Origin of the sequence: Burkholderia lata (assembly GCF_902499025.1) — a bacterium.
Taxonomy (GTDB): Bacteria; Pseudomonadota; Gammaproteobacteria; order Burkholderiales; family Burkholderiaceae; genus Burkholderia; species Burkholderia lata_C.
On the sequence record NZ_CABVPW010000005.1, the window covers coordinates 110,966 to 225,151 of the forward strand.

103 protein-coding genes and 1 other RNA gene (1 of these 104 running past the window's edge) are annotated in these 114,186 nt (G+C 67.1%); 78 read left to right on the forward strand and 26 right to left on the reverse strand.

Going from position 1 to position 114,186, the window contains the following annotated elements; translation table 11 throughout:
- Window positions 1–30: 30 nt before the first annotated feature.
- The 10 genes from ffs to BDI24065_RS06885 all read left to right on the forward strand — a co-directional run bounded on the left by ffs (window position 31) and on the right by BDI24065_RS06885 (window position 9,607).
- Window positions 31–129: signal recognition particle sRNA small type (gene ffs / locus BDI24065_RS06840), an RNA gene on the forward strand.
- Between the two features lie 127 nt (window positions 130–256).
- Window positions 257–2,620: a DNA polymerase III subunit gamma/tau gene (locus BDI24065_RS06845; RefSeq protein ID WP_175030571.1), complete on the forward strand. Its 2,364-nt coding sequence runs from the start codon at window positions 257–259 to the stop codon at window positions 2,618–2,620.
- 92 nt (window positions 2,621–2,712) lie between these two features.
- Window positions 2,713–3,039 carry a YbaB/EbfC family nucleoid-associated protein gene (locus BDI24065_RS06850; RefSeq protein ID WP_006482124.1) on the forward strand — a complete coding sequence of 109 codons (327 nt, stop codon included), beginning with the start codon at window positions 2,713–2,715 and terminating at the stop codon, window positions 3,037–3,039.
- Window positions 3,040–3,070: 31 nt separating this feature from the next.
- Window positions 3,071–3,667, forward strand: coding sequence for a recombination mediator RecR (gene recR, locus BDI24065_RS06855; protein WP_006478665.1), 597 nt, complete (start codon window positions 3,071–3,073; stop codon window positions 3,665–3,667).
- Between the two features lie 48 nt (window positions 3,668–3,715).
- Window positions 3,716–4,921 (forward strand): CaiB/BaiF CoA transferase family protein, encoded by a 1,206-nt coding sequence (locus tag BDI24065_RS06860; protein WP_027787226.1) that lies wholly within the window; start codon window positions 3,716–3,718, stop codon window positions 4,919–4,921.
- Window positions 4,922–5,143: 222 nt separating this feature from the next.
- Window positions 5,144–5,905 carry a 5'/3'-nucleotidase SurE gene (gene surE, locus BDI24065_RS06865; protein ID WP_175030572.1) on the forward strand — a complete coding sequence of 254 codons (762 nt, stop codon included), beginning with the start codon at window positions 5,144–5,146 and terminating at the stop codon, window positions 5,903–5,905.
- Entirely contained in the window at window positions 5,902–6,834 is a 933-nt protein-coding gene (locus BDI24065_RS06870) for a protein-L-isoaspartate(D-aspartate) O-methyltransferase (RefSeq protein ID WP_175030573.1), read from the forward strand. Before surE ends, BDI24065_RS06870 begins: the two co-directional genes overlap by 4 nt.
- Window positions 6,835–6,839: 5 nt before the next feature.
- Window positions 6,840–7,727 carry a peptidoglycan DD-metalloendopeptidase family protein gene (locus tag BDI24065_RS06875; RefSeq protein ID WP_122945558.1) on the forward strand — a complete coding sequence of 296 codons (888 nt, stop codon included), beginning with the start codon at window positions 6,840–6,842 and terminating at the stop codon, window positions 7,725–7,727.
- Window positions 7,728–7,738: 11 nt separating this feature from the next.
- Entirely contained in the window at window positions 7,739–8,827 is a 1,089-nt protein-coding gene (gene rpoS / locus BDI24065_RS06880) for an RNA polymerase sigma factor RpoS (RefSeq protein WP_175030574.1), read from the forward strand.
- Between the two features lie 3 nt (window positions 8,828–8,830).
- Window positions 8,831–9,607 (forward strand): 3'-5' exonuclease, encoded by a 777-nt coding sequence (locus tag BDI24065_RS06885; protein WP_039360281.1) that lies wholly within the window; start codon window positions 8,831–8,833, stop codon window positions 9,605–9,607.
- A gap of 29 nt (window positions 9,608–9,636) precedes the next feature.
- On the opposite strand, the gene BDI24065_RS06890 is transcribed toward BDI24065_RS06885, so the two are convergent.
- Entirely contained in the window at window positions 9,637–10,491 is an 855-nt protein-coding gene (locus tag BDI24065_RS06890; protein WP_175030575.1) for an endonuclease/exonuclease/phosphatase family protein, read from the reverse strand.
- Between the two features lie 153 nt (window positions 10,492–10,644).
- Here BDI24065_RS06890 and rlmD point away from each other — a divergent pair, with 153 nt between their 5' ends.
- Entirely contained in the window at window positions 10,645–12,099 is a 1,455-nt protein-coding gene (gene rlmD, locus BDI24065_RS06895) for a 23S rRNA (uracil(1939)-C(5))-methyltransferase RlmD (protein ID WP_438819999.1), read from the forward strand.
- 63 nt (window positions 12,100–12,162) lie between these two features.
- Here rlmD and BDI24065_RS06900 read toward each other — a convergent pair whose 3' ends face one another.
- Entirely contained in the window at window positions 12,163–12,861 is a 699-nt protein-coding gene (locus BDI24065_RS06900) for a Bax inhibitor-1/YccA family protein (protein WP_124648685.1), read from the reverse strand.
- A 249-nt stretch (window positions 12,862–13,110) separates the two neighbouring features.
- Here BDI24065_RS06900 and ndk point away from each other — a divergent pair, with 249 nt between their 5' ends.
- The 17 genes from ndk to BDI24065_RS06985 all read left to right on the forward strand — a co-directional run bounded on the left by ndk (window position 13,111) and on the right by BDI24065_RS06985 (window position 31,828).
- Window positions 13,111–13,536 carry a nucleoside-diphosphate kinase gene (gene ndk, locus BDI24065_RS06905; RefSeq protein ID WP_122945553.1) on the forward strand — a complete coding sequence of 142 codons (426 nt, stop codon included), beginning with the start codon at window positions 13,111–13,113 and terminating at the stop codon, window positions 13,534–13,536.
- Between the two features lie 55 nt (window positions 13,537–13,591).
- A complete protein-coding gene (rlmN, locus tag BDI24065_RS06910) occupies window positions 13,592–14,731 on the forward strand; it encodes a 23S rRNA (adenine(2503)-C(2))-methyltransferase RlmN (RefSeq protein ID WP_027787233.1) in 1,140 nt (379 codons plus the stop codon).
- Window positions 14,732–14,895: 164 nt separating this feature from the next.
- The gene (locus BDI24065_RS06915) at window positions 14,896–15,918 is read left to right on the forward strand and encodes a helix-turn-helix domain-containing protein (protein ID WP_175030577.1); all 1,023 of its coding nucleotides are present in this window, start codon (window positions 14,896–14,898) and stop codon (window positions 15,916–15,918) included.
- A gap of 112 nt (window positions 15,919–16,030) precedes the next feature.
- Entirely contained in the window at window positions 16,031–17,335 is a 1,305-nt protein-coding gene (gene ispG / locus BDI24065_RS06920) for a flavodoxin-dependent (E)-4-hydroxy-3-methylbut-2-enyl-diphosphate synthase (RefSeq protein WP_175030578.1), read from the forward strand.
- 16 nt (window positions 17,336–17,351) lie between these two features.
- Window positions 17,352–18,692 carry a histidine--tRNA ligase gene (hisS, locus tag BDI24065_RS06925; protein WP_175030579.1) on the forward strand — a complete coding sequence of 447 codons (1,341 nt, stop codon included), beginning with the start codon at window positions 17,352–17,354 and terminating at the stop codon, window positions 18,690–18,692.
- Window positions 18,693–18,747: 55 nt separating this feature from the next.
- A complete protein-coding gene (locus tag BDI24065_RS06930) occupies window positions 18,748–19,377 on the forward strand; it encodes a tetratricopeptide repeat protein (RefSeq protein ID WP_175030580.1) in 630 nt (209 codons plus the stop codon).
- A 41-nt stretch (window positions 19,378–19,418) separates the two neighbouring features.
- Window positions 19,419–20,564 carry an outer membrane protein assembly factor BamB gene (gene bamB, locus BDI24065_RS06935; protein WP_175013609.1) on the forward strand — a complete coding sequence of 382 codons (1,146 nt, stop codon included), beginning with the start codon at window positions 19,419–19,421 and terminating at the stop codon, window positions 20,562–20,564.
- Between the two features lie 247 nt (window positions 20,565–20,811).
- The gene (der, locus tag BDI24065_RS06940) at window positions 20,812–22,149 is read left to right on the forward strand and encodes a ribosome biogenesis GTPase Der (protein ID WP_175030581.1); all 1,338 of its coding nucleotides are present in this window, start codon (window positions 20,812–20,814) and stop codon (window positions 22,147–22,149) included.
- 141 nt (window positions 22,150–22,290) lie between these two features.
- Window positions 22,291–22,530: an RNA chaperone Hfq gene (gene hfq, locus BDI24065_RS06945; RefSeq protein ID WP_006399927.1), complete on the forward strand. Its 240-nt coding sequence runs from the start codon at window positions 22,291–22,293 to the stop codon at window positions 22,528–22,530.
- 72 nt (window positions 22,531–22,602) lie between these two features.
- Window positions 22,603–23,778 (forward strand): GTPase HflX, encoded by a 1,176-nt coding sequence (gene hflX / locus BDI24065_RS06950; RefSeq protein ID WP_175030689.1) that lies wholly within the window; start codon window positions 22,603–22,605, stop codon window positions 23,776–23,778.
- A gap of 47 nt (window positions 23,779–23,825) precedes the next feature.
- Window positions 23,826–25,166 carry an FtsH protease activity modulator HflK gene (hflK, locus tag BDI24065_RS06955; protein WP_175030582.1) on the forward strand — a complete coding sequence of 447 codons (1,341 nt, stop codon included), beginning with the start codon at window positions 23,826–23,828 and terminating at the stop codon, window positions 25,164–25,166.
- Window positions 25,167–25,180: 14 nt separating this feature from the next.
- The gene (gene hflC / locus BDI24065_RS06960; RefSeq protein WP_175030583.1) at window positions 25,181–26,080 is read left to right on the forward strand and encodes a protease modulator HflC; all 900 of its coding nucleotides are present in this window, start codon (window positions 25,181–25,183) and stop codon (window positions 26,078–26,080) included.
- Window positions 26,081–26,116: 36 nt separating this feature from the next.
- Entirely contained in the window at window positions 26,117–26,308 is a 192-nt protein-coding gene (locus BDI24065_RS06965) for a DUF2065 domain-containing protein (protein ID WP_011352254.1), read from the forward strand.
- Window positions 26,309–26,422: 114 nt separating this feature from the next.
- Entirely contained in the window at window positions 26,423–27,571 is a 1,149-nt protein-coding gene (locus tag BDI24065_RS06970; protein ID WP_011352253.1) for an ATP phosphoribosyltransferase regulatory subunit, read from the forward strand.
- Window positions 27,572–27,684: 113 nt separating this feature from the next.
- Window positions 27,685–29,031, forward strand: coding sequence for an adenylosuccinate synthase (locus BDI24065_RS06975; RefSeq protein ID WP_124583593.1), 1,347 nt, complete (start codon window positions 27,685–27,687; stop codon window positions 29,029–29,031).
- A 7-nt stretch (window positions 29,032–29,038) separates the two neighbouring features.
- The gene (locus tag BDI24065_RS06980; protein ID WP_011352251.1) at window positions 29,039–29,635 is read left to right on the forward strand and encodes a phosphoribosyltransferase; all 597 of its coding nucleotides are present in this window, start codon (window positions 29,039–29,041) and stop codon (window positions 29,633–29,635) included.
- Window positions 29,636–29,911: 276 nt separating this feature from the next.
- Window positions 29,912–31,828 carry a potassium transporter Kup gene (locus BDI24065_RS06985; RefSeq protein WP_175030584.1) on the forward strand — a complete coding sequence of 639 codons (1,917 nt, stop codon included), beginning with the start codon at window positions 29,912–29,914 and terminating at the stop codon, window positions 31,826–31,828.
- 22 nt (window positions 31,829–31,850) lie between these two features.
- On the opposite strand, the gene BDI24065_RS06990 is transcribed toward BDI24065_RS06985, so the two are convergent.
- Window positions 31,851–32,879 carry a terpene synthase family protein gene (locus BDI24065_RS06990; RefSeq protein ID WP_175030585.1) on the reverse strand — a complete coding sequence of 343 codons (1,029 nt, stop codon included), beginning with the start codon at window positions 32,877–32,879 and terminating at the stop codon, window positions 31,851–31,853.
- Window positions 32,880–33,290: 411 nt separating this feature from the next.
- Window positions 33,291–35,615, reverse strand: coding sequence for a Tex family protein (locus tag BDI24065_RS06995; RefSeq protein WP_175030586.1), 2,325 nt, complete (start codon window positions 35,613–35,615; stop codon window positions 33,291–33,293).
- 160 nt (window positions 35,616–35,775) lie between these two features.
- Here BDI24065_RS06995 and BDI24065_RS07000 point away from each other — a divergent pair, with 160 nt between their 5' ends.
- From BDI24065_RS07000 to BDI24065_RS07010, 3 genes are all read left to right on the forward strand, one after another.
- Window positions 35,776–36,528, forward strand: coding sequence for a hypothetical protein (locus BDI24065_RS07000; protein ID WP_175030587.1), 753 nt, complete (start codon window positions 35,776–35,778; stop codon window positions 36,526–36,528).
- Window positions 36,529–36,605: 77 nt separating this feature from the next.
- Entirely contained in the window at window positions 36,606–36,821 is a 216-nt protein-coding gene (locus BDI24065_RS07005) for a YdcH family protein (protein WP_006755091.1), read from the forward strand.
- Between the two features lie 55 nt (window positions 36,822–36,876).
- Window positions 36,877–39,123, forward strand: a complete 2,247-nt coding sequence (locus tag BDI24065_RS07010; RefSeq protein WP_175030588.1) for an ATP-dependent DNA helicase — start codon at window positions 36,877–36,879, stop codon at window positions 39,121–39,123.
- 121 nt (window positions 39,124–39,244) lie between these two features.
- Here the strand turns inward: BDI24065_RS07010 and BDI24065_RS07015 are convergent, their stop codons facing one another.
- Entirely contained in the window at window positions 39,245–40,069 is an 825-nt protein-coding gene (locus BDI24065_RS07015) for an outer membrane protein assembly factor BamD (RefSeq protein ID WP_031402950.1), read from the reverse strand.
- Between the two features lie 41 nt (window positions 40,070–40,110).
- Between BDI24065_RS07015 and BDI24065_RS07020 the strand changes: the two genes are divergently transcribed.
- From BDI24065_RS07020 to BDI24065_RS07055, 8 genes are all read left to right on the forward strand, one after another.
- The gene (locus BDI24065_RS07020; protein WP_175030589.1) at window positions 40,111–41,319 is read left to right on the forward strand and encodes an RluA family pseudouridine synthase; all 1,209 of its coding nucleotides are present in this window, start codon (window positions 40,111–40,113) and stop codon (window positions 41,317–41,319) included.
- 6 nt (window positions 41,320–41,325) lie between these two features.
- Window positions 41,326–42,165, forward strand: coding sequence for a peptidoglycan editing factor PgeF (gene pgeF, locus BDI24065_RS07025; protein WP_175030590.1), 840 nt, complete (start codon window positions 41,326–41,328; stop codon window positions 42,163–42,165).
- Window positions 42,166–42,525: 360 nt separating this feature from the next.
- Entirely contained in the window at window positions 42,526–44,391 is a 1,866-nt protein-coding gene (gene phaC, locus BDI24065_RS07030; RefSeq protein WP_175030591.1) for a class I poly(R)-hydroxyalkanoic acid synthase, read from the forward strand.
- Window positions 44,392–44,489: 98 nt separating this feature from the next.
- On the forward strand, window positions 44,490–45,671 hold the full coding sequence (locus tag BDI24065_RS07035; RefSeq protein WP_175030592.1) for an acetyl-CoA C-acetyltransferase: 1,182 nt from the start codon (window positions 44,490–44,492) through the stop codon (window positions 45,669–45,671).
- Between the two features lie 135 nt (window positions 45,672–45,806).
- Entirely contained in the window at window positions 45,807–46,547 is a 741-nt protein-coding gene (locus BDI24065_RS07040; RefSeq protein ID WP_011352240.1) for a 3-ketoacyl-ACP reductase, read from the forward strand.
- Between the two features lie 119 nt (window positions 46,548–46,666).
- Window positions 46,667–47,233, forward strand: a complete 567-nt coding sequence (gene phaR / locus BDI24065_RS07045) for a polyhydroxyalkanoate synthesis repressor PhaR (RefSeq protein ID WP_006485265.1) — start codon at window positions 46,667–46,669, stop codon at window positions 47,231–47,233.
- Window positions 47,234–47,640: 407 nt separating this feature from the next.
- Window positions 47,641–48,486 carry a lysozyme inhibitor LprI family protein gene (locus BDI24065_RS07050; protein ID WP_175030593.1) on the forward strand — a complete coding sequence of 282 codons (846 nt, stop codon included), beginning with the start codon at window positions 47,641–47,643 and terminating at the stop codon, window positions 48,484–48,486.
- Window positions 48,487–48,699: 213 nt separating this feature from the next.
- The gene (locus BDI24065_RS07055) at window positions 48,700–49,740 is read left to right on the forward strand and encodes an NAD(P)/FAD-dependent oxidoreductase (protein ID WP_175030594.1); all 1,041 of its coding nucleotides are present in this window, start codon (window positions 48,700–48,702) and stop codon (window positions 49,738–49,740) included.
- Between the two features lie 16 nt (window positions 49,741–49,756).
- On the opposite strand, the gene BDI24065_RS07060 is transcribed toward BDI24065_RS07055, so the two are convergent.
- On the reverse strand, window positions 49,757–50,011 hold the full coding sequence (locus tag BDI24065_RS07060; protein WP_175030595.1) for a hypothetical protein: 255 nt from the start codon (window positions 50,009–50,011) through the stop codon (window positions 49,757–49,759).
- A gap of 283 nt (window positions 50,012–50,294) precedes the next feature.
- On the opposite strand from BDI24065_RS07060, the gene rimO reads away from it, so the two are divergent.
- The 5 genes from rimO to BDI24065_RS07085 all read left to right on the forward strand — a co-directional run bounded on the left by rimO (window position 50,295) and on the right by BDI24065_RS07085 (window position 55,702).
- Window positions 50,295–51,656, forward strand: a complete 1,362-nt coding sequence (gene rimO / locus BDI24065_RS07065; protein WP_175030596.1) for a 30S ribosomal protein S12 methylthiotransferase RimO — start codon at window positions 50,295–50,297, stop codon at window positions 51,654–51,656.
- A 3-nt stretch (window positions 51,657–51,659) separates the two neighbouring features.
- Window positions 51,660–52,586 (forward strand): sugar kinase, encoded by a 927-nt coding sequence (locus BDI24065_RS07070; RefSeq protein WP_175030597.1) that lies wholly within the window; start codon window positions 51,660–51,662, stop codon window positions 52,584–52,586.
- Between the two features lie 69 nt (window positions 52,587–52,655).
- A complete protein-coding gene (bktB, locus tag BDI24065_RS07075; protein WP_175030598.1) occupies window positions 52,656–53,846 on the forward strand; it encodes a beta-ketothiolase BktB in 1,191 nt (396 codons plus the stop codon).
- 18 nt (window positions 53,847–53,864) lie between these two features.
- On the forward strand, window positions 53,865–54,407 hold the full coding sequence (locus BDI24065_RS07080; protein WP_175030599.1) for a hypothetical protein: 543 nt from the start codon (window positions 53,865–53,867) through the stop codon (window positions 54,405–54,407).
- 113 nt (window positions 54,408–54,520) lie between these two features.
- Window positions 54,521–55,702, forward strand: a complete 1,182-nt coding sequence (locus tag BDI24065_RS07085; RefSeq protein WP_175030600.1) for a cystathionine beta-lyase — start codon at window positions 54,521–54,523, stop codon at window positions 55,700–55,702.
- An 86-nt stretch (window positions 55,703–55,788) separates the two neighbouring features.
- On the opposite strand, the gene serB is transcribed toward BDI24065_RS07085, so the two are convergent.
- On the reverse strand, window positions 55,789–56,634 hold the full coding sequence (gene serB, locus BDI24065_RS07090) for a phosphoserine phosphatase SerB (protein WP_175030601.1): 846 nt from the start codon (window positions 56,632–56,634) through the stop codon (window positions 55,789–55,791).
- 167 nt (window positions 56,635–56,801) lie between these two features.
- Window positions 56,802–57,743: a LysR family transcriptional regulator gene (locus tag BDI24065_RS07095; RefSeq protein ID WP_175030602.1), complete on the reverse strand. Its 942-nt coding sequence runs from the start codon at window positions 57,741–57,743 to the stop codon at window positions 56,802–56,804.
- A 122-nt stretch (window positions 57,744–57,865) separates the two neighbouring features.
- Here BDI24065_RS07095 and BDI24065_RS07100 point away from each other — a divergent pair, with 122 nt between their 5' ends.
- From BDI24065_RS07100 to BDI24065_RS07110, 3 genes are all read left to right on the forward strand, one after another.
- Complete coding sequence (locus BDI24065_RS07100) at window positions 57,866–58,882, forward strand: zinc-binding alcohol dehydrogenase family protein (RefSeq protein ID WP_175030603.1); 1,017 nt, start codon at window positions 57,866–57,868, stop codon at window positions 58,880–58,882.
- A gap of 159 nt (window positions 58,883–59,041) precedes the next feature.
- Window positions 59,042–59,593, forward strand: coding sequence for a DUF6013 family protein (locus BDI24065_RS07105; protein WP_011352224.1), 552 nt, complete (start codon window positions 59,042–59,044; stop codon window positions 59,591–59,593).
- 250 nt (window positions 59,594–59,843) lie between these two features.
- Window positions 59,844–60,317 (forward strand): PliI family lysozyme inhibitor of I-type lysozyme, encoded by a 474-nt coding sequence (locus BDI24065_RS07110; protein ID WP_175030604.1) that lies wholly within the window; start codon window positions 59,844–59,846, stop codon window positions 60,315–60,317.
- Window positions 60,318–60,357: 40 nt separating this feature from the next.
- Here BDI24065_RS07110 and BDI24065_RS07115 read toward each other — a convergent pair whose 3' ends face one another.
- The gene (locus BDI24065_RS07115; protein ID WP_175030605.1) at window positions 60,358–61,161 is read right to left on the reverse strand and encodes an ABC transporter permease; all 804 of its coding nucleotides are present in this window, start codon (window positions 61,159–61,161) and stop codon (window positions 60,358–60,360) included.
- The gene (locus tag BDI24065_RS07120) at window positions 61,158–61,859 is read right to left on the reverse strand and encodes an ABC transporter ATP-binding protein (RefSeq protein ID WP_175030606.1); all 702 of its coding nucleotides are present in this window, start codon (window positions 61,857–61,859) and stop codon (window positions 61,158–61,160) included. The genes BDI24065_RS07115 and BDI24065_RS07120 overlap by 4 nt, the downstream gene beginning before the upstream one ends.
- A gap of 152 nt (window positions 61,860–62,011) precedes the next feature.
- On the opposite strand from BDI24065_RS07120, the gene BDI24065_RS07125 reads away from it, so the two are divergent.
- On the forward strand, window positions 62,012–64,294 hold the full coding sequence (locus BDI24065_RS07125; protein WP_175030607.1) for an AsmA family protein: 2,283 nt from the start codon (window positions 62,012–62,014) through the stop codon (window positions 64,292–64,294).
- A gap of 6 nt (window positions 64,295–64,300) precedes the next feature.
- Here BDI24065_RS07125 and BDI24065_RS07130 read toward each other — a convergent pair whose 3' ends face one another.
- Window positions 64,301–64,753 (reverse strand): lipocalin-like domain-containing protein, encoded by a 453-nt coding sequence (locus BDI24065_RS07130; protein WP_175030608.1) that lies wholly within the window; start codon window positions 64,751–64,753, stop codon window positions 64,301–64,303.
- Between the two features lie 170 nt (window positions 64,754–64,923).
- Between BDI24065_RS07130 and BDI24065_RS07135 the strand changes: the two genes are divergently transcribed.
- The 6 genes from BDI24065_RS07135 (at window position 64,924) to BDI24065_RS07160 (ending at window position 71,657) form a co-directional block, all read left to right on the forward strand.
- On the forward strand, window positions 64,924–66,516 hold the full coding sequence (locus BDI24065_RS07135) for an ABC-F family ATPase (protein WP_011352218.1): 1,593 nt from the start codon (window positions 64,924–64,926) through the stop codon (window positions 66,514–66,516).
- Window positions 66,517–66,754: 238 nt separating this feature from the next.
- Window positions 66,755–67,504 (forward strand): FkbM family methyltransferase, encoded by a 750-nt coding sequence (locus BDI24065_RS07140; RefSeq protein ID WP_175030609.1) that lies wholly within the window; start codon window positions 66,755–66,757, stop codon window positions 67,502–67,504.
- A complete protein-coding gene (locus BDI24065_RS07145; protein WP_175030610.1) occupies window positions 67,505–68,503 on the forward strand; it encodes a phosphotransferase enzyme family protein in 999 nt (332 codons plus the stop codon).
- 1 nt (window position 68,504) lies between these two features.
- Complete coding sequence (locus BDI24065_RS07150; protein WP_175030611.1) at window positions 68,505–69,383, forward strand: 4Fe-4S cluster-binding domain-containing protein; 879 nt, start codon at window positions 68,505–68,507, stop codon at window positions 69,381–69,383.
- Window positions 69,380–70,441, forward strand: a complete 1,062-nt coding sequence (locus tag BDI24065_RS07155) for an asparagine synthase-related protein (RefSeq protein WP_175030612.1) — start codon at window positions 69,380–69,382, stop codon at window positions 70,439–70,441. Before BDI24065_RS07150 ends, BDI24065_RS07155 begins: the two co-directional genes overlap by 4 nt.
- A gap of 7 nt (window positions 70,442–70,448) precedes the next feature.
- Window positions 70,449–71,657 (forward strand): glycosyltransferase, encoded by a 1,209-nt coding sequence (locus BDI24065_RS07160; protein WP_175030613.1) that lies wholly within the window; start codon window positions 70,449–70,451, stop codon window positions 71,655–71,657.
- On the opposite strand, the gene BDI24065_RS07165 is transcribed toward BDI24065_RS07160, so the two are convergent.
- Complete coding sequence (locus BDI24065_RS07165; protein WP_175030614.1) at window positions 71,614–72,303, reverse strand: cephalosporin hydroxylase family protein; 690 nt, start codon at window positions 72,301–72,303, stop codon at window positions 71,614–71,616. The genes BDI24065_RS07160 and BDI24065_RS07165 overlap by 44 nt on opposite strands.
- A gap of 25 nt (window positions 72,304–72,328) precedes the next feature.
- Here BDI24065_RS07165 and BDI24065_RS07170 point away from each other — a divergent pair, with 25 nt between their 5' ends.
- Window positions 72,329–73,303, forward strand: a complete 975-nt coding sequence (locus tag BDI24065_RS07170; RefSeq protein ID WP_254609700.1) for a phosphotransferase — start codon at window positions 72,329–72,331, stop codon at window positions 73,301–73,303.
- Window positions 73,304–73,315: 12 nt separating this feature from the next.
- On the opposite strand, the gene BDI24065_RS07175 is transcribed toward BDI24065_RS07170, so the two are convergent.
- The 6 genes from BDI24065_RS07175 to BDI24065_RS07200 form a co-directional block, all read right to left on the reverse strand.
- Window positions 73,316–73,897: a polysaccharide deacetylase family protein gene (locus BDI24065_RS07175; protein ID WP_175030616.1), complete on the reverse strand. Its 582-nt coding sequence runs from the start codon at window positions 73,895–73,897 to the stop codon at window positions 73,316–73,318.
- A gap of 85 nt (window positions 73,898–73,982) precedes the next feature.
- Window positions 73,983–74,528 carry a hypothetical protein gene (locus tag BDI24065_RS07180; RefSeq protein WP_438820000.1) on the reverse strand — a complete coding sequence of 182 codons (546 nt, stop codon included), beginning with the start codon at window positions 74,526–74,528 and terminating at the stop codon, window positions 73,983–73,985.
- Window positions 74,529–74,760: 232 nt separating this feature from the next.
- Window positions 74,761–75,570, reverse strand: coding sequence for an ABC transporter ATP-binding protein (locus tag BDI24065_RS07185; protein ID WP_175030618.1), 810 nt, complete (start codon window positions 75,568–75,570; stop codon window positions 74,761–74,763).
- A complete protein-coding gene (locus BDI24065_RS07190) occupies window positions 75,563–76,645 on the reverse strand; it encodes a FecCD family ABC transporter permease (RefSeq protein ID WP_174973059.1) in 1,083 nt (360 codons plus the stop codon). The genes BDI24065_RS07185 and BDI24065_RS07190 overlap by 8 nt, the downstream gene beginning before the upstream one ends.
- Entirely contained in the window at window positions 76,642–77,583 is a 942-nt protein-coding gene (locus BDI24065_RS07195) for an alpha/beta hydrolase (RefSeq protein ID WP_175030619.1), read from the reverse strand. Before BDI24065_RS07195 ends, BDI24065_RS07190 begins: the two co-directional genes overlap by 4 nt.
- Before the next feature lies 1 nt (window position 77,584).
- Window positions 77,585–78,703 (reverse strand): ABC transporter substrate-binding protein, encoded by a 1,119-nt coding sequence (locus tag BDI24065_RS07200; protein ID WP_175030620.1) that lies wholly within the window; start codon window positions 78,701–78,703, stop codon window positions 77,585–77,587.
- 159 nt (window positions 78,704–78,862) lie between these two features.
- On the opposite strand from BDI24065_RS07200, the gene BDI24065_RS07205 reads away from it, so the two are divergent.
- From BDI24065_RS07205 to BDI24065_RS07255, 11 genes are all read left to right on the forward strand, one after another.
- Window positions 78,863–79,837 (forward strand): helix-turn-helix transcriptional regulator, encoded by a 975-nt coding sequence (locus BDI24065_RS07205; protein ID WP_254609701.1) that lies wholly within the window; start codon window positions 78,863–78,865, stop codon window positions 79,835–79,837.
- Between the two features lie 116 nt (window positions 79,838–79,953).
- Window positions 79,954–82,116: a TonB-dependent receptor domain-containing protein gene (locus BDI24065_RS07210; protein ID WP_175030621.1), complete on the forward strand. Its 2,163-nt coding sequence runs from the start codon at window positions 79,954–79,956 to the stop codon at window positions 82,114–82,116.
- A 49-nt stretch (window positions 82,117–82,165) separates the two neighbouring features.
- Window positions 82,166–83,350, forward strand: a complete 1,185-nt coding sequence (locus BDI24065_RS07215) for an isochorismate synthase (protein WP_175030622.1) — start codon at window positions 82,166–82,168, stop codon at window positions 83,348–83,350.
- Complete coding sequence (locus BDI24065_RS07220; protein WP_175030623.1) at window positions 83,347–84,963, forward strand: (2,3-dihydroxybenzoyl)adenylate synthase; 1,617 nt, start codon at window positions 83,347–83,349, stop codon at window positions 84,961–84,963. The genes BDI24065_RS07215 and BDI24065_RS07220 overlap by 4 nt, the downstream gene beginning before the upstream one ends.
- Window positions 84,964–85,026: 63 nt before the next feature.
- Window positions 85,027–85,902, forward strand: coding sequence for an isochorismatase family protein (locus tag BDI24065_RS07225; RefSeq protein WP_175030624.1), 876 nt, complete (start codon window positions 85,027–85,029; stop codon window positions 85,900–85,902).
- Window positions 85,899–86,222: a DUF2218 domain-containing protein gene (locus BDI24065_RS07230; RefSeq protein ID WP_254609702.1), complete on the forward strand. Its 324-nt coding sequence runs from the start codon at window positions 85,899–85,901 to the stop codon at window positions 86,220–86,222. The genes BDI24065_RS07225 and BDI24065_RS07230 overlap by 4 nt, the downstream gene beginning before the upstream one ends.
- A gap of 44 nt (window positions 86,223–86,266) precedes the next feature.
- Window positions 86,267–90,184: a non-ribosomal peptide synthetase gene (locus BDI24065_RS07235; protein WP_175030626.1), complete on the forward strand. Its 3,918-nt coding sequence runs from the start codon at window positions 86,267–86,269 to the stop codon at window positions 90,182–90,184.
- Window positions 90,181–90,981, forward strand: a complete 801-nt coding sequence (locus BDI24065_RS07240) for a 2,3-dihydro-2,3-dihydroxybenzoate dehydrogenase (protein WP_175030627.1) — start codon at window positions 90,181–90,183, stop codon at window positions 90,979–90,981. Before BDI24065_RS07235 ends, BDI24065_RS07240 begins: the two co-directional genes overlap by 4 nt.
- 28 nt (window positions 90,982–91,009) lie before the next feature.
- Entirely contained in the window at window positions 91,010–92,104 is a 1,095-nt protein-coding gene (locus BDI24065_RS07245; protein ID WP_175030628.1) for a 3-deoxy-7-phosphoheptulonate synthase, read from the forward strand.
- A 50-nt stretch (window positions 92,105–92,154) separates the two neighbouring features.
- Window positions 92,155–93,393: an MFS transporter gene (locus tag BDI24065_RS07250; RefSeq protein ID WP_175030629.1), complete on the forward strand. Its 1,239-nt coding sequence runs from the start codon at window positions 92,155–92,157 to the stop codon at window positions 93,391–93,393.
- Between the two features lie 216 nt (window positions 93,394–93,609).
- Entirely contained in the window at window positions 93,610–94,089 is a 480-nt protein-coding gene (locus BDI24065_RS07255; RefSeq protein ID WP_174916934.1) for a DUF2501 domain-containing protein, read from the forward strand.
- A gap of 132 nt (window positions 94,090–94,221) precedes the next feature.
- Here the strand turns inward: BDI24065_RS07255 and BDI24065_RS07260 are convergent, their stop codons facing one another.
- Both BDI24065_RS07260 and BDI24065_RS07265 read right to left on the reverse strand, forming a co-directional pair.
- Window positions 94,222–94,587 (reverse strand): hypothetical protein, encoded by a 366-nt coding sequence (locus BDI24065_RS07260; protein WP_027787292.1) that lies wholly within the window; start codon window positions 94,585–94,587, stop codon window positions 94,222–94,224.
- Between the two features lie 309 nt (window positions 94,588–94,896).
- Window positions 94,897–95,658, reverse strand: coding sequence for a hypothetical protein (locus BDI24065_RS07265; RefSeq protein ID WP_175030630.1), 762 nt, complete (start codon window positions 95,656–95,658; stop codon window positions 94,897–94,899).
- A 124-nt stretch (window positions 95,659–95,782) separates the two neighbouring features.
- Between BDI24065_RS07265 and BDI24065_RS07270 the strand changes: the two genes are divergently transcribed.
- The 3 genes from BDI24065_RS07270 (at window position 95,783) to BDI24065_RS07280 (ending at window position 99,240) form a co-directional block, all read left to right on the forward strand.
- Complete coding sequence (locus BDI24065_RS07270; protein WP_175030631.1) at window positions 95,783–97,219, forward strand: aldehyde dehydrogenase family protein; 1,437 nt, start codon at window positions 95,783–95,785, stop codon at window positions 97,217–97,219.
- Between the two features lie 123 nt (window positions 97,220–97,342).
- Window positions 97,343–98,533, forward strand: a complete 1,191-nt coding sequence (locus tag BDI24065_RS07275; protein WP_175030632.1) for an NAD(P)H-dependent flavin oxidoreductase — start codon at window positions 97,343–97,345, stop codon at window positions 98,531–98,533.
- 65 nt (window positions 98,534–98,598) lie between these two features.
- Complete coding sequence (locus tag BDI24065_RS07280; RefSeq protein WP_175030633.1) at window positions 98,599–99,240, forward strand: OmpW/AlkL family protein; 642 nt, start codon at window positions 98,599–98,601, stop codon at window positions 99,238–99,240.
- Window positions 99,241–99,315: 75 nt separating this feature from the next.
- Here BDI24065_RS07280 and BDI24065_RS07285 read toward each other — a convergent pair whose 3' ends face one another.
- Window positions 99,316–99,519 (reverse strand): DUF1289 domain-containing protein, encoded by a 204-nt coding sequence (locus BDI24065_RS07285; protein WP_010095552.1) that lies wholly within the window; start codon window positions 99,517–99,519, stop codon window positions 99,316–99,318.
- A 420-nt stretch (window positions 99,520–99,939) separates the two neighbouring features.
- Between BDI24065_RS07285 and BDI24065_RS07290 the strand changes: the two genes are divergently transcribed.
- The 5 genes from BDI24065_RS07290 (at window position 99,940) to BDI24065_RS07310 (ending at window position 104,567) form a co-directional block, all read left to right on the forward strand.
- A complete protein-coding gene (locus BDI24065_RS07290; RefSeq protein WP_175030634.1) occupies window positions 99,940–101,034 on the forward strand; it encodes a polyamine ABC transporter substrate-binding protein in 1,095 nt (364 codons plus the stop codon).
- A gap of 85 nt (window positions 101,035–101,119) precedes the next feature.
- Window positions 101,120–102,280, forward strand: coding sequence for an ABC transporter ATP-binding protein (locus BDI24065_RS07295; protein ID WP_175030635.1), 1,161 nt, complete (start codon window positions 101,120–101,122; stop codon window positions 102,278–102,280).
- Window positions 102,277–103,203 (forward strand): ABC transporter permease subunit, encoded by a 927-nt coding sequence (locus BDI24065_RS07300; RefSeq protein WP_011352199.1) that lies wholly within the window; start codon window positions 102,277–102,279, stop codon window positions 103,201–103,203. The genes BDI24065_RS07295 and BDI24065_RS07300 overlap by 4 nt, the downstream gene beginning before the upstream one ends.
- On the forward strand, window positions 103,200–104,021 hold the full coding sequence (locus BDI24065_RS07305) for an ABC transporter permease subunit (RefSeq protein WP_166964606.1): 822 nt from the start codon (window positions 103,200–103,202) through the stop codon (window positions 104,019–104,021). Before BDI24065_RS07300 ends, BDI24065_RS07305 begins: the two co-directional genes overlap by 4 nt.
- A gap of 144 nt (window positions 104,022–104,165) precedes the next feature.
- Entirely contained in the window at window positions 104,166–104,567 is a 402-nt protein-coding gene (locus BDI24065_RS07310) for a hypothetical protein (RefSeq protein ID WP_175030636.1), read from the forward strand.
- Window positions 104,568–104,710: 143 nt separating this feature from the next.
- Here the strand turns inward: BDI24065_RS07310 and BDI24065_RS07315 are convergent, their stop codons facing one another.
- The 4 genes from BDI24065_RS07315 to BDI24065_RS07330 all read right to left on the reverse strand — a co-directional run bounded on the left by BDI24065_RS07315 (window position 104,711) and on the right by BDI24065_RS07330 (window position 109,870).
- Window positions 104,711–106,312, reverse strand: a complete 1,602-nt coding sequence (locus BDI24065_RS07315; protein ID WP_175030637.1) for an RICIN domain-containing protein — start codon at window positions 106,310–106,312, stop codon at window positions 104,711–104,713.
- 151 nt (window positions 106,313–106,463) lie between these two features.
- Window positions 106,464–107,270, reverse strand: a complete 807-nt coding sequence (locus BDI24065_RS07320) for a sulfite exporter TauE/SafE family protein (protein WP_175030638.1) — start codon at window positions 107,268–107,270, stop codon at window positions 106,464–106,466.
- Between the two features lie 18 nt (window positions 107,271–107,288).
- Window positions 107,289–108,956: a bifunctional protein tyrosine phosphatase family protein/NAD(P)/FAD-dependent oxidoreductase gene (locus tag BDI24065_RS07325; RefSeq protein ID WP_175030639.1), complete on the reverse strand. Its 1,668-nt coding sequence runs from the start codon at window positions 108,954–108,956 to the stop codon at window positions 107,289–107,291.
- Between the two features lie 29 nt (window positions 108,957–108,985).
- Window positions 108,986–109,870 carry an MBL fold metallo-hydrolase gene (locus BDI24065_RS07330; RefSeq protein WP_175030640.1) on the reverse strand — a complete coding sequence of 295 codons (885 nt, stop codon included), beginning with the start codon at window positions 109,868–109,870 and terminating at the stop codon, window positions 108,986–108,988.
- Window positions 109,871–110,119: 249 nt separating this feature from the next.
- On the opposite strand from BDI24065_RS07330, the gene BDI24065_RS07335 reads away from it, so the two are divergent.
- From BDI24065_RS07335 to BDI24065_RS07350, 4 genes are all read left to right on the forward strand, one after another.
- Window positions 110,120–111,502 carry a sigma-54 interaction domain-containing protein gene (locus tag BDI24065_RS07335; RefSeq protein ID WP_175030641.1) on the forward strand — a complete coding sequence of 461 codons (1,383 nt, stop codon included), beginning with the start codon at window positions 110,120–110,122 and terminating at the stop codon, window positions 111,500–111,502.
- An 81-nt stretch (window positions 111,503–111,583) separates the two neighbouring features.
- A complete protein-coding gene (locus tag BDI24065_RS07340) occupies window positions 111,584–112,111 on the forward strand; it encodes a M949_RS01915 family surface polysaccharide biosynthesis protein (protein WP_175030642.1) in 528 nt (175 codons plus the stop codon).
- 163 nt (window positions 112,112–112,274) lie between these two features.
- Window positions 112,275–112,835, forward strand: a complete 561-nt coding sequence (locus BDI24065_RS07345) for a DUF2975 domain-containing protein (protein WP_175030643.1) — start codon at window positions 112,275–112,277, stop codon at window positions 112,833–112,835.
- A gap of 8 nt (window positions 112,836–112,843) precedes the next feature.
- Entirely contained in the window at window positions 112,844–113,068 is a 225-nt protein-coding gene (locus BDI24065_RS07350; RefSeq protein ID WP_174916917.1) for a helix-turn-helix domain-containing protein, read from the forward strand.
- Window positions 113,069–113,225: 157 nt separating this feature from the next.
- On the opposite strand, the gene BDI24065_RS07355 is transcribed toward BDI24065_RS07350, so the two are convergent.
- Window positions 113,226–114,186, reverse strand: the 3' portion of a protein-coding gene (locus tag BDI24065_RS07355; protein WP_175030644.1) for a MerR family transcriptional regulator. The gene runs 68 nt beyond the window's last position; only the last 961 of its 1,029 coding nucleotides appear in the window; the start codon falls outside the window, past its right edge; the stop codon is at window positions 113,226–113,228.

Here is a 114,186-nt window from a genome sequence, read left to right on the forward strand (position 1 = left end):
TCGTCCGGAAGCGGTGATAGAATATGCCGTGACGGGCCTCCTCGCATGGTGGGGCGGTGAACCTGGTCAGGTCGGGAACGAAGCAGCCACAATCGTTTTCCGCCAGTGCCGAGGGTTGGGCTCGTCACCTTCCTTCTCGCCCCATTCGCCGGGCGTTTTTTATTTCTGCGTTCCACTCCGTTTTGCCTGCGCGTTGCCTGTCTTCCGCACCGTTTCGCGTGTCGGCGCGACGCAGCGTTACTGATACAATTTCCCGATGACCTATCAAGTTCTCGCACGCAAGTGGCGTCCGAAGGATTTCGCTTCGCTCGTCGGCCAGGAGCACGTCGTCAGGGCGCTCACGCACGCGCTCGACGGCGGGCGTCTCCATCACGCCTATCTGTTTACCGGAACCCGCGGTGTCGGCAAGACGACGCTGTCGCGGATCTTCGCCAAGGCACTCAATTGTGAAACCGGCGTCACGTCGCAGCCGTGCGGCGTGTGCCGTGCCTGTCGCGAGATCGACGAAGGACGTTTCGTCGATTACGTCGAGATGGACGCGGCAAGCAACCGCGGCGTCGACGAAATGGCCGCGCTGCTCGAGCGCGCGGTGTACGCGCCCGTCGATGCGCGCTTCAAGGTCTACATGATCGACGAAGTGCACATGCTGACGAATCACGCGTTCAACGCGATGCTGAAGACGCTCGAAGAGCCGCCGCCGCACGTCAAGTTCATCCTCGCGACGACCGACCCGCAGAAAATCCCCGTCACCGTGCTGTCGCGCTGCCTGCAGTTCAACCTGAAGCAGATGCCGGCCGGGCACATCGTGTCGCATCTCGAGCGGATTCTCGGCGAAGAGCAGATCACGTTCGAGTCGCAAGCATTGCGCCTGCTCGCGCGTGCCGCGCAGGGCAGCATGCGCGACGCGCTGTCGCTCACCGACCAGGCGATCGCCTATTCGGCGAACGAGGTAACCGAGTCGGCCGTGTCGGGCATGCTCGGCGCGCTCGATCAAACTTACATGGTGCGTCTGCTCGACGCGCTTGCCGCAGGCAGCGGCCCGGAAATCCTGGCGATTGCCGACGAGATGTCGCTGCGCAGCCTGTCGTTCTCGACCGCGTTGCAGGATCTTGCGAGCCTGTTACACCGGATCGCATGGGCGCAGTTTGCGCCGGGCTCGGTGCTCGACGAATGGCCCGAAGCGGGCGACCTGCGCCGCTTCGCCGAGACGCTGAGCCCCGAGCAGGTCCAGTTGTTCTATCAGATCGCGACGGTCGGTCGCGCCGAGCTCGGCCTGGCGCCGGACGAGTACGCCGGTTTCACGATGACGTTGCTGCGGATGCTCGCGTTCGAGCCGGCGGTTGCTGCCGGCAGTGCGCCGGGTGGCCAGCCGTCCGTGCCGCGTGCGGTGCCGGGCCCGCGCGTTGCGGCGGCATCGGCCGCTGCGGCGAAGCCGGTATCGGCTGCACCGGCCGAAACCGCGCGGCCGCAGGCGGCTGCCGCACCGGCTACGCCCGCGGCAGCGCCGGTTGTGCGTGCGGCGCCGGCGCAGCCTGGTAACGAAACAGAGCGGCCGGCCGTGAAGCCGGTTGACGTCCAGGCATCCGCGCCGGCCTCGATTGACGCGCCAGTCATCGAAACCCAGCCGCAGCCGGCCGCAGCCCCGCAAGCAGAGCCGGCCGGCGATAGTCCGGCACCCGTCCGCAAGGAACCCGAGCCGCCCGCTGCCGCTGCGCAGCGAAGCGACGAGCCGGCTGTGCCGGCCGAACCGGCGCCGCGCGCTGCGCCGCCCGAGCCCGCCGCCCGTCCGTCGGCGCGCTTGGGAGGTGCCGCCGCCGCGCTCGACGTGCTGCGCAATGCAGGGATGCGGGTATCGTCCGATCGCGGGCGCGCAGGCGCCGCGGCGAAACCGGCAGCCCAGCCGGCCGCCGAGAAGCCGGCCGCACCGCGTCCCGCCGCCGTACAGGTGCCGACGCCGCGCGCTGCCGCTCGTGCGCCGCAGGCAGCCGATTCGCGCCAGGCCTCGCCGCCGTGGGAGGACATCCCGCCCGACGACTACGTGCCGCTCAGCGCCGACGAGATGTTCGGCGGCCCGCCCGACGATGGCTTCGTGCCGGTATTCGACAGCGGCCCGGACGATGTGCGCATGACGCCGAAGCCGGCGGAAACGCGTCCGTCCGCACCGGTCGACACGCGTCCGTTGCCGCCCGCGATCGCGCTCGATCCGGTCGGCTTCGACGGCGAATGGCCGGCGCTGGCCGCGCGGCTGCCCCTCAAGGGCGTGGCGTACCAGCTCGCATTCAACAGCGAACTGACGGCCGTCGATGCGACGACGTTGAAACTTTCCGTGCCGGTGCCGCAATACGCGGACGCCGCGCAGGTGGCGAAGCTGAAGGCCGCGCTGGCCGATGCGCTTGGCAAGGCCGTCGAGGTGGCCGTCGAAGTCGGGCCTGCGCGGCGCACGGCGGCAGCACTCGATGCGGCCGCACGCGCGGCGCGCCAGCGTGAGGCCGAGCAGGAGATTCACGGCGATCCGTTCGTCCAGCAACTCGTGCGCGACTTCGGCGCGCGCATCGTCGAGGGTTCGGTGCGTCCGCTCGCCGATGCGGCGCCGGACGGCCCGCCGCCGACGCTGCATTGAACTGACCGCCCCGCGACAGGCACAATCACGCCCACACATTGACCGGCACGCGCCGCGTGCCGGTTTTCACACGATCAAGAAGGAGTATTCCCATGTTGAAAGGCAACCTCGCCGGTCTGATGAAGCAAGCGCAGCAAATGCAGGAAAACATGAAGAAGATGCAGGAGCAGCTTGCGCTGATCGAAGTCGAAGGACAGTCGGGCGCCGGCCTCGTCAAGGTGACGATGACGTGCCGCAACGAAGTGCGTCGCGTGTCGATCGACCCGAGCCTGCTCGCGGATGACAAGGACATGCTCGAGGATCTCGTCGCGGCTGCGTTCAACGACGCCGTGCGCAAGGCCGAAGCGACGTCGCAGGAAAAGATGAGCGGCATGACGTCGGGCCTGCCGCTGCCCCCGGGCTTCAAGCTGCCGTTCTGAGCGCGGCGTCCGTGCCACTTTTTGCCGCCGTATGAAACAGCCGTCCGCCCTGTCCGCTCTCGTCGAAGCGCTGCGCGTGCTGCCCGGCGTCGGGCCGAAATCCGCCCAGCGCATGGCGGTCCACCTGATGCAGCACGATCGGGAGGGCGCGGAGCGGCTCGGCCGGTCGCTGCTGTTCGCGACCGAGCACCTGCAACACTGCGAGAAGTGCAACACGTTCACCGAAGCGCAGATCTGCGAGGTCTGCAGCGACGAAGAGCGTGATCCGACGCTGCTGTGCGTCGTCGAGACGCCTGCCGACCAGATCATGCTCGAGCAGACGATGACTTACCGCGGGCTGTATTTCGTGCTGATGGGGCGGCTGAGCCCGCTCGACGGGATCGGCCCGAAGGAAATCCATTTCGACCGCCTCGTGCGGCGCGCGTCCGATGGTGTCGTCAAGGAAGTCGTGCTCGCGACCAACTTCACGAACGAAGGCGAAGCCACCGCGCACTACCTCGGCCAGACGCTGAAGGCACGCGGCCTCGCGGTCACGCGCCTCGCGCGCGGCGTGCCGGTGGGCGGCGAGCTCGAATACGTCGACGCGGGCACCATCGCCCGCGCGATGCTCGACCGTCGCACGATGTAAGCCTGGCGCCGCCGGCCGGCGGCGCCGTTCCTCATGCCAGGGAGACACATGAGCACCAGCCAGGGCCCGCTCGCGGGCGTCAAAGTGCTCGAATTCGGAACGCTGATCGCGGGGCCGTTCGCGTCGCGGCTGTTCGCCGAATTCGGCGCGGAAGTGATCAAGATCGAGGATCCGAACGGTGGCGACCCGCTGCGCAAGTGGCGCAAGCTCCATCCGGAGCAGGGTGGCACGTCGCTGTGGTGGTCCGTCCAGGCGCGCAACAAGAAATCGGTCACGCTCAACCTGAAGGCCGACGCCGGCAAGGCGATCGCGCGGCAACTCGCGCGCGAGGCCGACATCGTGATCGAGAACTTCCGCCCGGGGCTGCTCGAGAAGCTCGGGCTCGGTTACGACGTGCTGTCGGCCGAGAATCCGGGCCTCGTGATGGTGCGCCTGTCCGGCTACGGGCAGACGGGCCCGTACCGCGACCGGCCGGGCTTCGGCGCGATCGCCGAATCGATGGGCGGGCTGCGCCACATCACCGGGTATCCAGACCTGCCGCCGCCGCGCATCGGCATCTCGATCGGCGATTCGATCGCCGCGCTGCACGGCGTGATCGGCGCACTGATGGCGCTGCATCATCGCAAGGTCAACGGCGGTGCGGGGCAGGTGGTCGACGTTGCGCTGTATGAAGCCGTCTTCAACATGATGGAAAGCGTGGTGCCCGAATACGGCGTGTACGGGATGGTGCGCGAGCGCACCGGTGCGTCGCTGCCGGGCATCGTGCCGTCGAATACGTATGCGTGCCGCGACGGCAGCATCGTGATCGGCGGCAACAGCGATCCGATCTTCAAGCGGCTGATGAAGGCGATCGAGCGCGACGACCTCGCCGACGATCCCGCGCTCGCGCAAAACGACGGGCGCGTGCCGCGCACGCAGGAGATCGACGACGCGATTGCGGCCTGGCTTGCGCCGCGCACGATCGACGAAGCACTCGTCGTGCTCAACGCGGCCGACGTGCCGGCGGGGCGGATCTACAGCGCCGCCGACATGTTCACCGATCCGCAGTTCGTTGCGCGGCAGATGATCCAGCGCTTCAAGCTGGCCGACGGCACCGACATTCCGCTGCCGAACATCACGCCGAAGCTGTCGGACACGCCGGGCGAAACGCGCTGGCTCGGACCCGAACTCGGCGAGCATACGGACGAGGTGCTGCGCGGCCTCGGCTACGACGCGCAGGCGATTGCCGCACTGCGCGACGCCGGCGCGATTTGACGAGCGCCCCGGGGCCTGTCGCTTCGCGCCAGGTTCCACGAAGGATGTATCGCCCAAGGCTCCCCGGGTGGCGGAAAACCCGGAGCGGACCGGCGTTTTCCTGAGCGCACGGAACGCCGCCGCGCAACGCGGCGGCGCAGCGCGGACGGTTGCTCGCAACCGTCCATCCGCAGTCGCCGGACTGTCGCTCTCGCGCCATCTTTCCTCGGTTACAATCGCCGGATGCGAATCCTACTCAGCAACGACGACGGCTATCTCGCCCCCGGTCTCGCCGCGCTCAGCGACGCGCTGCAGCCGCTGGCCGAACTCACGGTGATCGCGCCCGAGCAGAACTGCAGCGGCGCGTCGAATTCCCTCACGTTGTCGCGGCCGCTGTCGGTGCACCGCGCGGCGAGTACGGGTTTCTTCTACGTGAACGGCACGCCGACCGATTCGGTGCACGTCGCGTTGACGGGGATGGCCGACGCCAGGCCGGATCTCGTCGTTTCCGGGATCAACAACGGCCAGAACATGGGCGAAGACACGCTCTATTCGGGGACAGTTGCGGCCGCCACCGAAGGCATCATGTTCGGCGTGCCGGCCATTGCGTTCTCGCTGGCCGACAAGGGCTGGGCCCATCTGGCGGACGCCGCGCGCGTCGCCGCGGAAATCGTCGAGCACTACCTCGCGCATCCGCTGCCGGGCCAGCCGTTGCTGAACGTCAATATTCCGAACCTGCCGTACGACGAACTGAAAGGCTGGAAGGTCACGCGCCTCGGCAAGCGTCATCCGTCCCAGCCGGTCATTCGCCAGACCGACCCGCGTGGCGAACCGATCTACTGGATCGGCGCGGCGGGCGAAGCGCTGGACGCCAGCGACGGCACCGATTTTCACGCAGTGGCAAACGGTTTCGTGTCGATCACGCCGCTGCAGCTGGACCTCACGCATACGCAGATGCTGCCCGCGACGCGCGAATGGGCGCGCGCCGGAGGGCGGGCTTCATGAGCGGCGAGCGCGCGAAGCGGTTCCCGCTCGCGCTCGAAGATCTCAAGCGAGCGCCACGCAAGTCGGAAGGTCGGGCCGGCGAACGCCATGCGGCGGTCGCGGTATCGAAGGCCGTCGACAAGCCCGCGGCCGTGCTGAAACCGGTCGCGGTGAAGCCTGCTGCGGCGCGAATGGCATTGCCCGGCGCCGCCGCTGCGAAGCCTGCGACCGCGCCGAAGCCGACCGCGCTGAAGCCCGCGATGCCGAAGCCGGCCGCGCCGAGCGTCGCACCGGCCGGCGCGTTTGCGCTCACGTCGGAACGTGTGCGCGAACGGATGGTCGAACGGCTGCGCGCGAACGGCGTGACCGACGCGCGTGTGCTGGAAGCAATGGCCGCGGTGCCGCGACACATGTTCGTGGATCCGGGGCTCGCGACGCAGGCCTACGAGGATTCGGCGTTGCCGATCGGCCACCAGCAGACTATTTCAAAGCCGTCGGTCGTCGCGCGCATGATCGAGCTCGCGATGGCCGGCCGCACGCTCGAGCGCGTCCTCGAGATCGGTACGGGCTGCGGCTATCAGGCCGCCGTGCTGAGCCACGTGGCACGCGACGTGTATTCGATTGAACGCATCAAGCCGCTCTACGAGCGCGCAAAGCTGAACCTGCGGCCGCTGCGCGTGCCGAACATCCGTCTGCACTACGGCGACGGGCGTGTCGGCCTGCCGTCCGCGGCCCCGTTCGACGCGATCGTGATCGCGGCGGCGGGGCTCGACGTGCCGCAGGCGCTGCTCGAGCAGCTCGCGATCGGCGGGCGGCTCGTCGCGCCGGTCGGCGCGCAGAGCGGGCAGCACCAGGTGCTCACGCTCGTCGAGCGCGTCGCGCACGCGCAATGGAGAGAGTCACGGCTTGATCGCGTTTTCTTTGTCCCTTTAAAATCCGGAGTAATTTGAAACCGATGAGTATGTTGCGCGCGATGCAAAACAACCGTTCCAGGGAACCGCTCACGCTCGCCCAGCGCGCGATCTGTGTAGCCGCGTTCTCCACGCTTCTGGCCGCCTGTGCGACGCGGCTCGACAACGCGCCCGTCGTCGATCGCTCCGGTTCGCTCGGCACGACCGGCACCGCGCAGCCTGCGGCACCGCTCCCTCCGGCGCCCCCGGGTTACTACCGGGTGAAGCCGGGCGATACGCTGTACCGGATCGCACTCGAAAACGGGCAGAACTATCGCGACATCGCCGCGTGGAACAACCTGGCAAACCCGAATCAGATTGAAGTCGACCAGCTGCTGCGTGTTTCGCCGCAGGCCGGTGCCGCCGTTGCGGGCACGCAGGTCGCCGCGCCGATCGCGGGCGCCGCCGTTGCGACCGCGCCGCTCAGCAGCGGCCCGGCAACGCCGGCCGCCGGCACGTCGTCCTCGGTTGCGCCGCCGCCTGCCGCGGCAGCCGCATCGAGCGATACGGCTGCCGCGCCGAGCGGCCCCGTGACGTTCGCGTGGCCCGCGCGCGGTCCCGTCTTGAACGGTTTCGACGACGCGAAGAACAAGGGTGTCAATATCGGCGGGTCGGCCGGCGAGACCGTGAAGGCGGCGGCCGACGGCCGCGTCGTCTACTCCGGCAATGGTCTGCGCGGCTACGGCAACCTCATTATCATCAAGCACGATGCAACTTACCTCACGGCGTATGCACACAATCGCGCTTTGATGGTAAAAGAGGGGGACGCGGTAACGAAGGGGCAGAAGATCGCCGAGATGGGGAACAGCGATTCCGACCGCGTGATGCTGCATTTCGAGGTTCGCCGGCAGGGTAAACCTGTCGATCCGCTGAAGTATTTGCCGCCTCAATAACCGAGACGACCATGCCGAAATCGAAGCGCCACGAGCCGCAAGCCGAGTCTGAGAAGATCAGTCGTGCCACGCAAGCATCGGTGGGGCGAGCGGGTGCTTCGACGGACGATGAGGACGATATCGCGGACAACGAACGCGATATCGAGGCGCGTGATGCCGAGGCGGAGGGTGGCGACGACGAGCGCGAAGGCCGCTCGGAAGCGGCGCCCGACGTCGACGATTTCCGCACGATGCTGCAGGCCGAACTCACGGCCGACACGATCCAGCATTACCTGAACCGCATCAGCGTGAAGCCGCTGCTGACCGTCGAGGAAGAGCAGCGCTATTCCCGCCTGGCGAAGGCCGGCGAATTCGAGGCGCGGCAGGTGATGATCGAGCGCAACCTGCGTCTCGTCGTCAGCATCGCGAAGGGGTATCTGAATCGTGGCGTGCCGCTGCTCGACCTGATCGAGGAAGGCAACCTCGGCCTGATGCATGCAATCGAAAAATTCGACCCGACGCGCGGCTTTCGTTTTTCGACCTACGCGACGTGGTGGATCCGGCAAAGCATCGAGCGGGCGATCATGAACCAGGCACGCACGGTGCGCCTGCCCGTACACGTGATCCGCGAACTGAACCAGGTGCTGCGCGCGAAGCGCCACCTCGAAAAGAATTCGATGTCGACGGGCGAAGCGGCCGAGCGCCGTGAAGCCAGCATCGACGACATCGCCTATCTCACCGGCAAGACCGCCGAGGAAGTCACCGATATCCTCGCGCTCAACGAGCACACGGCATCGCTCGACGCGCCGCTCGACCTCGATCCCGCGAGCAGCCTGCTCGACCTGCTGCCCGACGACCAGAGCCAGTCGCCCGACGCCGAGGTGCAGCACCGCGAGCTCGAGACGCTGACGCGCGCATGGCTGTCGCGGCTGTCCGACAAGCATCGACACGTGATCGAGCGCCGCTTCGGCCTGAACCACATCGAACCGGCGACGCTCGAGGAGCTGGCCGACGAGATGGGGCTCACGCGCGAGCGCGTGCGGCAGATCCAGCAGGAAGCGCTGGTGCGCCTCAAGCGGTTTTTCGCCTCCAACGGCGTGCGCAAGGACGCCGTTCTGTAACTGATGACTCCGATTCTTGTTTTTGACATCGAGACGATTCCCGATGTCGACGGCATTCGCCGTCTGGAAGACCTGCCCGCGACGCTCGACGATGCCGCGGTGGCCGAACATGCATTCGCCGCCCGCCGCGAGAAGACCGGCGGCGATTTCCTGCCGCACCACCTGCAGCGCATCGCGGCGATTTCATGTGTGTTCCGCGACAACAACGGGTTTCGCGTGCGCTCGCTCGGCACGCCGCAGGACAACGAAGCGACGCTGATCCAGTCGTTCTACCGCGTGATCGAGAAATACACGCCGCAGCTCGTGTCGTGGAACGGCGGCGGCTTCGATCTGCCGGTGCTCCATTACCGCGCGCTCGTGCACGGCATCCCCGCGAGCCGCTACTGGGATCTCGGCGAGGACGACCGCGATTTCAAATGGAACAACTACATCTCGCGCTACCACTCGCGGCATACCGACCTGATGGATGTGCTCGCGATGTATCAGGCGCGCGCGAATGCGCCGCTCGACGCGCTCGCGAAGATGTGCGGCTTTCCGGGCAAGCTCGGGATGGACGGCAGCCAGGTGTGGCCGGCGTTCCAGGCCGGTCGGATCGAGGAAATCCGCAACTATTGCGAAACCGACGTCGTCAATACCTACCTGCTGTACTGCCGGTTCCAGTTGATGCGCGGCGGCCTGACGCCGAGCGAGTATGCAGACGAGATCCTGCTCGTGAAGAACTCGCTTGCGCAGGAGCCTGCGTCACACTGGGCCGAATACCTGGCCGGCTTCGACGCGTAGCGCGGGAAAGGGTGCGGCAGCCGGTGCAATCAGGCGAGTTCGAGCAGCACCGGTTGGTGATCCGACGCGCGCACGTCGCCGTCAATCTCGCAGCGCGTGACCCGCGGCAGTAGCGTATCGGTCACGAACACGAAGTCGCACGCGAGCGGCCCTTCCGACCACTGCACCGTATCGTAGACACCCGCCGTCGGCGGTGGCGTGCGGCCCGGGTGCCGTGCGACCCATGCGTCGACGAAGCGCGGCGCGTCTGCGATCGGCTCCAGGAATCGCCAATAGGCCTCGCTGCCGAACGCGCTGTTGAAATCGCCGCAGACAATCGCATCGCACGGCTGGCCGGTCGCGCTGAACGGCCCCTCGACGGTTTCGGCAGGTGCCGGTCGTGCGGCATGCGCGCAGGCCTCGCGGTGCCGGTCGCGTAGTGCGTCGACCTGAGCGAGCCGCTGGCGCGCCGAATAATATTCCAGGTGCGTCGTGACCACCCGAAGTGGGCCGAAGGGCGCCTGCAACTCGATGTCGAGCGCGACGCGCGGCATCGACGGCGCGCCGGCGTCGGCCGGCCACGGCAGCAACTGGCGGAGCACGCGCCCGACCGGCAGTCGCGTCGCGATCGCATTGCCGAACTGGCGGCGCGGTGCACCCGGCTCGATGGCCGGCAGGTCGGCGCCAATCGCTTCGACGATCGTATGGCCGGGCAGCAGCGCCGCGAGTTCGGCGAACTGGTCGGCGCCGGGCCGGCCGGGCAGTGCACCGAAGCCGCGCGTGATCTCCTGCAGGCACAGCACGTCGAAGTCGCCGAGCTGGCGGATCGCCGCGACGGTGCGTGAAAGATCGACGACGCCGTTCGCGTCCCGACCCCATTGGATGTTCCAGTCGATCAGTCGCATGGCCAAATCTCCTGTCGGGCGGATTTCGGGCCGAGCCGCGCTCCCGGGGCGTACCGCGCCGCGGGTGCTCGCGGCCCGCCTGTCTGGCTGTTCCGGCGCCATGCCGGGCCGTCTATGCTTAAGTATCGACGCTTGCCTCATGCAAAGCGGGCGATGCGGGCCTTCGTCGTCTACAATCTCGCCTTCTTCAACGTTTGTCAGGAAAAGCTGGTGTCCGAAGCCGTCCCCACTTCTGCGCGCAAATCAAGAAATGCGCCCGTCGCGCCCGGAATCGCCCCGGTTCTCGAGATCGAATCGCTCGACATGGAAGCGCGCGGTGTCGGCCGCACGATCACCGAGGACGGCGAGCCGGGCAAGGTCATCTTCGTCGAGGGTGCGCTGCCGGGCGAACGCGTGACCTATTCGAGCTTCCGTCGCAAGCCGAGCTACGAGCAGGCGACGGTTGTCGACATTCTGCGCCCGAGCGTGATGCGCACGAAGCCGAAATGCGCGTTCTTCGGCACCTGCGGCGGCTGCTCGATGCAGCACCTCGACATGCGCGCACAGGTGGCGGTCAAGCAGCGTGTGCTCGAAGACAACCTGTGGCACCTGGCGAAGCTGCGCGCGGAAACGATGTTCGCGCCGATCCACGGCCCGTCGTGGGGTTATCGCTACCGCGCACGCCTGACCGTGCGCAACGTCGCGAAGAAGGGCGGCGTGCTGGTCGGGTTCCACGAGAAAAAGAGCAGCTACGTCGCCGACATGACGAGCTGCGAAGTGCTGCCGCCGCACGTGTCGGCGATGCTCGTGCCGCTGCGCCGTCTCGTCGAGGGGCTGTCGATCCGCGATCGGATGCCGCAGATCGAGCTCGCGGTCGGCTCGGAAGTCACGGCGCTCGTGCTGCGCGTGCTGGAGCCGATCAACGCGGCCGACGAAGCGTTGCTGCGCGCGTTCGCGGATGAGCACAAGGTGCAGTTCTGGCTGCAGCCGAAGGGCCCCGATACGGTGACGCCGTTCTATCCGCTCGACGTGTCGCTCGACTACACGCTGCCGGAATTCGGCATCCGCATGCCGTTCAAGCCGACCGACTTCACGCAGGTCAACCATCAGATCAACCGCGTGCTGGTGGGGCGCGCGTTGCGCCTGCTCGCGCCATCGCGCGACGACCGCGTGCTCGACCTGTTCTGCGGGATCGGCAACTTCACGCTGCCGCTCGCGCGGCTGTCGCGCGAGGTGATGGGCATCGAGGGTAGCGACACGCTGACGACGCGTGCGCTGGCGAACGCGCGCGAGAACGGTGTCGACGGCCACACGACGTTCGCGTGCCGTAACCTGTTCGAAGTGACGGGCGATGACATCCGCGCGCTCGGCGCGTTCGACAAGTACCTGATCGACCCGCCGCGTGAAGGCGCGCTCGCGGTGTCGAAGGCGCTGGCCGAGATCGCGCAGAGCGGTGAAGGCCCGTTGCCGAAGCGCATCGTCTACGTGTCGTGCAACCCGTCGACGCTGGCGCGCGACGCGGGCCTGCTCGTGCACGAGGCCGGCTACCGCCTGAAGGGCGCCGGTGTCGTGAACATGTTCCCGAATACGTCGCACGTCGAATCGATCGCGCTGTTCGAGCGCGACTGATCCTGAGCGGCGGACGAAAAAAACCGGCCCGCGGGCCGGTTTTTTCATCGCGTGCAGCGAACGTCAGTTGCGGTTGCCGCCGAAGATGCCGAGCAGCGCGAGCAGGTTCGTGAACACGTTGTACAGGTCGAGGTAGATCGCGAGCGTTGCCGAGATGTAGTTCGTCTCGCCGCCGTTCACGACGCGCTGGACGTCGAACAGCATGTAGGCGGAGAAGATCGCGATCGCGAGCACCGACACGGTGAGCATCAGCGCCGGGAGTTGCAGGAAGATGTTCGCGACCGATGCGAGCAGGATCACGATCACGCCCATGAACAGCCACTTGCCGAGCCCCGAGAAATCGCGCTTGCTGACGGTGGCGATCGTCGCCATCGCGGCGAAGATGATGCCGGTGCCGCCGAACGCGAGCATGATCAGCGACGGGCCGTTCGAGAAGCCGAGGATGAAGCTCAGCAGCCGCGACAGCATCAGGCCCATGAAGAACGTGAAGCCGAGCAGCACGAACACGCCGGCCGAGCTGTTTTTGGTCCGCTCGATCGCGAACATGAAGCCGAACGCGATCGCGAAGAACGCGAGCAGGCTCATCATCGGGCTCGTGGCCGCGAACAGCGAGAAGCCCGTCGCGACGCCGACCCAGGCACCCAGCACGGTCGGTACCATCGACAGCGCGAGCAGCCAGTACGTGTTCCGCAGCACGCGGTTGCGAACCTCGGCGGTGCTGACGGAACCGCCGCGGCCGAAATTGTACGGATAGTCGTTCATGGTTTCTCCTAACATTGAACGCATGGGCGTCCGGGGCCGGTTCGGCGCGCGCGGTGTGCGGCGCAGCAAACCGGAGCAGCTATGGCTAAGATACGTTCCGTGCCGGGAGGTTTCAATGGCCTGGCGGCACAAAACATTTGGATTCTGAACCTTTCATGCGTGTAAGGGTTCAATCGCAATGATACACGGGATCGTGCTACAATAGCGGATTCATTTGAACCTGTAACTTCTTAATTTTTTGGAGTTTTTATGGCAATCGAGCGCACCCTGTCGATCATCAAGCCGGATGCGGTGGCAAAGAACGTGATCGGCCAGATCTACAGCCGTTTCGAAGGCGCCGGCCTGAAGATCGTCGCATCGCGCATGGCACACCTGTCGCGTGCTGACGCAGAGAAGTTCTACGCGGTTCACGCAGCGCGTCCGTTCTTCAAGGACCTCGTCGATTTCATGATCTCGGGCCCGGTGATGATCCAGGTTCTGGAAGGTGAAGGCGCGATCCTGAAGAACCGCGACCTGATGGGCGCAACGGATCCGAAGAAGGCAGAAGCGGGCACGATCCGCGCCGACTTCGCCGACAGCATCGACGCGAACGCCGTTCACGGCTCGGACGCTGCAGAAACGGCAGCGGTCGAAGTCGCGTTCTTCTTCCCGGAAATGAACGTTTACTCGCGCTAAGCCCTGGCTGGCAGCAAGTAGGCAGGATTCAGCGCACGCGGCAAGGCAGCACATCATGACGAGCGAAACTTCCGTCAATCTTCTCGACTTCGATGCCGAGGGTCTTGTCGCGTACTGCGGCAGCCTCGGCGAGAAGCCGTTCCGCGCCAAGCAGTTGCAGCGCTGGATCCACCAGTACAACGCTGGCGACTTCGACGGCATGACCGATCTCGCGAAGTCCTTGAGAGAGAAACTCAAGGGCCGCGCGTCGATCGTCATGCCCGAGATCGCCAGCGATCACGTTTCCACCGACGGCACGCGCAAGTGGCTGATCGACGTCGGAAACGGCAATGCGGTCGAAACCGTGTTCATCCCGGAAGAGACGCGCGGCACGCTGTGCGTGTCGTCGCAGGCCGGGTGTGCGGTCAACTGCCGCTTCTGTTCGACGGGCAAGCAGGGCTTTTCCCGCAACCTGTCGACAGCTGAAATCATCGGCCAGCTCCGGATGGCCGAATTTGCATTGCGAGCGTCCCTGGGCCGTGCGCCCGGCCCGAACGGCAAGGCCGAGCGGGTCGTCACCAACGTGGTGATGATGGGCATGGGCGAGCCGCTGCTGAATTACAGCGCGGTCGTGCCGGCAATGCGGCTGATGCTCGACGACAACGCGTACGGCCTGTCGCGCCGCCGCGTCACGCTGTCGACCTCCGGCGTGGTGCCGATGATGGACCGCCTCGGCGCCGAGCTGCCGGTTGCGCTGGCCGTTTCGCTGCACGCGCCGAACGATGCGCTGCGCGACGAGCTGGTGCCGCTCAACAAGAAGTACCCGCTGCGCGAGCTGATGGCGGCTTGCCAGCGTTATCTGAAAGTCGCACCGCGCGACTTCATTACTTTCGAATACTGCATGCTGGACGGCGTCAACGACACCGAAGCGCATGCACGCGAACTGCTGGCCGTCACACGCGACGTGCCGTGCAAGTTCAATCTGATCCCGTTCAATCCGTTTCCGGAATCGGGCCTCATCCGCTCGAAGCCGGAGCAGATCAAGCGCTTTGCACAGGTCCTCATCGACGCGGGTGTCGTCACGACCGTGCGCAAGACGCGCGGCGACGACATCGATGCCGCGTGCGGCCAGTTGGCCGGCGCAGTGAAGGATCGGACGCGCCTCGCGGAACGAACGGGCGCAGCAGGGAAAATCATCGAAGTTCGGGCGATTTGACAGGGACGCCCGGCCGGGGATGCCGGGATCTTTGAGCGGGACAACACGCGAATAGCGATCGGTCGCGGCGCCTCGGCGTCGCGCATGGTATGGACAGTTGCGGGTGCCGGCCGGCGGGAACCGGCGGCGGCCGCCAGTGAAGAAGAATCGACGCGAGGACAAGGATGAGTGAGCCGCAGCCGTCTAACGGCGCAGAGACGAATGGCGCGAAGCCGGCACCGGCAGGGTTGGAATCGCTTGCGGCGGTCGGCAGCCGACTGGCGCAGCTTCGGGAGACGAGGGGTTGGACTGTCGACGACGTGTCGGCGCGACTCAAGGTCGCACCGCAGAAGCTCCGGGCGCTCGAGGCCGGTGACATCAGCCATTTGCCCGGCGTGACGTTCGCGCTCGGTGTCGTCCGCAGCTACGCGAAGATGCTCGGCGTCGATCCGGAACCGTTCGCGCAGGCATTGCGCCGTGAGCGCGGGGTGCCGGAAGTCGACCTGTCGATGCCCGCGTCGTCGGGGACCGATCTGCCGCGCGGCCGCGTGTCGATTCCGCTGGGCGGGTCGTCACGGCATCATCCGTGGCTCTGGGGCACGGGGATCGTCGTCGTCGCGGTGGTTGCCGTACTGATGTGGCACACTGGCGGCGATTCGTCGAGCCTGCTCGCACGCTTCAAGAGCGGCGACGCGGAGCATGCGTCGGCCGCGAGCGTGCCGGCGGCGGCATCGTCGTCGTCGGTCGAAGAGGCGGCCGCGAGCGGTGCGTCCGCCGTGGTTGCGAATGAGGTTCCGGCCCCGGCTGTTGCATCTGCAGCCCCGGCGCCGGCCGTGGCGTCGGCAGTTCCGGCGCCCGCGCCTGTGGCGCCGGTGGCGGCTGCATCGCAGCCCGTCGTGGCAACGACGGCGGCAAGCGCCGCCGCGCCGGCTCAGCCGGCGAGCGTCGTGGTCGCGGCCGGTCAGTCGATGATCGAGTTGAAGGTCAAGCAGGACAGCTGGTTCAGCGTGCGCGACAAGAGCGGCAAGGAGCTGTTCTCCGGGCTGGTGCACGGCGGCGAGGCGAAGCAGGTCGCCGGCGACGGTCCGTTCAAGGTCACGATCGGCAACAAGGCAGGCCTCGACGCGATCGCGTTCGACGGAAAACCTGTCGATCCGGCAAAATATTCGGCAGCGCGGGGTAATGTGGCGCGGTTCACGTTGCCCTGACGTCAAGCGCCGTGGCGAAGGCCTGTCGTCGATATCGGCAGGCCGTGAGGGCACGGCGCTTTTTCAATTCATGCGCCGCGTCGCGGCGCATTCCGCGTAAATGGATCTATCGATGCAATCCGAAGCTCAATCCCCACGCAGCAGTCAGATTTGTTCAACCGAGCCGGTGTTCGGCGGGCATCAGCCGCGCCGTGTATCGCATGCGGTGGATGTCCGCTGGGGCGGGCAGCTCGTGACGATCGGCGGCAACGCGCCGGTGCGCGTGCAGTCGATGACGAATACCGACACGGCCGACGCGATCGGCACGGCCATCCAGATCAAGGAACTCGCGAATGCGGGCTCCGAACTGGTGCGCATCACGGTCAACACGCCCGAGGCAGCGGCCGCCGTGCCGGCGGTTCGCGAGCAGCTCGACCGCATGGGCGTGACCGTACCGCTCGTCGGCGATTTCCACTACAACGGCCATCTGCTGCTGCGTGACTACCCGGGCTGCGCCGAGTCGCTGTCGAAGTACCGGATCAACCCGGGCAACGTCGGCCAGGGCGCGAAGCGCGATACGCAGTTCGCGCAGATGATCGAGGCCGCGGCCAAGTACGACAAGCCGGTACGGATCGGCGTGAACTGGGGCAGTCTCGACCAGGACCTGCTCGCGCGCATGATGGACGAGAACGGTGCGCGTTCGCAGCCGTGGGATGCGCAGAGCGTGATGTACGAGGCGCTGATCCAGTCGGCGATCGGCTCGGCCGAGCGTGCGGTCGAACTGGGCCTCGGCCGCGACCGCATCATTCTGTCGTGCAAGGTCAGCGGCGTGCAGGACCTGATCGCCGTGTACCGCGAGCTCGCCCGCCGCTGCGGCTTCGCGCTGCACCTCGGGCTGACCGAGGCTGGCATGGGATCGAAGGGCATCGTCGCGTCGACGGCTGCACTCGGCGTGCTGCTGCAGGAAGGGATCGGTGACACGATCCGCATCTCGCTGACGCCGGAACCGGGCGCGTCGCGCACGGGCGAGGTGATCGTCGGCCAGGAAATCCTCCAGACGATGGGCCTGCGCTCGTTCGCACCGATGGTGATCGCGTGCCCGGGTTGCGGCCGTACGACGAGCACGCTGTTCCAGGAGCTCGCGATGCAGATCCAGACCTACCTGCGCGAACAGATGCCGGCCTGGCGCAAGGAGTACCCGGGCGTCGAGAAGATGAACGTCGCGGTGATGGGCTGCATCGTCAACGGCCCGGGCGAATCGAAGCACGCGAACATCGGCATCAGCCTGCCGGGCTCGGGCGAAAACCCGGCCGCGCCCGTCTTCATCGACGGCGAGAAGGTCAAGACGCTGCGCGGCGAGCGGATCGCCGAGGAATTCCAGCAGATCGTCAGCGACTACGTCGCACGCAACTACGGCCGCGCTGAGGCCACGAACTAATTCGTCCACACACACGATGACTCAACAAAAACGCAAGATTGAGAAGCTCACCGGCGTCAAGGGCATGAACGACATCCTTCCGCAGGATGCCGGCCTTTGGGAGTTCTTCGAAGCCACCGTGAAATCGTTGCTGCGCGCATACGGTTACCAGAACATCCGTACGCCGATCGTCGAGCACACGCAGCTCTTCACGCGCGGCATCGGTGAGGTCACCGACATCGTCGAAAAAGAGATGTACAGCTTCACCGACGCGCTGAACGGCGAGAACCTGACGATGCGCCCGGAAAACACCGCGGCGGTCGTGCGCGCGTCGATCGAGCACAACATGTTGTACGACGGCCCGAAGCGCCTGTGGTACATCGGCCCGATGTTCCGTCACGAGCGTCCGCAGCGCGGCCGCTACCGCCAGTTCCACCAGGTCGGCGTCGAGGCGCTCGGCTTCGCGGGCCCCGATGCGGATGCCGAGATCATCATGATGTGCCAGCGCCTGTGGGACGACCTCGGCCTGACCGGCATCAAGCTCGAGATCAACTCGCTCGGCCTCGCCGAAGAGCGCGCCGCGCACCGCGTCGAACTGATCAAGTACCTCGAGCAGTTCGCCGACGTGCTCGACGAGGATGCCAAGCGCCGCCTGTATACGAACCCGCTGCGCGTGCTCGACACGAAGAATCCCGCGCTGCAGGAAATCGCGCAAAACGCGCCGAAGCTGATCGACTTCCTCGGCGACGAATCGCGCGCGCACTTCGAAGGGCTGCAGCGCCTGCTGCTCGCGAACAACATTCCGTTCAAGATCAACCCGCGTCTCGTGCGTGGTCTGGACTACTACAACCTGACCGTGTTCGAGTGGGTGACCGACAAGCTCGGCGCGCAGGGTACGGTTGCGGCCGGCGGCCGCTACGATCCGCTGATCGAGCAGCTCGGCGGCAAGCCGACCGCTGCGTGCGGCTGGGCGATGGGCATCGAGCGGATCCTCGAACTGCTGAAGGAAGATGATCTCGCGCCCGAGCAGGAAGGCGTCGACGTGTACGTCGTGCACCAGGGCGAGACCGCGCGCGAACAGGCGTTCGTCGCGGCCGAGCGCCTGCGCGACACGGGCCTCGACGTGATCTTCCACTGCAGCGCCGACGGCGCGCCGGCCAGCTTCAAGTCGCAAATGAAACGGGCCGACGCAAGCGGCGCCGCGTTCGCGGTGATCTTCGGTGAAGAAGAGGTCGCGAACGGCACGGTGGGCGTGAAAGCACTGCGCGGTGCGGGCGGAGATGGGGAAAAGAACGTTCAGCAGACCGTACCGGTCGAAGGCTTGACCGAATTCCTAATCAATGCGATGGTTGCATCCGCCGAAGACGGCGACGACTGATCGCGCTGGCATCCGCTCGACAAGAAAAGCCTGAACAGGAAGGAATCGCTCGCCGATGAGTTATCACGACGAACAAGAATCGATTGAAAGTGTCAAGGCGTGGTGGGCCCGCTGGGGCAACCTCACCACGTGGATCGTGCTCGCGGCGCTCGTCGTCGCGGCCGGTTTCAACGGCTGGAACTACTGGCAGCGCCGTCAGGCCGCCGAGGCGTCCGGGCTGTACGAGCAGGTCCAGAAGGCTGCCGCCGCGAACGACAAGGCGACGATGGCTCGCGCGGCCGCCGACATGGAAGACAAGTTCGGCAGCACGCCGTATGCGCAGATGACGGCGCTTTCCGCTGCGAAGACGCTGTACGCAGCCGGCGACGCGGCAGGTGCGAAGGCGCAGCTGCAATGGGCCGTCGATCACGCCAAGGATGACGAGTACAAGCAGATCGCGAAGCTGCGGCTCGCGTCGCTGCTGCTCGACGAGAAGGCGTACGACGCGGGCCTCGCGCTGCTGTCGGGCACGCCGGTCGATGCATTCAAGGGCCTCGTGGCCGATCGCCGCGGCGATCTGCTTGCCGCGCAAGGCAAGACCGACGACGCGCGCGCCGCTTACAAGCTCGCGCTCGACGGCCTGTCGAAGGACGACCAGTCTGCGCGTCAGCTCGTGCAGTTCAAGCTGGACGCGCTCGGCGGCTGAACCCCGGTCCCCTCAACCTCTTAACTCTGCTTCGCTAACCGATGAATTTGCTGAAACGTTACGCTGTGCCCGTTGCCTGCGCGGCGGCTGTCCTCGCATTGGCGGCCTGCTCGTCGTCGAAGGACGCGCGCCGCGTGCCGACGCCGCTCACCGAGTTCAAGCCCGTGATGGACGTGCAACAGGTCTGGAAGGCGAGCGTCGGCAAGGGCGGGCGCTACCTGTTCTCGCCGGTGGCCGTGGGCGACGCCGTCTATGCGGCGGGCGAAAACGGTTCGGTCGAGAAGATCGACGCGAAGACGGGCCAGACGCTCTGGCGCGCGAAGGTCGGCTCCGACCTGTCGGCCGGTGTCGGCAGCGACGGCAACCTGACCGCGGTCGGTGCGCTGAAGGGTGGCGTGTTCGTGCTGGGCCCGGACGGCAAGCAACTGTGGAAAACCAGCGTGCAGGGCGAGATCTTCTCGCCGCCGCTCGTGGGCAACGGCCTCGTGGTCGTCCGCACGATCGACGGCCAGGTGATCGCGTTCGACGCGCAGACGGGCGAACAGAAGTGGAACTACCGCAACCGCGCGGTGCCGCTGAACCTGCGCGTGTCGGCCGGCATGACGTTCGCGGGTGACGCGGCGGTGCTGGCGGGCTTCCCGGGCGGCGGGCTGGTCGCGATCAACCTGCAGACGGGCGAGCCGTTCTGGCAGACGCCGGTGTCGTTCCCGAAGGGCGTGACCGAGGTCGAGCGCATCAACGACGTCAGCGGCCCGCCGACGCTCGTGGGCGCGGAAGCCTGCGCGGTGACGTTCCAGGGTCAGCTCGGCTGCTTCGATGCGAACTCGGGCCGCCCGCTGTGGGAAAAGGCGTTCTCGAGCCGTAGCGGCCTCGCGCAGGACGATTCGGTGGTCGCCGGCGGCGACGACTGGTCGGTCGTGACGGCGTACGACGCCGCCTCGGGCAACCAGCTGTGGCGCAACGACAAGCTGAAGAGCCGTGACGTCGGCGTGCCGTATCTGCTCGGGCACGCGGTCGTGATGGGCGATTACAAGGGCTTCGTGCACTTCCTGTCGCGCGAAGACGGCAGCTTCATCGCACGGATGAAGACCGACGGCAGCGCGATTACGGCGGCACCGGTCCTCGCGGGCAATACGCTCGTCGTGCAGACGAAGGACGGCGGCCTGTACGGATTCCGTCCGCGCTGACGCGCAGGAAACAGGCGCGGCCGCGGCGCGACGGGCTTGTCCCGCGCGCCGCGGCCGTGCGACTTGAAGGCGGCCGGTGCTCCCGGCCGCTCGGTATTTGAAAGGCAGTTCGAGACGAAAGACGATGGCGCGCAACGCGCGCCAGGCGCGCGCATCCGGCGCGGCGCGAATTCGTGATATTTTCATTCAGCGCAGCCGCCCGCAGCAGCGGGCCTCCCGCTGCTGCGCTTCACCGTAGAAAACACAGATGAAACCGGTCATTGCCCTCGTTGGGCGCCCCAATGTGGGGAAATCCACGCTGTTCAACCGGCTCACGCGCTCGCGTGATGCGCTGGTTGCCGACTTGCCAGGCCTGACGCGCGATCGCCATTACGGCGAAGGGCGCGTCGGCGAGCGGCCTTACCTGGTCGTCGATACGGGCGGCTTCGAGCCCGTCGCGAAGGACGGCATCCTGCACGAGATGGCGCGCCAGACGCGGCAGGCCGTCGAGGAAGCCGACGTCGTCGTGTTCATCGTCGACGGCCGCAACGGGCTCGCGCCGCAGGACAAGTCGATCGCCGACTACCTGCGCAAGACCGGCCGGCCGATCTTCCTGGTCGTCAACAAGGCCGAGGGGATGAAGTACACGGCGGTCGCGACGGACTTCTACGAGCTCGGGCTCGGCGATCCGCGCGCGATCTCGGCCGCGCACGGCGACGGCGTCACCGACATGATCAACGAGGCGCTGGAAGTCGCGTACGCGGGTCAGCCGGAGGAAGCGGACGAGGACGACCCGTCGCGCGGCATCAAGATCGCGATCGTCGGCCGTCCGAACGTGGGCAAGTCGACGCTCGTGAACGCGCTGATCGGCGAAGATCGCGTGATCGCGTTCGACATGCCGGGTACGACGCGCGATTCGATCTACGTCGACTTCGAGCGTAACGGCAAGAAATACACGCTGATCGACACGGCCGGCCTGCGCCGCCGTGGCAAGGTGTTCGAGGCGATCGAGAAATTCTCGGTCGTGAAGACGCTGCAGTCGATCTCCGACGCGAACGTCGTCATTCTTCTGCTGGATGCGCAGCAGGACATTTCCGACCAGGACGCACACATCGCCGGCTTCGTCGTCGAGCAGGGCCGCGCGCTCGTGATCGGCGTCAACAAGTGGGACGGCCTCGACGAGCATGCGCGCGATCGCGCGAAAGCGGATTTGACCCGCAAGCTCAAATTCCTCGACTTCGCGAAATCGCACTACATTTCGGCCGCGAAGAAGACCGGCATCGGCGCGCTGATGCGCTCGGTCGACGACGCGTACGCGGCGGCAATGGCGAAGCTGCCGACGCCGAAGCTCACGCGCGCGCTGATCGAGGCCGTCGAGTTCCAGCAGCCGCGTCGTCGCGGCCCGGTGCGTCCGAAGCTGCGCTACGCGCACCAGGGCGGCCAGAATCCACCGTTGATTGTCATCCACGGTAACGCGCTCGATGCGGTGACCGAAACGTACAAGCGTTACCTGGAAAACCGATTCCGCGAAACTTTCTCACTCACCGGGACTCCATTGCGCATAGAGTTCCGTTCGTCGAACAACCCGTACGCGGACAAGGGCTGAAGCACGCCCCGCAAGGGCTAGGCCGCATGGCCTACGCCCGGGCGGGGCAGGCAAAATCGGCTATAGTGTAGCGATTGGCGCCGGATCTCTTTTTCTTCGCCGCCAATCCAGATCAACCTGCAAAAAAAGATGGAGTACGCCATGAGCAACAAAGGGCAATTGTTACAAGACCCGTTTTTGAACGCACTGCGCAAAGAGCACGTTCCCGTTTCGATCTACCTCGTCAACGGCATCAAGCTTCAAGGGAACATTGAATCGTTCGACCAGTACGTCGTGTTGCTCCGTAATACGGTGACCCAGATGGTGTACAAGCACGCCATCTCGACGGTCGTGCCGGCGCGCCCGGTGAATTTCCACCCGGACGCGGAAGCCTCGTCCTAACCTATCGCAGCGGCCGGCATCCGGTCGCCGCGAGCGACCGATGCCAGCCGCCTTATCTTGACACCTGAAAATTTGATCAACGCAGCGCTCGTCGGCATCGATTTCGGCAAGACCGATTTCGAAGCCAGTCTCGAAGAACTCAGTCTTCTCGCCTCCAGCGCGGGGGCCCGTCCCGCAGTCACCCTCACGGGTCGTCGCTCCAGTCCCGATGCCAAGATGTTCATCGGCAGCGGCAAAGCCGAAGAACTCCGGCTCGCCTGCGACGCGCACAACGTCGAAATCGTCATCTTCAATCACGCGCTTGCGCCAGCCCAGCAACGTAATCTGGAGCAGGCACTTAACAGGCGCGTGGTCGATCGCACCAGCCTCATCCTCGACATCTTTGCACAGCGTGCCCGCAGCCACGAAGGCAAGCTGCAGGTCGAACTCGCGCAGCTTCAGTACCTGTCGACGCGGCTCATTCGCGCGTGGACCCACCTTGAACGGCAGAAGGGTGGTATCGGACTGCGCGGCCCTGGCGAAACCCAGCTCGAAACCGACCGCCGGCTGATCGGCGAACGCATCAAGATGCTGAAGTCGCGTCTCGACCGGCTGCGCCGGCAACACAGCACGCAACGCCGGCAGCGCGCGCGCAGCGGCACGATGTCGGTGTCGCTCGTCGGCTATACGAACGCGGGCAAGTCGACGCTGTTCAATGCGTTGACGAAAGCCCAGGCCTACGCGGCCGATCAGCTGTTCGCCACGCTCGATACGACGTCGCGGCGCGTGTACCTCGGCGACGAGGTGGGCCAGATCGTCGTGTCGGATACCGTCGGGTTCATCCGCGAGTTGCCTCACCAGCTGGTCGCTGCATTCCGCGCGACTCTCGAGGAAACGATCCACGCGGATCTGCTGCTGCACGTGGTCGATGCGTCGAGCGCGGTCAGGCTCGAGCAGATCGAGCAGGTCAATGGCGTACTGCACGAGATCGGTGCGGACACGATCCGGCAGGTGCTGGTGTTCAACAAGATCGACGCCGTGCCTGAGCTGGCGGCCCGCGGCGACGCGGTCGAGCGGGACGAGTATGGTAATATTTCGCGCGTCTTTTTGAGCGCGCGCACCGGTCAGGGTCTTGACGCGTTGCGTGCCGCCATCGCCGAAATCGCCTCCGCGGAACACCTTTCCGGCGCGACGTTACCCGACGTCGCGCTCGACGGCGCCCCCGCTGAACCACACGAAGACCACACGATTTCCGAACACGGGCGCTAACCGGTCCCGGCCGGTTCGCCGGCGTCTAATCTGGTGAACAAACTCTGGTGAACGAATACAACGAGCGGAGTACCTGGCGGCGGATGCGCGCCTTGCTGTCGATCAACGATCCCCGCTGGGGACGCGGCGAAGGCAATGGCAAAGACGGATCCCGTCCCCGCCCGAACGAATCGAAGCGCCCGCAAGGCGGCGACGGCGATGGTCCGCCCGATCTCGACGAGATGTGGCGCAATTTCAACCGGCGCCTGAACGGCCTGTTCGGCGGCAAGGGCGGCAACGGTTTCCGTCCTGACAACGGGCGAGCCGCGCGAGTCGGCGTCGGCATCGTGATCGGCGTGCTGGTCGCGGTCTACGCGGGCAGCGGGCTGTTCGTCGTGCAGGACGGCCAGACGGGCGTCGTGCTGCAGCTCGGCAAGCTGTCGGGCACGGTCGGCCAGGGCGTGCACTGGCGCGCGCCGTATCCGTTCGCGTCGCACGAGATCGTCGACACGTCGCAGGTCCGCTCGATCGAGATCGGCCGCAACAACGTCGTGCGTCTCGCGAACGTGAAGGAAGCGGCGATGCTGACGCGCGATGCCGACATCGTCGACGTGCGCTTCATCGTCCAGTACCGGATCCGTTCCGCGACCGATTACCTGTTCCGCAGCGTCGACCCCGAGCGCAGCGTGTCGCAGGCCGCCCAGGCCGCGGTGCGTGCGATCGTCGGCACGCGCAGTGCGGCCGACGTGCTGAACCAGGACCGCGACGCGCTGCGCGAGCAGCTCTCCGCCGCGATCCAGCGCGATCTCGATCGCTACCAGTCGGGGCTCGAGGTGACGGCCGTCACGATGCAGAGCGTTGCGGCGCCCGAGCAGACGCAAGCCGCGTACGGTGAAGTCGCGAAGGCACGCGAAGAGCGCGAGGCCGCGAAGCGCGCCGCGCAGGCGTATGCCAACGACCTGCTGCCGAAGGCGCAGGGCGATGGCGCGAAGCTCGTCGACGAAGCGAAGGCGTATGCCGATCGCGTGGTCACGGAAGCCGAAGGCGATGCGGACCGTTTCAAGCAGGTCTATGCGCAGTACTCGAAGGCGCCGGCGGTGATCCGCGAGCGGATGTATCTCGAGACGATGCAGGAAATCTATTCGAACTCGACGAAGGTGTTCGTCGGCAACAAGGGTGGCAACAGCGTCGTGTATCTGCCGCTCGACAAGCTCGTCGAGCAGGGGCGACAAAACGCCGCGGCGTCCACTGGTGCATCCGCACCCGATGCGGCGTCGGCACCGGCGGCTGTCGCGCCGGCTGCAGCGGCACCCGCGAGCGCTGCGTCGGCTGTGGCGGCGTCGGGCAACGACGTGCTGCGATCGCGTGAGGCGTTTCGCAGCCGGTCGCGCGAAGACGATCTGAAGTAACGGGAGCGCAGAACATGAACCGAATCATTGCGCTCGTCGTCGCAATCGTGATCGTTGCCTTCGCGGCATCCTCGACAGTCCTTACAGTCGATCCGCGCCATACGGCCGTGCTGTCGGGGCGTGATGGCGCGCAGCCCGAACTGGCGGGCCCCGGCATCCATTTCAAATTGCCGCCGCCGCTGCAGACGGCCACGCTGATCGACACGCGCCTGCAATCGCTCGAGTCGTCGGATCCGCTGCAACTGGCAACGCAAGACAAGCACGACCTGCTCGTCTCCTACGCGGTGAAGTACCGGATCAGCGATCCGATGAAGTATTTCACGGTGACGGGTGGCGACCCGGCGGCAGCCGGCGACCGTCTGGCCGGTGCGCTGAAGAGCGCACTCGGCGACGCGTTCGGCAAGCGCGCGCTCGACGACGCGCTCGGCGGCCAGCGTGCGATCGCCGATGCAGCCCGTGACGAAGTGAAGGCGAAGGCATCCGGTTTTGGTGTCGACGTAGTCGACGTCCAGCTGACGCGCGTCGACTTGCCGGCCGCGCAGACCGACGCCGTCTATCAGCGGATGATCGGCGCGCTGCGCGACCAGGCAGCACAGGTGCGTGCCGAAGGCGCGTCCGACGTCGAGCAGATCAAGGCCGACGCCGAACGCGAACAGCAGGCCGTGCTCGCGAATGCGTATAAATCCGCACAGACGATCAAGGGCGAGGGCGACGCGAAGGCCGCGACGATTGCCGCCGACGCGTTCGGCCGCGATCCGCAGTTCTACCAGTTCTACGCGAGCCTGCAGGCTTACCGGAACACGTTCAAGCGCAACGACATCATCGTCGTCGATCCCGACAGCGAATTCTTCCGCTTCATGCGCAGCCCGACGGGCGGTGCCGCACCGGCGGCGCCTGCTCCCCGCAAACATTGACCTTGGGGCGCCGCGTCGAGCGGCGCCGTCGCTCGCATGGACCTGGCTGGCTCGTTGTTGCTCGCAGTAGCGCTGATGCTGATCATCGAGGGGGCGTTCCCCTTCGTGTTTCCCGTCGCCTGGCGCGACACGTTTCGTAGAATAGCTGAGCGGCCGCCGCATCATATCCGGATCGGCGGGCTGATCGTGATGGTGCTCGGGCTCATACTGCTGCTGCTCGCCACCTGACCGGAGACCTGATCCGGACGGCTTATCCGCCGTTCGTCCCGCCCGATTTCAGAATTTCCGATTCACATCGCGGCGCGCGTGTCGCGCGCTGTTTCCCGTCGTAGGACCGTACCGATGTCGACCTGGTTACTTCCCGAGAATATCGCCGACGTACTGCCGTCGGAAGCGCGCAAGATCGAGGAGCTGCGCCGCAGGCTGCTCGACCGCTTCCGTTCGTATGGCTACGAAATGGTGATGCCGCCGCTGCTCGAGTATCTCGAGTCGCTGCTGACGAGCGGCGGCGCCGACCTGCGCCTGCGCACCTTCAAGCTGGTCGACCAGCTGTCGGGCCGTACGCTCGGCCTGCGCGCGGACATCACGCCGCAGGTCGCGCGGATCGACGCGCACCTGTTGAACCGTCAGGGCGTGACGCGTCTTTGCTATGCGGGCCACGTGATGCATACGCGTCCGCGCGGCCTGCACGCGACGCGCGAGCAGATCCAGATCGGCGCTGAAATCTACGGGCATGCCGGGCTGGAGGCCGATCTCGAAATCCAGCAACTGATGCTCGATGCACTGCATCTCGCGGGCCTGTCGCGCATCCGTCTCGATCTCGGCCACGCGGGCGTGCTCGCGGCGCTGCTGGCGCGCGACGCGCAGGCGGCCGAGCGCGGCGAGTCGCTGTACGACGCGCTGTCGGGCAAGGACGTGCCGCTGCTGAATGAGCTCACCGACGATCTCGGCGCCGATACGCGCGCCGCGCTGCGCGCGTTGCCGCACCTCTATGGCGACGCGAGCGTGCTCGCCGAGGCGCGCACGCGCTTGCCGGTGCTGCCCGAAATCACGCGGGCGCTCGACGATCTGGCGCAGCTCGCGGCGCAGGCGAAGGGTGCCGAGGTGGCGATCGATCTTGGTGACCTGCGCGGCTACGCGTATCACAGCGGTGCGATGTTCAGCGCCTACATCGACGGCGTGCCGAACGCGATCGCGCGGGGCGGCCGCTACGACCACGTCGGCCAGGCGTATGGCCGTGCCCGTCCGGCCACGGGTTTCTCGCTCGACCTGCGCGAGCTCGCACGGATTTCGCCGGTCGAGGCGCGCGGCACCGCGATTCTCGCGCCGTGGGCGCAGGACGACGCACTGAGCGCGGCCGTTGCGGCGCTGCGCGATGCGGGCGAGGTCGTGATCCAGGCGCTGCCGGGCCACGATCATGTGCTCGACGAGTTCGCCTGCGACCGTTCGCTCGTCGAGCGCAACGGAGCATGGGTGGTCGAACCCCGATAAACAGGCGTTCGCGGGATGTGCTTCGGCGTGCATATCGTTGAAGCAAAACGGAAAAATTCGGAATCGCCCGCGAACATAGGTAGAATACGTTTTTAACCAGCTAACGAATCAACATGTCTGCCAGCGCAGTGAACGTGACTCCCGGGCGCAATGTCGTCGTCGTGGGAACGCAATGGGGTGATGAAGGCAAGGGCAAGATCGTCGACTGGCTGACGGACCACGCTCAGGGCGTCGTGCGTTTCCAGGGCGGTCACAACGCCGGCCACACCCTCATCATCGGCGGCAAGAAAACGATCTTGCGCCTCATTCCGTCGGGCATCATGCGTGAAGGCGTCGCCTGCTACATCGGCAACGGCGTCGTCCTGTCCCCCGAAGCACTGTTCAAGGAAATCGGCGAGCTGGAAGAAGCCGGCGTGAACGTGCGCGACCGCCTGTTCATTTCCGAAGCCACGACGCTGATCCTGCCGTACCACATCGCGATCGACCAGGCGCGCGAAGCGCGCAAGGGCGCGGGCAAGATCGGTACGACGGGCCGCGGCATCGGCCCTGCGTACGAAGACAAGGTCGGCCGCCGCGCACTGCGCGTGCAGGACCTGTTCGACGCGAAGACCTTCGCCGACCGCCTGCGCGAAAACCTCGATTTCCACAACTTCGTGCTGACCCAGTACCTGGGCGCCGCGGCCGTCGATTTCCAGGCCACGCTCGACACGATGCTCGGTTATGCCGATCGTCTGAAGCCGATGGTGGCCGACGTGTCGCGCCGCCTGTACGACGTGAACAATGCGGGCCAGAACCTGTTGTTCGAAGGCGCACAAGGCACGCTGCTCGACATCGATCACGGCACCTATCCGTTCGTCACGTCGAGCAACTGCGTTGCAGGTGCGGCGTCGGCTGGCGCGGGCGTCGGTCCGCAGAAGCTCAACTACATCCTTGGCATCACGAAGGCGTATTGCACGCGCGTCGGCTCGGGCCCGTTCCCGAGCGAACTGTACGATGCGGACAATCCGCAGCGTCAGGATCAGGTCGGCGTCACGCTCGCGAACGTCGGCAAGGAATTCGGCTCGGTCACCGGCCGTCCGCGCCGCACGGGCTGGCTCGACGCAGCCGCGCTGCGTCGCTCGATCCAGATCAACGGCGTGTCGGGCCTGTGCATGACGAAGCTCGACGTGCTCGACGGTCTCGACGAAGTCAAGCTGTGCGTCGGCTACAAGATCGACGGCAAGGATGCGGACATCCTGCCGCGCGGTGCCGCCGACGTGGCCCGTTGCGAGCCCGTGTACGAAACGTTTGCCGGCTGGAAGGAAAGCACGGTCGGCATCAAGACGTGGGAAGCACTGCCGGCGAACGCGCAGGCTTACCTGACCCGCGTCCAGGAAGTGGCTGGCGTGCCGGTCGACATGGTGTCGACGGGCCCGGACCGCGACGAAACGATCCTGCTCCGCCATCCGTTCAAGGTGTAATGTCCAGATGACGCAGCAAATCACGATGACGGCGGCAGACTTGATGACCGATCCGCGCAACGACGACAAGAACCTGTGGGTAGGTTGGGACGAGTATCACCGTCTGATCGAGCTGCTCGCGCTCCAGGTGCATGCATCGGGCTGGAAGTTCGACCAGATCCTGTGCCTCGCGCGCGGCGGCCTGCGCGTCGGCGATCAACTGTCGCGCATCTACGACGTGCCGCTCGCGATCCTCGCGACGAGTTCTTACCGGGAAGCGGCCGGCACGGAGCAGGGTGACCTCGACATCGCGCAGTACATCACGATGACGCGCGGCAACCTGGCGGGCAACGTGCTGCTGGTCGACGATCTCGTCGATTCGGGCGTCACGCTTGCGCGCGTGCAGGAGCACCTGAAGGAGCGCTATCCGTCGGTGACGGCCGTGCGCTCGGCCGTTCTCTGGTACAAGGGTTGCTCGAAGGTCAAGCCCGACTATCACACGCAGTTCCTGCCGACGAATCCGTGGATTCATCAGCCGTTCGAGGAGTGGGACACGGTTCGCCCGCACAACCTCGAGGCGTGGATCAAGCGCGGTCGCGCACAGCGCGACGGTTCGGGCGCGTAAGCGGCCGGCCGATCGAAGGAAAGCCTTGTACGGCGCCGCTTGCGGCGCCGTTTTTCATTGGGGCGGCATGCGCGCCGGCGTCGCGCATGCCGCGGATCAGGTAGGCAGACGGCGCTGCCGCGGCTATGATTGGCAGCCCTGCCACAGCTCGCGCCGGATTGCATGCGCGGTGTGAATCACGTGGTTACAAGGCAACAGAGCAGGGCGGCGTTTCACGGGGGCGCGAGTAGAATAGCGCTCGTTTTGTCCGACCCGGACCCGATTATTACGCTTCATATGAACGACACGATCCAAGCGACCGACGCAGCACACGCGCCGCATTCGACGCAACAACACTCGATGCGGGCGCTAGCGATAGCAGCCATCGGCGTCGTGTTCGGCGACATCGGCACCAGTCCGCTGTATTCGCTCAAGGAGGCGTTCAGCCCCGCACACGGCATTCCGCTCACCGAAGGATCGATTCTCGGCGTGATTTCGCTGCTGTTCTGGGCAATCATCCTGGTGGTCGGCATCAAGTACCTGCTGTTCGTGATGCGGGCCGACAACAACGGCGAAGGCGGCGTGCTCGCGCTGATGGCGCTGTCGCTGCGGCCGCTCAACTCGAAATCCCGCGTGACGGGCGCACTGATGGCGCTCGGCATCTTCGGCGCCTGCATGTTCTACGGCGACGCGGTGATCACGCCGGCGATCTCGGTGATGTCGGCGGTCGAAGGTCTCGAAATCGCGACGCCGCACCTGTCCCATCTCGTGTTGCCGATCACGATCGTGATCCTGATCGCGCTGTTCTGGATTCAACGTCACGGTACCGCGCTGGTCGGCAAGCTGTTCGGCCCGATCATGGTGTTGTGGTTCATCGTGATCGCGGCGCTCGGCGTGTACCACATCGCGCGCGTGCCGGGCATCATGGCGGCCATCAACCCGTATTACGCGGCGTCGTTCATGGCCGATCACCTGCTGCAGGCCTACGTCGTGCTCGGCTCGGTCGTGCTGGTGCTGACCGGCGCGGAAGCGCTCTACGCGGACATGGGCCACTTCGGCGCGAAGCCGATCCGCATTGCCGCCTACGGGCTCGTGATGCCGTCGCTCGTGCTGAACTACTTCGGCCAGGGCGCGCTGCTGATCCAGAACCCGAAGGCGATCGAGAACCCGTTCTTCCTGCTGGCACCCGATTGGGGGCTGCTGCCGCTCGTCGTGCTGTCGACGGTCGCGACCGTGATCGCGTCGCAGGCAGTGATCTCGGGCGCGTATTCGCTGACGTCGCAGGCTATCCAGCTCGGCTACGTGCCGCGCATGAAGGTGCTGCATACGTCGGAACTCGCGATCGGCCAGATCTACGTGCCGGTCGTGAACTGGCTGCTGCTGTTCGTGATCCTCTGCATCGTCATCGGCTTCAAGAGCTCCGACAACCTGGCGGCCGCGTACGGTATCGCGGTGACGGCGACGATGGTGATTACGACCGTGCTCGCCGCGGTCGTGATGGTGAAGGTGTGGAACTGGAACCGGCTGCTGGTCGGCGCGATCATCGCGGTGTTCCTCGCGGTCGACCTCGGCTTCTTCGGTGCGAACCTGCTGAAGGTCGCGCAGGGCGGCTGGCTGCCGCTCGGCATCGGCGCGCTGCTGTTCTTCCTGCTGATGACCTGGTACAAGGGGCGTCACATCGTCAAGGAGCGCACGGCCGCCGACGGTATTCCGCTCGAGCCGTTCCTGCAGGGGCTGCTCGCGCATCCGCCGCACCGCGTGTCGGGTACGGCGATCTACCTGACCGGCAACGACAAGCTCGTGCCCGTCAGCCTGCTGCACAACCTGAAGCACAACAAGGTGCTGCACGAGCGGACCATTTTCCTCACGTTCGTCACGCGCGACATCCCTTACGTGCGCGACGACAAGCGCCAGACTTCGCGCGATGCGGGCGGCGGGCTGTACATCGTCAAGGCCGAGTACGGCTTCAACGAGACGCCGGACGTGAAGGCCGTGCTCGAGGAATTCGGCCGCACGCACGACATGACGTTCGAGCTGATGGACACGTCGTTCTTCCTCGCGCGCGAAACGGTCGTGCCGACGCACCTGCCCGGGATGTCGATCTGGCGCGAGCGCGTGTTCGCATGGATGCACCAGAACGCGGCGAAGCCGACCGACTTCTTCTCGATCCCGGCGAACCGCGTGGTCGAGCTCGGCACGAAGATCGAGATCTGATCGAGTGCGGCGCGCGGGCCGTTCAGCCGCGCGCCGCCGGGTCCTCCGACCCGGCAATCAGGCCGCGATCGTCCGCATCGCCGGCCGCGAACGTAGCCGCATAGCGCTGCGTATCCCGCGCAACCCAATCCAGATAGCCGCGTATCCAGTACCGGCAGCCGTCGACAAGGCCGCGCACGCGCGTGTCGGCGTGTCGCGCGAGTGCATCGGCGCACAGTACGAAATCGGTGATCTCGTTGCGTACACGCTCGGCCGTGTAGTCGACGCTTGCCTGCAGCGTATGGCCGCTCGACGCGCGGATCAGCACCATGTTCCGGAACTGCCCGGGCTGGCGCGCTTCGATGCCAACGCTCTGGATGTCATTGCTCCAGCAGACGATATGGTTCGCGTGCCGGCACAGCGTCTGGATCTCAGGCCGATGAAACGTATCGGGCGGGACGGCACCGGAATTGGCCGCGTCCGCCAGCGCGAGGCACGGATTCATCCCGCTCGTGTGGCGCCGGATCGTTTCGTATTGCGGCATTGCAACCGGCGCGGCCTTCAGGTGGCCGAGAATCTGCAGCCCGGCCGTGGTGGCCCACAGCCGCATCCCTTGTGCGAAGCGCGCGAAATGTTCGGCCGACAGGCGCGCGCGCAGGCGCTGACACAGATCGAGCCACGCACGCTCGCCATATACGGGCTGGGGGCCGGTACATTCGTAGTCGAGCACATCGATCATCGCGGTCAGGTTGCGCAACGTATCGGGGCCGAGCGGCTCCACGCGATCGACGAACAGGTCGTCGACGAGAAAGAACCACACGAAATAATCTGCGAGCGCCTGCAGCAGGGAAGGATCGGCGTTCGGGTAGCAGCGCGCGGCGAGCCAGCCGTATCGGGTGCGCACGACGCGTTCCCGGTAGGCGTCGCTGATGAACATGCCGTATGCGTCGGCCCATTCGAGCATGCGCGATTCGACTCGCTCGACGTGCGTTGAACAGGCGCCGGCCCACGGCACATCGAAAACGGGAATGCGCAATGCGGCCAGTTCGGTTTTCAGATGGTCTTCTGTCATGGTTCCCCGATCCATTTTTCGCGAATCCGTCCCGGTTTGTCGGCCAGGCGAATACCGGATGCAATGCGTCGCGAATCGATTGCAAACAGCGAGACTGAAAGACGGGAGGCCGGAAATGCACGGCGTGCGCGAGGGCCGCGGAGAACCTTGCCGCTGAGCGGAAAGATCGCTGCGTATTACGGAAGCATCGAAATACTGCCGTTCGCAGATTTATTTTATGTACCGATTGTGAAGCGTCAAGAAAACGTATCTTACAACGCGGATTGTTCAATTCGCCGATTAAACGTGGCGGAATGATGATGAAAACGCGCATATTCGGTTTTCATCGCGGATATTGGAAATGAGTACGACGACTCAACAAAAAAGCCCGCCGGAAGGCGGGCTTTTTCGTGCGTGACGCGTTTCGCGTGCTCAGCGCTTCAGCTTCGCGAACGCCGCGGCCATCGCGCCGGCCGGTTCCGGCTCGCGCGAACGCTGCGGGCGGGCGGCGCCGCGCCCGGCATTGCTGCCGCGATCCTGGCCACCGCGCGCCGACGTGGCAGGCGCCGCATCGTCGTCGAGACGCATCGTCAGCGCAATGCGCTGGCGCTTCACGTCGACGTCGATCACCTTCACCTTGACGACCTGGCCGGCCTTCACGACTTCGTGCGGATCCTTGATGAACTTCGTCGACATCGCCGATACGTGGACGAGGCCGTCCTGGTGGACGCCGATGTCCACGAACGCGCCGAACGCGGCGACGTTCGTCACGACGCCTTCGAGCGTCATGCCCGGCACGAGATCCGACACCTTCTCGACGCCTTCGCGGAACGTCGCGGTCTTGAATTCGGGGCGCGGATCGCGGCCCGGCTTCTCCAGTTCGGACAGGATGTCGCGCACGGTCGGCAGGCCGAAGCGTTCGTCAACAAACTCCGTCGGGGACAGGCCCGACAGTGCTTCGCGGTTGCCGAGCACGTCGTCGATGCGCTTGCTGATCTTCGCGAGCATCCGCTCGACGACCGGATACGCTTCCGGGTGCACCGACGAGCGGTCGAGCGGATTCTCCCCGCCGTTGATGCGCAGGAAGCCGGCGGCCTGTTCGAAGGTCTTGTCGCCGAGGCGCGGCACCTTGCGCAGGTGTTCGCGCGACGGGAACGGCCCGTTCGCATCGCGGTAGTCGACGATGTTGCGCGCGAGCGTCGCGTTCAGACCCGACACGCGGGCGAGCAGCGGGGCCGACGCGGTGTTCGCGTCGACGCCGACCGCGTTCACGCAATCCTCGACGACCGCGTCGAGCGAGCGGGCGAGTTCGCGCTGGTTCACGTCGTGCTGGTACTGGCCGACGCCGATTGCCTTCGGCTCGATCTTCACGAGCTCGGCGAGCGGATCCTGCAGGCGGCGCGCGATCGACACGGCGCCGCGCAGCGACACGTCCATCTCCGGGAATTCCTTCGCGGCCAGCTCGGAAGCAGAGTAAACCGACGCGCCCGCTTCCGACACGACGATCTTCTGCAGGCGCAGTTCCGGGTGCTTCGCGATCAGTTCGCTCGCGAGCTTGTCGGTTTCGCGCGACGCGGTGCCGTTGCCGATGCTGATCAGTTCGGCCTGCGTCTGCGCGGCGATGCGCGCGAGTTTGGCGATCGAGCCGTCCCAGTCGCGGCGCGGCTCGTGCGGGTAGATCGTGTCGGTCGCCAGCACCTTGCCGGTGCGATCGACAACGGCGACTTTCACGCCGGTGCGCAGGCCGGGGTCGAGACCGATCACGGCCTTCGGGCCGGCCGGCGCGGCCAGCAGCAGGTCGTTCAGGTTGCGTGCGAACACGCGGATCGCTTCCGTTTCGGCCGTTTCGCGCAGCTGCGTCAGCAGTTCGTTCTCGATGTGCGGCTGCACCTTCACGCGCCAGCACCAGCGGCAGACGTCGGACAGCCATTTATCGGCCGGGCGGTTCTGGTTCGCGATGCCGAAATGGCGCGCGATCATCGCCTCGCCCGGATGCGGCACCTGCGCGTCGAGCTCTTCGCCGAGGCCGAGCTTGACCGTCAGCACGCCGGCGTTGCGGCCGCGGAACAGCGCGAGTGCGCGGTGCGACGGCACCGTCTTGATCGTTTCCGCGTAATCGTAATAGTCGCGGAATTTCTCGCCTTCCTCGTGTTCCTTGCCCTCGACCACGGCGGACGACACGACACCCTGGTTGTGCAGGTAGTCGCGCAGCTTGCCGAGGAGTTCGGCCGTCTCGCCGAACTGTTCGGACAGGATGTCGCGCGCGCCGTCGAGCGCGGCCTTCACGTCGGCGACGCCCTTGTCGGCGTCGACATACGCGGCTGCCTCGGCCTGCGGGTCGAGCAGCGGGTTCGCGAGCAATGCCTGGGCGAGCGGCTCGAGGCCGGCCTCGCGGGCGATCTGCGCACGCGTGCGGCGCTTCGGCTTGTACGGCAGATATAGATCTTCGAGCACCTGCTTGCTGTCGGCCGCATCGATCGCGGCGCGCAGCTCGTCGGTCAGCTTGCCCTGTTCGTCGATGCTCGACAGGATTGCCGCACGGCGATCCTCGAGTTCGCGCAGATACAGGAGGCGTTCCTCGAGCTGGCGCAACTGCGTGTCGTCCAGGTTGCCGGTCACTTCCTTGCGGTACCGGGCAATGAACGGAACGGTCGAGCCTTCGTCGAGGAGTTGCACTGCCGCCGCGACCTGGCGCGGCTGGACGGACAGTTCGGTGGCGATGCGCTGTACGATCTTGAGTGCTACGGTTTCCGTCATGTCGTGGATGATCTGCCTGCTGAAATCGCGGCGCGGGCCGGCAGGCCCGAAGCGGCGGGCTGCGTGGCGGGCCCGACGGGCCAGATGCCGCGGGTGAGTGAAGCGGGGCATTTTGCCATAAATGGCGGAGCGCCCAGCCGGGGGTGATAGAATTTGACACATGTCCCGCAGCTTTCCTACGACGTTGCCAACTTCCCGAATTTCTCTCGTCGCGCTCGGCGCAGCGCTCGCCGCGGCTTTGTCTGCCGGGCCTTCCGGCGCGTTCGCGCAAGCTTCGGGCGCAACCGCGCCGGCCGCCGCCTCGGCCGCACCCGTGACGGTCACGGCCGCACCGGATTTCGACGCCCGTCAAAAAGTGCTCAATCAACGCTCCGCGGAAAACGATTATCGTTATGCGGTGGCGGAGCACGATTGCTACAGCAAGTTCTTCGTCAATCACTGTCTCGGCAAGGCGCGTGAACAGATGCGCGACGAGCGGGCGAGCATCCGCCAGGAGCAGCTCGCGCTCAACGACGAGCAGCGCGCGGTGCGCGCGCAGCAGCGTGACCAGCAGCAGGCGCTGAAGCAGGCGCAGGATGCGGCGGAAGCGCCGCAGCGCGCGGCGAACGACGCGGCCAACGCCGCTGCGTTCCGCGACAAGCAGGAGCAGAATGCTCTGAAGCAGGCGCAGCGCGGTGCTGAAGGGCCGCAGCGCGCGGCGAGCAAGCAGGCATACGACCAGAAGCAGGGCGACTTCCAGCGCAAGCTCGACCAGGCGCACAAGCAGGCCGCGCAGAAGGCGCAGGAGCGGGCGGACAACGCCGCGCGCTACGAGCAGAAGCAGAAGGAAGCCGTGCAGCACAAGGCCGATGTCGAGCAGCGTCAGAAGGAAGCGGCCGAGAAGGCGCAGCAGAAGCAACAGCAGGGGCAGTAACGTGTTGGATTGATCCGGAATCAGTCTCGTGCGCGCTGGCACGCCAGCCGGCGCGCTGCTTCGATGAGGAGGCGCATATGCAAAACCGTCCTACGGAACAGCAGCAGGAATTGCACAACCGTTTGGCTGCATTGCAGGAGCAGCACCAGCAGCTCGCTCGGGAGATCGAGCTGAAGGAAGGACACTCCGACATCGACGACATCACGTTGCACCGCCTGAAGAAGGAAAAGCTGGCGGCCAAGGACAAAATCATTTTGCTGCAATCGCAGCTGGAACCGGATAAGCGCGCCTGAGCGCGGCCTGGCAAGCGCCGGCGCCGCCCGGGCGCTGGACACAGGAACGCTTGCCTTGAATTCACCGCTTGAAGCCACCCCCGATGCCCGGCGCGACGTGTCGCCCGCCGGGCGCGCTCGTGCGCCCGAAGGCACCTTCGAGCTGAGCCGCAAGCGCGTCGACGAACTCGACACGATCTTTGGCGAAGGCGGATTGCTGGCGCGTGCGCTCGACGGCTATCGGCCACGGACGTCGCAGATCGAGATGGCGCGCGCCGTCGCGTCCGCGATGGAAGCGTCCGCGCGCCGGATGCCCGAACCCGAGATCTTCGAAACCCGCAAGCGGCCGGCGCGTCGCCTCGGCGACGGCGACAAATCGGCCGAGCCGGGCGCGGACGCTGCTGCAGCAGAACCCGATAGCGACGCAGGCGACAACACGCTGATCGTCGAGGCCGGCACGGGTACCGGCAAGACCTATGCGTATCTCGTGCCCGCGATGCTGTGGGGCGGCAAGGTGATCGTGTCGACCGGCACGAAGCACCTGCAGGACCAGTTGTTCGCGCGCGACATCCCGACCGTGCGCAACGCACTCGCGGTGCCGGTGTCGGTCGCGATGCTGAAGGGGCGTGCAAACTACCTGTGCCACTACTACCTGCAACGCACGGCCGACAACGGCCGGTTGCCGTCGCGGCAGGATACGGCCTACCTGCAGGAAATCGTCCGTTTCGCGAAGATCACGAAGAGCGGCGACAAGGCCGAGCTCGCGAGCGTGCCGGAAACGGCGCCCGTGTGGTCGATGGTTACGTCGACGCGCGACAACTGCCTCGGCCAGGAATGCCCGCATTACAAGGACTGCTTCGTGATGCAGGCGCGGCGCGAGGCGCAGCAGGCCGACGTCGTCGTCGTCAACCACCACCTGTTCTTCGCGGACATCATGCTGCGCGATACCGGGATGGCCGAGTTGCTGCCGAACGCGAACACGGTCATCTTCGACGAAGCGCACCAGTTGCCGGAAACGGCGACGCTGTTCTTCGGCGAGACGCTGTCGACGACCCAGATTCTCGAGCTCGCCCGCGACACGGTGGCGGAAGGCCTGAGCTATGCACGCGACGCGGTCGAGTGGGTGAAGCTCGGCGGCGATCTCGAGCGCGCGGCGCGCGACTTGCGCCTTGCGTTCGCGAACGACCAGATCGTCCGCATGTCGCTCGCCCAGCTCGGCGACGATCACCCGATGTTCGGCGCGCTCGACGCGCTCGAAGCTGCGCTCGATGCGCTGGCGTCGGCACTTGCAAGCCAGGCCGAACGGGCGGAATCGCTCGGCGCGTGCCTGCGGCGCGCACGCGAGCTGCAGGACCTGCTGGCCGGCTGGGTCGCGCCCGGCGCGACGGAAGCGGCCGCGAAGGCCGATGCGGCGGCCGCCGGCGACAAGGCGGCAGCCGACGGCGATCCGAACGAGAAGGTGCGCTGGGTCGAAGTATTCGCGCATACCGTCCAGCTGCACGAAACGCCGCTGTCGGTCGCGCCGATCTTTGCCAAGCAGCGCGCGGGCGTGCCGCGTGCGTGGGTGTTCACGTCGGCCACGCTGTCGGTGCGCGGCGATTTCACGCACTACGCGGCTCAGATGGGCCTCAGCTCGCGTCGCTCGATGACGCTCGCGAGCCCGTTCGACTACCAGTCGCAAGGGCTGCTGTACGTGCCGCGCAACCTGCCGCAACCGTCTTCGCCGGCGTTTACCGATGCCGTCTTCGATGCCGCGCTGCCGGCGATCGAGGCGTCCGGTGGCGGCGTGTTCATGCTGTGCACGACGCTGCGCGCGGTCGACCGGATCGCGTCGAAGCTGCGCGACGTGATCGAGTCGCGCGGCTGGACCACGCCGCTGCTTGTGCAGGGCGATGCAAGCCGCACCGAGCTGCTCGATCGTTTCCGTGCGTACGGCAACGCGATTCTGGTCGGCAGCCAGAGTTTCTGGGAAGGCGTCGACGTGCGCGGCGACGCGCTGTCGCTCGTCGTGATCGACAAGCTGCCGTTCGCGCCGCCGGACGATCCGGTGCTGGCCGCGCGGCTCGACGCGCTGACGAAGAAGGGGTTGAGCCCGTTCGCCGTGCACCAGTTGCCGCAGGCCGTGATCACGCTGAAGCAGGGCGCGGGCCGGCTGATTCGCGCGGAGACGGATCGCGGCGTGCTGATGATCTGCGACACGCGGCTCGTCGACAAGCCCTACGGGCGCCGGATCTGGCAGAGCCTGCCGCCGTTCAAGCGCACCCGCGAGATCGCGGTCGTCCAGGACTTCTTCGACGAGCAACGATCGGCAAAGCGCACGTGACGGCGCGCGCGGCAGTCGTCGCGCGATCGCACCGGCGCCGCCTGAATGCGGCGCCCATAAAAAAACCCGGCTCGATGGCCGGGTTTTTTGTTCGTGCAGCGGGCGCTGCACGGTGCTTTCGTCAGAACTGCCACCACGACTTCTTCGTGCCGGGGCGCGAATGGCCCGTGACGTACGGGCTGTCGGGGAACGTGCCTGCGAGCACGCGCTTCGTGTCCTCGGCGAGTTGCGGCTGGTTCAGCTTGCCGTACGACAGGATCATGATGTGCAGCGCGTCCTCGATCGCCGGGGCGCCCTTGTAGTCCTTGATCGCGAGCTGAGCACGGTTGATGGCTGCGACGTAGGCGCCGCGCCGGTAGTAGTAGTCGGCAGCGTGCACTTCGTGCGACGCGAGCGCATTGACGATGTAGCGCATCCGTGCGGCGGCGTCGGGTGCGTACTTGCTCTTCGGGAAACGATCGACGACGACCTTGAACGCATCGTACGATTCGCGCAGTGCCTGCGGATCGCGCTCGCTCATGTCCTGGCCGGAGAAGCGCCCGAACAGGCCGAGATCGTCGTTGAAGTGGATCATCCCCTTCAGGTAGTACGCGTACGGGATATCCGGATGATCGGGGTGGAGCTGGATGAAGCGATCGACGGCCTGGTCGGCAGCGGCCGCTTCGTTATCCTTCCAGTTGCAGTATGCAACGTTGATCTGCGCCTGTTGCGCGAAATGGCCGAACGGATCGCGGCCTTGCAGCGATTCGAAATATTTCGCGCACTTGCCCCAGTCGCCGCCGGACAGCGCGTCCTGGGCCTCTGAGTATAATTTGTTGTTCGACCAGGTAGCCGTCTCGTCCTGCTTCTGCGGCAAGCCGTGGCAGCCGGCGATGAGGGCCGCGGCCGCTACCGCCGCAGCCCGGGCGGCGACGGTTCTGGCCGTGCGTTTGGTCGAATTCATCATGCTCGCATGTCCTAGCTTCAAGTCTCGGTGACCCAGTCTAAATGACCCGTTCAAGTTCGCAGAATGCCCAGCCGGGCACACCAAATCGCGAAGATTATAGCCCAAGCGATCGGCCCGCCGACGCTGCCTCGGGGGATTCCCTCGATGACGATCTGGCCGGCGACGCAATGCAAGCGCCTGTCGTGCCGTCCGCGGCGGTCGATGAAGCGCCTCGCGTCGTCGAAGTGCCGCTGTCGCTCGCGGGTGAGCGCCTCGACAAGGCGCTCGCCCAGCTGTTCCCCGAATTCTCGCGCAGCCGCCTGCAGAGCTGGATCGAGGCGCAGCGCGTGCTGGTCGACGGCGCGCCCGCGAAGATCCGCCAGCCGGTGCCGCTCGGCGCGAAGATCGAGCTCGTGCCCGACCTGCTCCCCGAGCAGCTCGCGTTCACGCCGGAGCCCGTGCCGCTCGACGTGATCTACGAGGACGACGCGCTCGTCGTCATCAACAAGCCGGCCGGCCTCGTCGTGCATCCGGCCGCCGGCAACTGGAGCGGCACGCTCCTCAACGGGCTGCTGCATCGCTATGGCGACGCGGCGGCCGGCCTGCCGCGCGCAGGGATCGTCCACCGGCTCGACAAGGAGACGTCGGGCCTGATGGTGGTCGCGCGCACGCTGGCCGCGCAGACGGACCTCGTGCGCCAGTTGCAGGCCCGCACGGTGAAGCGCCGCTATTTCGCGCTCGTGTGGGGCACGATGCCCGAGGAAGGCACGATCGACGCGCCCATCGGTCGCGATCCGCGCGAACGCACGCGCATGGCCGTCGTCACGGGCGCATCCGGCAAGCCTGCCCGCACGCATTTCCGCACGGTTGACACATGTCTGTGGCAACGTCAGCCGGTTTCGGCGATCCAGTGCGATCTCGAGACCGGTCGCACGCATCAGATCCGCGTGCACTGCGCGCACGCGGGGCACCCGTTGCTCGGCGATCCGGTGTACGGCCGCGCGCGCGGCAAGCGTTCGGTCACGCCGCTGCCGGACGGGTTCGCACGACAGGCGCTGCATGCGTGGCGGCTCGGTCTCGTGCACCCGGTCACGGGCAAGGCGATGCAATGGCGCTGTCCGCTGCCGGACGACCTGAACGCACTCGTCGCGGCGCTCGGCTTCGGGCAGGGCGACGAGGAATTCGACGACGATGACGGTGTCTACGACGATGACGATTTCGGCGGCGAGTATCAGGATGACGAGCCGTACCTGGACGATGAGGAGGAGTGAGTGCCGATGACGAACCTGGCGCCGTTGACGTGGCAGGACTGCGTACAGCCCGACTGGCAGGTGTCGCCGCGCGTGCGCGCGCTGATCACGACGCGTGACGGCGGGGAGAGCGAAGGCCCGTACGGGCGCTGGCAGGGCGGTGATGCGCTGCCGGGCGGGATGAATCTCGGCCTGCATACCGGTGACGATCCGGCCCATGTCGCCGGGAATCGCGCGCGCTTGCTCGCGCTGGCCGGCCAGTCGAACGCTGCGTGGCTCGAGCAGGTTCACGGCGCGCAGATCGTGCGTGCGGACGAGGTGATTGCGGCGGCGCCTGCGGCTGCGGCGCCGGTGCAGGCCGACGCGAGTGTCACCGACCGGGCGGGTGCCGTCTGCGTCGTGATGGTCGCGGATTGCCTGCCCGTGCTGCTGTGCGACTCGCAGGGCCGTGCAGTCGGCGCCGCGCATGCAGGCTGGCGCGGGCTGGCGGCCGGCATCGTCGAGCAGACCGCGGCGCGCGTCGCGGCACTGGCCGGCGGTGCGACGGATGCGCTTCATGCGTACCTCGGGCCGGCGATCGGCCCGCAGGCGTTCGAGGTGGGTGCCGACGTGCGCGACGCGTTTCTCGACACGGCCCCGCAGTCGGAGCATGATGAAACCCGGCTGGCGTTCGTCGCGATCGATGGCGCGCCGGGCAAGTTTCTCGCCGATCTCTATGCGCTCGCGCGCCTGCGTCTCGCGCGTGCGGGTGTTGCGCACGTGAGTGGCGGGGCGGCCTGTACGGTCACCGAACAGGATCGCTTCTATTCGTACCGGCGCGATCGCGTGACGGGCCGCATGGCGGCGGCGATCTGGCTGGCTGATTGACGGAAGGCGCATGCGCGTGGAGTTTGCTGCGCCGCAAAATCGGGTTATCTTGATATTTCGGCGGCCATGCCGCGTTGCATGCGCGACTGAATGAATAATCGCGAAGTCAAGTCAATCAAAATGTTTTATGTTTCGCCGGAACCCTTGTCCCGTCTGTTGCGCGAGGATTATCTCCGTACGGAAATGTTCAGTGGTTTGACATGGCGCTTCACATGGGGAAAACGATAATGATAAAAATACCGCACTGCGGCAGAATCTGGAGACGCCTCTCCAGAGCATGACGGCCCGGCTCGCAGCCGGCACGCCGCGCGCGAGCAGGATTTCACGATAGACGCTCACGAATCACCGGTAAGGCAGGTAATGACAGCATCGAAAAAATCGTCGACGTCCGCTCAGGCGGGCACTTCCACGGGCAGCATTGGTTTCGATCCGGCCGCCCAGCCGATGCAGCAGATGTTCGAGTCGTGGTTGAACGCGTGGCGCGGTTTTGCAGATCCGGCACGCGCCGCGACTGCATCGGCCACCGTGAATCCGTTCGCGACATTCCAGTTTCCGACATCGTTTCCGTTCCAGATGCCGTCGATGCCCGATTTCGGCGCGATGGCGTCGCCGTTCGCCGGGCTGAAGCTGCCGGCCGCCGCGATTCCGCCCGAGCGGCTGCAGGCGTTGCAGGCCGATTACGCGCGTGACTGCATGGCGCTGATGCAGCAGGCCACCGCCGCGAAGCTCGAGTCGCCCGAACTGAAGGACCGCCGCTTCAGCGGCGATGCATGGAAGGCGTCGCCGGCGCATGCGTTCGCGGCGGCCTGGTATCTGCTCAACGCGCGCTATCTGCAGGAACTGGCCGACGCGCTCCAGGCCGATCCGAAGACGCGCGAGCGCATTCGTTTCACGGTCCAGCAATGGACGGCCGCGGCCGCGCCGAGCAACTTCCTCGCACTCAATCCCGACGCACAGAAATCGATCCTCGAAACGCAGGGCGAAAGCCTGCGGCAAGGGATGATGAACCTGCTCGGCGACATGCAGCGCGGCAAAATTTCGCAGACCGACGAATCGCAGTTCGTGGTCGGCAAGAACCTCGGGTGTACTGAAGGTGCGGTCGTCTACGAGAACGACCTGATCCAGCTGATCCAGTACACGCCGAAGACGGACAAGGTGTTCGAGCGGCCGCTGCTGATCGTGCCGCCTTGCATCAACAAGTTCTACATCCTCGACCTGCAGCCCGAGAATTCGCTCGTCGCGCATGCGCTGTCGAACGGCCATCAGGTGTTCCTCGTGTCGTGGCGCAATGCGGACGCATCGGTCGCGCACAAGACGTGGGACGACTACATGAACGAAGGGCTGCTCGCGGCGATCGACGCCGTGCAGCAGGTCAGCGGCCGCGAGCAGATCAACACGCTCGGCTTCTGCGTCGGCGGCACGATGCTCGCGACCGCGCTCGCGGTGCTCGCCGCGCGCGGCGAACATCCGGCTGCGTCGATGACGCTGCTCACCGCGATGCTCGACTTCACCGACACCGGCATTCTCGACGTGTTCGTCGACGAGTCGCACGTGCAGATGCGCGAGCAGACGATCGGCGGCAAGAACGGGTCGCAGCCGGGGCTGATGCGCGGCGTCGAATTTGCGAACACGTTCTCGTTCCTGCGGCCGAACGACCTCGTGTGGAACTACGTCGTCGACAACTACCTGAAGGGCCGTACGCCGGCGCCGTTCGACCTGCTGTACTGGAACAGCGATTCGACGAGCCTGCCGGGCCCGATGTACGCGTGGTACCTGCGCAATACCTATCTCGAGAACAAGCTGCGCGAGCCGGGCGCGCTGACCGTGTGCGGCGAATCGGTCGACCTGACGCTGATCGACGTGCCGACCTTCATCTACGGCTCGCGCGAGGATCACATCGTGCCCTGGCAGACGGCCTATGCATCCACGTCGATCCTGTCGGGCCCGCTGAAGTTCGTGCTCGGCGCGTCGGGGCACATCGCAGGCGTGATCAATCCGCCGGCGAAGAAGAAGCGCAGCTACTGGGTCAACGACAGCGACCTGCCCGAATCGGCGGACGACTGGTTCGCCGGTGCGGCCGAGCAGCCGGGCAGCTGGTGGACGACCTGGGTCGAATGGCTCGACCAGTACGGCGGCCGCAAGGTGGCGCCGCCTGCCCAGCCTGGTGCCGCGCAGTTCCCGGTGATCGAGCCGGCGCCGGGGCGCTACGTGTTGCAGCGCGATTGACGAAAACCGGACAGCGGCGCACGCTGTCCGGTGCACCGCAGTTTTTTAACAGGGCCGGTAGCGATGCGCCGTGTCGTGCGGGCCTGGAGGAAAGGGAAATGACGGACGTAGTGATCGTATCGGCCGCGCGGACCGCGGTCGGCAAATTCGGCGGTTCGCTTGCGAAGATTGCGGCGCCCGAGCTGGGCGCGACGGTGATCCGCGCGGTGCTGGAGCGTGCGGGCGTGAAGCCCGATCAGGTCAGCGAAGTGATCATGGGCCAGGTGCTGACGGCCGGCTCCGGGCAGAATCCGGCGCGCCAGTCGCTGATCAAGGCCGGCCTGCCGAGCGCAGTGCCGGGGATGACGATCAACAAGGTGTGCGGCTCGGGCCTGAAGGCCGTGATGCTGGCGGCGAACGCGATCGTCGCGGGCGACGCGGAGATCGTGATCGCGGGCGGCCAGGAGAACATGAGCGCGTCGCCGCACGTGCTGCCGGGCTCGCGCGACGGGTTCCGGATGGGCGACGCGAAGCTGATCGACACGATGATCGTCGACGGCCTGTGGGACGTGTACAACCAGTACCACATGGGCATCACGGCGGAGAACGTCGCGAAGGAATACGGGATCACGCGCGAAGAGCAGGATGCATTCGCGGCGCTGTCGCAGAACAAGGCGGAAGCCGCGCAGAAGGCCGGTCGCTTCGACGACGAAATCGTGCCGGTGGCGATTCCGCAACGCAAGGGCGAGCCGCTGCAGTTCGCCACCGATGAATTCGTGCGTCACGGCGTGACGGCGGAATCGCTGGCCGGGCTGAAGCCGGCGTTCTCGAAGGACGGCTCGGTGACGGCGGCGAACGCGTCGGGTCTGAACGACGGTGCGGCGGCGGTGCTGGTGATGTCGGCGCAGAAGGCGGCGGCACTCGGCCTGACGCCGCTGGCGCGGATCAAGGCGTACGCGAATGCGGGCGTGGATCCGAGCGTGATGGGGATGGGCCCGGTGCCGGCATCGCGCCGGTGCCTGGAGCGCGCGGGCTGGACGCCGGGCGACCTGGACCTGATGGAGATCAACGAGGCGTTCGCGGCGCAGGCGCTGGCGGTGCACAAGCAGATGGGCTGGGACACGTCGAAGGTGAACGTGAACGGCGGGGCGATCGCGATCGGCCACCCGATCGGCGCGTCGGGCTGCCGGATCCTGGTGACGCTGCTGCACGAGATGGCCAAGCGCGATGCGAAGCGCGGGCTGGCGTCGCTGTGCATCGGCGGCGGGATGGGCGTCGCGCTCGCAGTCGAGCGTCCGTAACCGGCCGCTCGTCAGCGGCCGTTCGCGGCCAGCGAACCGAATCCGTGTGCCGGCCGATTGCGGCTTCGGCCGGCGTCACGTGAAGTCAGAGGGGGCCTCCGGCAGCTCTCGAAACCAAAAAATGGAGTGAGATTTATGTCTCAGCGAATTGCGTACGTAACGGGCGGGATGGGCGGCATCGGCACCAGCATCTGCCAGCGCCTGTTGAAAGACGGCTTCAAGGTGGTCGCAGGTTGCGGCCCGAACTCGCCGCGCCGGGTGAAATGGCTCGAGGACCAGAAGGCGCTCGGGTACGATTTCATCGCGTCGGAAGGCAACGTCGGCGACTGGGACTCGACCAAGGAAGCGTTCGACAAGGTCAAGGCCGAAGTCGGCGAGATCGACGTGCTGGTCAACAATGCGGGCATCACGCGCGACGTCGTGTTCCGCAAGATGACGCACGAAGACTGGACGGCCGTGATCGACACCAACCTGACGAGCCTGTTCAACGTGACGAAGCAGGTGATCGACGGGATGGTCGAACGCGGCTGGGGCCGGATCGTCAACATTTCGTCGGTGAACGGCCAGAAGGGGCAGTTCGGCCAGACCAACTACTCGACCGCGAAGGCCGGTATCCACGGCTTCACGATGTCGCTCGCACAGGAAGTCGCGACGAAGGGCGTGACGGTCAACACCGTGTCGCCGGGCTACATCGGCACCGACATGGTGAAGGCGATTCGCCCGGACGTGCTCGAGAAGATCGTCGCGACGATCCCGGTGCGGCGTCTCGGCGGGCCGGAGGAAATCGGTTCGATCGTCGCGTGGCTCGCGTCGAACGATTCCGGTTTCGCGACGGGCGCCGACTTCTCGCTGAACGGCGGCCTGCACATGGGCTGAGCGTCCGCGCTGCGCGGGCCGGGTGGCCGCGCAGCCGGGCGTTTTCCGAAGGCCCCCGCCTCCCGGATTCGGGCGGCGGGGATTCGTCACTTCCGCTACGCTGCACTCAAAGGCGTTACATGACTACTACAAAGAAGACGGCCGAACGGCTCATCAAGAAGTACCCGAACCGTCGGCTCTACGATACCGAGACAAGCACGTACATTACGCTGACCGACGTGAAGCAACTCGTGCTGGAGCAGGAGGATTTCAAGGTCGTCGATGCGAAATCCAACGAAGACCTGACGCGCAGCATCCTTCTGCAGATCATCCTCGAAGAGGAAAGCGGCGGCGTGCCGATGTTCTCGTCGTCGATGCTGTCGCAGATCATCCGTTTCTACGGGCATGCGATGCAGGGCATGATGGGTACGTACCTGGAAAAGAACATCCAGGCGTTCATCGACATCCAGAACAAGCTCGCGGATCAGTCGAAGAACCTGTACGAAGGCAATGCGATGAATCCGGAAGTCTGGTCGCAGTTCATGAACATGCAGGCGCCGATGATGCAAGGGATGATGACCAGCTACATCGAGCAGTCGAAGAACATGTTCGTGCAGATGCAGGAGCAGATGCAGAACCAGGCGAAGTCGATGTTCAGCACGTTCCCGTTCAAGCAGCCGGGCGCGTCGGAGCCGGAGAAGAAGTAACGGTTTCGCGGCAGGCCGACCGCGGCGGGCAATCCGTCGGGCGTCGGTGCCGCGAAGCAGCGCGGTGCGGTGCGGCCGATCGTGCATTCGAGCGCGACGATGTGCGGCTGCCGCCTGCCGGACCCTCTCGCCGACGGTCGTTCATGACCGTCGGTATCGAATGCGCGCGCCGGGTTCGGGCGTGCATGACCGTTGTCCAGTCGATCGAGATCCAGTCAGTTACGCAGGAACACCGGGGCGCACTACGCCTGATGGTGTGCGTTCGCGCAGACGCGCGTACCATGAGCGGCGCTGCGCGGTGGAGCTGCCTTCGGCGAAATGCGATACCGGCGCCCGGGCACGGCAGCCCGTGATGGGCGATGCCGTTTCGATGCAGTGCGACCAAGAAAAACCGACTGAGAGAGAGCATGCGTGGAATTCGAATGGCATCGGCCGGCAGGCTGGCAGGCCTTGCTTCGATGTTCATGATGGGTGTTGGCGTGGCGGTACCGGCGTTGGCGATGGATTGCGCGAAAGCCGTCCAGCCGATCGAGAAGCGCATCTGCGCGAGTTCCGTGCTGCGCGCGGCCGACGCGCGCATGAATTCGGCGTACGCGGGCGCGCTGAAGGCCGCACCGGACACGGCTATCCGCGACATGCTGGTGCGCAGCCAGCGCCGCTGGATCGACGCGCGCAACAACCGTCTCGGCGCCGATTACGAAGGGCGCCCGCTGGCCGTCGACGAAGTGCGCAAGGCACTCGATCGGCGCACCGCGGTGCTGGCCGATCAATCGAACAAAGGGTTGATCGCGCGTGCGCAGGCCGAGCGCCAGTGGCTCGCGAAATACACGGGCGGCCCGCTCACCGGTTTCGATGCAAACTGCGATTTCATTCCCGACGATGCGAGTGGCGCGCACGTTTCCTACGCGTGTTTCGGCGCGGTCCATGTACAGCATCGCGCGCGGGTCTGCAGCCAGAGCGAGGACTGGGCGACCGGTGCGGTTTATCAGTACCGGTCGGTGAGCACGGCCGATGGCGGGAAGGTGCGGCCCGTGGCGTTCTGCGAAGCGCAGGCGCATGGGAGTGCGTGCGACAACGGTGGAGCGCAATCGGCGTGGATGCGTGCGGGGACGTCCGGTGGCGATAACCACGCGTCGGCGCCGGTGGCCGGGTTGCCGCAACTCGATGCGGAAATGTGGCCGATCGGGGATGGGGATGATGCCGTGTGGTTCGATCGGTGCCTGAAGGCGTCGGTGTTTCCGGACATGCGGTGAAGCGCCGTGTCCAGAGTTTCAGCAAGGCCCGCCTCGGCGGGCTTTTTTGTTTCGTCTGCACGCGTCGAGTGCCTTGGATGTCGATCGATTGATCGTGTCGATGCCGGGCGCGAGAGGGCAAGACGATTCGCGATGCTCGACGGCAGGCAACCGCACAGCGGCGAAGCGGGGCGGACGGTATAGTCGGATCCCCGCAACTCCCGAATGTCGCTCATGGGACACAACTCGCTGCGCGTCGTCGTGATCGGTGGTGGCATCGTCGGTGCATCCACCGCATGGCATCTTGCGCGATCGGGCGCACAGGTCACGCTGCTGGAGCAGCAGACGGCGGCCGCAGGCGGCGCGACTCACTGGTCGTTCGGCTGGGTGGGTACCGGCAGTGCGTTTCCTTCCGAAGACCCGTCCAGATTCTCTCGCACGCTCGGAGCGCTCCCGGAGTTCGCGAGGCTCGAGCGTGAACTGGGCCCGTTGCCGGTGACGACGCGCGGAGCGCTTGTCTGGCTGGACACGGACACGCAGACGGCTGCCTTGATCGACGAGCAGCGCGCGGCGGGTGTGCAAATGGAAGCGTTGGGGCGTCGAGAGGTCGCCCGGATGGAGCCGCGTCTTGCACGGCTTCCCGAGTTGATCGCGTGGGCGCCGGACGATTTCGTGGTCGAGCCGGTCGACTTGACGCATCAATTGCTGGCCGGTGCGCAAGCCGCCGGCGCGCAGATCCGGTGCGGTTGTGCAGTCGAAGCGGTCGAAACGCGTAACGGACGCGCTGTCGGTGTACATACCGCGCATGGGCATGTGCCGGCGGATGTCGTTGTTCTGGCGAATGCAGCTTCTGCGGTTGCCATTGCGGCAGGCTTGGGTGTGTCGTTGCCGGTTCGCGAGGAGCCGGCCGTGTTGATGCGTTTCGCGGCCGAGCCGGGGCTGATCAGCCACTTGCTCTACGGGCAGGATCTTGAAGTGCGGGTCGGCCCGTCGGGCAGCCTGCTGTCGGCCGCGGATCCTCCGGAGGAGGGAGGCAACGGGCTGGCAGCGCTCGCTGCGCGTACGGCCTCGGAAATTTCGGCCTTGTTTGTCGATCCGCCGACCCTCACGCCGCTCTCCGCGAAATCGGCGCTTCGACCGATGACGAACGACGGGGCGCCGATCAACGGTTTCCTGGCGGGTGTCGCAGGTGTCTATGCCGTTGTCGGTCACCCCGGCGTGATTCTGGCGCCTCAGCTTGGCCGATTGGCCGCGAGCGCGATCATGGGTGCGTAACGCGTCTCGTCGTGCGTCAGTGCGCCGAATCGAAATCCTGCTCGCCGTCCGGCGGAGGCAGGTCGAGAACGAGCTTGACCGCGCTGTAGTTGGCCTTGAGCGAAAACACGCGGCCGATCACGAAAAACGTCTGGCGCGAATTCTCGAGTTCGACGAAGTCGCCCGGTTGCGGCACGTGTGCGCCCTGGTCATACGAAAAGCTGGTGCTGGTCTGCTCGCCGATGGCTTCCGCTGCGTGTTCGGTGAATTCGATCGTGATGTGGGTGGTCATGCGAACCCCGTTGGGTCGATTGAAAAGGATGGACGCCTGGATTTTCGCATAGTGGGTAGCGGTGCCGGGGCGATTCTTGCTCGCTGAGGGGCGGTGGGGGCAGAACCACGACACGGCTTCGCGCGAAATGAAGGGGCATATCAAATCCGGCGCGACAGCACACCCGGAGCGGGCCGGGCATTCGAGCGGGCGGTCCGCATCGTCGTCCACCGCTCGTTTTTGGATCGCCGGACACTAAATCGCTGTAAACTCACGCTTTTGCTGCCACGCCCCCACATTCCAGATGTCCCAATCCCCCAAAGTAGGGTTCGTATCCCTCGGGTGCCCGAAGGCGCTCGTCGACTCCGAACAGATCATCACGCAACTGCGCGCCGAAGGTTATGAAATCTCCGGCACCTACGACGGTGCCGACCTCGTCGTCGTGAACACCTGCGGCTTCATCGACGAAGCCGTGCAGGAAAGCCTCGACGCGATCGGCGAAGCGCTGACCGAGAACGGCAAGGTGATCGTCACCGGCTGTCTCGGCGCCAAGTCGAGCGCCAGCGGCTCGAACCTGATCGAGGAAGTCCACCCGAAGGTGCTCGCCGTCACCGGCCCGCACGCGGTGGGCGAAGTGATGCAGGCCGTGCATTCGCACCTGCCGAAGCCGCACGACCCGTTCACCGATCTCGTGCCCGCCGCCGGCATCAAGCTCACGCCGCGCCACTACGCGTACCTGAAGATTTCGGAAGGCTGTAACCACCGCTGCACGTTCTGCATCATCCCGTCGATGCGCGGCGACCTCGTGTCGCGCCCGGTCGCCGAAGTGATGCTGGAAGCCGAGAACCTGTTCAAGGCGGGCGTGAAGGAACTGCTCGTGATCTCGCAGGACACGAGCGCGTACGGCGTCGACGTGAAGTACCGCACGGGCTTCTGGAACGGCAAGCCGATCAAGACGCGCATGACGGACCTGGTCGCCGCGCTCGGCGAACTCGCCGCGCAGTACGGCGCATGGGTGCGCCTGCACTACGTGTATCCGTATCCGAGCGTCGACGAAGTGATTCCGCTGATGGCCGAAGGCCCGTTCAAGGGCCACGTGCTGCCGTACCTCGACGTGCCGTTCCAGCACGCGCACCCGGAAGTGCTGAAGCGCATGAAGCGCCCGGCGAACGCCGAGAAGGTGCTCGAGCGCGTACAGAAGTGGCGCGAGATCTGCCCGGACCTGACGATCCGCAGCACGTTCATTGCAGGCTTCCCCGGCGAGACGGAAGAGCAGTTCGAGACGCTGCTCGACTTCATCCGCGAGGCGGAACTCGATCGCGTCGGCTGCTTTGCTTACTCGCCGGTCGAAGGCGCAACCGCGAACGAACTCGACGGCGCGCTGCCGGACGAGGTTCGCGAAGAGCGCCGCGCGCGCTTCATGGAAGTCGCCGAAGAAGTGTCGGCGAACCGTATCCAGCGCAAGGTCGGCAAGACCCTCAAGGTGCTGATCGACGAAGTCAGCGAGGAAGGCGGGATCGGCCGCACGGCGGCCGATGCGCCGGAGATCGATGGCGTCGTCTATGTCGAGCCGGCAGCGAAGGCATCGAAGCGCTACAAGGTCGGCGATTTCGTGTCCGTGAAGATCACGGGCGCCGACGGCCACGATCTGTGGGGCGAGGTGTAATCGATGACCGCGGCATTTCCGGAGATCCTCGCGCTCGGCGAGGCGATGATCGAGTTCAACCAGTCGCAGCCGGGCCGGCCTGAATTCCTGCAAGGCTTCGGCGGCGACACGTCGAACTTCTGCATCGCCGCGGCGCGCCAGGGCGCGTCGACGGGCTTCGTGTCGGCGATCGGCGACGATCCGTTCGGCCGCCTGCTCGCCGACATGTGGCGAGCGGAACACGTCGATGCGACGTACGTGCGGATCGACCGCGCGGCGCCGACCGGCGTGTATTTCGTCACGCACGGCGCCGACGGCCACCAGTTCGACTACCTGCGTGCAGGCTCGGCGGCGAGCCGCTATGCAACAGGCGACCTGCCGCTCGACGCGCTGGCCGCCGCGAAGGCCGTACACCTGTCGGGCATCAGTCTCGCGATCAGCACGGCAGCGTGCGACGCAGCGTTCGCGGCGATCGACCATGCACGCCGCAACGGCGCGAAGGTCAGCTTCGACACGAACCTGCGGCTGAAGCTGTGGCCGCTGCCGCGCGCTCGCGCGGTGATGCGTGAGGCGCTGCGCCAGACGGATATCTGCCTGCCCAGCTGGGATGACGTGACGGCACTCACGGGCGCGAACGATCGCGATGCGATCGTCGATGCGATGCTCGAACACGGGCCGCAGGTCGTCGCGCTGAAGCTCGGCAAGGAAGGCGCCTATGTGGCGACGCCGAGCGAGCGGCGCGTCGTGCCCGGCTTCGCGGTGGAAGCCGTCGACGCGACGGGCGCGGGCGACTGCTTCGGCGGCGCCTTCGTCGCGCGGATCGTCGCGGGCGACGATCCGTTCGCAGCGGCGCGTTATGCGAACGCCGCCGCGGCGCTGTCGACGACGGGCTACGGCGCTGTCGCGCCGATTCCGCACCGCGATGCGGTGGAGCGCCTGATGCAAGGCTGACGTGCCATGCGCACGCCGGCCACGGTACCGCACGAACGATTCATTCGATCAGCAGGATGAGGAGGCGACATGCAACGTGAAGTGGTGGTGGTGAGCGGCGTGCGTACCGCGATCGGCGATTTCGGCGGCAGCCTGAAGGACATCGCACCGACCGCGCTCGGCGCGCAGGTCGTGCGCGAAGTGCTGCGGCGTGCGCAGGTGTCGGGCGACGAGGTCGGTCATGTGGTGTTCGGCAACGTCGTGCACACGGAGCCGAAGGACATGTATCTCGCGCGCGTCGCCGCGATCGACGGCGGCGTCGCGCAACATGCGCCGGCGCTCACGGTCAACCGGCTGTGCGGTTCGGGGCTGCAGGCGATCGTGTCGGCCGCGCAGGGCGTGCTGCTCGGCGACGCAGACATCGCGATCGCAGGCGGCGCGGAGAGCATGAGCCGCGCACCGTATTCGATCCCGGCTGCGCGGTTCGGGCAGCGGATGGGCGACATGCGGGCGGTCGACATGATGGTCGGCGCGCTGAACGATCCGTTCCAGACGATCCACATGGGCGTGACGGCCGAGAACGTCGCGGCGAAGTATGGCATTTCACGCGACGCGCAGGATGCGCTCGCGCTCGAATCGCACCGCCGCGCGTCGCATGCGGCGAAGGCCGGCTACTTCAAGGACCAGATCCTGCCGGTCGAACTGATCGGTTCCAAGAAGGGCACGCCGGTGGTGTTCGATCGCGACGAGCACGTGCGCCACGATGCGAGCCTCGAGGACTTCTCGAAGCTGCGGCCGGTCTTCGTGAAGGAAAACGGCACGGTGACGGCCGGCAATGCGTCGGGCATCAACGATGCGGCTGCTGCCGTGCTGCTGATGGAGCGCAGCGTTGCCGAGCAGCGCGGCGCGCAGCCGCTCGCGCGCCTCGTCGCGTATGCGCACGCGGGCGTCGATCCGGCCTACATGGGGATCGGCCCGGTGCCGGCGACACAGAAGGTGCTCGCGCGTGCGGGGCTGACGGTCGCCGACCTCGACGTGATCGAGGCAAACGAGGCGTTCGCCGCGCAGGCATGCGCGGTGACGCAGGAACTGGGTCTCGACCCGGCAAAGGTGAATCCAAACGGGTCCGGCATTTCGCTCGGCCACCCGATCGGCGCGACGGGCGCGCTGATCGCCGTCAAGGCGCTGTACGAGCTGCAGCGCGTCGGCGGCCGATACGCGCTCGTGACGATGTGCATCGGCGGCGGGCAGGGCATCGCCGCGATTTTCGAGCGAATCTGAAGCAAGGAGCAACACAAGGTGGGTCGATATTCGCAATGGCAACGGGCGCTCGTCGTCGCAGGTGCGCTGACGGCGGGCATGGCGATGCCGGGCGTGGTCGCGGCGCAGGCCGTCACGCCGGGCGTGCAGCAGGATGAACCGGCAACGGCGCGGCCGCTGAAGCCGAATCCCGAATTCGCCCGCCTGCCGCGCTACGAAGGCACGCTCGGCGACCGGCCGATCGTCGTGCATCTCGGCCCGAAGACGGACGAGGAAGGCGTACACGGCGAATACCAGTTCGCCGATACGGGCGAGGTCGTGCTGCTCGCAGGCGACCGCGACGGCGACACGCTCGAAATCGAGGAATCGAACGACGGCACGAACATCACGGGCGTGTGGGTCGGGCGGTTCGACGCGACGGGCGACCTGAAGGCCGACCGGATGAATTCGGACGAGTCGGACCCGCAGCCCGTCGTGCTGCGTCTCGCGCCGGGCAAGCGCGCAGCGCTGCAGGTGCGCGACGGCCGCGTGCAGGAAATCGAGACGGTGGGCGGCGTCGTCAACCTGCGCACCGACGACTGAACCCGCGCTGGCTCGGTGCGCGCGGCGCGCATTGTACCGGGCCAATTGCGCCGATTTTGGCTAATCTAGCTGCATATTCCGCAACCGAACGGCCTCGTGCCCGGCTTCCTGTCATGACTGCATCCACTCCCAAGCGCGCACTGCAAACCCGCATCGTTCAACCCGACGACGTGATCCCGGAAGGCTTCCGTTCGTTCGTGCCGCCGGTTGCGCGCGCATCGACGGTCGTATTCCCCGATCTCGCGACGATGCGTGCGCTCGTCTGGCACAACGACAACCAGTGGCGCTACGGGCTGCATGCGACGCCGACGTCGCTCGCGCTCGCGCAGCGGCTCGCCGAGATCGAGGGCGGCACGCACGCACTGCTGCAGCCGTCGGGTCTCGCGGCGATCATGAACGTCTACTTCGGGATCGTGAAAGCCGGTGACGACGTGCTGATTCCGCACAACGTGTACGGGCCGAACGCCGATTTCGGCAACTGGCTCGCGAAGGATTTCGGCATCACCGCGCGCTTCTACGATCCGCTGATCGGCGCCGGCATCGCCGACCTGATCCAGCCGAATACGCGGTTGATCTGGATCGAGGCGCCCGGCTCGGTGACGATGGAAGTGCCGGACGTGCAGGCGATCGCGGCAGCCGCGAACGCACGTGGCGTCGTTACCGCGATCGACAACACCTTTTCGGCCGGGCTTGCGTTCAAGCCGTTCGAACACGGCGTCGACATCTCGGTGCAGGCGCTGACCAAGTACCAGTCGGGCGGCAGCGACGTGCTGATGGGCGCGACGATCACCGCGAATGCGGAACTGCACGCGAAGCTGAAGCTCGCGCGGATGCGCTGCGGCGTCGGTGTGTCGGTCGACGATTGCTCGCTCGTGCTGCGCAGCCTGCCGAGCATGCAGGTGCGCTTCGACGCGCACAGCAAGAGCGCGCTTGCGCTCGCGCAATGGCTGAAGGCGCGGCCGGAGATCGCATCGGTACTGCACCCGCAGATTGCCGATTGCCCGGGGCATGCGTCGTTCATGCGCGATTTCACCGGCGCGGGCGGGTTGTTCTCGGTGGTGTTCGACGAACGCTACAGCGCGGAGCAGGTCGATCGCTTCGTCGAGTCGCTCGACCTGTTTGCAATCGGCTGGAGCTGGGGCGGCGCGTGCAGTCTCGCGATGCCTTACGACGTCGCGTCGATGCGTCCGGACTGGCCGCATCGCGGCACGCTGGTGCGTTTCTACGTCGGCCTGGAAGACGAAGCCGACCTGCGCGCGGACATCGAGCGCGCGATGCAGGGCGCACTGGGCTGATCGCCAGCCGATTACGTCCGTCAGAAAAACAAAAAGCCGGCGCGATGCAACATCGCGCCGGCTTTTTTATTTGACCTGCGGCGGGATCAGAACAGGCGCAGCAGCCCGTCGAGGCCGACGTGATCGAACGCGACCGTCGCCGCGTCGCGCACGACGGGCTTCGCGTGGTACGCGACCGACAGGCCGGCTTCGGCCATCATCTTCAGGTCGTTCGACCCGTCGCCCATCGCGATCGCGCGGCTCGGCTCGAGGCCGAGCGACGCGCACGTGTCGCGCAGCAGGCGCGCCTTCACGTCGGCGTTGACGATCTCGCCGAGCACCTTGCCGGTCAGCTTGCCGTCGACGATCTCGAGCGTGTTCGCATGCGCGTAGTCGAGGCCGAGGCGCGCCTTCAGCCGCTCGGTGAAGAACGTGAAGCCGCCCGACACGAGCAGCGTCTTCATCCCCGCGGCCTTCACGCCGGCGAGCATCTTCTCGGCGCCCGGCGACAGTTGCAGCCGTTCCTCGTACACGCGCTCGAGCGCGTGCGCGTCGAGCCCGGCCAACAGTGCGACGCGGCGCGTAAGGCTTTCGTTGAAGTCGCGGATCTCGCCGCGCATCGACGCTTCGGTGATCTCGGCGACCTGCGTTTTCAGGCCGCAGAAATCGGCGATCTCGTCGATGCACTCGATCGTGATCAGCGTCGAATCCATGTCCATCACGGCGAGCCCGAAATCGCCGAGCGAGAGGCCGGCCTCGACGAACGCGAAGTCGAGCGCGTGCGTGCCGCAGTACGCGTCGATGTCGAGGCGCTGCGCCGGGTTCGCGTTGTCGATCCGCAGCGCGTGATCGTCGGTCTGAACGATGCGGGTGCCGCGCGACAGCGCGAGCAGCGGTTTGTGATGGGCGTCCGACAGCGGCGCAAGACTCTGGATGACGAGGTTGTGGGTCATGACGGGATGGTTGGGAAGCGAATGAAATGCGTAGGCGGCCAACGGGCAGCCGCCTGCCGATGCGGGCCCCGTCCGGCGTCGGGCCCTTGCTTGGCGAACGCGCCATTGTAGCCGGTTGGCCGCGCGCGGCGGTCGGGGGCGGATCGAAACCGTGCGCTGCGCCGCGGCTATCGCCCGTCCGCGCGATCCCAGTACGGCGGATCGCCGAAATGCTCGGCCATGAATGCGATGAAGGCGAGCGTCTTCAGCGGCACATGCGCGCGGCTCGGGTAGACGGCCCAGATCGCGATGTCTTCCGCGAACGGATAGTCGTCGAGCACCGTGACGAGCGCGCCGCTCGCGAGCAGCGGGCCGACATCCCAGGTGGACTTGATCGCGATGCCGAAGCCGTCGACCAGCGCTTCGCGGATCGCCTCGCCGTTGCTCGCGACGAGCCGCCCGCCGACCCGCACGGTAAGCGGGCCTTGCGGCGTGGCGAACGACCAGTCGCGCTGGTCGCCGAGGATCACGCATTCGTGCTGCGCGAGGTCGGCCGGATGGCGTGGCGTGCCGTGTTCGGCGAGATAGGCGGGCGAGCAGCACAGCACGCGGCGGTTCACGGCGAGCTTGCGCGCGACGAGCGTCGAGTCCTTCAGCGCGCCGAGGCGGATCGCGACGTCGTAACCGTCGTCGACGAGGTCGACGATCTCGTCCGACAGCCGCAGGTCGAGCGACACGGACGGATAGCGGCGCAGGAACGCGGGAATCACCGGCGCGACATGCTGGCGGCCGAACGACGACGACATCGACACTTTCAGCCGCCCGTACGGCTCGGTGCGGCCGTGGCCGACCGAGGCGCGCGCAGCGTCCGCGGCCGACAGCAGCGTGTCGGCGTGCGCCATGAAGACTTCACCGTCCTGCGTGAGGCTGATGCGGCGCGTGGTGCGGTGCAGCAGCCGCGCACCGAGCTGGCGCTCGAGCTGCGCGATGCGCGCGCTCGCGACCGCGGCCGACACGCCGAATTCCCGGCCGGCCGCGGTGACGTTCGCGAGCAGCGCCGCACGCACGAACAGCGCGACGTCGAGCAGGTCGAGCGGCTTGTCGGGGGCCGGAATCGGATCGGAAGCCATTATTCTGAAATTCCTGAAAATGTTTCAGGAAATATAGCGGTTTTCTCGAATGATCGGGTTGCCTACGATGACGGTCATGGGGCTGCGCCGCGGCCCACAGGTTTCCCTGAAGGAGTTTCGTGATGAAAGCCGTTGGACTGACCCGTTATCTGCCGATCGACGACCCGCAAGCCTTGCTCGACGTGGAGCTGCCGCAGCCCGTGCCGGGCCCGCGCGACCTGCTCGTGAAGGTCGAGGCGATTTCCGTGAACCCGGTGGACTTCAAGGTGCGCGCGCCGAAGCCGCAGGTCGAAGACACGCCGCGCGTGCTCGGCTGGGATGCGGCCGGCACGGTGGTCGCGGTCGGCGCCGACGTCACGCTGTTCCGGCCCGGCGACGAAGTGTTCTACGCAGGCAGCATCACGCGGCCGGGCGCGAACAGCGAATTCCATACGGTCGACGAGCGGATCGCCGCGCTGAAGCCGCGCACGCTCGATTTCGCCGCATCCGCTGCGTTGCCGCTCACCGCGCTGACCGCGTGGGAAGCGTTGTTCGACCGGTTGCACGTATCGCCGCAGGGTGCGGACGCCGGCAAGTCGGTGCTGATCATCGGCGGCGCGGGCGGAGTGGGCTCGATCGCGATCCAGCTCGCGAAGACGCTCGGCAAGCTGCACGTGATCGCGACCGCGTCGCGGCCGGCCTCGGCCGAGTGGGTGCGCGCGCTGGGCGCGGACGCGGTGGTCGACCATTTCGGCGACCTGCCTGCGCAGTTGCGCGAAGCCGGCCATCCGAACGTCGACTACGTGCTGATTTTCAACGATACGGATCGTCACTTTCCTGCCGCTGCGGAAATAATCCGGCCGCAGGGCGGCATCTGCACGATCGTCGAGAACGACAAGCCGGTGCCGGTCGAGCTGCTGAAGGCGAAGAGTGCCGCGTTTCACTGGGAATTCATGTTCACGCGTGCAATGTTCGAGACGCCGGACATGATCGAGCAGCACCGGATCCTCGGCGAAGTCGCGCGGCTCGTCGACGGCGGCACGCTGCGCACGACGCTTGGCGAACAGCTCGGCACGATCAATGCGGCGAACGTGCGGCGCGCGCACCAGTTGCTCGAGGCCGGGCGCGCGATCGGCAAGCTCGTGCTGAGCGGCTTCTGAGCCGGCATCGCGCGTAAGGTTGAGGCGCCGCGAACGCAAGCGGGGTAACACCCGATGCGTTTGCGGCACATTGCATGCCGCTTGGCGGTAGACTGGCAGCGCATCATGCATCGAAAACCGCGCGGCACGCGCGTGCCGCCGCATACCAAGGAGGTCAGCATGAGCCAACGCAGCTTGTCAGTCGCCGCATCGTGGTCGGTCGTGTTCGCGGCGGCGTGCGTCAGCGCGAGCGTATTCGCGGCGCCGCCGGTCAAGGGCAGCCTGAAGGGCGGCGGTACCGGACAGCTCGAATACACCGTCAAGGTCGATTCGAAGACCTTCGGCAATACGCAGGAGACCCGCAAGATCCGCTCGGGCGAGACGGACGACTTCAACTGGAAGTCGGTGCCGCCGAGCGGTGCAGTCGCGATGCCCGACGGTTGCCCGAACGCCGACAGCCTGCCGCGCGACGAGAACGGCGCGATGGTGCGCCAGACCCAGGTGCGGCTCGCGCCGTCGATCGATGCGAAGGGGATCGCCAACGTGCAGATGAGCTTCCAGGCGGCCGCGCCGAAGGGCACACGCAGCGTGACGGCCGGCGGCAAGTCGCTGCAGTGCCCGGACGTGGTGTCGGTGAGCCAGGTGAAGTGGGTATCGATCCCGACCAACGGCGGGTCGAAATCCGTCACGATGAGCGACGGCTCGAAGGTGACGGTGTCGATCAAGCGCTGAGCGGCGCGCGCGGGCCGGCGTCGGAGCCGGTGCGCGCGCAACGGCTTCGACTCGCGCGACGGCCCGGCGCACGTGACCATTTCGTGTCGCCGTCACGGTGCTTTCCCGCGACCTGCTTCGCGGTAGCGTGCTGCTTCAGCGGCATGGCAACCGTTCGACGTGCGGCAACATCGCATGGCGACCTGCGTGACGTCATGCGCATGTCACGCTATGCTCGCCCGCATCATCACCTTCGTGTCACGACATCCCGATGAAATACCGAATGCGCGCGTTGCTGTGCGCCATTGCGTTCGTCGCCGCGCACGCGCACGCGGCGGACGATTGCGGTTTCGTGAAAAAGGTCGAGCTGCCGTCGCGGCAGCAGGTGGCAGTCGTGTCGAGCGGCGCGCTCGAACCGTGCTCGACCGGCAGCTACGCGGTGCGCGTGTATTCGACCGCGCATGCCGCCCCCGGCTTCGATACCGACGATTACGTGACGGGCGCGCTGCATGCGCGTGACGGTACGGTCACCGATGCGTTCACGGCCGACCTCGGCGCACGGGCGCCGCAGGCGCTCGTCGTGACGACGCGCTCGGCCGGCAGCGGCGGCTATGTCGGCGCGCAGGCCTATGTGACGACGCCGCGCGCAGTGCGGCTCGTCGCGTCGGTCGACGGGCTCGCGCCGGACGCGGACATCGCGGCCGCGTTGCGGCAGGCGATCGGCAAGCGCCGCAGCGCGCGCTGACCGGCGAACCGCGCGCACCGTTGCATGGTGGCGCCGCGCGTCAGTGCGCGCGTTCTTCGAGCCGCGACGCGAGAAAGCGGTGATCGGCCGAGAACAGCCGGCGATAGGTCATCAGCACCGCGCCAACGGTGCCGAGTGCGGAGGCCGCGGCGATCAGGAACATGATCACGATCTGGTAGCGCACGGCCTGCAACGGCGACTGGCCGGCCAGCACCTGGCCCGTCATCATCCCCGGCAGGCTCACGACGCCGACGACGGCCATCTGGTTCAGCGTCGGCAGCATGCCCGCGCGCACGGCCTGGCGCGCAGCGTCCTGCGCGGCTTCCCAGCGCGTCGCGCCGAGCGCGAGCGCGGTTTCGACGCGGTCGCGGCGTGCCGTGAGTTCTTCCATCATCCGCTCGACACCGAGCGACACGCCTGTGAGCGTATTGCCGAGAATCATTCCGAGGATCGGAATCGCGTACTGCGGCGCGTACCACGGATGGATGCGGATCACGACGAACAGGCCGACCGCCGCGACGAACCAGCTGCTGAACCAGATCGACGCGATGCTGTCGATGCGCTGGCCGCGATACGTGCGCTTGCCGCGCCCGGCGCCGGCGAACCCGGCGATCAGCGTCATCAGCGCGGTGAGCGGCAGTACGACGTACCAGTGAGGATGGCCGAACACCCAGCCGAGCACGTAGCCGATCGCGAGCAACTGCACGACGGTGCGCACGGCCGCGAGCGCGAGCTTGCGGCCGAGGCCGAGCGACAAGGCCATCGAGATCGCGCCGTTGACCGCGACGAGCGCGGCGGCGATGCCGACGTCGACGAGGCTCAGGTCCTGCAGTACGGGGCTCATTGCGTTGCCTCCGTCGGGTTGGCCACGTGCACCACGCCGGCCTGCATCACGAGCCGCATCGTGCCGATCCGCGCCGCTTGGGCCGGATCGTGCGAGATCCACATGTACGCGCGGGCGTCGGGCGCCGTATCGAACCATGCGCCGACGAGCGCCTCGATCGCGCGCGCCGATTCGGGGTCGAGCGCGGACGTCGGCTCGTCGAGCAGCAGCACATCGGGATCGAGCTGCAGCACGCGCAGCAGCGCGGCGATCTGCGCTTCGCCGCCCGACAGGTCGCTCGCGCGCTTGTCGAGAAAGTCGGGGCCGCGGCCGGCCTGCGCGGCGAGGGCTTCGGCGCGCGAGCGATCGAACGCGACATCGCGGTAGATCGCCAGCGAATACGGGTAACGCAGTTGCGATTCGACGGTGCCGTCCATCTGCGCGGGGCGCTGGCGCACGTACGCGACGCTGCGCCGGTAATGCGGGATCGCGCTGCGCCGGATCCGTTTGCCGCGCCACAGGATGTGGCCGCCGTCGAGCGGATCGAGCAGTGCGAGCGCACGCAGCAGCACGCTCTTGCCCGACCCGGACGGCCCGGTGATAGCAATTCGCGATCCCGCCGCGAGGCTGAAATCGGTCGGGGCGAGCAGGGTCTTGCCGCTGCTGGCATCGCGCCGCGTGATGCGCTCTGCATCGATGAGGCCGGTGGGGGCTGTCATGTCACAAATGAAAAAAAGCGTTAATGGCGCCGAAACGTCACCATGGCGTGCGTCATAATACCGATTGAAAAGCCGCGGGTGTCGTGCGCCGTTCGTCCACGCAAGCGGCCCGGCATGGTGCGGCAACATTTCAGAACAACAACGGAACCGCCATGACGCTAACCCGAGCCATCGGCAAATCGGCTGCATGGATCGTCGGTATCGTCGCGGTGCTCATCGCGGCGGCCGGCGTCTTTCTCTTCGCCTTCGACTGGAATCGTGCGAAGCCGTGGGTCAATGAACAGGTCACAGCCGCACTCGGCCGCCCGTTCGCGATCAACGGCGACCTGAAGGTCGGCTGGCGCCGCCCGGACGGCGAAACCGGCTGGCGCGCCTGGGTGCCCTGGCCGAGCTTTACGGCCACGCAGCTCGAGATCGGCAACCCCGACTGGGCGAAGACCCCCAAATTCGTCACGCTCGACGCCGCGCACTTCGATCTCGCGATCCTGCCGCTGCTCGCGCATGAAATCGTGATCCCGTCGATCGACGTCGTGAATCCGGCTATCGACCTCGAGCGGCTCGCCGACGGCCGCAACACGTGGACCTTCCAGTTCAAGCAATCGTCGCAGCCGTCGCCGTGGAAAGTGCGACTCGACAGCTTCGGCTTCGCGAAGGGCACCGTCACGTATCGCGACGCGATCACGAAGGCCGACCTGAGCGTCGCGATCGATACGCTCGGGCAGCCGATTCCGCTCGGCGACGTGCTGAAGGAGCAGGAGCAGACGTCGCGCGCGGCATCGGCGCAGCGGGTCGGCAAGCACGGGGCCGCGCAACTGAGCGCGAAAGCCAATGCGGAAGCCGCATCGAGCGCGTCCGCCGCGCAGGCTGCGAGTGGCGCGTCGGCGGCGTCTGCCGTGGCTTCGGCTTCGTCTTCTTCGCCCACATCTTCGGCATCGGCTGCTGCTGCCGCATCGGGTGCCAGCGGCGCAAGCAGCGTCGCTGCGCCCGCGAAGCCGTCCGGCCCGACCTATGCGTTCGGGCTGAAGGTCGATGGCCGCTACAAGAACGTGCCGATCAGCGGTACCGGCAAGCTCGGCGGCGTGCTCGCGATCCAGGACGCGTCGCGGCCGTTCCCGCTGCAGGCCGACGTGAAGGCCGGCGACACGCGGCTCGCGATCGTCGGCACGCTGACCGACCCGATGCATCTCGCGGCGATCGACCTGCGACTGTGGCTACAGGGCACATCGATGTCGCATCTCTATCAGCTCAGCGGCATCACGCTGCCCGATACGCCGCCTTATGCGACCGAAGGGCGCCTGATCGGCAACTTCAAGCGGAAGGCCAGCACGTTCCGCTACGAGAACTTCAACGGCCGCGTCGGCGGCAGCGATCTCGGCGGCACGCTCGCCTACGAGCAGCGCGAGCCGCGGCCGAAGCTGTCGGGCGAACTCGTGTCGAACCTGCTGCAGTTCTCCGATCTCGCCCCGGTGATCGGCGCGGATACGGCCGCGAGCAAGGCCAAGCGCGGCGACACGACGAAACAGCCGTCGAGCCGCGTGCTGCCGGTCGAGACGTTCCGTACCGACCGCTGGCGCGCGCTCGACGCGGACGTCAAGTTCACGGGCCGCAAGCTGGTCAAGAGTTCGGATCTGCCGATCACGAACCTGTACACGCATATCGTGATGCAGGACGGCGTATTGTCGCTCGAGCCGCTGCAGTTCGGCGTCGCGGGCGGCACGCTCGCGACGACCGCGCATCTCGACGGCAGCGGTGCGCCGCTGAAGGGCCGCTTCACGGTGGCCGCGCGGCACCTGAAGCTCAAGCAGCTGTTCCCCGCGCAGAAGGTCATGCAGTCGGCGCTCGGCGAGATCAACGGCGATGCGTCGCTGTCGGCGACCGGCAACTCGCCGGCCGCGCTGGCCGCGACGTCGAGCGGCGAGGTGAAGGCGCTCGTGACGGACGGCCGCATCAGCCGCCTGCTGATGGAGGCGGCGGGGCTGAACGTCGCGAACGTCGTCTACGAGAAGCTGTTCGGCAACAACGACGTGAAGATCAACTGCGCGGCGATCGACTTCGTCGCGACCAACGGGATCCTCGACCCGAAGGTGTTCGCGCTCGATACGGACGACGCGCTGATCAACGTCGACGGTCCGATCAGCCTGCGCGACGAAACGCTGAACCTGAAGATCCACCCGCACACGAAGGGGTTCCGGATTTTCTCGCTGCGCTCGCCGTTGTATGCGAAGGGCACGTTCAAGAACCCGGACGTCGGCGTCGATGCCGGTGCGCTCGCGCTGCGCGCCGGCGCAATGATCGGCCTCGGGCTGATCAACCCGTTCGCGGCCTTGATTCCGCTGATCGCGCCGAGCAACAACCGCGATGTGCCGTGCTCGGAGCTGTTCGGGCAGATGAATGCGAAGGCGGCGCAGCGGGCGGCGGCGAAAGTCGGCAAGTGACGGATGTCAGCGGCCCGCGCGCACCCAGAGCAGCACGACTTCGACCTCCCTGCCGTCGATCCGGACCGGGGCCACGGGGCCGAGCTGCAGGCGATCGCCGTTTAGCACGGCGATCCGCTGCTGGACGTTGCCGACCCAGTTCGGGAACAGGCTGACGTCCATCTCGTGAGTCAGTGTGGCGTCGTCGGCGATCTGAAAGGGGCCTGAATAGGCAATGTAGCCGCGCGCGGCCGCCGCGCACTCGTCGTCGGCGCCGTGGTGCGGGTCGCCGATCGCGTAGGGCGGCCGGCCGGCGGCCATCAACTGGGCGGACATGTAGCCGTCCCGCGTGTAGAGAAGCCAGCCGCGCACGTCGCGACCGAGCGGATAGGCGACTGCGCTGCCGTCGCAGGGCCGGACTTCGTAGGACACGAGGCGCCATGCGCCGACGAGTTGTTCGCGAAGCTGGCTGGCAAGCATGCGGGAGTCCGGTAAGGCAGCGGTGGGGCGCGTGCCGTCGTGTTGGCAGGCCGCCGGGCGGCGGTCCAGGGGGCCTGGAACGCGCTGCCGGAACGACGTGGTCGGCAGTTTCTTCGACACCTGCTAAAATACACGGTTTTCCGTCGATTTATCCTTTAACGGGACCTGCCGTGCTTTCTACTGCCAACATCACGATGCAATTCGGGCCGAAGCCCTTGTTCGAGAATATCTCGGTCAAATTCGGCGAGGGCAACCGCTATGGTCTGATCGGCGCGAACGGCTGTGGCAAGTCGACGTTCATGAAGATCCTCGGCGGCGACCTCGAGTCGAGCGCCGGCAACGTCGCGCTGGAGCCGAACGTGCGCCTCGGCAAGCTGCGCCAGGACCAGTTCGCATACGAAGACGTGCGCGTGCTCGACGTCGTTATGATGGGCCACACCGAAATGTGGGCCGCGATGACCGAGCGTGACGCGATCTACGCGAACCCGGAAGCTACCGACGACGACTACATGCACGCCGCCGAGCTCGAAGGCAAGTTCGCCGAATACGGCGGCTACGACGCCGAGGCGCGCGCGGGCGCGCTGCTGCTCGGCATCGGCATCGAGGAGAAGTTCCACACCGGCACGATGAGCGACGTCGCGCCGGGCTGGAAGCTGCGCGTGCTGCTCGCGCAGGCGCTGTTCTCGAAGCCGGACGTGCTGCTGCTCGACGAACCGACCAACAACCTCGACATCAACTCGATTCGTTGGCTCGAGCACACGCTCAACGAGTACAACTCGACGATGATCATCATCTCGCACGATCGTCACTTCCTGAACGCGGTGTGCACGCACATGGCCGACATGGACTTCGGCACGCTGAAGGTCTGGCCGGGCAACTACGACGACTACATGCTCGCATCGGCACAGGCGCGCGAGCGCCAGGCCGCGGCGAACACGCGTGCGAAGGAACGTGTCGCCGAACTGCAGGACTTCGTGCGCCGCTTCTCGGCGAACAAGTCGAAGGCCCGCCAGGCGACCAGTCGCGCGAAGCAGATCGACAAGATCAAGATCGAGGAATTCAAGCCGTCGTCGCGCCAGAACCCGTTCATCCGTTTCGAGTTCGAGAAGAAGCTGCACAACGTCGCGGTGGTGGCGGAAGACATCACGAAGAAGTACGAGCGCACGATCTTCCAGAACTTCAACCTGTCGGTTCAGCCGGGCGAGCGGATCGCGATCATCGGCGAGAACGGCGCAGGCAAGACGACGCTGCTGCGCTCGCTGCTCGGCGCGCTCGCGCTCGAGCACGGCACGGTGAAGTGGTCGGAGAACGCGAATGTCGGCTACATGCCGCAGGACACGTACGAGGAGTTCCCGAACGACATCACGCTGATGGACTGGATCGACCAGTACCGCAAGGACGGCGACGACGAAACGATGGTGCGCGGCACGCTGGGCCGCCTGCTGTTCTCGTCGGACGACATCAAGAAGTCGGTGAAGGTGCTGTCGGGCGGCGAGAAGGGCCGCATGATCTGGGGCAAGCTGATGCTCGGCCGCCACAACGTGCTGCTGATGGACGAGCCCACCAACCACATGGACATGGAGTCGATCGAGTCGCTGCAGATCGCGCTCGAGCAGTTCGAAGGCACGCTGATTTTTGTGTCGCACGACCGTGAGTTCGTGAGCGGGCTGGCGAACCGGATTATTGAAGTGCGTACGGATGGGACGTTGTTCGACTTTGGTGGCAATTACGAGGAGTTCCTGACGAGTCAGGGGCAGGAGTAATTGTCCTGACGCCTCTGCTCATGCGTTACGGCGAGGTAGTACGAAGCCGGGGCGCATAGAGCGAAGCCGCCAGAAACGCATCGAGCCCGCATCGACAGCATTGTCGATGCGGGCTTTTTCATTTCCGCGCCAGTGAAGCCCGGCGGCGGCGCGAATTCCCGTTTCCTCCCCTCAATCGACTTCGGGTAAATTACGCTCCGAATACCACCCTGAATTCCGACCCGGAGCCGCCCCCTCGATGCAGGACCATCCTCTCCCGATCGACCTGTCCGGCCTTGCGCCAAGCCTGTACGCGCAAGGTACCGAGGAAGGCATCCTGTCGCGCCTGATGGAGCGGATCGTGCCGACCAACCGCTTCTGCGTCGATATCGGTGCGAGCGACGGCCTGCGCAACAGCAACACCGCGCGGCTACTGCGCGAACAGGAATGGTCCGGCGTACTGGTGGAAGGCAGCGCGTACCGCTTCGGCAAGCTTGCCGCGCACTACGCGGGAGCGAATCGGGTCAGTCTGCACCACGACCGTGTTCAGCCCGACACGGTCGACACGTTGCTCGCCGATGCGAACACGCCGACCGACTTCGACCTGCTGTCGATCGACATCGACGGCAACGACTACTGGGTCTGGCGCGGCCTGCAAGCATTCCGGCCGCGCATCGTCGTGATCGAATACAACCCGTACTACACGCCGCCCGAGCGCTGGGTCATGTGCTTCAACCCGGATCACGAATGGGACGGCTCGACGTATTACGGCGCGAGCCTCGAATCGCTCGTCCATCTCGGCAGGCAGAAGGGCTATGAACTCGTCTGCTGCGACGACATGGGCAACAATGCGTTCTTCGTGCGACAGGACCTGTATCCGCTGCTCGGCATCGCGAACAACGATCCTTCGGTGCTGTTCCGCCCGGCGATGTACAAGGTGCGCTACGTCGGGCACAACACGTTCCTGAGCGGTCATCCGTATCGATACGGGCCGGCCGAGCATATCTGAATGGACTCGCTCGCCGCGACCTTCGACGAGATCCGCGACGCCTATGCGCTGCGCCGAAGCGGGCCGCCGCGCCAGGTCGGGGAACGCGTGTGGCATCTGCCGACCGATGACGGCGGCGTAGCGGTCAAGCTCTATGCATCCGAACATCATGCGCGTGCGGCCAAGGAAGCTGCCATGCTCGCGCACTTCGAGATGCACGGCGATCCACGTTTCCATGTGCAGGCGTTGAAGCGCACGGCAGCCGGCGCATCGCTGTGGACGGGGGCGCACGCCCACGCCCACGCAATGCTGACCCGCTGGGAAACCGGGCAGTTCAGAACCTACGACACGTTTTCGCCGGCCGAATGGGATGCGCTCGGCGCGAGCCTGGCGGCGTTGCATCTGAGCCTCGAGCGGCTTCATTTGCCGCAGCTCGACACGATCCGCGCACGGCTGGCCGCGATCGACGCGGACGCGGTGCGCCGCAGCCTGCTCGACGCACTGGGTCGAGCAGGCTCGAACGATGGCGCCGAGAACCTGCGTCGCTATGTCGATCTCGCGCTGCGCATGCTCGACCGCTACTATCCGGGCAGCATCGATGCGTTTCCCGCCGACGATCCGCAGCACCCGATCCACAACGACTACAACCAGTTCAACTATCTGTTCACGGGCACGCTGCCGCCGCTCATCCTCGACTGGGAAGCGTCGATCGGCGCACCGCGCGAGTACGAGCTGGTGCGTTGCCTGAACCATCTGCCGCTGGAGGCGCCGCGTCTGGCGGAAGCGTTCGTGCTCGCGTATCGGCGGACCCGGCCGGTGGATTCCGCGCGTATCGCATGGGCGGTCGATGCCGCGTGTCTGCAGCACGCAGTCAAGCTCTGGATCGTGCAAGGCTGGCTCGACGAGCCGTCACGCTTTGCATCGCATCTGAACGGCGCGGTGACGATGGCGTCCGCGATGGTGGACGCGCGCGATCGTCTCGTCGATTTCTTTTCCCGTTGCATCGAAGCAGGACGCTGAAGTGAATGCGAATCTGAACCGGATTTCGAACCCGACGCCATCAGGCGAGCGGCAGCATGTATTTCCGCCGCCGCTGGATCGCGATTACCGCGTCGAAGACGGGCGCGTGCTGACGCGTTCGCTGGAAGCGCATATCGTCGATCACTGCAACCTGACCTGCGCGGAATGCTGCTCGCTGTCGCCGCTGCTGCCCGAGTGGTACGCGAACCCCGAATCGCTCGAGGCCGATCTGCGCAAAGCCGCGAAGGTGCTGCGTCCGCGCATGTTCAAGCTGGTCGGCGGCGAACCGCTGCTGCATCCCGCGCTCGTCGAACTCGTCCAGCGCGTGCGTGCCACCGGCATCGCGCCCGTGATCTCCGTCACGACGAACGGCCTGAAGCTAGGCGAGATGACCGACGCGTTCTGGCAGGCGGTCGATGCGCTGACGATCTCGCGCTATCCGAAGCCTGCGCTGTCGCCTGACCTGGTCGCGCACGTCGAGCACCAGGCCGCGCGCTTCGACGTGCGGCTGAACTGGAAAGTGCAGGACGTGTTCACGACGATGAATCGCGCGCAGCCCGGCACCGACCGCGACTCCGCGCAGCGCCTTTATCACGATTGCTGGATTCGCGAGCGTTGCCATATGATTCGCGACGGCATGTTCTACACGTGCACGCGTCCGGCGCATTTCCATACGCTCTATAAGGGCGAGAAGGATTTTCAATCCGACGGCCTGCCGCTGCGCGACGACGCGGACATGCTCGACGCGATGCTCGCCTATCTGCAACGCGAGACGCCGCTCGAAGCGTGCCTGCATTGCCAGGGCGGCAGCGCGCCGGTGGCGCCGCATCGCATCCTCAAACGCATTGAAGTGGACTCCTTGAAGGCTCGTTATCCATGATCGTCGGCACGCGCGACCCGTTCGGCTTCGACCGGCTTCACTACCATCCGCCCACCGGCACGGCGGCGTCCGGTATCCGGGCCGTCCTGCGTGCATCGGGGCACCCGGCCGGGGAGCCGGATGCTGCGGCCATCGCGGGCTACCTGAGCGGCGAGCGTCTGGTTGGCCGCACCGTGCTGCGCGACGTGCGCGCGGTGCCGCCCGGCCATGCGCTGATCCGTTCGCCGCAAGGACTGACCGTGCAGCCGGCACCCGAGCAGCCGCAGCACGCGGATCTTGAAACCGTGCTGCGTGCGTCGCTGCAACGTGCGCTCGACAGCGGCAAGCGTGTCGCGCTGGCGCTGAGCGGCGGGCTCGATTCGGCGCTGCTGCTCGCGTTGCTGCGCGAACTCGGCGCGCAGCGGCACGTGACGTCCTACATCCTCGTGACCGACATGCCGGATTATTGCGAACGCGATGCCGCGCTGGAACTGGCCGGGCAGATGCAGGTGAACGTGAAGATCGTGCGCGCGAACGAAGCCGATTTCGTCGCGGCGCTGCCGAGGACGACTCATGCGGTCGAGGAGCCGATGTTCAACCTGCATCCGGTCGCGAAGCTGCTGCTCGCCGAGGGGATGGCCGCGGACGGCGTCGAGGTGGCCATCACCGGCGATGGCGCGGATCAGGTGCTGCGCCGCGACCAGTCGGCCAACTATCTGCCGCTGTGCCATGCGTTGTTCGACGCGGCGTCGGTCGACCTGCATCCGCCGTTCGTTGACGCGGCCGTCGTCGCGCATCTGACGAGCATCGCGCCGGATCCGGACAAGCAATGCCTGCGCGATCTCGGCGCACGCCTGAACCTGCCGGACCGTCTCGTGCACGGCCCCAAGCGCGGACGGCTCGCCCCGGCGATGGACCTCGCGGCGCTGCTCGATCGCGACCGCACGCACGCGCTGGCCGACCAGCTCGGCCTGGCCGCGCCCACGTTGCAGGCGGATACCGAACGCGTGCTGTGGACGACGCTATCCCTGCTTCTCGATGATTTCGATTCCCTCGATGCCGCGCATCGCCCAACCTGAGCCGCTCATGAAACGCATCCTGTTCTGCGTGGTGCCCGAGAAAGGGCACGTCAATCCGTGTATCGGCCCGGCCCAGCATCTGCGGGATGCCGGGTGCGACGTCGCGTTCTATGCACCGGCCGATATCAGCGCACAGCTCGACGGTGCCGGCGGCTTCGAATTCGTCGGGCCGCGCGAGACGCCCGAGCGTCACGACCTGTCGCGCGGCGCGAGCTTCGCCGCGAACATTCGCGACGCGGACTGGTTGCGGCACTGGATCCGCACGCTGTTGATCGACCTCGCGCCCGCACAGGTGGACGGCATCCGCGCGGTGCTGCGCGACTGGCGGCCCGACGTGGTCGTGATCGATCCGCTGCTCTATGCAGCGGCGATTGCCGCCGAGCTGGAAGGGCTGCCGTGGGTCTCGATGTCGAATTCGCTGAATCCGGTGCTCCCGGACGATCTCGATTCGGAACTGCTGCGCACGGTGCGATGGCTCGCGCCGGAACGCACGCGGTTGTTCGCGCGCTACGGGCTCGATGCGCGTTTTCGCGGTTGCGACATCCTGTCGCCGCACCTGACGCTCGCGTTCACGACCGACGCGCTGGTCGGCGCGCCGCCGCCCGGTGTCGAGCTGGTCGGCCCGGCGCTGCCGTCAGGCCCCCGTGGCGACGAAACCGCGTTCCCGTGGGAGCGCCTCGACGCCGATCGTCCGCTCGTCTACATGTCGCTCGGCAGCCAGCTTTACTACCATCCCGATGTGTTTGCGAAGGTCATCGAGGCGGCGCGCGCGACGTCAGCGCAACTGGTGCTGTCGGTGGGTGAACTGGTCGATTCTGATCTGCTGCCGGCCGGCGACGAGCGCGTGGTCGCGGTGCGCTATGTGCCGCAACTGGCGCTGCTGCAGCGCACGCATGCGTTCGTCAGCCACGGCGGCGCGAACTCGGTGATGGAGTCGCTTGCATGCGGCGTGCCGATGCTGCTGTCGCCGTTCTGCAATGACCAGTTCCATTCGGCACACTTCGTCGAGCGGGCCGGTGCGGGGTGCGTGCTGGATCTGCAGCAGGCCGGCGTGGCGGACATCGCCGATGCGCTCGAACGCCTGTTGCGGCCCGGGACGTTGCGCGAGCAGGCGGCACGGATTCGTGCGAGCTACGCGGCGCGCGACGGTTCGGCCGAGGCGGCGCGCCTGATCAGCGCACTCGCTTCAGGAAACCGCCTGGCGACAGCGTCATGAGGACGCGGTCTTCGATGTCGTAGTCGACTTCGAACCGGTCGTCGCGGGCGAGGAATTCACGCGCGGCGGTGGCCGGGTTGTTGCCTTTGCCGTACGGCTTGCCGTCGAACATCGACGCGGGCAGGTATTCCATGATGGTGTCCATCACGATCGCGTAGCTGCTGGGCGTCACGAGCGGTGCATAGCATTCGAGTTCGCGCAGCACGTGCGCATGGGTGTGCGTGAGATCGAGGATCGCCATCACGCGCGCGCCGTCACCGATCTGCGCACGCACCGATGCGAGCGTGTCGGCCGCGCACGATTCGCCTTCGATCAGCGTCATGCGATGGGCGAGCCGGTGCGATTGCAGGCGCTGCCTGACTTCGTCGCGCAGGCGCGGTTCGATCGCGACGACGCGGCCGCTGTCGCCCGCCAGTTCCAGCATCGACGCGGAGAATACGACGCCGCCGCCCGCCGCGATGCCGGTCTGCACGATGCAGTCGGGACGCTCGCGCCAGATCAGTTCCTGGAGCGCGAGCATGTCGCCGGGCAGGTGGAAGAAGCGCTCGCCGAGCCAGCGCGTCTGGAACAGATGGTCGAATTCGGCAGCACGCGTCAGCCATTCGATGTTGATGTCCCGCATGCGGGCCGAAGGACGCTCTGACATGGTCAATGCAACGAGTAGGAGTGACGTGAAAACGCTGGAACCGTGGCTTCACCGGTACTGGAACATCGGGCCGGCGCGCATGCAGGCGCTGGCGTCGGGCCATACTAACAAAACGTATCTCGTCGAGTGCGATGCGGGGCGCGCGGTGCTGCGCGTGTCGTGGTCCGGCAAGCCGGTCGAGCAGGTGCATCGTGAGGCGGCGATACTCGGCCATCTTGGCCATCTCGGCCATCCGCGCACGGCGCCGATGTTGCCTGCACTGCCGCGCCTGCGGCCGACCGTGGATGCGCAATCCGGTGTGCAACTGCCCGATGGAAGCTGGCTGCATCTGTTCGAGCATATCGACGGCAGCCCCGGCCTGCCGGACGATGCGGAGGCGGGCGCGAACGAGGCGATGCGTGCACTCGCGCATCTGCATGCGGCGCTGGCGGCGGTACCCGCAACCGAATCGGCGCCGTTGGCATGGCTGTCTGCGCGCCACGCGCGCGTAGCGGCGCGTGCAGCGCCGTCGTTGCCGGGCGACTTGAGCGGCCACTACGAGACGATGATCCGGTGCATCGGCGCACATCTCGACGCTGCTGCGCACTGGTTGAAGGGGGCGGTGCACTGGCTGCATGGCGACTATCACGCGGGCAACCTGCTGTACGTGGGGCATGCGGTGAACGGCGTGCTCGATTTCGACGATGTCGGGCAGGGCGCGCAGTGGCTCGAAGCGGCCTTTGCGCTGTTCGCGCTGTCGCGCGATGCGGGTAGGGACGATTGCTTCGTATTCGACGCGCAGCGCTGGGACGCCGGCCTGCAAGCCTATGCGGCGACGCGGCCCGATGCCGCGCCGGACTGGATGCACGACCGCCGCGATGCGCTGATGATCCTGTTCTGCGCGGACCAGACGCTGATCCATCTCGAAGCCGCGCAGCGCGGCCTGTGGGTGCCGGGACCCGGGATCGGTTTTCTCGGCGGCTGGTGGCAGTTGCTGGATGGCGCGGCGCCCGAGCGCTAGCCGGCTGCCGCGTCAGCGCTGATTCAGGAACAGCAGGAACAGGCGCACCACTTCAACCGTGTTGGGCCGCGCCTCGCCGTGCCGCGATCCGTCGTGCATGCAGAACAGCACGTCGCGCTGCCGTGCCGCGCTGGCGTCGACGTGCGCGCACATCGCGTCGAACAGCGCCTGCGGCGACGGCGCCGGCCGCTGCCAGTCGTCCAGTATCGCGGTCCAGCCCGTGTGTTCGCGCTGCAACTGCGCGAGCACGCCGGCGCGATTGTCCTGCGGCATCAGTCCATAAGGCAGGCGCAGCGGGATGGTGTCCGGCTCCGGAACGCCGGCGCGGCGATAGGCTTCGCGGATCAGCGCGTCGGTCGCTTCGATCTCGTCGATCAACGCATCGTCTGCCAGCGCGCCAGGCTTCGCGTGCGAATACGTGTGATTGCCGAGACGGTGGCCGTCACGCGCCATTCTCGCCGCGACGTCGAGCGCGCCCGCCAGATTCTGGCCGAGCAGGAAGAAGGTCGCCTGGCAGGATGCGGCCCGCAGGACGTCGAGCAAGGGGAGCGTCGAGGGGCCGGGGCCGTCGTCGAAACTGAGGCGAATGGGCATCGCGGTTGGGGGCGCCGTTCAATGTGTACCGGCAGAACGATAGCGCAAGTCGCGGCGAGCGGCGGCCGGCGCATCCATCGGCCGGCTACTGGATCGGCTCGATGGCCAGCGGACAGGTGCCGACCCGACGCAAGCGCGTGCCGGTCCACTCGTAGAAGAACCGGGCGGCCTTCGCGCTGTTGTAGTCGCAATCGTCGTTGAAGCAGCCCGCGATGATCAGCAGCGTACTGTCGGCGCGGAAATCGACGCGCTCCTCGTCGTTGCCCATCACGCCCGCGATGGCCTGCACGCCGGGCATCGTGTACGTCGCGCCCGTGTACTTGTCGACGATCGCGAAATTCCGGCAATCCGTTCCGCAACCCCAGATCGCGACACGGTAGTGGCCGGCAAAGTTGGCCGGTTGCGTGAATTCGTCGCGAATCACGGTGCGGTAGAGGCGGGCTTCCTTGCTGGTCAGGCGGGGTGCGCGGGCCGGTGTATGGGGCGCAGGCCGTGGGTGGGCGGGGTAGCGCTCGAACGACGGGCAGTTTTGGGCGGGCGCCATCGTCGTGGGCACCGGCTGGGCAGCCACAGCCCAGCCGGCAAGCATGGCCGTGGCGCCGGCCGTCAGCAGAAGTCGGTATGCGCGCATCACGCGATCGTCCTTGCACGGAAGAGGAGCGGGCCGCCGCGCGCACGGTGGCCGTGCGGTCGTGTGCCGATGTCGCGGCGGGTCGGGACCTGACGGCCCCGCCGCGCGATTCTATGACGCTTCGCGTGCGCCGGCACGCGTTGTGATCGGCGTCCGGGGCGGCTGCACGAACGGCATGGCGCCCTGATGCCCGCAAGCCGGGCTGGTCGTCAGCGCGACGACCGATCCGCGCTCAAGCGTCGCACGCTTCTCGCGCGTCATCCGTCATGGCTCGCTCCGCGAGCGCGACATAATCGCCGGCCGCCGTGCGTTCGACCCGGGCCTCGACACGATACGCGCGCCGCAGGTGCGGCGGTGTCAGGACTTCGGCGGGTGCGCCGTCGGCGACGAGGCCGTCGGTGCCCAGCAGCACCAGCCGGTCGCAGAATCGCGACGCGAGATTCAGGTCGTGCATCGCGACCAGCACGACCGCTCCGTGTCTGCGTGCCGCGTCCCCGACCGCTTCCAGCGCGAGCAACTGCCAGCGCAGGTCGAGCGCGCTCGTCGGTTCGTCGAGCAGCAGCAGCGGCGTGTCGCGCACGAGTACCTGCGCAAGCCCGACCATCTGCCGCTGTCCGCCGGACAGCCGCTCGAGCGGCGACATCGCGAGCGCTTGCAGCCGCAGGCGCTCGAACACCTTCTGCAGGCGCAGGTCGCGTGCCGCGTCGGACAAACCGGGACAGGTCGCGCGCAATGCGCTGCGTACGGCCTCGTACACGAGCAGCGACGACGGTTGCGGCAGCGTCTGCGGCAGGTAGCCGACCTGTCGCGTGTGTTCCCGGCGCGCGCCGCGCAGCAGGTCCAATCCGCCGAACGCCGCGTTGCCGTGCGCGGCCACGAGCCGGGCGAGTGCGCGCAGCAGCGTCGACTTGCCGACCCCGTTTGGTCCGAGCAATCCGACCATCGTGCCGGGCGTAACGGGCGCGAGCGACAACCGGTCGAGCACGATCTTCGCGCCATAGCGCGCGACCAGGTCGTCGATGTACAGGGTGCCCTTATCCATCGAGCCTCCTGCGCCGGCTGACGAGGATCATGAACAGCGGCACGCCGACCAGCGCGGTGATGATCCCGATCGGCAGCGTCACCCCTGGGATCAGCGCCTTGCTGAGCACGGATGCGCCAGCCAGCATGATCGCGCCGGCGAGGGCGGCGCCGGGCAGGTAATAGCGATGCTCGTCGCCGACGAGCAGCCGTGCGACGTGCGGCCCGACGAGACCGACGAACCCGATCGTGCCGACGAACGACAGCGCGGTGGCCGACAGCAGGCTGATACGCACCAGCGCGACGAGTCGCAGCCGCTCGACGGCGATGCCCATGCTGCGCGCCTGTTCGTCGCCGGCGCGCAGCGCCGTCAGCGATGCGACGTCGAAGCTCGCCCACAGCGTGCAGGCGGCGAGCACGCACGACAGCAGCGCGATCTTGCCCCACGTCGCGCGCGCGAGACTGCCCATGCTCCAGAACACGATCTGCTGGAGCGCGTTCGCGTCCGCGAGAAACTGCAGCAGCCACAGCAGTGCCTCGAAACTGAACATCAGGCCGATGCCGAACAGCACCACGGTTTCGGTCGTCGCGCCATGGCGCCACGCGAGCCAGACGATCAGCAGCGTCGCGAGGCTCGCGCAGCAGAACGCACCGAGCGACAGCGCGATGTTCTCGTTCCAGAGCACGACGTGCCAGCCCGAGATCACGACGAGCGATGCACCGACGCTCGCGGCGGCCGACATGCCGAGCGTGAACGGGCTCGCGAGCGGGTTGTTCAGCACGGTCTGCATTTCCGCGCCGGCGATGCCGAGCGACGCGCCGACGAGCACGGCCATCAGCGCATACGGCAGGCGCACGTCCCAGAGGATCACGCGCTGTTCGAGCGGCAGCGCGTCCGGCCGGAACAGCCCGGCGACCAGATCCGCGATCGGGAACGGCGACGGGCCGGTGCCGATGTCGACGACGAGCAGGGTGCCGAGCACGCAGGCGAGGAACATCAGTGCGCCGACCCGCCGCGCGGCGATTGCGCGGTAGCGCAGCTTCAGCGAAGCGGACGAACGGGACGAAGGCGACGATGCGGGCGACGCGGCGCTCATGCGGCCTCTCCCGCGTCGGTTTCGGCCGCGATGCGCGCGGCCAGCATCGCGCTGGGCACCACGACGCCGCCATGATCCTCGCCATCGATCAGGCGGAACGTCGCGTCGAGCCCCGGGCGGGCACCGACGCGCCGGACGAAGTCGCGCGCGGAACTGACCTGCTTGCGCGCCTGTTGCCGGCGCATGCGTTCGACGTCGGGATTCGGCGCGCCTTCTTCGAGGCTACCCGCCGTGACGAGCAGCCGCAGCGCCGGCGCAAGCGGCGCCGCTTGCGCGGCGAAGCGGTCCGCATAGGGCAGCAGCGCGCGGTCGCCCCACCAGATCGACGGGCTCGCCGCAACATACCGCGTGAACAGGTGCGGGCGCGTCAGCATCGCGTACAGCGTCAGCAGGCCGCCGTACGAATGGCCGAACAGCGTCTTGCGTGCCGGGTCGACCGCCACCTGTTGCGCGAGCCAGGGCTGCACATCGTGCTCGATGAAATCGAGCAGGCGGTCGGCGACGACGCCGCGGCCGTTAGGCAGCGGCGCGAGCGTGTAGTCGTCCGCGCGGGCGGCCATGTCGTATGCGGCGTCAGTCGGATAACCGATGCCGATCACGACGGGCTCCGCATCGGGCGTCGCGTCGGGGCGCGCGCGCCGGTTGCGCACGAGTTGCGCGGCGAGCGGGAAGAGCGCGTTGCCGTCGAGGACGATCAGTACCGGATGGGGTACGGCAACCGCGCGCTCGGCGGGCAGCGCGACGAACAGGCGGCGGGGCTTGCCGCCGACCGTCACGTCGAACTGGCGGCTGTTCGGCACCTGCACGGCGGGCGCGGCGTCGATCGCGGGCCAGTCCGGTGCGCGCGCGGCGAGCGCGGGGGTGAGGTGGGCGCCGAGCGGGCCCGCGAGGCCGGCGACGAGCAGCGAGCGGCGCATCGTGGAAGCAGGGAGCGACATGTCAGGACCCTTCCTGTACCCAGTATTCGCCCTGTAGCGGAACCGGCTGGAAGCGTTGCACCATCGTGTCGAATGTGCGGCGCGGGTCGACGTCGGCGAACAGCGCCGGATGCAGCCATTTGGCCAGAGCCTGCACCGCGACGACGTTGAACGGCGAGTTGTAGAAGTGATGCCAGATCGCATAGGCCCGGCGCTCGCGAACCGCGCGCAGCGGCGCGATCTGCGATCGCTGCAGCGACCGGTCGAACGAACGGGCGGCGGTTTCGCGGGACACGCCGGCGCCGAGCGCGATGCGCAGCGGCGCACTTTGCAGCGTCTGCGTCGAGCCGATCCCCGTGCCGATGTAGAAATCGGGCTGGCGGCTGAGCAGGTATTCGGGATTCAGCGTGCCGTGCTCGCCGGGCACGCGGCCTTTCGCGATGTTGTTGCCGCCGGCGGCGTCGAGCAGGCGCCCCATCATGCCCGTCATCGTGTCGCAGCAGTCGCTCGACAGGCCGACGCGGCTTTCGAGGAACACGCTCGGCGCGACCGCGTGCGCGTTCGCCAGCCGCGTGCGGACGAGGTCGAATTGTGCCTGCCAGTACGCGTTGAAATCCGCCGCGCGCTGCGGCGTGCCGAGGACCTGGCCGAGCAGCGCGATGCTGCGCGTCGTATTGACGAGCGGGTCGTGCCGGAAATCGACGAACACGATCGCGACGCCGGCGGCTTCGAGTCGCGCCAGCGTCTCGCGATCGCGCTCGCCGGGGCCGTGGCCGCCGCCGAGGCCGAAGATCGCAACCTGCGGGCGCAGCGCGAGCGCGCGTTCGTCGCTGAAGCTGCCGGCTTGCGAGCGGCCGATACGCGGCACGTCCTTCAAGCGCGGAAACCGCTCGAGCCATTGCCCGTAGCTGGCCGGATCGAGCTGTTCGAAATCACCCATCATGCCGACCAGGCGACGGGTGGGGTCGCCGGCGTCGACGACCGCCAGCGCGGGCAGCAGGCGCCCTTCGCCGAGCAGGACGCGTTCGACGCGCGCGGGAATCCGGACCTGCCGGCCGGCAAGATCGGTCACGGTGGTGTCCGCGCATGCCGCTTGCGCAACGAGCCAACTGCACAGCCATGCGGCGAGCATGGCCCACATTTCACTTGTCTTTCTCACACGACTCCCGATACGATAGAAATGAGAATAATTCTCATTTGATTGTAACCGAGCAGCCGGACATTGCAGGACGCCGGCCGTTTGATCCAGCGACGAAATAGTTTGTGCGGGCGCAGCGCGCACGCAACGGGGTATCACGACATGACAGCGCAGACGCAAGCTGCTTTCCAATCCGGCGGCAATCGCCACGATGCGCACGTTGCGCGGATCCGCGAGGTGCGTCCGGGCTTGCGCATCCACGCGGACGACGCGACCGACGAATTCGATGCGGTGATGTCGGGGCAGTGCACGCCTGGCCTGCATCTCGTGCTGCTGCTCGAAGGCGCGCTCGACGTGTCGTACGGCGATCGGCGCGTGGTGCTGACGACGGACGCGCGCCGGGCGAATCGGGCCCCGGTGCCGCAGCCGGCGGTGCGGATGCAGTCGTTCCTGCTCAACGCGGTGCAGCCGGATACGTTCCGCCGCCGGCTCAGCAAGGGCGGCTATGCGCGGCGGCTCAGCCTTGCGATGTCGGGCGAGTGGCTGGGGCATCTGCAGGCCGCGAGCAGCGGTGTGTTGCCGGAGCGCCTCGACGCGATGCTGTCCGCGCATCTGGCGATCCGCTTCTGGCAGCCGACGCCGCGTGCGACCGCGCTGGCCGAGCAGATTGTGCGTCCGCCGACCTATCAGCCGATGCTGCAGGCGATCTATCTCGAGAGCCGTGTGCTGGAATTGCTTGCCGAGGCGTTCGCGCCGCTCGAGGTGGAGGCGGTGGACGCAGCGCAGGCGCCGGAAAAGGCGCTCGGCTCGCGCGACTACCGCCGGATGGCGGAATTGCGGGCCTTCCTGGCGAGCGATGCCGCCCAGGATTTGTCGCTCGACGATATCGCGCGCCATGCCGGAATGAGTACCAACGCGATGCAGCGGCAGTTCCGTGCTGCCTACGGCACGACGGTGTTCGACTTCATTCGCGAACATCACCTGCAGCGCGCGCGGCTGGCCCTCGAGCGCGACGCGGTGAGCGTCAAGCAGGCCGCGGCGCTTGCGGGCTATACGAGCGCCGCGAACTTCGCGACCGCCTACAAGCGCCGCTTCGGCGTCACGCCGACGCTCGCGCGCCGCAGCGACCATCGCTGACGCCGCGGCAGCCGCCACTCAAACGAGTTCGTAGCTTACGCAAAGATTTCGGCGCATTACATGTTTCATAATGTAAATGAGAATCAATCACATTCTGAAACATCGAAAGCGCCACCATGTCGAGTCAAGCTGCAAACCTTGCATTGAAGCCGGTTGTCGTCGCCGGCCTGTACCTGATGGGCGTGTCGAGCGCGTGGGCGCAGACACCTGATCGGCCCGCCGGGCCCGCCGGCGCATCCGCCGTCCCGGTTCAGACGGTTGCCGGCGATCCACCCGATCCGGCCGTACTGAAGGAAATCGTCGTGACGGCCAGCCGTCGCGAGCAGGCGATCCGGGAAGCGCCCGCGAGCATCTCCGTGATCGGTCGCGACGATATCGCGGCGAAGCCTTATACGTCGGTTGCCGAGATCGTCGGCAACGTCGAAGGCGTAAGCGTCGTCGGCGCGTCGCCGAACGACCAGGATATCTCGATTCGCGGGATGCCCGGCGAATACACGCTGCTGCTGGTCGACGGCCGCCGCCAGAACACGCGGGAAACGATGAACCGCGGCAGCTCGGGCGTGCAGTCGAACCTGATGCCGCCGCTGTCCGCGATCGAGCGGATCGAGGTCGTGCGCGGGCCGATGTCGTCGCTGTACGGCGCAGATGCGATGGGTGGCGTGATCAACGTGATCACGCGCAAGGTACCGAAGCGCTGGGGCGGCACGATCACGGCCGGCAGCGTGTGGCAGCTTGAATCGAACCAGGGCGATACGCAGAGCGTCGACTTCTGGCTCGGCGGCCCGCTGAAATCCGACGTGCTCGGGCTGCAGGCGTCCGGTCGTCTCCTGCACCGTGGCGAGGATGACATCTATTACGCGAACAGCGGCACCGGCGGCGCGAACGGGCAGCGGATCGGCAGCTTCGACGTGAAGCTCGCGGCGAAGCCCACGCGCAACCAGGACGTGAGCGTGAACATCGGGCGCGAGCAACTGACCTACCTGAGTACACCGGGCAAGAGCGCGGCGCCGCTCACGCCGCGCACGGCCGCGTCGGCGGTGACCGAGACGCGCCACGTCCGCGACTACTGGGGCATCACGCACGACGGTCGATGGGGTTTCGGCAACACCACGCTGTCGCTCTATGGCGAGCGCGGCGTGCAGGACCAGTGGACGCCGGCCGGCCGCGACGCGATCAAGCCCGCGCTGACCGACACGATCCTTGAAGGCAAGGCAGAGGTGCCGTGGTGGGGCGAGCGCAACATCCTGACGGTCGGTGGCCAGCATATCTGGTCGACGCTGTCGGGCGTGGCCCGCCAGGACGCGGTGCCGAAGGGCCACGCGGCGAACTCGGACCGCATCCGGCGCAATGCGTGGGCGCTGTTCGGTGAAAACGACTACTTCTTCAACGACCGGTTTACGCTGACGACCGGCGTGCGGCTCGATCACGACGATCGCTACGGCAGCCACGTGAGCCCGCGCATCTACGGCGTCTACAAGCTCAGCCAGGCGTGGACGGTGCGTGGCGGTGTGTCGACGGGCTTCCGGCCGCCGTCGTTGCGCCAGAGCACGGGCGGCTACTGCATGACGTCGGGCGGCGCGGCGGGGGCGATGCCCGGCACGCTGTGCGGCAATCCGGATCTCAAGCCCGAGACGAGCCTGACCGAGGAACTCGGCGTGCGCTACGACCTGGGCGACACGTATGCGGGGCTGACGCTCTTCAACAACCTGTTCAAGAACAAGGTGGCCAGCTACGACACGGGCAAGGCCGATCCGCGCTCGCCGGGCCGCAACATCTACGTGTACGACAACATCGACCGGGTCAAGCTGTACGGCCTCGAACTCGGCGCGGGCACGCGCGTGCTGCGTACGCTGAAGGTGTCGGGCACCTACACGCTGACCCAGTCGCGCCGCGAGGGCAGCGGCGAGAAGGCGTTCAACGGCGGCTCGCTCGACGGCTATCCGCTCGACAAGACGCCCAAGCACAAATTCAACGTGCAGGTCGACTGGACGCCGACTGCCAAGCTCGATCTGTACGCGACGGCGAACTACATCGGCAGCGAATACTGGGCGGCGTTCCGCAACGGCGCGCAGGGTGTTCGCGAGCGGCCGTCGACGACCACCTTCGATCTCGGCGGCCGCTACCGGATCGACAAGCGTTTCTCCGTCAACTTCGCGGTGCTGAACCTGACCAACAAGATGGTTCCGATCGACGATCGCACGCGCACGACCGGCCTGAGCGGCAACTGGCTGATCGATCAGGGGCGCCGCGTCGCGGTGAGCCTCACCGCCGAAATGTGACGGCACGGCCGGTGCGATGCGCCGGCCCTTCAATCTGGAGATGAATGAGATGAATGCGATATCGCATCCTTCTAGTCTTTTAGTACCCCATAACATATGGGAACTCTATCGTGCCGATGCGGCGCTGTTCCTGGCGACTCCGGCCCATACGCTGCTCGCAGCCGATCCGGCGGAAGCGATTCCACATGAGGATACGCCGCTGGCCACGCGCGTGGCAGAGGCGCTGCGTCGTGCGCAGGCGAACGGGTATGCCGGCGCAGCGGTGGTCGGCGCCGTGCCGTTCGACGCAGATACGCCGGCCGCGCTGCGGGTGGCGCACACGATGCTGCGTGCGGCACCGTCCGGCGTGCCGCGGGTGCCGGAGCCGTCCGGAATGCGCTATGCCACGCGCGAGGTGCCGGCGGCCGACGCCTATGGCGACGCGGTGGCGCATGCGGTCGCGCGTATTCGCGCGGGCGAACTCGACAAGGTCGTGCTGGCGCGCACGCTCGAAGTCGACGGCGAGCAGCCTGTCGACGTCGCACCGCTCGTCGCGCGTCTCGCGGCACGCAACCCGCACGGCTATACGTTTTCCGTCGATCTCGGCGCGGGGTGCACGCTGCTCGGCGCGAGCCCGGAACTGCTCGTGAACCGCTTCGGCGGCGTCGTGCGCGCAAATCCGCTGGCCGGCTCGGCGCCGCGCAGCCGCGACCCCGTCGAGGATCGCCGTCGCGCGGAGGCGCTGCTGGATTCGGCCAAGGATCTCGACGAGCACCGGGTCGTCGTCGAGGCGGTGCGCGACAGCCTCGCGCCGTTCTGCTCGCATCTCGACGTGCCGGCGCGCCCGTCGCTGATGCACACCGAAACGATGTGGCACCTGTCCACCGAAGTGCGCGGCGAAACGCAGGCCGACGCGTTGACGCTCGCGCTTGCGCTGCATCCGACGCCCGCGGTCTGCGGCGCGCCGCGTGACGCGGCCCGCGCATGCATTCGCGCGGCCGAGCCGTTCGACCGCGGGTTCTACGCGGGGATGCTCGGCTGGGTCGATACGCACGGCGATGGCGAATGGATCGTGACGATCCGCTGCGCGCAAGCGTTCGATCGCACGCTACGGCTCTATGCGGGGGCAGGCGTCGTCGCCGAGTCGACGCCCGACGGCGAGCGGGCCGAAACGGCGGCCAAGTTCAGGACGATGCTGGATGCACTGGGGATTGGCCGCGACGCGGCATCGGGCGGCGCCCGGGAGGCGGCATGACGATTGCGCACGGCACGCCGTGGCCGGCCGCGCTGGCCGACACATACCGCAGAAAGGGCTATTGGCGCGGCGAATCGTTCGCCCGTTGGTTCGATGCGCGCGTCGCGCAATTCGGCGAACGGACGGCGCTCGTGCAGGGCGATCTTCGCTGGTCGTACCGGACGCTCGCGGCCGAGGCGCAGCGCATTGCGCGCGCGCTGAGCGCGGCGGGTATCGCGCCGGGCGATCGCGTGGTGTTGCAACTGCCGAACTGCGTTGCCTTCTTTGCTACAACGTTCGCGTTGTTCAGCATCGGCGCGCTACCGGTTTTCGCGTTGCCCGCGCACCGGCGTCGCGAGATCGGCTTCTTTTGCCGGCACGCGGGTGCGGTGGCCTACATCGCGGCGCCATCGCACGACGGGTTCGACTACCGGTCGCTCGCGCGCGACGTACAGGCCGATGCGCCGACGCTGAAGCACGTGCTGTTCACGACGCCGGGCAACGCAGGGCTCGATCTGCCCGATGCACCGGAGGTCGCATTGCCGCCCGGGCCGGCCGCGCACGACGTGGCGTTCCTGCAGTTGTCGGGCGGCAGCACGGGCACGCCGAAGCTGATTCCGCGCACGCACGACGATTATCTGTACAGCGTGCGGGAGAGCGCGCGCATCTGCGGGCTGAGCGAACGGACCGTCTATCTTGCCGCGCTGCCGGCCGCGCACAACTACGCTCTCAGCTCGCCGGGCTCGCTCGGGGTATTCGACGCGGGCGGCACGGTCGTGCTGTGCGACAGCGCCAGCCCCGACGTTGCGTTCGACCTGGTCGAGCGTGAACGTGTCAGCGTGGTCGCGCTCGTGCCGCCGCTCGTGCTCGTCTGGCTGAACGCAACTGCGCGACGCGGCGGCGCGCCGACGAGTCTCGAACTCGTGCAGGTCGGCGGGGCGAGATTCGATCCGGCACTGGCCGCGCGCGCGGCGGATGGCTTCGGCGCGCAGCTCCAGCAGGTGTTCGGGATGGCGGAGGGGCTCGTCAACTACACGCGGTTGGGCGATCCGCGCGACGTCGTGATCGCCACGCAAGGGCGGCCGATCTCGCCTGACGACGAGATTCTCGTGGTCGACGACGACGATCGACCGGTCGGGCCGGGCGAGGTCGGTCACCTGCTGACGCGCGGCCCGTACACGATCCGCGGCTACTACGACGCGCCGGTACACAACGCACGCGCGTTCACGGCGGACGGCTTCTACCGCACCGGCGATCGCGTGCGGATCGCAGACGGCGGCTATCTCGTCGTCGAGGGGCGCGCGAAGGACCAGATCAATCGGGGCGGCGAGAAGATTCCCGCGGAGGAGATCGAGCATTTGCTGCTGGCGCATCCCGGCGTTGCCGACGCGGCACTCGTGCCGATGCCTGACCCGTATCTCGGCGAGCGCAGTTGCGCGTACGTGATTCGCGGATCCGCGGCGCCGAGCGCGGCGGATCTCGTGCGGTTCGTGCGCGAGCAGGGTGTTGCGACCTACAAGGTGCCGGACCGGATCGAGTTCGTCGACGCGTTCCCGAAGACCCCGGTGGGCAAGATCGACAAGCGGGCGTTGCGGCAACGCATCGCCGATTGCCTGGCCGACGCGCCAGCCTGATGTCCGGCGCTCAGGTAATGCCGGAAACATTCATTTTCACGACGCTTCACCACACATTCCAACATGGCCATTCCGAAAATCGCTTCCTATCCGATGCCGGCAGACCTGCCGGCCAACCGCGTGACCTGGCAGTTCGAGCCGCGACGCGCGGCGCTGCTCGTGCACGACATGCAGGACTATTTCCTCGATTTCTACGATCGCGGCGCATCGCCGGTGCCGTCGTTGCTTGCCGGTGTGCGGCGCCTGATCGATTTCGCGCATGCAACGGGGATGCCCGTTTACTACACCGCGCAGCCGGCGACCCAGGCGCCGGCGGATCGTGCGCTCCTGACCGACATGTGGGGCCCGGGCCTGACCGCGCAGCCGGCGCGCACGGCGATCAGCGAGATCGTCGCGCCGGCGCCCGGCGACACGGTGCTCGACAAGTGGCGCTACAGCGCCTTCCGGCGCTCGGATCTCGAGGCTCGGCTGAGCGCACAGGGGCGCGACCAGCTCGCGATCTGCGGGATCTACGCGCACATCGGCTGCCTGATGACCGCATGCGATGCGTTCATGCGCGACATCAAGCCGTTTTTCGTCGGCGATGCGCTCGCGGATTTCTCCGAACGTGAGCACCGGATGGCGCTCGATTACGTCGCGGGGCGCTGCGGCAGCGTCGTGTCGGTCGACATGCTCGTCGGCGCGGCCCATGACGATCTCGCACCGCCGACGCTCGACGACGTCGCACGGCTGGTCGCCGGAAGCCTGCGCGTTCCGGCCGCGACGCTGCGCGCGGACGCCAACCTCATCGATTGCGGCGTCGATTCGATCCGCATGATGACGTTCGTCGAGCAGTGGCGGGCCGACGGACACGACGTTACGTTCGTCCAGCTCGCCGAACAGCCGACGCTCGAAGCATGGGCGAGCCTGCTGCAACGCACCGCACAGGTGCCGGCGTGACGGTGCATGACGCGCCCGGCATCCATCCGGCGCCGTTTGCCAGCACGGCGGAAGTCACGCTGGCGCAGGCCGATCGAGTGCTGTTCAAGCTGTGCAAGCACTACGCGATCAAGGTGCCTGTCGTATTCGACGAGCACCGCGCGACCGTCGACTTCCCGTACGGAACCTGCCGGATGCGGCGAGTCGACGATCGGCTGTGGCTGCGCTGCGAAGCCGATTCGGCCGACAAGCTCGCGCAGATCCAGTACGTGATGGACGAGCACCTGGTGCTGATGTCGCGCAATCGCGAGCTCGTGATTGCGTGGCAGCAGGCCGACTGACGGCCTGAATTCCGGTTCAACGCTTATTCGCGATATCTCCATTCATGCAACTCGAAGAACAACCGATACGCGCGACATCCGCGCAATACGGGATCTGGGTCGCGCAGCAGGTCGATCCCGACGATCCGGGCTACCTGACAGCCGAAATCATCGAACTCGACGGCGCGCTCGACGTTGACGCGCTCACCGGGAGCGTCGAGGCGGTGCTCGATCATGCCGATGCGCTGCACATGCGTTTTGCCTGGGCCGACGATACGCTCTGGCAATGTCGCCGCGCACCGGCCACGCGGTTGTCGCTCGTGGACCTGTCGACACAAGCGGATCCCGAGCAGGCGGCACGGGACTGGATGAAGGCCGCGCTGTCGGCGTGCTGCGACGTCACGTCCGATCCGCTGTATCGCACGATGCTGCTGCGGCTCTCGCCGACGCGGCACTGGTGGTATCTGCAGGTTCATCACATCGCGCTGGACGGCTTCGGCTACGGGCTGCTGCAGCAAGCCGTCGCGGCGCGCTACAACGCGCGGGTCGGCAATGTGCCCGTGCCGGCGCTGCCCGATTGGCGCGTGGATCGCGTCGTCGAAGCCGAGGCGCGTTATCGCGCGAACGGCGGCTTCGAAGCCGATCGGGCATTCTGGAGCGCATACCTGCGCGACATGCCCGCGCCGCTCGTGCTCGCGCCGAAGCAGGACGTGGCCCCTGAAGCGGCGCGGGCCACGCGCGTGGTCGACGGCGCCCGGCTGGCCCGGCTCAGGGACGCCGCGGCGCACGCGGGCGTCGACTGGAACGCGTGGCTGTTGTGCGCGACCGGGATCTGGCTGGCAAGACAGGGCGGGCAGCGCGACCTGACGCTCGGGCTGCCGGTGATGAACCGGCTCGGCACGGCGGCCCTCGGTGTGCCCTGCATGGCGATGAACATCGTACCGTTTCGCGTGCATGTCGACGCGGGTCATTCGCCGCGCGATCTCGTGCGCGCCTGCTCGGAGCAGTTGCGCGCGATCCGGCCGCATCTTTACTACCGCTACGGCTGGATTCGCGGCGATCTGGGCCTGCTCGAGCGCAACGTGCTCCTGTTCAACCAGGCCGTCAACGTGATGCCGTTCGAGCGGCAGGTCGCGTTTCGCGGGCTGGCGAGCGATACGCACGCGGTGAGCGGCGGGCCGGTGAAGGACCTGAACGTGACGCTCGCCGTGCGTGGCGGCGCGTGGCATCTGACGCTCGAGGCCAATCCGAACGCGTACGACGCCGACACGCTCGCGGCGTACGCGCAAAGCTTCATGGAGTGGCTCGACACGTTCGCCGCTTGTGCGGCGGACGAACCGGTCGCGCGCCTGATCGACGACCTGCCGCCGCCATCGATCATGCGCGGCGCGCCGCTGCCCGGGCCGCACGACGACGTGATCGCGCTGATCGAACGCGCGGCGCGCGACGCACCTGCGAACACGGCGATCGAAGCCGGCGAGCGTCGCGTCGACTATCGCACGTTGCTCGCCGACACCGCGGCGCTGGCGGACGAGCTCGTCCGGCATGGCGTGACACAGCAGACGCGCGTCGCGATCGCGGCGCCGCGCGCGCCGGACGTGATCGCGGCGATGCTGGCCGTACTGAAGCTCGGCGCCGTCATCGTGCCGCTCGACCCGGACGGGCCGCCGCAACGCACGGCCGCGATGCGCGAGGACGCGGCGCCCGCGATCGTCATCACGCGCGGCGCGCACCGGGCATGCGCGGGCGCATGCCCGGTGCTCGATCTCGATGCGGCGCGTGGGCCGACGACGCAGCCCGCGCCGGCCGGCGACGAACCGGTGCCGGATGCGCTGCCCGCGTATCTGCTGTACACGTCGGGGTCGACCGGCCGCCCGAACGGCGTGCTGACCGGACGCGGCGCGCTCGGCCAGTTCGTCGCGAGCACGCGCGACCTGTATCGCATCGGGCCGGGCGATCGCGTACTGCAGTTCGCGCCGCTGCATTTCGACGCGAGCTTCGAGGAGATCTTCGCGACGCTGTGCCATGGCGCGACGCTCGTGCTGCGGGACGATGCGATGCTCGATTCGGTCGATACATTTACCGCCGAGGTCGAGCGGCGCGGCATTACCGTGCTCGATCTGCCGACCGCCTACTGGCACGTGCTCGCGCATGCGCTCGACGCGCGCCATGCACGACGGCTCGACCGCGTGCGCCTGACGATCATCGGCGGCGAGGCCGCGTTGCCGGAGCGGATCCGGCGCTGGCGCGCACACCTGCCGGACACGGTGCTGCTCAATACCTACGGACCGACCGAAGCGACGATCATCGCGACCGCAGCGCGCATCGGCGGCCCGCAGGCTGTCTGGCAGGAAGGAGAGCCGGTGCCGATCGGCACGCCGCGTGCGGGCGTCGATGCGTGCATCGTCGACGAGCGTGCGTACCCGGTCGCCGCGGGGCGCACCGGAGAACTGGTGCTGTGCGGCGACGGGCTGGCGCTCGCGTATGCCGGCAATCCGGCGCTGACGGCGGAACGCTTCGTCACGTTGCCGCGCGGCGGGCAGCGTGCGTACCGCACCGGCGATCTCGCGACGCTGCACGATGGCCGGCTGTATTTCGACGGCCGGATCGATCACGAAGTGAAGATCAGCGGCGTGCGCATCGATCCGCGCGGGATCGAGGACGCACTGCTGCGCGAACCGGACGTGCGCGAGGCTGCGGTCGTCGCATCCCGCAGCGGCGCAGGCACGGTGACGCTCGCGGCATTCGTCGCCGGGCCGGCCGAGCCTGCCGCGTTGCGCACGCAACTGGCGCTGCGGCTGCCGGCAGCGGCGATTCCGGACCGCTGGCACGTGCTCGAACGGCTGCCGCGCAACGCGAACGGCAAGATCGATCGCAACGCGCTGCAGCGGGTCGATGCGCGGCGCGACGAGGCGGCCGACGACCCGCGCGCCGGCGTGCTCGAGCGGCAGGTAATGGCCGTATGGCGGAACGTGCTCGGCGATGTCGCGCTGACCCCGGACGCCAATTTCTTCGACATTGGCGGCAAGTCGCTGCAGGCGATGCAGGCGAGCGCAAGGCTTGCGGCGGAACTCGAGCGCGACGTGCCCGTCTCGATGCTGTTCCGGCATCCGACGATCGCGATGCTGACGGCTGCATTGCGCACGCCGCTGCCGTACCGGCCGCGCACCGAGCGCAACGGGTTTGCGCCACACCTGGCGATCCAGTCGGCGCCGGGCGCCGCGCCGCGTCTCATCTGCATCCATCCGGCCGACGGCCTCGCGTGGAGCTACCTGCGGCTCGCGGCCTATCTGCCCGATGCGACGATCGACGGGTTGCAGCTGTCGGTCGACGACACGTGCGACGCGGCCGATTTCGACGCGCTCGTGCGGTCCTATGTGCGGCGCGTACGGGCATTGCAGCCCGACGGGCCGTATCACCTGCTGGGCTGGTCGCTCGGCGGCGCGCTCGCTTACGGCGTCGCGGCGGCGCTGGCGCGCGACGGCGCGGCGGTCGGCACGCTCGCGCTGATGGACAGCTACCCGTCGTCGGCATGGGCCTCGCAGCCGCTGCCGGCCTGCGGCGACGCGCTGCGGATCCTGCTGACCGTCAACGGCGACTTCGATACGGCCGACCTGTCCGACACCGTGCTGCGTCAACGTCTGCTTCGCGCGAACAGTCCGTTCGCGGCGCTCGGCGGTGCAGGCCTCGATGCGCTCGTCGCCGCGACGCTGCGGCAGATGCGCCTGTTTCGCGCGACATCCACGCCGCGCTACGACGGCGAACTGCTGCTCTTCAACGCGACCCGCAAGCGGCAGGGCATGCCGACGCCCGAGAGCTGGCATGCGCATCGGCCGCCCGGGATGCTGACCTGCCATGCGCTCGACTGCACGCACGACGGCATGTCGGACCCCGAACCGATGGCGGCGATCGGCGCGGTCCTGACCGAACGGCTCGCCGCAGCGGCGGGCCAGGACCTTCAATCACGGAATTCGAATCGATGAAAAGCACTACCACTACGAACCTGACATTCCCGGCGGGTATCGCCGTCGTGACCGGTGCGGCGCGCGGCATCGGCGCCGCGCTCGTCCGCATGCTCGCCGCGCACGGCGTGGACGTGGCCGCCTTCGACATGGATGGCGACGCGCTGGCGCGCACGAACGCCGACAACCCGCCGGCGGCGGGGCGCGTGCACGCGTTCGCGGTCGACGTCGCCGACGCGCGTGCGGTGCAGGCGGCCGTCGAACGGGTGGAATCGTCCGTCGGTCCGATCGGCATGCTGGCCAACGTTGCCGGCGTGCTGCGGCTTTCAAGCGCGGCATCGCTGACGGACGACGATTGGGCGCATTGCTTCGCGGTCAATACCGACGGCGTGTTTCATCTGTCGCGCGCGGTTGCGCCGCTCATGGCCGCGCGCCGGGCAGGCGCCATCGTGACCGTCGGGTCGAATGCGGCGCTCGTGCCGCGCACGCAGATGGCGGCCTATGCGGCATCGAAGGCGGCGGCTCATCAGTTCACCCGTTGCCTCGGCCTCGAACTGGCCGCGCACGGCATTCGCTGCAACATCGTCGCGCCGGGATCGACCGACACGCCGATGCAGCGCCAGCTCTGGCAGGGTCCCGAAGGCCCGGCAATGGTCATTGCGGGGGCGCTCGGCACCTACCGGAACGGCATTCCGCTCGGCCGCATCGCGACCCCCGACGATATCGCCGACGCCGTGCTGTTCCTGCTGTCCGACGCGTCGCGTCACGTGACGTTGCACACGCTGTGCGTGGACGGCGGCGCGACGCTCGGTGTGTGACGCACAAACGGTTTCCGGAACCCCGGCCATGAAACATCTCACTGCCTGTACCGAACAGGGCGCGGCAGGCGCATTCGCGCAGCCGCGTCACGACGAGCGGCTGCGTGTCGGCGCGCCGCTGCCGTCACCCGAAGCACTGCGCCGCGACGTGCCGGCCTCGTTCGCCGCGCGGGCGACCGTCGACGCGGGACGCGCAGAGCTGCGCGCGATCCTCGAGCGGCGCGATGCGCGCCGGATCGTCATCGTCGGCCCATGCTCGGTCCACGATCCCGGCGCGGCGCTCGACTACGCGCGGCGGCTGGCCGCACTCGCGCACGAGGTGCGGGACGCGTTCTGCATCGTCATGCGCGTCTACTTCGAGAAGCCGCGCACGACGGTCGGATGGAAGGGGCTGATCAACGATCCGGGGCTCGACGGCAGCCATCGCATCGAGGACGGCCTGCGCACCGCGCGGCAACTGCTCGCCGACATCAACGCGATCGGGTTGCCGGCCGCGACCGAAGCGCTCGACGTGATGACGCCGCATTATCTGGGCGACCTGGTGAGCTGGGTGGCGGTCGGCGCCCGCACGACCGAGTCGCAGATCCATCGCGAGATGGCGTCGGGTCTGCCGATGCCGGTCGGTTTCAAGAACGGGACGGACGGCCAGATCGACGTCGCGGCTCACGCGATGCTGGCCAGCATGCGGCCGCACACGTTCATCGGGATCGACGGGGCCGGCCGTCCCGCGCTGCTGCACAGCGCCGGCAATCCGCACGCGCATCTGGTGCTGCGCGGCGGCCGGCATGGACCGAACTACGACACCGCGTCGGTCGCGGCCGCGGCGGATGTGTTGCGGGCCAGCCGCTTGCCCGCGAACGTGCTGATCGATTGCTCGCACGCGAATTGCGGCAAGCAGGCGATGCGGCAACTGGCCGTGCTCGACGACGTCGTCGAGCAGATGCGCGCGGGCGACGACGCGATTCGCGGCGTGATGCTCGAAAGCTTCATCGAGACCGGCGCGCAGCCGCTCGGCGGCGCGCTGCGCTACGGCTGCTCGGTGACCGATCCGTGCATCGGCTGGGAAGCGACCGCGGATGCGTTGCTGCATGCACGAAACCGCCTGCTCGCGCGAGCGGGCTGACCGTGGCCGGTACCGGCCGGTCCCCTTCATTTCTCCAATACGAACGAATCATGTCGACTCCTTCCGCTGACACCCTGAACCCGCCGGCCGATGCCGGCGCGTCTTTTTTGCCGCTGCTGCTCGCGAACTTCGCGATGGTCGCGGGAACCTACGCGTTCGTCACGATCGCCGGCCCGATGGCCCGGCGCATGCACCTCGAACCGCTGCACGTCGGCGCGATCATCGGCATCGTCGGGCTCGTGTGGATGCTGGCCTCACCGCGCTGGGCGCGAGTCGCGGATCTGCGCGGCCGGCTGCCGGCCATGCGCGCGGCGATCGGCGGTTTCATCGCGAGTTCGCTGCTGCTGACGGCGTACGTCGGCTGGGCGCTGCGCGATGGCGGCACGGCCGTGCCGGCCGTCTGGATCGGCTTCGTCGCGTTGCTCGTCACGCGTGCGGCAATGGGGGGGTGCTACGCGGGCTTGCCGGTCGCCGCGACCGCGTGGATCGCGGACCGCACGGCCGTGACGGGACGCGCGGCGGCGATCGCCCGGTTCGGCGCCGCAGGCGCCGTCGGGATGGTGGTCGCGCCGCCGCTGGCGGGCTGGATCGCCGGGTACGACATGACGCTTGCGTTGGCCGTGTTCGCGGTGTTGCCGCTCGCCGGACTGGCCGGGTTGCGCGGCCGGCGCGACGGCCGCGAGGGGGCGGTGCGGCAGGCACCGCCTCGCCTGAAGCCGACCGAGCCGCGCCTGCGGCTGCCCTGGTTCAGCGCGCTGGCGCTTTACAGCGCCGTGATGATCGCGAACAGCGCACTCGGGTTTTACGTGGTCGACCGCTTGGGCGTGAGTGCGCAGGCCGCGCCGCTCACGACCGGGTATGCGCTCGGCAGCGCGGGCCTCGGGCTGATCGTGACGCAGGCGCTGGTCGGGCGTTTCCGGTCGGTTGCGCCGGCACAGTGGCTGCGCTGGGGTGCGCTCGCGGGCGGCGCCGGATTCGCGTCGGTGCTGATGGCCGAGGCCGGCCAGCCGCTGGCGCTGTGTGCGAGCTATCTCGTCGCCGCATGCGGGATGGGCGCGGCGTTTCCGGCCGTGGCGGCGCTGGCGAGCGCACGGGTGGCGCCGCACGAGCAGGCTGCATGCGCGGGCGCGATGTCGATGGCCCAGGGGCTCAGCATGGTGATCGGGCCACTGGTCGGCGCGATGCTGTACGAGCTGCATCCGGCCGTGCCGTTCGCGTCGATCGGCGTGATCCTGGCGCTCGTTTCCGTCGCCGCTTCGTGGCGGGGCGCGCGCGCGGCGGACGCATAGCCGCGCACGTGCCGGCACCGTGCGGCAGGTTGCCATGCTTGCCGCGCGAACGATGGACCGGCGAGTCGGTGCGTTACGTCAAGCTTTGTCAAATTGTCGAGAAATCGGGCCGCCGCGTGCGTTTGTCGGCGGCGCAGGGGCTGTCATGCACGCGTTGATTGAGTATCCTTGGATTCGATTCGCGGTACTCACGCAGTCACAACCGGGAGGCTTCACATGAATGCACGTCTATACCGCGCGACCGTTGCCGGCGCGCTGATCGGATTGCTCGCGCCGTTTTCGGTGGCGCATGCGCAGCTTGGCGATGTCCTGAAGCAGGTCGGCGGCGGTGGCGATTCAGGCGGCAGCGCGGGCGGCGCGCTCGGCAACCTCGGGGGCCTCGGCGGCGCGTTGACGGGCGGTGGCGGTTCGTCGCTGATGCCGGGCAGCACCGGCAATGTCGCGGGCCTGCTGCAGTTCTGCATCCAGAACAACTATCTCGGCGGGGCGTCCGGCGGCGCGTCGTCGGTGAAGGACGCGCTGATGGGCAAGCTGGGCGGCAACGCGTCGTCCGACAGCGGCTATTCCAGCGGCGCCAGCGGGATCCTCGATGCCGGCAACGGCAGCAAGCTCGACCTGAGCGGCGGCGGCCTGAAGCAGCAGGTGACCAAGCAGATCTGCGACAAGGTTCTGACGCAGGCGAAGTCGCTGCTGTAAGCGCCCCGGTACGTGGTGGCGCAGGGGGGCGGTGCGACGCGTACCGCACCCGCAGGTCATTTCGGCCGCCCCGCGCAAATCATCGATGAGGAGACGGGCCGCAGCGCGATGCCGCGGCCCGCGCGCATGGACTCAATCGGCCAGCCGCTTGTCGGCGAGCGCCTTGCAGCAGTCTTCGTAGACCCATTGCACGAGTTTCGCCCGATAGTCGAGATCGTCGGTATCGACGATTTCCTCGACCGCGTCGCGCGCCCACGACGCATCGACGAACCCGGCGTGCCGCTTCGCGATGTCCTGCGCGAGCGCCGCGAGCTTGGCAATGGCCAGCCAGTCGGCCTGGCGGTGATGGCGGTCGAGCCAGCGGTGCGCGGCCTGGACCTGGAACGTGGCGTCCGGCCACGATTCGTTGAGGTAAAACGCGCCGAGATTGCCGCAGGTGAGCCAGCAAAGCAGCTCGAGGCGGTCTTGCGAGCCGAGGGTATGGGGTGCGTCGGACATGGCAGCGCTCACGAAATACGTCGATTCCGGGCGGCGCCGGTTGCAATGGGCCGGTGCCGATAATAAAAACATAGCACGATGCGGGCCCGGCCGCGCACCCGGGAGGATGCTGAGATGGCGGTGGCGAAACGGGCGCTGCGCCGGCGTGGATGGCCGACGGCGGAGTGAGCGGGCAGCGGGAACGGAAAGTGCGCGAACGCGCGAGGAACCGCGCGGGAGGAGGCGGCCGGAAACCGGCCGCTTGCGCCGCGAAGCGGGCCCGTTGCCGGGCCCGCCGCAGCCCGGCGCGCGGGCTGCGGATGAGCGGGTTCAGGTCGTCGTGTGCGTGGCACGCGCGATCGAACGGATGCTGCGCTCGACGCGGATCAGGATGATCAGCACCGCGAGCGACACGAACGAATACAGCGCGACGAGTGCGGCGACGCCGGCGTAGCGCGCGGTCTGGCCGTTCTCGGCAGCGGTTTCTTCCGCGGCCTTCTTCTCGTTGTCGATCGCGGTCCGGCGTGCGTCGTAGCGCTCGGAGAAGTCGCGCATGACCGCCGACACGACGTCGGTGTACGCCTGCTCGCGCGCATATTCGTCGCCGTGACCGGTGACTTTCTTCTTGACGCTGGCCGCGACGTCCGTGCGCGACAGCACCTTGTCGAGATACGCGATCTGCTGCTCGTAGTACGCGACGTCCGGATGGTCGTCGTCACCGAGCACGCGCTGGAACGACGGCTCGTACGCGTCGCGATCGACCGCGTAGTCCGGCGACAGGGCCGCCCGGCCATGCTTCTGCACGATGCCGGACAGTTGCGTCGACAGGCGCAGCGCGGGCGACGCGTTGTCGTCCTTCGCCGCGGCGCCGTTGGCAGCCGGCGTGGCCTTGGCGGGTGCATCGTTCTCCCACGCGAACGATGCCGGATCGACCTGGATGGCCGAATCGACTTTCGGCGGTTTCGACAGGCGCGCATCGAGTGCGACCACGCCGAATATGACCCCGCCGATCAGGACTGCGGTCGCGAACAACAGCACGATCACGCGCAGTACCTGAAGATAGCCGCCCTCGATTTTGGTCAGGATGCTCAAGGCATTCTCCTTTCTTATGATGAATGAGGCGCCGAGGCTAAAGAGCTTTCTATTGGCTGTCAATCGTCACACCGGCAGACCGAAACGCTCGCTAGAATGTCGGCTTTCCTGGAGGCGGAAAGCGATGAAAATCTACGACCAGTTCTATATCGACGGCGCGTGGCGCAAACCGGCCGGCACCGGCACGATCGACGTGATCGACTCGGGTACCGAGGCCGTGATCGGCCGGATTCCGGAAGGCGTCGCGTCCGACGCGCAGGACGCGATCCGCGCGGCGCGCGCAGCCTTCGACGCATGGGCGGCCACGCCGCCCGCGACGCGCGCGGGCTACCTGCGCAAGATCGTCGAGCATCTGCAGGCGCGCAGCGAGGAACTCGCGCAATCGATCACCGGCGAAGTCGGGATGCCGATCAAGCTGTCGCGCGCGATCCAGGTCGGCGGCCCGATCTACAACTGGAAGGCGTACGCGAAGCTCGCCGAGTCGTTCGAGTTCGAGGCACAGGTCGGCAACTCGCTCGTCGTGCGCGAGCCGGTCGGCGTGGTCGCGGCGATCACGCCGTGGAACTACCCGCTCAACCAGGTGACGCTGAAGGTTGCGCCGGCGCTCGCGGCCGGCTGCACGGTCGTCCTGAAGCCGTCCGAAGTCGCGCCGCTCAACGCGTTCATGCTCGCCGAGGCGATTCACGAAGCCGGGCTGCCGGCCGGCGTGTTCAACCTCGTGTGCGGCTACGGCCCGGTGGTCGGCGAGGTGCTGGCCACCGATCCGGACGTCGACATGGTGTCGTTCACGGGCTCGACGCGCGCCGGCAAGCGCGTGGCCGAACTGGCGGCCGCGGGCGTCAAGCGCGTCGCGCTCGAGCTGGGCGGCAAGTCGGCCTCGGTGATTCTCGACGATGCCGATTTCGCGACGGCCGTGAAGGGCACGGTCAACGCGTGTTACCTGAACGCGGGGCAGACCTGCTCGGCACACACGCGCATGCTGGTGCCGGAAGCGCGCTACGACGAGGTGCGCGCGATCGCGAAGGCGGCGGCCGAAACCTACGTTGCCGGCGATCCGCGACAGGACGCGACGCGCCTCGGCGCGCTTGCGTCGGCCGTGCAGCAGCAGCGCGTGCAGGACTACATCCAGCGCGGGATCGACGAAGGCGCGGAGCTCGTGACGGGCGGCACGGGCCTGCCGGAAGGGCTCGCGAAGGGCTTCTTCGTGAAGCCGACCGTGTTCGGCCGCGTCGATCCGAAATCGACGATCGCGCAGGAGGAAATCTTCGGGCCGGTGTTGTCGATCATCACGTATCGCGATGAAGACGAGGCCGTGCGAATCGCGAACGATTCGCCGTACGGGCTCGGCGGCGCGGTGTGGGCCGGCAGCGACGAACGCGCGATGGGTATCGCGCGCCGGATCCGCACGGGGCAGGTCGACATCAACGGCGGCGCGTGGAACATGGCCGCGCCGTTCGGCGGCTACAAGCAGTCGGGGCACGGCCGCGAGAACGGCGTGTACGGGCTCGAGGAATATCTCGAGTACAAGTCGATGCAGCTCAAGCCGGCGAAGCCCGCCTGAGCGCTTCGCGCCGCACGAACCGGAAACGGCACGCTCGCGTGCCGTTTTTTTATTGACGCGCGTCAAGGTGCGCGGCGGTGGATCGTCGATCATCGCGGTTCCGATGTTCCGACGAGGTATCAGATGACCGTACGCACTTCCTTTCCGCCGCTGACGATTCGCGGCCGCACCTTGCTGCCTGTCGTGCAGGGCGGCATGGGTGTCGGTATCTCCGCGCACCGGCTGGCGGGCAGCGTCGCGCGCGAAGGCGCGGTCGGCACGATCGCGAGCATCGACCTGCGCCACCATCATGCGGACCTGCTGGCCCGTTGCCGCGCGCAACCCGATCGCGCGACGCTCGAGGCTGCTAACCTCGAGGCGCTCGCACGCGAGATCCGCCTCGCGAAGACCTACAGCGAAGGGCGCGGAATGATCGCGGTCAACGTGATGAAGGCCGTGAGCGCGCATGCCGACTACGTGCGGGTCGCGTGCGACGAGGGCGCCGATGCGATCGTGATGGGCGCGGGCCTGCCGCTCGACCTGCCCGATCTCACGCAAGGACACGACATCGCGCTGATTCCGATCCTGTCGGACAGCCGCGGGATCGCGCTCGTGCTGAAGAAGTGGATGAAGAAGGGGCGCCTGCCCGACGCGATCGTGATCGAGCATCCGGCGCATGCGGGCGGCCATCTCGGCGTCACGCAGATCGACGACATGCACGACCAACGTTTCGACTTCGCGCGCGTGCTCGACGAGACCGCGCAGGTGATGGCGTCGCTCGGCCTCGCGCGCGAAACGATCCCGCTGATCGTTGCGGGCGGGATCAATAGTCACGACACGGTGCGTGCAGCATTCGAGGCCGGCGCGAACGGCGTGCAGGTGGGGACGCCGTTCGCGGTGACGGAAGAGGGCGATGCGCATCCGCACTTCAAGCGCGTGCTGGCTGACGCGACGCCCGACGATATCGTCGAATTCGTCAGCGTGACGGGGTTGCCCGCGCGCGCGGTGAAGACGCCGTGGCTCGATCGTTACCTGCGCAACGAGACGCGCATCCGCACCAAGCTCGGCGCACTGAAACAGCGCTGCCCGACCGCGCTCGAATGCCTGAGCGTGTGCGGCTTGCGCGACGGCATCGAGAAGTTCGGCCACTTCTGCATCGACACGCGGCTTGCGGCCGCGCTGCGCGGCGACGTTGCGAACGGGCTGTTCTTCCGCGGCCGCGAAGCGTTGCCGTTCGGCCGTGCGATCCGCAGCGTGCGCGATCTGCTCGACCTGCTGCTGACGGGCTGTGCGACCGAGCCTGCGGCAAACCGTCCCACGTTTACGCTGGCTTGACGGATATCAAGATGACGAAAAGACCCTACAGGGAGAATGGAAACCATTCTTTGGGGGTCCGTACCATGCATAAAACGATTCGAACTTGTGTCACCGCTGCCGCCGTTGCAGCCGCTTTCGCCGCGACGCCTTCGCTGTCGCATGCGGCTTCGCCGGGCGACGGCATCAACCAGGGCGACGTCCTGGTCCGGCTGCGCGCGATCAGCATCCAGCCGAACGAACGCGCGAGCGACACGCTGGGCGCGCTCAACGTCGGGGTGAACAACGCGATCGTGCCCGAGCTCGACTTCACGTACATGATCCGCGACTACCTCGGTGTCGAGCTGATTCTCGGCACGTCGCGGCACCAGCTGACGTCGAGCCTCGGCAATCTCGGCGGCGTGGGCGTGCTGCCGCCGACGCTGCTGCTGCAGTATCACTTCAACCATGCCGGCAAGGTGCGCCCGTACGTCGGTGCAGGCCTGAACTACACGTACTTCTACAACAACGGGCTCAACGTCGGCGGGCAGGGTGTGTCGATCAACAAGAGCAGCTTCGGCCCCGCGCTGCAGTTCGGCGTGGACGTGCAGGTGACGAAGAAGATTTTCATGAACGTCGACGTGAAGAAGATCTGGATGAGCACCGATGCGACGCTGGGCGACAAGGGCATCGGCACGCTGCACATCGATCCGCTGATCGTCGGCGTGGGCGTCGGGATGAAGTTCTAGACGCGGCGGGAAAAGAACAGAGTTGGGGTTGGCGGCATGTCGGTCGGCATGCCGCTTTTTTTATGCGCGGCGGATTTACAGCTTGTCGTACTGGAAGCGCATCGCGGTGCCTTCGCGCGAGATGCGTTCCCACACCGCGCGCTTTTCGTCGTCGCTCAGGAACACCCAGTTCGACACTTCGGCGGCCGTGCGGCCGCAGCCCTTGCAGACTTCGTCGAAGAGGGTCGAGCACACGCCGATGCAGGGGCTGTCGGGCAGGTCGTGGAGATTGGAGGCCATCGGAAGGGTTCACGCAGTTGAATCGTCAGCCGCCATTTTAATGCATCGCGCTGGAACGGTCGGGCGGGTGCGGCCGCCATGCCGTACCGGTGCAGCGGCGAGACAGTACCGCCGGGTTCGGGCGCAGCCGCCGAACGGCTCGTGTCCGGCCGGCGAACGCGGTTTCGCCGCCACCTGTTTTTCCCGGTGGACAGCGGCCGATTACCCGATAGAATTCCCCGGGAACGCCCCGCCGCACGGGCGGCCAGCCTGGCCGTCGGCGGGAATCTGTTCCGTTTGCGCGACACCGGCATGATTTTTTTGTGACGGGGCGCGAATGATGGTAGTTTTCGGGGTTTTCGAGGGGCGGCGCGCCAGAATGTGCCGCCATGACGAGGCAGACGGCAGCCGGGCAACGTGTCCGGTCGGAGGGAGAACGGGATGAATGCAAAGGTAGTGGGCCGGTTCGCAGCGCTCGCGCTGTGCGTGGGTGCATCGGCGGCAGCGGCGAAGGATACGCAGCTCAATGTCTATAACTGGTCGGACTACATTGCGAAGGACACGATCCCGAACTTCGAGAAGCAGACGGGCGTCAAGGTCCGCTACGACAACTACGACAGCGACGACACGCTGCAGGCGAAGCTGCTGACGGGCAGCTCGGGCTACGACATCGTCGTGCCGACCAGCAACTATGCGGGCAAGCAGATCGCCGCCGGCATCTTCGCGCCGCTCGACAAGTCGAAACTGCCGAATCTCAAGTACCTCGATCCGCAACTGATGGCGCTCGTCGCCGGTGCGGACCCGGGCAACAAATTCTCGGTGCCGTGGGCGTACGGCACGACCGGTCTCGCGTACAACCTGACGAAGGCGCAGCAGGCGCTCGGCAAGGTGCCGCTCGATAACTGGGACATCCTGTTCAAGCCGGAAAACCTCTCGAAGCTGAAGACCTGCGGCGTGTCGGTGCTCGATGCACCCGACCAGATGTTCGCGGCCGCACTGCACTACATCGGCAAGGATCCGATGAGCACGAATCCGGCCGACTACAAGGCCGCGATGGAAGTGCTGAAGAAGATCCGCCCGTACATCACGCAATTCAACTCGTCGGGCTACATCAACGACCTGGTCGGCGGCGACATCTGCTTCGCGTTCGGCTGGTCGGGCGACGTCGTGATCGCGAAGCATCGCGCGATGGAAGCGAAGAAGTCGTACAAGATCGAGTACTACATTCCGAAGGGCGGTGCGCCGGTGTGGTTCGACGTGATGGCGATCCCGAAGGACGCGAAGAACAAGGATGCCGCGCTGCAGTGGATCAACTACATCGAGGATCCGAAGGTGCACGCGGCGATCACGAACGCGGTGTACTACCCGAGCGCCAACGCAGAGGCCCGCAAGTACGTGCGGCCCGACGTCGCGAACGACCCGGCCGTCTATCCGCCGGCCGACGTCGTGAAGACGCTGTTCCTGCTCAAGCCGCTGCCGCCTGAAATCCAGCGTCTGCAGACGCGTCTGTGGACCGAGCTGAAGTCGGGCCGCTGACGCGAGCCGATGTTCCCGGCAGTCATGAAGCCCCTGGTGCCCCCGGGGGCTTTGTTCGTTCAACGCAGGAGAGAAGCAGCACATCATGAATAGCCAGTCGGGTGCGCCGGTCGCGGGCGCGCCGTCCTCCGTTTCCTCCTCCGGCGCCGATGCGCGCGCCGAGAACTTTGTCCAGATCGTCGACGTCGTCAAGAAATTCGGCGACACCGAAGCCGTGCGCAGCGTCAACCTGACCGTGCGCCAGGGCGAGCTGTTCGCGCTGCTTGGCAGCTCGGGCTGCGGCAAGTCGACGTTGCTGCGGATGCTCGCGGGCCTCGAGACGGTCACGTCGGGCAAGATCCTGATCGACGGCGAGGACCTCGCGCAGATGCCGCCTTACAAGCGGCCCGTGAACATGATGTTCCAGTCGTATGCGCTGTTCCCGCACATGTCGGTCGAGTCCAACGTCGCGTTCGGTCTGAAGCAGGAAGGCACGCCGAAGTCCGAGCTGAAGGAGCGCGTCGCTTCGGCGCTCGAACTCGTGCAGATGAGCAAGTACGCGAAGCGCAAGCCGCATCAGTTGTCGGGCGGCCAGCAGCAGCGTGTCGCGCTGGCGCGCTCGCTGGTCAAGCGGCCGAAGCTGCTGCTGCTCGACGAGCCGATGTCCGCGCTCGACAAGCAGATCCGCCAGCGCACGCAGATCGAGCTCGTCAACATCCTGAACAAGGTCGGCGTCACCTGCATCATGGTCACGCACGACCAGGAAGAAGCGATGACGATGGCCAATCGTCTCGCGGTGATGAGCGAAGGGCAGATCGTGCAGATCGGCTCGCCGAACGAAGTGTACGAATATCCGAACAGCCGCTTCTCGGCCGAATTCATCGGCTCGACGAACCTGTTCGACGGCGTGACCGTCGAGGACGAACCCGACCACGTGTACATCGAGTCGCCGGAACTGCCGAGCCGGCTGTACGTGAGCCACGGGATCTCGGGCCCGCTCGGGATGCCGGTCACGGTGTCGGTGCGCCCGGAACGGATCGCGCTCACGCGCAAGCCGCCCGAAGGCGCGTTCAACTGGGCGCGCGGCCGGATCAGCAACGTCGCGTACATGGGCGGCTACTCGCTGTATCACGTGAAGCTCGACGCGGGCAAGACGGTGATCGCGAACGTGTCGAGCCTCGCGATTTCCGAGCTCGACACGCCGGCGCTCGGCGACGAGATCTACGTGCGCTGGAGCGCGACCGCGGGCGTGGTGCTGACGTCATGACCACGTTCAAGTCCCTGCTCGAGTGGCCGGTGCGGCGCTTCAACCTGACGGGCGCCACGGCGGTCGTCGCCGGGCCGTTCACGTGGCTCGTGCTGTTCTTCCTCGTGCCGTTCGTGCTGGTCGTCAAGATCAGTTTCGCGGAGCTGCAGCTCGGCATCCCGCCGTACACGGAGCTTGCGTCGTACACCGACGGCGTCGTGCACGTCGCGCTGAACCTGTCGCACTACGCGTTCCTGTTCACGGACAGCCTGTATTTCGCGACCTACGTGAATTCGGTGTGGGTGGCCGCGATCACGACGCTGCTGTGTTTGCTGATCGGCTATCCGATGGCGTACTACATCGCGCGCTCGAACCCGGCGACCCGCAACCTGCTGATGATGGGCGTGATGCTGCCGTTCTGGACGTCGTTCCTGATCCGCGTGTATGCGTGGATCGGCATCCTGAAGAACAACGGGCTGCTGAACAACTTCCTGATGTGGATCGGCCTCACGCATACGCCGATCGAGCTGTACCGCACCAACTACGCGGTGTACATCGGGATGGTGTACTCGTACCTGCCGTTCCTCGTGATGCCGCTGTACGCACACCTCGTGAAGATGGACCTGCGCCTGCTCGAAGCCGCATACGACCTCGGCGCGAAGCCGTGGAAGGCGTTCGTGCAGATCACGCTGCCGCTGTCGAAGAACGGGATCATCGCGGGCTGCCTGCTCGTGTTCATCCCGGCGGTCGGCGAGTACGTGATCCCGGAGCTGCTCGGCGGCGCGAACACGCTGATGATCGGCCGCGTGATGTGGAACGAGTTTTTCAACAACGCAGACTGGCCGATGGCGTCGGCGGTGACCTGCGCGATGGTGCTGCTGCTGCTCGTGCCGATGGCGATGTTCCAGCACTTCCAGGCGAAGGAGCAGGGAGGCCGTCGATGAAACCGAATCGTTACCTGCAGTTTGCGGCGCTGTTTGCCGGCTTCGCGTTCCTGTACATCCCGATCATCAGCCTGATCGTCTATTCGTTCAACGAGTCGAAGCTCGTCACCGTGTGGTCGGGGTTCTCGTTCCGCTGGTACTCGGCGCTCGTCGAGGACGACGAGCTGCTGACGGCCGCGTGGCTGTCGCTGAAGATCGGCGTGCTGACCGCGTTCGCGTCGGTGTTCATCGGCACGTGGGCCGGTTTCGTGCTCGCGCGGATGGGGCGCTTTCGCGGCTTCGCGCTGTTCAGCGGGATGATCAACGCGCCGCTCGTGATTCCCGAGGTGATCCAGGGGATCTCGCTGCTGCTGCTGTTCATCGAACTGGCGAAGTGGATCGGCTGGCCGGCCGAGCGTGGCGTGTTCACGATCTGGCTCGGCCACGTGATGCTGTGCATCTCGTACGTCGCGATCATCGTGCAGTCGCGCGTGCGCGAGCTGAACCCGTCGCTGGAGGAAGCCGCGCTCGATCTCGGCGCGACGCCGCTGAAGGTGTTCTTCACGATCACGCTGCCGCTGATCTCGCAGGCGCTGATCGCGGGCTGGCTGCTGTCGTTCACGCTGTCGATCGACGACCTCGTGCTGTCGGCGTTCCTGTCGGGCCCCGGCTCGACGACGCTGCCGCTCGTGGTGTTCTCGCGCGTGCGTCTCGGCCTGAATCCGGAGATGAACGCGCTCGCGACGCTGTTCATCGTCGCGGTGACGGCCGGCGTCGTGATCGCGAACTTCGTGATGCTGCGCCAGGAGCGCAAGCGGATGGCGGGGTTCGCGACCTGACGTTCAGGTTGTGATCGCGATGAAAAGCGCCCGGTGCCGACGACGAGTCGGGCCGGGCGTTTTGTTTGGAGAGACAGGCTGCGGTGGCATTCGGCAAAAAAGGAAGAGGCTCCGCATTGCCAGCGGGCACCACGGGAGAAAGAATTGAAGATGTCTGAATGGCTTGGCGCAAGCCTGACTGCCGCGATCGTGGCCGGCTTGCTCATCGGCCTTTTGTCCGTCAAGGATTTCGGCAGTGTATCGATCGTTTTTTCCGTTGTTGCTTTCGCGGTTGCATTTGCCGTGGCCATGCTGTTTTCGTATCCCGTCTATTGGGCTGGCACGCTGCTTCCACGAAGAGCGGTCTTGCCGATGCTGGTCATCGTGGGTGGCGTTGCGGGATCGATTGTTCTGTCGGTTCTGACAAAGGCTGCATGGCCGGACGTCGCAAGAAATGGAGAAATGGTGTTGCTGTATGCGACCGTCGGAGCGATGTGCGCGGTTTCGGCGCTGGGGTATGTCGAGCGATCCAAGATTGCCGGCAGGCTGCGCGAATGGCTCAAATGACGGGTCACGCCGCGCCTGTCTTGATGACAACGGGCTATCGTTCCGCTGGCCGGTTGTGCCCGCCGCAGTAAAAAACGCCCGGTGCCGACGACGAGTCGGGCCGGGCGTTTTGTTGGGTGGCGCTGCGCGCTGGTCTGAGCCGGTCAGTACGCGAAGCTCTTGCCGGGCGTCGTCCAGACTGCCGTGGCGGCCGTGCACGGCTGGAGCGTCAACGTGCCGCCGGCGGCGGGCGCCAGGCAGCGGCCCGTCGGCGGCGACACGAGCTGCGCCGAACCGGGGGCCGTGCCGGCTTTCACCAGCCATTGCTGATCCGCCGCACCGGCCGCGCACGTGCGCAGCAGCGCGCCGTTGCCCTGCGCGGTGAGGCAGTAGCTGTACTTGGTCTGCAGCGTCCCGTCGCCAGCGGCGACCCACAGTTGCGGATTGAAGTGCGTGCCGCCGGACGTGTGCACCGACGCGAGTGTCGGGCAGGCGCCGAGCACCGCGGGATGGCCGTCGGCCAGGCCGCCGGACGCGGTCAGGCAGATACCGTTCGCTTTGACGAGGCCGGCCGCCGATTGCTGCGGGCCGCCGACCAGCGTCGCGACGCCGTTCGACACGGATGCGTTCGCATCGCCAGCAGGACAGGTCTTGTTGACCGTGACCGACGGTGCCGGCACCGTCACCGCGTTGCCGATCGCGTCGTACGCGCGAATGCTGAACTGCGCGTCCGTGTAGGCGATCGACGTGCAACTCGTGCGGCTCGAGTTCCAGTCGAAATACTCGACCCACTGGCTGATCGACGAGACGGGCACTTGCGTCTGCGTCGTGCCGACATAGATGCTGCCGATGTCGAAGCTGTCGCCGGCCGAGCCGGACGTCACGTCGGTGACGTTGCTCTTGAACCAGCCGGGCCCCTGGGCCGTGTCCGGCGTGATGCGGAACCGGTAGGTGTGGCCGGCCTGCCAGTCGTAGCGATAGCGGCACTGTGCGCCCGCGCTGCCGTCCGTCGCCGAGCCGCTGACCGTGCAATAGCTGCCCGCGCCGATGCCGGCGCTCGCGGGCGTGCCGGGCTTCGCGGCCGTCGCGCCCCACAGGCTGAACAGGAATTGCTTGCCGACGCCTTCGCTCGCCGATACCAGCTCGGTCGACTGCAGGCCGGTGTAGCCGTGCAGCGAATTGACCTGGTTCGACCAGAACACGTTCGAGTTCGGGCCCGGGTCGGTGCGCGGCGTGATGAACAGGTCGAGCGTGCCGACGCTGCGCACCGTCGACGGAAACCACGTGTTGCTGTAAAGGCCCGGCGTTGCGCCGAGGAAGCCGGACAGCGTCGGTGCGGTGGCGGCGGATAGCGTCGCGAGACCGGGCGCCGGATTGCCCGTGACGGTGAAACTGCGCGCGCCAGCCGGCGGAAGCGCCGCGACGGGCGGCACGTCGAGCGTGAAGCTGAACGTGCAGGCGCCGCCGGCCGGTACCGTCGCGCCCGACAGCGCGACTTGCGCGGTGCCGTCGCTGGCCAGCGTGCCGCCACATGCGTTCGTGAAGCCGCCGGCGGTGAAGCCGGCCGGCATGCCGATGAAGAGGCCGGCCGCGGCCGGCTCGGTGCCGGTGTTGGTGAGCGTCAGCGTTGCCTTGTCGGTCCCGCCGACCGACGGCGAGAGACTGGCGAGCGTCAACGCTGCCGTATAGGCAGGCGTGGCGAGAGCGGTGAGTGGGGCGAGCAGCAACGCGGCGACTGCCGCGCGACGGACGGAGGTGACGAGCATGGCCGGACTCCTGAATAATTATTCGTTGTCGACGCGCGAAGGATGGGCGCGCGGCGGCGAGTCTAGCATGCGGTCCTGACAATTTCGCGACGGTTGAAGGGCGTCGCGGGCCGGGCGCGGATTCGATTCCCGCGCCCGACTGTGCGTCGCCTTACGCGCCGAACGCCGCCTTCGCCAGCAGCCCGAGTGCGACGCACACGAGCACGGCCGCGAACCCGGCCTGCACGTGCCGCGCTGCGAGGTGGTGCGACGCGCCGCGACCGGCGGCCATGCCGAGCGCGGTCGCGACGGTGAACCACAACGTCACGTCGAGCGGTGCGCGCGTGCCCGACACGAGCGTCGCGAACACGCCGCCGGTGCCGACGAGCGCGATCACCATCAGCGACGTCGCGACGACACCGTGCATCGACACGTTCGTGAACTTGCGCAGCATCGGCACGATCACGAAGCCGCCGCCGACGCCGAGCAGCCCCGTCATCAGGCCCGTCATCGCGCCGGTCGACGCCAGCGCGACGCCGACCGGCCAGGACCACACGAGCCGGCCCGTATCGGGATTCACGCGGCCGACGCACAGCGGCGACACGTCGGCGTCGACCGGCACGTGCCGCAGCGCCTGCCGCAACAGGCGGCCGGCGACGACCAGCATCGTCAGCGCGAACAGCGCGAGCAGCAGGCGTTGCGGCAGCACGTGCGCGAGCCGCACGCCGAGGGTGGTCAGCGGCACGCCGGCCACGGCCATCAGCAGCGCCGCGCGATAGCGCACGAGCCCGCGGCGGAAACCTTCGAGCGCGCCGAGCGCCGCGCTGCCCGCTACCGCGACGAGTGCGACGGGCGTGGCCTGCTGCATCGGCCAGCTCATCCCGACGACGAGCGCCGGCACCGCGAGGATGCCGCCGCCGGCGCCGGTCAGGCCGAGCACGGCACCGACGAACCCGCCCAGTACGAGGGAAATCAGCATGACTTCAGCGAGCTCCGGTCAACGTGCGATCGCGGGCTTCGCGAGCCATTCGCGGCCCTTGAGCATCGCCTTCCAGTAGAGCGGCGGCAGCACCCGCTCCTTGAGCAGCCACGCAAGCCGCGACGGGCGCTTGCCGTCGATCAGCCATGCGGGGAAGGTCGGCGCGACCTTGCCGCCGTACAGGAATTCGGCGAGCACGATCTTGCCGCGCTCGACCGTGAGCGGGCACGAACCGTAGCCGTCGTACGCGGCGTCGCCATGCGCGCGGCCGAGCGACGCGAGCAGGTTGTGCGCGACCACCGGCGCCTGCTTGCGGGCGGCCGCGGCCGTTTTCGCATTGGTCGTGTTGGTGGCGTCGCCGAGCGCGTAGATGTCCGGATACTGCTTGTGCCGCAGCGTCGCCGGATCGACGTCGATCCAGCCGGCCGCATCGGCGAGCGGGCTCGAACGCACGAAGTCGGGCGCCTTCTGCGGCGGCACGACGTGGATCATGTCGAACGATCGCACGACGGTTTCCTTGCCGCCGTCGGGCAGCGCGCGTGCGAACGTCGCGCGGCGCGCGGGCCCGTCGATCGACACGAGGTTGTGGCCGAACGACAGCGCGATATCGTAGCTTTTCACGTACTCCATCAGCGCGGGCACGTAGTCGGCGACGCCGAACAGCGCGGAGCCCGCATTCAGGAACTCGACGTTCGCGGCCTCGAGGCGTCCCGCGCGCCGCCAGTGGTCGCACGACAGGTACATCGCTTTCTGCGGCGCACCCGCGCACTTGATCGGCATCGGCGGCTGCGTGAAGAGCGCGTTGCCGCCGCGGAACGCGCGGACCAGCTCCCACGTGTACGGCGCGAGATCGTAGCGGTAGTTCGACGTGACGCCGTTGCGGCCGAGCGTGTCGGCGAGGCCTTCGATCGCATGCCAGTCGAGCTTGAGCCCCGGGCACACGACGAGCTTGCGATAGCCGATGCGGCGGCAGCCGTCGAGCACGACCGTGTGCGCGTCGGGCTCGAAGCCCGCGACGGCGGCCTGGATCCGGTGCACGCCGCGCGGCAGCACGTCGGTCATCCGGCGCGCGGTGGTCTCGGGCCGGAACACGCCCGCGCCGACCATCGTCCAGCCCGGCTGGTAGTAGTGGACGTCGGCCGGATCGATCACCGCGATGTCGAGCGACGCGTCGCGCGCGAGCAGGCTCGAGGCAACCGCGATGCCGGCCGCGCCGGCGCCGACGATCACGATGTCGTGCCGCGCGTCGACGGCCGGTGCCGCCTGCCTGCCGCCTTGCACGACCCGCGAGGCGATCGCGCGCAGGTCGTAGCCGGCCGCGGCGGCCGTCGCGACGATGTCGTTCAGCGGGCGCAGGCCGGCTTGCGACAGTGCCCACAGCGTGGCCGAGCGCGTGCCGCTGCGGCAGTACGCGAGCACCGGGCCTTCAAGCGACGCGACGAGTGCGCCGAACTGCGCGGCCTGGTCGTCGGTCACCTTGCCCGTATCGACCGGCAGGTAGTGCACGTCGATGCCGAGCGGCGCGGCGGCCGCGCGGATTTCGGTGACGGTCGGCTGGTCGGGGCCTTCGCCGTCGGGGCGGTTGCAGATGATCGCGCGGATGCCGGCCGCGTGAAGCGCGGGCAGGTCGGCCGCCGCGATCTGCGGCGAGACCGACAGCGCGTCGGTCAGCTTGCGGATGGTCATGTCGGGGTTCTCCGGGTGGGGCGCGCGGCTCAGATCGCGTCGAGCGGGATCTTCAGGTAGCGCACGCCGTTGTTTTCGGGCTCGGGCAGGTGGCCGGCGCGCATGTTGACCTGCACGGACGGCAGCATCAGCACGGGCATCGCGAGCGTGGCGTCGCGCGCGGTGCGCATCGCGACGAAATCGTCCTCGGTCACGCCGTCCTTCACGTGCACGTTCGCGCGGCGCTGCTCGGCCACGGTCGTCTCGAACTGCACGTCGCGGCCGCCCGGCTGGTAGTCGTGGCACAGGTACAGGCGCGTGTCGGGCGGCAGGCCGAGCACGCGCGCGATCGAGCGGTACAGCGTGCGCGCGTCGCCGCCCGGGAAGTCGCAGCGGGCCGTGCCGTAGTCGGGCATGAACAGCGTGTCGCCGACGAATGCCGCGCGCTGCGTCGCGTCGTCGACGCAGTAGGTCATGCACGCGGGCGTGTGGCCCGGCGTATGCAGCGCGCGGATCGTCAGCCCGCCGAGCGCGAGCGTGTCGCCGTCGTCGAGCAGCCGGTCGAACTGGCGGCCGTCCTGCGCGAAGCCGGGGCCCGCGTTGAACAGCGTGCCGAACACGTGCTGCACGCGGCGCACGTGCGAACCGATCGCGATCTGGCCGCCGACCCGTTCCTTCAGGTACGGCGCGGCCGACAGGTGGTCGGCGTGCACGTGGGTTTCCAGCAGCCAGTGCACGTCCGCGCCGAGTTCGGCGACGCGGGCGATCAGCCGGTCGGCGCTGGCCGTGTTCGTGCGGCCGGACTTCGGGTCGTAGTCGAGCACGCTGTCGATCAGTGCGCACGCGCGGCTCGCGGTATCGAGCAGCAGATAGCTGACGGTGTGGGTCGCCGGGTCGAAAAAGCCTTCGACCGACAGCGTGGTGGCATGGCTCACGGGATGTCCTCGATCGGGTTCTGCATCTGCAATCGGGATCTGTAACTCAAGAAGCGTGCCAGCCTGCATCGCAGCATCGGCCGATCTGCCAGGGACTTGATTCGGCTCGGGTTTTCGGTGCGGCGGCAGCGATGCGCGGGTGCCGGCGGCATCCGGCTGCCGCTGCCGACTGCCACATCTGGCAGTGTCGTGGCAGAATTGGCAGCCTGCCTGGCAGTTCGTCAGGCAACCCTTTCACCGAGCGTCCGCATGAATCCGCACGACACCATCCCGATCGTCCCGGCTCCGCGCCACGACGTCATGCCCGACGTGCGCGCGCTCGTCGCGTATCTCGAGCAGGATCCGCAGCCGATGATCGTCGTCGATCCCGATTACCGCATCCTCGCGGCGAACGATGCGTACCGGCGCCAGTTCGGCGTCGCGGGCGTCGAGCACGTGGGCCGGCACTGCTTCCAGGTCTCGCATCACTACGACGTGCCGTGCGACCAGGCCGGCGAGCATTGCCCGATGAAGCAGGCGCTCGAGTCGCGCGGGTCGAACCGCGTGCTGCACATCCACCACACACCGCGCGGCCCCGAGCATGTCGACGTCGAGCTGCGGCCGATCTTCGATGCGCAGGGCAACGTGATCGCCTATGTCGAACGGCTGACGACGGTGCGCAGCGCGTCCGCGCAGCCGAGCGCGGAAGGGCTCGTCGGCGGCGCCGACGCGTTCAATGCGGCGCTCGGCGCATTGCAGCGCGTGGCGCCGTCGATGCTGCCGGTGCTGCTGCTCGGCGAATCGGGTACCGGCAAGGAGCTGTTCGCCCGTGCGCTGCACGAGGCGAGCGACCGCGCGATGGGGCCGTTCGTCGTCGTCGATTGTTCGGGAATCGCCGAGACGCTGTTCGAGAGCGAGCTGTTCGGTTACGAGAAGGGCGCGTTTACGGGCGCGAACCAGCGCAAGCCGGGCCTCGTCGAGACCGCGCAGGGCGGCACGCTGTTTCTCGACGAGATCGGCGACGTGCCGCTGCCGATGCAGGTGAAGCTGCTGCGGCTGATCGAGTCGGGCACGTTCCGTCGCGTCGGCGGCGTCGAGGCGCTGCGTGCGGATTTCCGGCTGGTCGCGGCGACGCACAAGCCGCTGCGCGAGATGATCGACGACGGTCGGTTCAGGCAGGACCTCTACTACCGGATCAACGCGTTTCCGATTCCGTTGCCGGCGCTGCGCGACCGCCGCGGGGACGTCGCGCTGCTGGCCGAATCGATCCTGCGGCGGATCGCGAACACGCGCGCCAGCGCGGGCGATGCGGGTGCGCGGCCATTCGTGCTGACCGAGCGCGCGCTCGCGTGTCTCGATGCGTATGCGTGGCCGGGCAACATCCGCGAGCTGCGCAACGTGCTCGAACGCGCATGCCTGTTCGCGGACGACGGGACGATCCGGATCGAGCATCTGCCGGCCGAGCTGGTCGCCGCATCGGCGGCACCGCAGGAGGGGGCAGCCGATGCGCGCGGCGTGTCGGACGCGGAGCTCGTGCGCATCGCGCGCACGTTCGACGGCACGCGCAAGGCGCTCGCCGCGCAGGTCGGGATGAGCGAGCGGACGTTGTACCGGCGGATGAAGGCGCTCGGGCTCGGGACACGCGAGCGCTGAACGGGCGCATGCGGCGGGTGGCTGGCAGCGGCAGGCGGCTTTGTCGATAATGGCGCGTTCGATTCAACCCCCACCTCGCCGATGAAGACGCGCTTCCTTCCGCCTTGCCTGTTTCTTGCAGCCACTGCGCTGTGCAACCTGGCGCAGGCCGCCGAGTACACGTGGACCGATGCGGCCGGCGCGCATGCGGTGACGCTCGCCCGGACCGAGTCCGGCGACGACGTCGAGCTCAAGGTTGCCGCAACGCTCGACGGCCGGCCCGACTGGACCGTTCGCGACTACGTGAAGGAATGTCCGGTCGACGTGATTCTCGACGTCGTGCCCGCATCGATCGAAATGCGCGACCTGCTCGGCAACGGCCGCAAGCAGTTCCTGTTCGCGTACAAGATCGGCTGCCGCGGCGACGTCAGCGCCGACCAGGTCAAATACTTCCTGATCGACCAGGGCACGAAGTACGTGCTGCGCGGCGAGGAAACCGTCACGGTCAACGGCAAGTTCATGGACGGCGGCGCGGCGCCCGTGCCGAATGCGGACCTGAAAGCCCAACCCGCGTTTCTGCGCTACATGACGAAGCATTGGCACGGGATCAGCGCGCGCGACTATCGGTAGGCGCGCGCGAGGTGATCGCGACGGTGCGTGCGACGCGCGCCTGTCGATCCGGGCTGAACTTGGTACACGATAATAAATTACAGCAATACGGCAAGTAATTATCGTTTTACGATAATTTCAGGTGTACAATCGACGCACGTTCATTCCCCGTCGAGGACTTCGCATGCATTCCGATCGCATTGCCCGTATCAGCCAGCAGATGGCCACCGTCACGCTGTGGTTCATCGTCGGCATGCTGGTGCTCAACGCCGCGTGCTGGGCGTTTCCGTCGCTGAACGCGGCCTCCGGGCCCGGGCTCGTATTCGGCCTGACCGATTCGGTGATCTCGAACCTGAACGTGGATGTCGCTGCATTCCCGTGGTGGCAGAAGGCTGTCGGCATCCTGCTGTCGAGCGTGCCGCTGATCGCGCTCGCGAACGGCCTGCGTCATCTGCGCGCGCTGTTCCGCACCTACGCGCGCCGCGACTATTTTTCGGCGCAGGCGGCCGGCCATCTCGGCAAGACGGGCCGTGCGATCGGCCTGTGGGTGTTGCTGAGCCTGCTGTGCGAGCCGCTGCTGAGCGTGTGGGCGACGCTGCGCGAACCGGTCGGCCATCGCGTGGTCAGCATCGGCTTCAGCCTGCCGTACGTGGTCGCGCTGTTCACCGCGGCCTGCATTGCGGTCATCGCGCACATTCTCCGGCAGGCGAGCGAACTCGATGCCGAACATCGGCAGTTCGTCTGAGGCGCGCCATGTCGATCGTGGTCAAGCTCGATGTGATGCTCGCGACGCGCAAGGTCCGCTCGAAGGATCTCGCGGCGGCTGTCGGCATCACCGAACAGAATCTGTCGCTGCTCAAGCAGGGCAAGGTCAAGGGCATTCGTTTCGCGACGCTCGAGGCCATCTGCCGTTATCTCGACTGCCAGCCCGGCGACCTGCTCGCGTTCAGCGATGACGGTGTCGGCGAGGCGGACTGATGCATCGCAAGCGCCAGGTGCCGAGGTGCCGAGGTGCCGAGGCGGCGTGGGCCGTGCATCGCCGCGGTGGCTGTCGCCGCCCACGGGCTGCAAATGGTGAAACGGGCGGCACGCGGAAAACCCGCCTGCCGCCCGCAACCTCGTGCGCTCAACCTGCTCAGCGCGCCGGCGCAAGCTGCGCCATCGCCTCCCGCACGAAGCCGATCAACGTGTCGTCGATCCACGAATCCCGCGTCAGCGACGGCTCGCTCATCATCGCCTGGCGGAATTTCGCGTGCGTGGCCGGATCGTTGCCGGCATAGCTGCAGAACAGCGTGAGCCAGCGCTGCGCGAGCGCGCGGCCTTCCGCTGAATCCGGTCTGGCGCCCGCATCGATCGCGTCGCGCACGTCACCCATCAGCTGCGGCCATGCCATTGCGCTTTCACCGTAGTGCGCCCGCATGAAGCGGATCTCGTCCGGCGCGAGGTACTTCTCGAAGATCCGCATCTTGTTTTCCGACGACGCGCGCAGCACATAGTCGCGCAGTGCGGTCGAAATGCCGATCTTCGACTGCATCGCCGGTTCGTGTTCGTGCATCAGGTTCAGCTTCGCCAGCAGCCGCGGATCGTTGTTCGTGTCGCGCACGAGCAGCGCCATCCAGCGGCTGGCGAGCGCACGGGTGCGTTCGTCCTCGGCGGGCACGCCCGCGTCGTGCAGCGCGCGAACGTCGTCGACGAGTGCGATCCATTCGGCGTCGCCCGCCTGGCTCTTCTGGTACATCGGCAGGCGCGCGAGTTCTTCCTCGGAAAAGTATTTGTCGTACACGGTCATCAACTCCAGTGTGGTGAGCCAATCGGCCAGCTCCGGCTCCGTGCCCGCGGCGAGCTGCGCATGCAGGCTGACGAGCCGCTCGCGCAGCTGCGCGGTCTGCGCGAGCTGACGGTCGAGCAGCGCGATCTGCTTCGCGACGATCTCGACGAGCGGGGTGTCGGGCTGGTTCAGGTGGTCGCCGATTTCGGTGAGCGACAGGCCGAAGCGACGCAGCGCCTGGATCTGGTGGAGCCGGGCGATGTCGTGGCGGTCGTACAGCCGGTAGCCGTTGTCGGCGCGCGCCGAAGGCGTCAGCAGGCCGATCGCG

Excerpts from the sequence above, each read along its gene's own strand:
- BDI24065_RS07160 (WP_175030613.1), top strand. The coding sequence starts at position 70,449 with ATGAAACGCATCCTGTTCTGCGTGGTGCCCGAGAAAGGGCACGTCAAT.
- BDI24065_RS07175 (WP_175030616.1), bottom strand. The coding sequence starts at position 73,897 with ATGCCCATTCGCCTCAGTTTCGACGACGGCCCCGGCCCCTCGACGCTC.
- BDI24065_RS06850 (WP_006482124.1), top strand. The coding sequence starts at position 2,713 with ATGTTGAAAGGCAACCTCGCCGGTCTGATGAAGCAAGCGCAGCAAATG.
- BDI24065_RS07110 (WP_175030604.1), top strand. The coding sequence starts at position 59,844 with ATGAAATACCGAATGCGCGCGTTGCTGTGCGCCATTGCGTTCGTCGCC.
- BDI24065_RS07225 (WP_175030624.1), top strand. The coding sequence starts at position 85,027 with ATGGCCATTCCGAAAATCGCTTCCTATCCGATGCCGGCAGACCTGCCG.
- BDI24065_RS06875 (WP_122945558.1), top strand. The coding sequence starts at position 6,840 with ATGAGTATGTTGCGCGCGATGCAAAACAACCGTTCCAGGGAACCGCTC.
- BDI24065_RS07280 (WP_175030633.1), top strand. The coding sequence starts at position 98,599 with ATGCATAAAACGATTCGAACTTGTGTCACCGCTGCCGCCGTTGCAGCC.
- rlmD (WP_438819999.1), top strand. The coding sequence starts at position 10,645 with ATGCGGGCCTTCGTCGTCTACAATCTCGCCTTCTTCAACGTTTGTCAG.
- BDI24065_RS07315 (WP_175030637.1), bottom strand. The coding sequence starts at position 106,312 with ATGCTCGTCACCTCCGTCCGTCGCGCGGCAGTCGCCGCGTTGCTGCTC.
- BDI24065_RS07220 (WP_175030623.1), top strand. The coding sequence starts at position 83,347 with ATGACGATTGCGCACGGCACGCCGTGGCCGGCCGCGCTGGCCGACACA.
- BDI24065_RS07015 (WP_031402950.1), bottom strand. The coding sequence starts at position 40,069 with ATGATGAATTCGACCAAACGCACGGCCAGAACCGTCGCCGCCCGGGCT.
- ndk (WP_122945553.1), top strand. The coding sequence starts at position 13,111 with ATGGCAATCGAGCGCACCCTGTCGATCATCAAGCCGGATGCGGTGGCA.
- BDI24065_RS07235 (WP_175030626.1), top strand. The coding sequence starts at position 86,267 with ATGCAACTCGAAGAACAACCGATACGCGCGACATCCGCGCAATACGGG.
- BDI24065_RS07275 (WP_175030632.1), top strand. The coding sequence starts at position 97,343 with ATGACCGTACGCACTTCCTTTCCGCCGCTGACGATTCGCGGCCGCACC.
- BDI24065_RS07105 (WP_011352224.1), top strand. The coding sequence starts at position 59,042 with ATGAGCCAACGCAGCTTGTCAGTCGCCGCATCGTGGTCGGTCGTGTTC.
- BDI24065_RS07250 (WP_175030629.1), top strand. The coding sequence starts at position 92,155 with ATGTCGACTCCTTCCGCTGACACCCTGAACCCGCCGGCCGATGCCGGC.
- pgeF (WP_175030590.1), top strand. The coding sequence starts at position 41,326 with ATGACGAACCTGGCGCCGTTGACGTGGCAGGACTGCGTACAGCCCGAC.
- BDI24065_RS07085 (WP_175030600.1), top strand. The coding sequence starts at position 54,521 with ATGACTGCATCCACTCCCAAGCGCGCACTGCAAACCCGCATCGTTCAA.
- BDI24065_RS07000 (WP_175030587.1), top strand. The coding sequence starts at position 35,776 with ATGTCCCGCAGCTTTCCTACGACGTTGCCAACTTCCCGAATTTCTCTC.
- BDI24065_RS06915 (WP_175030577.1), top strand. The coding sequence starts at position 14,896 with ATGAGTGAGCCGCAGCCGTCTAACGGCGCAGAGACGAATGGCGCGAAG.
- BDI24065_RS07240 (WP_175030627.1), top strand. The coding sequence starts at position 90,181 with ATGAAAAGCACTACCACTACGAACCTGACATTCCCGGCGGGTATCGCC.
- BDI24065_RS07035 (WP_175030592.1), top strand. The coding sequence starts at position 44,490 with ATGACGGACGTAGTGATCGTATCGGCCGCGCGGACCGCGGTCGGCAAA.
- BDI24065_RS07210 (WP_175030621.1), top strand. The coding sequence starts at position 79,954 with ATGTCGAGTCAAGCTGCAAACCTTGCATTGAAGCCGGTTGTCGTCGCC.
- BDI24065_RS07345 (WP_175030643.1), top strand. The coding sequence starts at position 112,275 with ATGCATTCCGATCGCATTGCCCGTATCAGCCAGCAGATGGCCACCGTC.
- rimO (WP_175030596.1), top strand. The coding sequence starts at position 50,295 with ATGTCCCAATCCCCCAAAGTAGGGTTCGTATCCCTCGGGTGCCCGAAG.
- recR (WP_006478665.1), top strand. The coding sequence starts at position 3,071 with ATGAAACAGCCGTCCGCCCTGTCCGCTCTCGTCGAAGCGCTGCGCGTG.
- BDI24065_RS07335 (WP_175030641.1), top strand. The coding sequence starts at position 110,120 with ATGAATCCGCACGACACCATCCCGATCGTCCCGGCTCCGCGCCACGAC.
- BDI24065_RS06900 (WP_124648685.1), bottom strand. The coding sequence starts at position 12,861 with ATGAACGACTATCCGTACAATTTCGGCCGCGGCGGTTCCGTCAGCACC.
- rpoS (WP_175030574.1), top strand. The coding sequence starts at position 7,739 with ATGCCGAAATCGAAGCGCCACGAGCCGCAAGCCGAGTCTGAGAAGATC.
- ispG (WP_175030578.1), top strand. The coding sequence starts at position 16,031 with ATGCAATCCGAAGCTCAATCCCCACGCAGCAGTCAGATTTGTTCAACC.
- hfq (WP_006399927.1), top strand. The coding sequence starts at position 22,291 with ATGAGCAACAAAGGGCAATTGTTACAAGACCCGTTTTTGAACGCACTG.
- surE (WP_175030572.1), top strand. The coding sequence starts at position 5,144 with ATGCGAATCCTACTCAGCAACGACGACGGCTATCTCGCCCCCGGTCTC.
- BDI24065_RS07245 (WP_175030628.1), top strand. The coding sequence starts at position 91,010 with ATGAAACATCTCACTGCCTGTACCGAACAGGGCGCGGCAGGCGCATTC.
- BDI24065_RS06980 (WP_011352251.1), top strand. The coding sequence starts at position 29,039 with ATGACGCAGCAAATCACGATGACGGCGGCAGACTTGATGACCGATCCG.
- BDI24065_RS07215 (WP_175030622.1), top strand. The coding sequence starts at position 82,166 with ATGAATGCGATATCGCATCCTTCTAGTCTTTTAGTACCCCATAACATA.
- BDI24065_RS07260 (WP_027787292.1), bottom strand. The coding sequence starts at position 94,587 with ATGTCCGACGCACCCCATACCCTCGGCTCGCAAGACCGCCTCGAGCTG.
- BDI24065_RS07285 (WP_010095552.1), bottom strand. The coding sequence starts at position 99,519 with ATGGCCTCCAATCTCCACGACCTGCCCGACAGCCCCTGCATCGGCGTG.
- BDI24065_RS07005 (WP_006755091.1), top strand. The coding sequence starts at position 36,606 with ATGCAAAACCGTCCTACGGAACAGCAGCAGGAATTGCACAACCGTTTG.
- BDI24065_RS07300 (WP_011352199.1), top strand. The coding sequence starts at position 102,277 with ATGACCACGTTCAAGTCCCTGCTCGAGTGGCCGGTGCGGCGCTTCAAC.
- BDI24065_RS07120 (WP_175030606.1), bottom strand. The coding sequence starts at position 61,859 with ATGACAGCCCCCACCGGCCTCATCGATGCAGAGCGCATCACGCGGCGC.
- BDI24065_RS06930 (WP_175030580.1), top strand. The coding sequence starts at position 18,748 with ATGAGTTATCACGACGAACAAGAATCGATTGAAAGTGTCAAGGCGTGG.
- bktB (WP_175030598.1), top strand. The coding sequence starts at position 52,656 with ATGCAACGTGAAGTGGTGGTGGTGAGCGGCGTGCGTACCGCGATCGGC.
- BDI24065_RS06970 (WP_011352253.1), top strand. The coding sequence starts at position 26,423 with ATGTCGACCTGGTTACTTCCCGAGAATATCGCCGACGTACTGCCGTCG.
- BDI24065_RS06975 (WP_124583593.1), top strand. The coding sequence starts at position 27,685 with ATGTCTGCCAGCGCAGTGAACGTGACTCCCGGGCGCAATGTCGTCGTC.
- serB (WP_175030601.1), bottom strand. The coding sequence starts at position 56,634 with ATGACCCACAACCTCGTCATCCAGAGTCTTGCGCCGCTGTCGGACGCC.
- BDI24065_RS06890 (WP_175030575.1), bottom strand. The coding sequence starts at position 10,491 with ATGCGACTGATCGACTGGAACATCCAATGGGGTCGGGACGCGAACGGC.
- BDI24065_RS07340 (WP_175030642.1), top strand. The coding sequence starts at position 111,584 with ATGAAGACGCGCTTCCTTCCGCCTTGCCTGTTTCTTGCAGCCACTGCG.
- der (WP_175030581.1), top strand. The coding sequence starts at position 20,812 with ATGAAACCGGTCATTGCCCTCGTTGGGCGCCCCAATGTGGGGAAATCC.
- BDI24065_RS07325 (WP_175030639.1), bottom strand. The coding sequence starts at position 108,956 with ATGACCATCCGCAAGCTGACCGACGCGCTGTCGGTCTCGCCGCAGATC.
- BDI24065_RS07100 (WP_175030603.1), top strand. The coding sequence starts at position 57,866 with ATGAAAGCCGTTGGACTGACCCGTTATCTGCCGATCGACGACCCGCAA.
- BDI24065_RS07140 (WP_175030609.1), top strand. The coding sequence starts at position 66,755 with ATGCAGGACCATCCTCTCCCGATCGACCTGTCCGGCCTTGCGCCAAGC.
- BDI24065_RS07040 (WP_011352240.1), top strand. The coding sequence starts at position 45,807 with ATGTCTCAGCGAATTGCGTACGTAACGGGCGGGATGGGCGGCATCGGC.
- hisS (WP_175030579.1), top strand. The coding sequence starts at position 17,352 with ATGACTCAACAAAAACGCAAGATTGAGAAGCTCACCGGCGTCAAGGGC.
- BDI24065_RS06995 (WP_175030586.1), bottom strand. The coding sequence starts at position 35,615 with ATGACGGAAACCGTAGCACTCAAGATCGTACAGCGCATCGCCACCGAA.
- BDI24065_RS07130 (WP_175030608.1), bottom strand. The coding sequence starts at position 64,753 with ATGCTTGCCAGCCAGCTTCGCGAACAACTCGTCGGCGCATGGCGCCTC.
- hflC (WP_175030583.1), top strand. The coding sequence starts at position 25,181 with ATGAACCGAATCATTGCGCTCGTCGTCGCAATCGTGATCGTTGCCTTC.
- BDI24065_RS07255 (WP_174916934.1), top strand. The coding sequence starts at position 93,610 with ATGAATGCACGTCTATACCGCGCGACCGTTGCCGGCGCGCTGATCGGA.
- phaC (WP_175030591.1), top strand. The coding sequence starts at position 42,526 with ATGACAGCATCGAAAAAATCGTCGACGTCCGCTCAGGCGGGCACTTCC.
- BDI24065_RS07095 (WP_175030602.1), bottom strand. The coding sequence starts at position 57,743 with ATGGCTTCCGATCCGATTCCGGCCCCCGACAAGCCGCTCGACCTGCTC.
- BDI24065_RS07060 (WP_175030595.1), bottom strand. The coding sequence starts at position 50,011 with ATGACCACCCACATCACGATCGAATTCACCGAACACGCAGCGGAAGCC.
- BDI24065_RS07050 (WP_175030593.1), top strand. The coding sequence starts at position 47,641 with ATGCGTGGAATTCGAATGGCATCGGCCGGCAGGCTGGCAGGCCTTGCT.
- BDI24065_RS07020 (WP_175030589.1), top strand. The coding sequence starts at position 40,111 with ATGACCCGTTCAAGTTCGCAGAATGCCCAGCCGGGCACACCAAATCGC.
- bamB (WP_175013609.1), top strand. The coding sequence starts at position 19,419 with ATGAATTTGCTGAAACGTTACGCTGTGCCCGTTGCCTGCGCGGCGGCT.
- BDI24065_RS07295 (WP_175030635.1), top strand. The coding sequence starts at position 101,120 with ATGAATAGCCAGTCGGGTGCGCCGGTCGCGGGCGCGCCGTCCTCCGTT.
- BDI24065_RS07190 (WP_174973059.1), bottom strand. The coding sequence starts at position 76,645 with ATGAGCGCCGCGTCGCCCGCATCGTCGCCTTCGTCCCGTTCGTCCGCT.
- BDI24065_RS07205 (WP_254609701.1), top strand. The coding sequence starts at position 78,863 with ATGACAGCGCAGACGCAAGCTGCTTTCCAATCCGGCGGCAATCGCCAC.
- BDI24065_RS07180 (WP_438820000.1), bottom strand. The coding sequence starts at position 74,528 with ATGCGCGCATACCGACTTCTGCTGACGGCCGGCGCCACGGCCATGCTT.
- BDI24065_RS06885 (WP_039360281.1), top strand. The coding sequence starts at position 8,831 with ATGACTCCGATTCTTGTTTTTGACATCGAGACGATTCCCGATGTCGAC.
- phaR (WP_006485265.1), top strand. The coding sequence starts at position 46,667 with ATGACTACTACAAAGAAGACGGCCGAACGGCTCATCAAGAAGTACCCG.
- BDI24065_RS07165 (WP_175030614.1), bottom strand. The coding sequence starts at position 72,303 with ATGTCAGAGCGTCCTTCGGCCCGCATGCGGGACATCAACATCGAATGG.
- BDI24065_RS07125 (WP_175030607.1), top strand. The coding sequence starts at position 62,012 with ATGACGCTAACCCGAGCCATCGGCAAATCGGCTGCATGGATCGTCGGT.
- BDI24065_RS06870 (WP_175030573.1), top strand. The coding sequence starts at position 5,902 with ATGAGCGGCGAGCGCGCGAAGCGGTTCCCGCTCGCGCTCGAAGATCTC.
- BDI24065_RS07145 (WP_175030610.1), top strand. The coding sequence starts at position 67,505 with ATGGACTCGCTCGCCGCGACCTTCGACGAGATCCGCGACGCCTATGCG.
- BDI24065_RS06845 (WP_175030571.1), top strand. The coding sequence starts at position 257 with ATGACCTATCAAGTTCTCGCACGCAAGTGGCGTCCGAAGGATTTCGCT.
- BDI24065_RS07270 (WP_175030631.1), top strand. The coding sequence starts at position 95,783 with ATGAAAATCTACGACCAGTTCTATATCGACGGCGCGTGGCGCAAACCG.
- BDI24065_RS07195 (WP_175030619.1), bottom strand. The coding sequence starts at position 77,583 with ATGTCGCTCCCTGCTTCCACGATGCGCCGCTCGCTGCTCGTCGCCGGC.
- BDI24065_RS07320 (WP_175030638.1), bottom strand. The coding sequence starts at position 107,270 with ATGCTGATTTCCCTCGTACTGGGCGGGTTCGTCGGTGCCGTGCTCGGC.
- rlmN (WP_027787233.1), top strand. The coding sequence starts at position 13,592 with ATGACGAGCGAAACTTCCGTCAATCTTCTCGACTTCGATGCCGAGGGT.
- BDI24065_RS07290 (WP_175030634.1), top strand. The coding sequence starts at position 99,940 with ATGAATGCAAAGGTAGTGGGCCGGTTCGCAGCGCTCGCGCTGTGCGTG.
- BDI24065_RS06985 (WP_175030584.1), top strand. The coding sequence starts at position 29,912 with ATGAACGACACGATCCAAGCGACCGACGCAGCACACGCGCCGCATTCG.
- BDI24065_RS07055 (WP_175030594.1), top strand. The coding sequence starts at position 48,700 with ATGGGACACAACTCGCTGCGCGTCGTCGTGATCGGTGGTGGCATCGTC.
- BDI24065_RS07185 (WP_175030618.1), bottom strand. The coding sequence starts at position 75,570 with ATGGATAAGGGCACCCTGTACATCGACGACCTGGTCGCGCGCTATGGC.
- BDI24065_RS06860 (WP_027787226.1), top strand. The coding sequence starts at position 3,716 with ATGAGCACCAGCCAGGGCCCGCTCGCGGGCGTCAAAGTGCTCGAATTC.
- BDI24065_RS06965 (WP_011352254.1), top strand. The coding sequence starts at position 26,117 with ATGGACCTGGCTGGCTCGTTGTTGCTCGCAGTAGCGCTGATGCTGATC.
- BDI24065_RS07350 (WP_174916917.1), top strand. The coding sequence starts at position 112,844 with ATGTCGATCGTGGTCAAGCTCGATGTGATGCTCGCGACGCGCAAGGTC.
- BDI24065_RS07200 (WP_175030620.1), bottom strand. The coding sequence starts at position 78,703 with ATGTGGGCCATGCTCGCCGCATGGCTGTGCAGTTGGCTCGTTGCGCAA.
- BDI24065_RS07070 (WP_175030597.1), top strand. The coding sequence starts at position 51,660 with ATGACCGCGGCATTTCCGGAGATCCTCGCGCTCGGCGAGGCGATGATC.
- BDI24065_RS07155 (WP_175030612.1), top strand. The coding sequence starts at position 69,380 with ATGATCGTCGGCACGCGCGACCCGTTCGGCTTCGACCGGCTTCACTAC.
- BDI24065_RS07115 (WP_175030605.1), bottom strand. The coding sequence starts at position 61,161 with ATGAGCCCCGTACTGCAGGACCTGAGCCTCGTCGACGTCGGCATCGCC.
- BDI24065_RS07305 (WP_166964606.1), top strand. The coding sequence starts at position 103,200 with ATGAAACCGAATCGTTACCTGCAGTTTGCGGCGCTGTTTGCCGGCTTC.
- BDI24065_RS06990 (WP_175030585.1), bottom strand. The coding sequence starts at position 32,879 with ATGACAGAAGACCATCTGAAAACCGAACTGGCCGCATTGCGCATTCCC.